General features: G+C 48.3%; 99 protein-coding genes, 4 pseudogenes and 2 riboswitches (2 of these 105 cut by a window edge). Of the genes and pseudogenes, 94 read left to right on the top strand and 9 right to left on the bottom strand.

What is annotated here, in order from left to right:
- From DXA57_RS05345 to thiI, 6 genes are all read left to right on the top strand, one after another.
- Positions 1-2,119, top strand: the 3' portion of a protein-coding gene (locus DXA57_RS05345) for a family 78 glycoside hydrolase catalytic domain (RefSeq protein ID WP_117765360.1). It extends 497 nt beyond the left edge of the window; 2,119 of the gene's 2,616 nt are visible here — the last part of the coding sequence; its start codon lies beyond the left edge, outside the window; its stop codon occupies positions 2,117-2,119.
- Between the two features lie 86 nt (positions 2,120-2,205).
- Positions 2,206-4,371, top strand: coding sequence for a beta-galactosidase (locus DXA57_RS05340; protein WP_117765358.1), 2,166 nt, complete (start codon positions 2,206-2,208; stop codon positions 4,369-4,371).
- 133 nt (positions 4,372-4,504) lie between these two features.
- Positions 4,505-5,461: a 50S ribosomal protein L11 methyltransferase gene (prmA, locus tag DXA57_RS05335; protein WP_117765356.1), complete on the top strand. Its 957-nt coding sequence runs from the start codon at positions 4,505-4,507 to the stop codon at positions 5,459-5,461.
- Positions 5,462-5,465: 4 nt separating this feature from the next.
- Positions 5,466-6,209: a 16S rRNA (uracil(1498)-N(3))-methyltransferase gene (locus DXA57_RS05330; RefSeq protein ID WP_117765354.1), complete on the top strand. Its 744-nt coding sequence runs from the start codon at positions 5,466-5,468 to the stop codon at positions 6,207-6,209.
- A 24-nt stretch (positions 6,210-6,233) separates the two neighbouring features.
- A complete protein-coding gene (locus DXA57_RS05325; RefSeq protein ID WP_117765352.1) occupies positions 6,234-7,394 on the top strand; it encodes a cysteine desulfurase family protein in 1,161 nt (386 codons plus the stop codon).
- Positions 7,395-7,416: 22 nt separating this feature from the next.
- Positions 7,417-8,595, top strand: a complete 1,179-nt coding sequence (gene thiI, locus DXA57_RS05320; RefSeq protein ID WP_117765350.1) for a tRNA uracil 4-sulfurtransferase ThiI — start codon at positions 7,417-7,419, stop codon at positions 8,593-8,595.
- A gap of 77 nt (positions 8,596-8,672) precedes the next feature.
- On the opposite strand, the gene DXA57_RS05315 is transcribed toward thiI, so the two are convergent.
- Positions 8,673-8,909 carry an HPr family phosphocarrier protein gene (locus DXA57_RS05315; RefSeq protein ID WP_117765348.1) on the bottom strand — a complete coding sequence of 79 codons (237 nt, stop codon included), beginning with the start codon at positions 8,907-8,909 and terminating at the stop codon, positions 8,673-8,675.
- Between the two features lie 470 nt (positions 8,910-9,379).
- On the opposite strand from DXA57_RS05315, the gene mtaB reads away from it, so the two are divergent.
- The 29 genes and pseudogenes from mtaB (at position 9,380) to DXA57_RS05170 (ending at position 37,655) form a co-directional block, all read left to right on the top strand.
- On the top strand, positions 9,380-10,825 hold the full coding sequence (gene mtaB / locus DXA57_RS05310) for a tRNA (N(6)-L-threonylcarbamoyladenosine(37)-C(2))-methylthiotransferase MtaB (protein ID WP_117765346.1): 1,446 nt from the start codon (positions 9,380-9,382) through the stop codon (positions 10,823-10,825).
- A gap of 124 nt (positions 10,826-10,949) precedes the next feature.
- Positions 10,950-11,213 (top strand): IreB family regulatory phosphoprotein, encoded by a 264-nt coding sequence (locus DXA57_RS05305; RefSeq protein ID WP_117765344.1) that lies wholly within the window; start codon positions 10,950-10,952, stop codon positions 11,211-11,213.
- 23 nt (positions 11,214-11,236) lie between these two features.
- Positions 11,237-11,674 carry a Holliday junction resolvase RuvX gene (gene ruvX, locus DXA57_RS05300; protein ID WP_117765483.1) on the top strand — a complete coding sequence of 146 codons (438 nt, stop codon included), beginning with the start codon at positions 11,237-11,239 and terminating at the stop codon, positions 11,672-11,674.
- Positions 11,661-11,921, top strand: a complete 261-nt coding sequence (locus DXA57_RS05295) for a DUF1292 domain-containing protein (RefSeq protein ID WP_117765342.1) — start codon at positions 11,661-11,663, stop codon at positions 11,919-11,921. The genes ruvX and DXA57_RS05295 overlap by 14 nt, the downstream gene beginning before the upstream one ends.
- 18 nt (positions 11,922-11,939) lie before the next feature.
- Positions 11,940-13,604, top strand: a complete 1,665-nt coding sequence (locus tag DXA57_RS05290) for a ribonuclease J (protein WP_117765340.1) — start codon at positions 11,940-11,942, stop codon at positions 13,602-13,604.
- A 9-nt stretch (positions 13,605-13,613) separates the two neighbouring features.
- Complete coding sequence (locus DXA57_RS05285) at positions 13,614-13,970, top strand: YlbF family regulator (protein ID WP_147345658.1); 357 nt, start codon at positions 13,614-13,616, stop codon at positions 13,968-13,970.
- A 10-nt stretch (positions 13,971-13,980) separates the two neighbouring features.
- A complete protein-coding gene (locus DXA57_RS05280) occupies positions 13,981-14,358 on the top strand; it encodes an endolytic transglycosylase MltG (RefSeq protein ID WP_117765336.1) in 378 nt (125 codons plus the stop codon).
- Positions 14,359-14,373: 15 nt separating this feature from the next.
- Positions 14,374-15,024 (top strand): O-methyltransferase, encoded by a 651-nt coding sequence (locus DXA57_RS05275; protein ID WP_117765334.1) that lies wholly within the window; start codon positions 14,374-14,376, stop codon positions 15,022-15,024.
- Positions 15,021-16,250, top strand: coding sequence for a peptidase U32 family protein (locus DXA57_RS05270; RefSeq protein WP_117765332.1), 1,230 nt, complete (start codon positions 15,021-15,023; stop codon positions 16,248-16,250). Before DXA57_RS05275 ends, DXA57_RS05270 begins: the two co-directional genes overlap by 4 nt.
- 74 nt (positions 16,251-16,324) lie before the next feature.
- Positions 16,325-16,597, top strand: a pseudogene (locus DXA57_RS05265) (sigma-70 family RNA polymerase sigma factor); the annotation flags it as partial.
- A 155-nt stretch (positions 16,598-16,752) separates the two neighbouring features.
- On the top strand, positions 16,753-17,790 hold the full coding sequence (locus tag DXA57_RS05260; protein ID WP_117765328.1) for a molybdopterin-binding protein: 1,038 nt from the start codon (positions 16,753-16,755) through the stop codon (positions 17,788-17,790).
- On the top strand, positions 17,791-18,726 hold the full coding sequence (locus DXA57_RS05255; protein ID WP_117765326.1) for an XdhC family protein: 936 nt from the start codon (positions 17,791-17,793) through the stop codon (positions 18,724-18,726).
- 3 nt (positions 18,727-18,729) lie between these two features.
- Positions 18,730-19,725, top strand: coding sequence for a GTP 3',8-cyclase MoaA (moaA, locus tag DXA57_RS05250; RefSeq protein WP_117765324.1), 996 nt, complete (start codon positions 18,730-18,732; stop codon positions 19,723-19,725).
- Positions 19,726-19,728: 3 nt separating this feature from the next.
- Complete coding sequence (locus DXA57_RS05245) at positions 19,729-20,691, top strand: MOSC domain-containing protein (protein ID WP_117765322.1); 963 nt, start codon at positions 19,729-19,731, stop codon at positions 20,689-20,691.
- Between the two features lie 21 nt (positions 20,692-20,712).
- Positions 20,713-21,561 (top strand): molybdate ABC transporter substrate-binding protein, encoded by an 849-nt coding sequence (gene modA / locus DXA57_RS05240; protein WP_117765320.1) that lies wholly within the window; start codon positions 20,713-20,715, stop codon positions 21,559-21,561.
- On the top strand, positions 21,561-22,244 hold the full coding sequence (gene modB, locus DXA57_RS05235) for a molybdate ABC transporter permease subunit (RefSeq protein WP_117765481.1): 684 nt from the start codon (positions 21,561-21,563) through the stop codon (positions 22,242-22,244). Before modA ends, modB begins: the two co-directional genes overlap by 1 nt.
- Positions 22,241-23,287, top strand: coding sequence for a sulfate/molybdate ABC transporter ATP-binding protein (locus DXA57_RS05230; protein WP_117765318.1), 1,047 nt, complete (start codon positions 22,241-22,243; stop codon positions 23,285-23,287). The genes modB and DXA57_RS05230 overlap by 4 nt, the downstream gene beginning before the upstream one ends.
- 153 nt (positions 23,288-23,440) lie before the next feature.
- The gene (locus tag DXA57_RS05225; protein ID WP_117765316.1) at positions 23,441-24,784 is read left to right on the top strand and encodes a recombinase family protein; all 1,344 of its coding nucleotides are present in this window, start codon (positions 23,441-23,443) and stop codon (positions 24,782-24,784) included.
- Positions 24,768-25,151 carry a sigma-70 family RNA polymerase sigma factor gene (locus tag DXA57_RS05220; protein WP_243005711.1) on the top strand — a complete coding sequence of 128 codons (384 nt, stop codon included), beginning with the start codon at positions 24,768-24,770 and terminating at the stop codon, positions 25,149-25,151. The genes DXA57_RS05225 and DXA57_RS05220 overlap by 17 nt, the downstream gene beginning before the upstream one ends.
- A gap of 238 nt (positions 25,152-25,389) precedes the next feature.
- Complete coding sequence (locus tag DXA57_RS05215; protein WP_117765314.1) at positions 25,390-26,931, top strand: YifB family Mg chelatase-like AAA ATPase; 1,542 nt, start codon at positions 25,390-25,392, stop codon at positions 26,929-26,931.
- Between the two features lie 13 nt (positions 26,932-26,944).
- On the top strand, positions 26,945-28,033 hold the full coding sequence (gene dprA / locus DXA57_RS05210; RefSeq protein ID WP_158571237.1) for a DNA-processing protein DprA: 1,089 nt from the start codon (positions 26,945-26,947) through the stop codon (positions 28,031-28,033).
- A 55-nt stretch (positions 28,034-28,088) separates the two neighbouring features.
- Positions 28,089-30,155, top strand: coding sequence for a type I DNA topoisomerase (gene topA, locus DXA57_RS05205; protein WP_117765310.1), 2,067 nt, complete (start codon positions 28,089-28,091; stop codon positions 30,153-30,155).
- A gap of 285 nt (positions 30,156-30,440) precedes the next feature.
- Positions 30,441-31,220, top strand: a complete 780-nt coding sequence (gene codY / locus DXA57_RS05200) for a GTP-sensing pleiotropic transcriptional regulator CodY (RefSeq protein ID WP_117765308.1) — start codon at positions 30,441-30,443, stop codon at positions 31,218-31,220.
- A 275-nt stretch (positions 31,221-31,495) separates the two neighbouring features.
- Positions 31,496-31,780, top strand: a complete 285-nt coding sequence (locus DXA57_RS05195; protein ID WP_117765306.1) for a co-chaperone GroES — start codon at positions 31,496-31,498, stop codon at positions 31,778-31,780.
- Between the two features lie 19 nt (positions 31,781-31,799).
- Positions 31,800-33,425, top strand: coding sequence for a chaperonin GroEL (groL, locus tag DXA57_RS05190; protein WP_117765304.1), 1,626 nt, complete (start codon positions 31,800-31,802; stop codon positions 33,423-33,425).
- A 208-nt stretch (positions 33,426-33,633) separates the two neighbouring features.
- Complete coding sequence (locus DXA57_RS05185) at positions 33,634-34,137, top strand: DUF6106 family protein (RefSeq protein ID WP_117765302.1); 504 nt, start codon at positions 33,634-33,636, stop codon at positions 34,135-34,137.
- Between the two features lie 97 nt (positions 34,138-34,234).
- Positions 34,235-35,302, top strand: a complete 1,068-nt coding sequence (locus DXA57_RS05180) for an ethanolamine utilization protein EutH (RefSeq protein ID WP_117765300.1) — start codon at positions 34,235-34,237, stop codon at positions 35,300-35,302.
- 105 nt (positions 35,303-35,407) lie between these two features.
- Positions 35,408-36,436 (top strand): aldo/keto reductase, encoded by a 1,029-nt coding sequence (locus DXA57_RS05175; protein ID WP_117765298.1) that lies wholly within the window; start codon positions 35,408-35,410, stop codon positions 36,434-36,436.
- 16 nt (positions 36,437-36,452) lie between these two features.
- Positions 36,453-37,655, top strand: a complete 1,203-nt coding sequence (locus DXA57_RS05170; RefSeq protein ID WP_117765296.1) for a class I SAM-dependent rRNA methyltransferase — start codon at positions 36,453-36,455, stop codon at positions 37,653-37,655.
- Between the two features lie 138 nt (positions 37,656-37,793).
- On the opposite strand, the pseudogene DXA57_RS05165 reads toward DXA57_RS05170, so the two are convergent.
- The 3 genes and pseudogenes from DXA57_RS05165 to tnpA form a co-directional block, all read right to left on the bottom strand.
- Positions 37,794-38,078 (bottom strand): annotated as a pseudogene (locus DXA57_RS05165) (substrate-binding domain-containing protein); the annotation flags it as partial.
- 151 nt (positions 38,079-38,229) lie between these two features.
- On the bottom strand, positions 38,230-39,327 hold the full coding sequence (locus DXA57_RS05160) for an RNA-guided endonuclease TnpB family protein (protein WP_117765294.1): 1,098 nt from the start codon (positions 39,325-39,327) through the stop codon (positions 38,230-38,232).
- Positions 39,290-39,668 (bottom strand): annotated as a pseudogene (tnpA, locus tag DXA57_RS05155) (IS200/IS605 family transposase). The gene DXA57_RS05160 and the pseudogene tnpA overlap by 38 nt, the downstream one beginning before the upstream one ends.
- Before the next feature lie 362 nt (positions 39,669-40,030).
- On the opposite strand from tnpA, the pseudogene DXA57_RS17790 reads away from it, so the two are divergent.
- From DXA57_RS17790 to cytX, 6 genes and pseudogenes are all read left to right on the top strand, one after another.
- Positions 40,031-40,207, top strand: a pseudogene (locus tag DXA57_RS17790) (ABC transporter substrate-binding protein); the annotation flags it as partial.
- 25 nt (positions 40,208-40,232) lie between these two features.
- Complete coding sequence (locus DXA57_RS05145) at positions 40,233-41,717, top strand: glycoside hydrolase family 32 protein (RefSeq protein ID WP_117765292.1); 1,485 nt, start codon at positions 40,233-40,235, stop codon at positions 41,715-41,717.
- A 121-nt stretch (positions 41,718-41,838) separates the two neighbouring features.
- Positions 41,839-41,948: riboswitch (TPP riboswitch) on the top strand.
- A 117-nt stretch (positions 41,949-42,065) separates the two neighbouring features.
- Complete coding sequence (gene thiM / locus DXA57_RS05140) at positions 42,066-42,887, top strand: hydroxyethylthiazole kinase (RefSeq protein ID WP_117765290.1); 822 nt, start codon at positions 42,066-42,068, stop codon at positions 42,885-42,887.
- Positions 42,874-43,518, top strand: a complete 645-nt coding sequence (gene thiE / locus DXA57_RS05135; RefSeq protein WP_117765288.1) for a thiamine phosphate synthase — start codon at positions 42,874-42,876, stop codon at positions 43,516-43,518. The genes thiM and thiE overlap by 14 nt, the downstream gene beginning before the upstream one ends.
- Before the next feature lie 95 nt (positions 43,519-43,613).
- Positions 43,614-44,423, top strand: a complete 810-nt coding sequence (thiD, locus tag DXA57_RS05130) for a bifunctional hydroxymethylpyrimidine kinase/phosphomethylpyrimidine kinase (protein WP_117765286.1) — start codon at positions 43,614-43,616, stop codon at positions 44,421-44,423.
- A gap of 3 nt (positions 44,424-44,426) precedes the next feature.
- Entirely contained in the window at positions 44,427-45,599 is a 1,173-nt protein-coding gene (gene cytX, locus DXA57_RS05125) for a putative hydroxymethylpyrimidine transporter CytX (protein WP_117765284.1), read from the top strand.
- A gap of 89 nt (positions 45,600-45,688) precedes the next feature.
- Here the strand turns inward: cytX and ilvN are convergent, their stop codons facing one another.
- Entirely contained in the window at positions 45,689-46,198 is a 510-nt protein-coding gene (gene ilvN, locus DXA57_RS05120) for an acetolactate synthase small subunit (protein ID WP_117765282.1), read from the bottom strand.
- A 13-nt stretch (positions 46,199-46,211) separates the two neighbouring features.
- Positions 46,212-47,930: a biosynthetic-type acetolactate synthase large subunit gene (gene ilvB / locus DXA57_RS05115; protein ID WP_117765280.1), complete on the bottom strand. Its 1,719-nt coding sequence runs from the start codon at positions 47,928-47,930 to the stop codon at positions 46,212-46,214.
- Positions 47,931-48,323: 393 nt separating this feature from the next.
- Here ilvB and DXA57_RS05110 point away from each other — a divergent pair, with 393 nt between their 5' ends.
- The 6 genes from DXA57_RS05110 to DXA57_RS05085 all read left to right on the top strand — a co-directional run bounded on the left by DXA57_RS05110 (position 48,324) and on the right by DXA57_RS05085 (position 54,755).
- Positions 48,324-49,415: an ABC transporter ATP-binding protein gene (locus DXA57_RS05110; RefSeq protein ID WP_117765278.1), complete on the top strand. Its 1,092-nt coding sequence runs from the start codon at positions 48,324-48,326 to the stop codon at positions 49,413-49,415.
- Between the two features lie 14 nt (positions 49,416-49,429).
- Complete coding sequence (locus tag DXA57_RS05105; RefSeq protein ID WP_117765276.1) at positions 49,430-50,326, top strand: carbohydrate ABC transporter permease; 897 nt, start codon at positions 49,430-49,432, stop codon at positions 50,324-50,326.
- Positions 50,327-50,336: 10 nt separating this feature from the next.
- On the top strand, positions 50,337-51,200 hold the full coding sequence (locus DXA57_RS05100; RefSeq protein ID WP_117765274.1) for a carbohydrate ABC transporter permease: 864 nt from the start codon (positions 50,337-50,339) through the stop codon (positions 51,198-51,200).
- Positions 51,197-52,810 carry an ABC transporter substrate-binding protein gene (locus DXA57_RS05095; RefSeq protein WP_117765272.1) on the top strand — a complete coding sequence of 538 codons (1,614 nt, stop codon included), beginning with the start codon at positions 51,197-51,199 and terminating at the stop codon, positions 52,808-52,810. The genes DXA57_RS05100 and DXA57_RS05095 overlap by 4 nt, the downstream gene beginning before the upstream one ends.
- A 163-nt stretch (positions 52,811-52,973) precedes the next feature.
- Positions 52,974-53,780 (top strand): hypothetical protein, encoded by an 807-nt coding sequence (locus tag DXA57_RS05090; protein WP_117765270.1) that lies wholly within the window; start codon positions 52,974-52,976, stop codon positions 53,778-53,780.
- A gap of 78 nt (positions 53,781-53,858) precedes the next feature.
- Entirely contained in the window at positions 53,859-54,755 is an 897-nt protein-coding gene (locus tag DXA57_RS05085) for a hypothetical protein (protein WP_117765268.1), read from the top strand.
- 12 nt (positions 54,756-54,767) lie between these two features.
- On the opposite strand, the gene DXA57_RS05080 is transcribed toward DXA57_RS05085, so the two are convergent.
- Positions 54,768-55,559, bottom strand: coding sequence for a 4'-phosphopantetheinyl transferase family protein (locus DXA57_RS05080; protein ID WP_117765266.1), 792 nt, complete (start codon positions 55,557-55,559; stop codon positions 54,768-54,770).
- Between the two features lie 181 nt (positions 55,560-55,740).
- On the opposite strand from DXA57_RS05080, the gene DXA57_RS05075 reads away from it, so the two are divergent.
- The 21 genes from DXA57_RS05075 (at position 55,741) to DXA57_RS04975 (ending at position 78,740) form a co-directional block, all read left to right on the top strand.
- On the top strand, positions 55,741-56,079 hold the full coding sequence (locus DXA57_RS05075; protein WP_117765264.1) for a metal-sensing transcriptional repressor: 339 nt from the start codon (positions 55,741-55,743) through the stop codon (positions 56,077-56,079).
- A gap of 77 nt (positions 56,080-56,156) precedes the next feature.
- On the top strand, positions 56,157-58,724 hold the full coding sequence (locus tag DXA57_RS05070) for a heavy metal translocating P-type ATPase (protein ID WP_117765262.1): 2,568 nt from the start codon (positions 56,157-56,159) through the stop codon (positions 58,722-58,724).
- A gap of 28 nt (positions 58,725-58,752) precedes the next feature.
- Entirely contained in the window at positions 58,753-59,016 is a 264-nt protein-coding gene (locus DXA57_RS05065) for a heavy-metal-associated domain-containing protein (RefSeq protein WP_117765260.1), read from the top strand.
- A gap of 288 nt (positions 59,017-59,304) precedes the next feature.
- Positions 59,305-60,405 (top strand): LCP family protein, encoded by a 1,101-nt coding sequence (locus tag DXA57_RS05060; RefSeq protein WP_158571236.1) that lies wholly within the window; start codon positions 59,305-59,307, stop codon positions 60,403-60,405.
- 9 nt (positions 60,406-60,414) lie between these two features.
- Complete coding sequence (locus DXA57_RS05055; protein WP_117765256.1) at positions 60,415-61,062, top strand: DUF3786 domain-containing protein; 648 nt, start codon at positions 60,415-60,417, stop codon at positions 61,060-61,062.
- Between the two features lie 80 nt (positions 61,063-61,142).
- A riboswitch (cobalamin riboswitch) is annotated at positions 61,143-61,333 on the top strand.
- A 224-nt stretch (positions 61,334-61,557) separates the two neighbouring features.
- Positions 61,558-62,505 carry an L-lactate dehydrogenase gene (locus tag DXA57_RS05050; RefSeq protein WP_117765254.1) on the top strand — a complete coding sequence of 316 codons (948 nt, stop codon included), beginning with the start codon at positions 61,558-61,560 and terminating at the stop codon, positions 62,503-62,505.
- A 79-nt stretch (positions 62,506-62,584) separates the two neighbouring features.
- Positions 62,585-63,382, top strand: a complete 798-nt coding sequence (locus DXA57_RS05045) for a CoB--CoM heterodisulfide reductase iron-sulfur subunit B family protein (RefSeq protein ID WP_117765477.1) — start codon at positions 62,585-62,587, stop codon at positions 63,380-63,382.
- Entirely contained in the window at positions 63,379-63,765 is a 387-nt protein-coding gene (locus DXA57_RS05040; protein WP_117765252.1) for a 4Fe-4S dicluster domain-containing protein, read from the top strand. The genes DXA57_RS05045 and DXA57_RS05040 overlap by 4 nt, the downstream gene beginning before the upstream one ends.
- Before the next feature lie 4 nt (positions 63,766-63,769).
- Entirely contained in the window at positions 63,770-65,758 is a 1,989-nt protein-coding gene (locus DXA57_RS05035; RefSeq protein ID WP_117765250.1) for a CoB--CoM heterodisulfide reductase iron-sulfur subunit A family protein, read from the top strand.
- Positions 65,749-66,192, top strand: coding sequence for a hydrogenase iron-sulfur subunit (locus DXA57_RS05030; RefSeq protein WP_117765248.1), 444 nt, complete (start codon positions 65,749-65,751; stop codon positions 66,190-66,192). The genes DXA57_RS05035 and DXA57_RS05030 overlap by 10 nt, the downstream gene beginning before the upstream one ends.
- Complete coding sequence (locus DXA57_RS05025) at positions 66,180-67,154, top strand: 4Fe-4S dicluster domain-containing protein (protein WP_117765246.1); 975 nt, start codon at positions 66,180-66,182, stop codon at positions 67,152-67,154. Before DXA57_RS05030 ends, DXA57_RS05025 begins: the two co-directional genes overlap by 13 nt.
- A gap of 3 nt (positions 67,155-67,157) precedes the next feature.
- Positions 67,158-68,219 carry a 4Fe-4S dicluster domain-containing protein gene (locus tag DXA57_RS05020; protein ID WP_117765244.1) on the top strand — a complete coding sequence of 354 codons (1,062 nt, stop codon included), beginning with the start codon at positions 67,158-67,160 and terminating at the stop codon, positions 68,217-68,219.
- Positions 68,216-69,070, top strand: a complete 855-nt coding sequence (locus DXA57_RS05015; protein WP_117765242.1) for an FAD/NAD(P)-binding protein — start codon at positions 68,216-68,218, stop codon at positions 69,068-69,070. Before DXA57_RS05020 ends, DXA57_RS05015 begins: the two co-directional genes overlap by 4 nt.
- A gap of 23 nt (positions 69,071-69,093) precedes the next feature.
- The gene (locus DXA57_RS05010; RefSeq protein ID WP_117765240.1) at positions 69,094-69,771 is read left to right on the top strand and encodes a 2Fe-2S iron-sulfur cluster-binding protein; all 678 of its coding nucleotides are present in this window, start codon (positions 69,094-69,096) and stop codon (positions 69,769-69,771) included.
- A 14-nt stretch (positions 69,772-69,785) separates the two neighbouring features.
- The gene (locus tag DXA57_RS05005) at positions 69,786-71,399 is read left to right on the top strand and encodes an FAD-dependent oxidoreductase (protein WP_117765238.1); all 1,614 of its coding nucleotides are present in this window, start codon (positions 69,786-69,788) and stop codon (positions 71,397-71,399) included.
- A 29-nt stretch (positions 71,400-71,428) separates the two neighbouring features.
- Positions 71,429-72,271 (top strand): fumarate hydratase, encoded by an 843-nt coding sequence (locus DXA57_RS05000; protein WP_117765236.1) that lies wholly within the window; start codon positions 71,429-71,431, stop codon positions 72,269-72,271.
- Positions 72,272-72,273: 2 nt separating this feature from the next.
- Entirely contained in the window at positions 72,274-72,834 is a 561-nt protein-coding gene (locus DXA57_RS04995; RefSeq protein WP_117765234.1) for a Fe-S-containing hydro-lyase, read from the top strand.
- A gap of 163 nt (positions 72,835-72,997) precedes the next feature.
- Complete coding sequence (locus DXA57_RS04990; protein WP_117765475.1) at positions 72,998-73,639, top strand: YoaK family protein; 642 nt, start codon at positions 72,998-73,000, stop codon at positions 73,637-73,639.
- 179 nt (positions 73,640-73,818) lie between these two features.
- Positions 73,819-75,423: a phosphoenolpyruvate carboxykinase (ATP) gene (gene pckA / locus DXA57_RS04985; RefSeq protein ID WP_117765473.1), complete on the top strand. Its 1,605-nt coding sequence runs from the start codon at positions 73,819-73,821 to the stop codon at positions 75,421-75,423.
- A 256-nt stretch (positions 75,424-75,679) separates the two neighbouring features.
- Positions 75,680-76,378: an ABC transporter ATP-binding protein gene (locus DXA57_RS04980; RefSeq protein WP_117765232.1), complete on the top strand. Its 699-nt coding sequence runs from the start codon at positions 75,680-75,682 to the stop codon at positions 76,376-76,378.
- On the top strand, positions 76,341-78,740 hold the full coding sequence (locus DXA57_RS04975) for an ABC transporter permease (RefSeq protein WP_330423195.1): 2,400 nt from the start codon (positions 76,341-76,343) through the stop codon (positions 78,738-78,740). Before DXA57_RS04980 ends, DXA57_RS04975 begins: the two co-directional genes overlap by 38 nt.
- 123 nt (positions 78,741-78,863) lie before the next feature.
- On the opposite strand, the gene DXA57_RS04970 is transcribed toward DXA57_RS04975, so the two are convergent.
- The gene (locus tag DXA57_RS04970) at positions 78,864-79,481 is read right to left on the bottom strand and encodes a TetR/AcrR family transcriptional regulator (RefSeq protein WP_117765230.1); all 618 of its coding nucleotides are present in this window, start codon (positions 79,479-79,481) and stop codon (positions 78,864-78,866) included.
- Between the two features lie 186 nt (positions 79,482-79,667).
- Here DXA57_RS04970 and DXA57_RS04965 point away from each other — a divergent pair, with 186 nt between their 5' ends.
- The 9 genes from DXA57_RS04965 to DXA57_RS04925 all read left to right on the top strand — a co-directional run bounded on the left by DXA57_RS04965 (position 79,668) and on the right by DXA57_RS04925 (position 92,475).
- Positions 79,668-82,850 (top strand): hypothetical protein, encoded by a 3,183-nt coding sequence (locus tag DXA57_RS04965; protein WP_117765228.1) that lies wholly within the window; start codon positions 79,668-79,670, stop codon positions 82,848-82,850.
- Positions 82,851-83,033: 183 nt separating this feature from the next.
- Complete coding sequence (locus DXA57_RS04960; RefSeq protein ID WP_158571235.1) at positions 83,034-83,858, top strand: SH3 domain-containing protein; 825 nt, start codon at positions 83,034-83,036, stop codon at positions 83,856-83,858.
- 215 nt (positions 83,859-84,073) lie between these two features.
- Complete coding sequence (locus DXA57_RS04955; RefSeq protein ID WP_117765224.1) at positions 84,074-84,970, top strand: diacylglycerol/lipid kinase family protein; 897 nt, start codon at positions 84,074-84,076, stop codon at positions 84,968-84,970.
- A 139-nt stretch (positions 84,971-85,109) separates the two neighbouring features.
- A complete protein-coding gene (fba, locus tag DXA57_RS04950; RefSeq protein WP_117765222.1) occupies positions 85,110-85,973 on the top strand; it encodes a class II fructose-1,6-bisphosphate aldolase in 864 nt (287 codons plus the stop codon).
- 104 nt (positions 85,974-86,077) lie between these two features.
- On the top strand, positions 86,078-88,189 hold the full coding sequence (locus DXA57_RS04945; RefSeq protein WP_117765220.1) for a glutamine synthetase III family protein: 2,112 nt from the start codon (positions 86,078-86,080) through the stop codon (positions 88,187-88,189).
- 124 nt (positions 88,190-88,313) lie between these two features.
- Positions 88,314-88,979 (top strand): WecB/TagA/CpsF family glycosyltransferase, encoded by a 666-nt coding sequence (locus DXA57_RS04940; protein WP_117765218.1) that lies wholly within the window; start codon positions 88,314-88,316, stop codon positions 88,977-88,979.
- Positions 88,980-89,137: 158 nt separating this feature from the next.
- A complete protein-coding gene (locus DXA57_RS04935; protein ID WP_117765216.1) occupies positions 89,138-90,226 on the top strand; it encodes a PucR family transcriptional regulator in 1,089 nt (362 codons plus the stop codon).
- 273 nt (positions 90,227-90,499) lie between these two features.
- Positions 90,500-91,717: a S41 family peptidase gene (locus tag DXA57_RS04930; protein WP_243005710.1), complete on the top strand. Its 1,218-nt coding sequence runs from the start codon at positions 90,500-90,502 to the stop codon at positions 91,715-91,717.
- A 2-nt stretch (positions 91,718-91,719) separates the two neighbouring features.
- Positions 91,720-92,475, top strand: coding sequence for a sigma-70 domain-containing protein (locus tag DXA57_RS04925; RefSeq protein ID WP_117765214.1), 756 nt, complete (start codon positions 91,720-91,722; stop codon positions 92,473-92,475).
- Positions 92,476-92,524: 49 nt separating this feature from the next.
- Here the strand turns inward: DXA57_RS04925 and DXA57_RS04920 are convergent, their stop codons facing one another.
- Positions 92,525-93,814, bottom strand: a complete 1,290-nt coding sequence (locus DXA57_RS04920) for an HlyC/CorC family transporter (RefSeq protein ID WP_117765212.1) — start codon at positions 93,812-93,814, stop codon at positions 92,525-92,527.
- Between the two features lie 203 nt (positions 93,815-94,017).
- On the opposite strand from DXA57_RS04920, the gene DXA57_RS04915 reads away from it, so the two are divergent.
- The 17 genes from DXA57_RS04915 to DXA57_RS04835 form a co-directional block, all read left to right on the top strand.
- Positions 94,018-94,863, top strand: a complete 846-nt coding sequence (locus DXA57_RS04915) for a hypothetical protein (protein WP_117765210.1) — start codon at positions 94,018-94,020, stop codon at positions 94,861-94,863.
- 144 nt (positions 94,864-95,007) lie between these two features.
- A complete protein-coding gene (locus DXA57_RS04910; protein ID WP_243005709.1) occupies positions 95,008-95,376 on the top strand; it encodes a TIGR04086 family membrane protein in 369 nt (122 codons plus the stop codon).
- A 316-nt stretch (positions 95,377-95,692) separates the two neighbouring features.
- Entirely contained in the window at positions 95,693-97,261 is a 1,569-nt protein-coding gene (rho, locus tag DXA57_RS04905) for a transcription termination factor Rho (RefSeq protein WP_117765206.1), read from the top strand.
- 165 nt (positions 97,262-97,426) lie between these two features.
- Entirely contained in the window at positions 97,427-97,636 is a 210-nt protein-coding gene (rpmE, locus tag DXA57_RS04900) for a 50S ribosomal protein L31 (protein ID WP_117765204.1), read from the top strand.
- Positions 97,637-97,761: 125 nt separating this feature from the next.
- Complete coding sequence (locus tag DXA57_RS04895) at positions 97,762-98,727, top strand: DUF1385 domain-containing protein (RefSeq protein ID WP_117765201.1); 966 nt, start codon at positions 97,762-97,764, stop codon at positions 98,725-98,727.
- Positions 98,724-99,593 (top strand): peptide chain release factor N(5)-glutamine methyltransferase, encoded by an 870-nt coding sequence (gene prmC, locus DXA57_RS04890; protein ID WP_117765199.1) that lies wholly within the window; start codon positions 98,724-98,726, stop codon positions 99,591-99,593. The genes DXA57_RS04895 and prmC overlap by 4 nt, the downstream gene beginning before the upstream one ends.
- A complete protein-coding gene (prfA, locus tag DXA57_RS04885) occupies positions 99,586-100,659 on the top strand; it encodes a peptide chain release factor 1 (protein ID WP_117765197.1) in 1,074 nt (357 codons plus the stop codon). Before prmC ends, prfA begins: the two co-directional genes overlap by 8 nt.
- 115 nt (positions 100,660-100,774) lie before the next feature.
- The gene (locus DXA57_RS04880; RefSeq protein WP_117765195.1) at positions 100,775-102,493 is read left to right on the top strand and encodes an ABC transporter ATP-binding protein; all 1,719 of its coding nucleotides are present in this window, start codon (positions 100,775-100,777) and stop codon (positions 102,491-102,493) included.
- Positions 102,494-102,562: 69 nt separating this feature from the next.
- Complete coding sequence (locus DXA57_RS04875; RefSeq protein WP_117765193.1) at positions 102,563-103,747, top strand: pyridoxal phosphate-dependent aminotransferase; 1,185 nt, start codon at positions 102,563-102,565, stop codon at positions 103,745-103,747.
- Positions 103,748-103,783: 36 nt separating this feature from the next.
- On the top strand, positions 103,784-104,845 hold the full coding sequence (gene hisC, locus DXA57_RS04870; protein WP_117765467.1) for a histidinol-phosphate transaminase: 1,062 nt from the start codon (positions 103,784-103,786) through the stop codon (positions 104,843-104,845).
- Between the two features lies 1 nt (position 104,846).
- Positions 104,847-105,620 carry a class I SAM-dependent DNA methyltransferase gene (locus DXA57_RS04865; protein ID WP_117765191.1) on the top strand — a complete coding sequence of 258 codons (774 nt, stop codon included), beginning with the start codon at positions 104,847-104,849 and terminating at the stop codon, positions 105,618-105,620.
- A 23-nt stretch (positions 105,621-105,643) separates the two neighbouring features.
- A complete protein-coding gene (gene hslO, locus DXA57_RS04860) occupies positions 105,644-106,522 on the top strand; it encodes an Hsp33 family molecular chaperone HslO (RefSeq protein WP_117765189.1) in 879 nt (292 codons plus the stop codon).
- Between the two features lie 13 nt (positions 106,523-106,535).
- On the top strand, positions 106,536-108,449 hold the full coding sequence (locus tag DXA57_RS04855) for an NAD(+) synthase (RefSeq protein ID WP_199612677.1): 1,914 nt from the start codon (positions 106,536-106,538) through the stop codon (positions 108,447-108,449).
- A 329-nt stretch (positions 108,450-108,778) separates the two neighbouring features.
- Entirely contained in the window at positions 108,779-110,101 is a 1,323-nt protein-coding gene (locus tag DXA57_RS04850; protein ID WP_117765185.1) for a putative DNA modification/repair radical SAM protein, read from the top strand.
- 37 nt (positions 110,102-110,138) lie between these two features.
- On the top strand, positions 110,139-110,918 hold the full coding sequence (locus DXA57_RS04845; protein WP_117765183.1) for a TIGR03915 family putative DNA repair protein: 780 nt from the start codon (positions 110,139-110,141) through the stop codon (positions 110,916-110,918).
- A gap of 101 nt (positions 110,919-111,019) precedes the next feature.
- On the top strand, positions 111,020-113,437 hold the full coding sequence (locus DXA57_RS04840; protein WP_243005708.1) for an ATP-dependent DNA helicase: 2,418 nt from the start codon (positions 111,020-111,022) through the stop codon (positions 113,435-113,437).
- Positions 113,438-113,533: 96 nt separating this feature from the next.
- On the top strand, positions 113,534-115,343 hold the beginning of the coding sequence (locus DXA57_RS04835) for a phosphoribosylformylglycinamidine synthase (protein WP_117765181.1). Its footprint extends 1,952 nt past the window's final position; the window shows 1,810 of its 3,762 coding nt (coding positions 1-1,810); the start codon lies at positions 113,534-113,536; the stop codon falls past the right edge of the window.

The following is a 115,343-nucleotide window of genomic DNA, read 5'->3' as shown; positions in this document are numbered from 1 at the left end:
TTTTCACAAACGGATCCATTACCGGACCTTCGAGGTCACCGCTCTTTTAAAGGAAGGACGGAACTGTCTTTCCATGGAGGCTGGAAATGGCTGGTACTATGGAAAATGCAAGGACGGGCGGTATTTTTACACTATGGATAAAGGCTATGAGGCCTTTGGAGACAAGCTGGGAGTAAATGTTTTTCTGACACTGGAGTATGAGGACGGCACCCGGGAAGAGGTGGTGACGGATGAAAGCTGGAGGATCCTGGAAAGTCCGGTGACTTATACGAATATTTATGGTTCGGAGGACTTTGACAGCAGAAAAGAGAACACCTACTGGCTGTTTTCACCGGAAGAGGAAGAAAAGCTGGCGAAGGCTGTATTTCTGGAGGATGGTCCGAAGCTTGGAAAACTAGAGCCTGCGCTTTATGCTCCGCTGAAAGTCATCCGGGCTTATGAAGGGAAAACGGTGGCAGTGGAACCGGACGGAAGCCTGGTCTATGATCTTGGCCAGAATATGGCTTTCCTTTTTGAGCTTCGGGTGAAGGGAACCTGCGGTCAGAAACTTCGTCTCCAGTGTGCGGAAAACTGGAAAGCGGGAGAGCCATTCCATCCTATGACAAATTCCTGGTGTGAGGAGATACTTTCCGGGGGGACAGAGTGTTTTGAACCGAAGTTCACCTATCTTGCGGGCCGTTATGTAAAGGTGGGATTTTTGGATCAGACAGGGGAAAAAAGACCGGAAATCCAGTATCTGAGAGGCTGTCAGATCAGCAGCTCCGTGGAGCGGACCGGAGAGTTCCGCTGTTCCGACGGCCGTTATGATGAAATCCGGAATCTGATCGAAAATTCCATCCGGAATAATCTTCAGCATGTCCATACGGACTGCCCCACGGCAGAACGGCTGGGATGGCAGGAACCGAACCACCTCATGGCACCTTCCATCATGTATACTTATGATGTGGAACCTTTCTGGGAAAAAATCGAATGGGACCAGTGTGACAGTCAGTATCCGAAAGGGGAAAAGGATGTGGATCACGGTGCGTTTCCCCATACTTATGCGGCAGGGCTTCTGCCGTCGATTGCTCCCCGCTACGCCCGTTTCCTGGTGGATGGCGGAGACGGAAGCTTCTGGGATATCATTCCCTGGGGCAGCAGCCTGGTCATGGGCTTAAAGGAGAGGGAGCGCTTCTACGGAGAGAAAAAGGATGCCGGGGACTTTTATGAATTTATCCGAAAATATACCGATTACCAGTATGAGAAATATCTCAGCTATGCCTCTGTTTATGGAAAGAAAGAGGGCGTCTGCTTTTTAAGACAGGGCCTGGGTGACTGGGGAACCTGGAGAAAAGAGGACAATTCCAGGGAGAATATTGAGACGGCCTACCTTTACCGGAATCTGGTACTGACAGCGGAACTGGCCGGTCGCACTGGCAGGAAAACAGACCAGAAAAAGTACGAAATACTGGCGGAAGACTGTAAAGAGCAGTATAATCATTTATTATTAAAGAAACATCCGGTAACCGGAGAATGGTACTACCAGTCCTGGGAAAGTGACGATGACGAGATCATTCAGGGAAATCAGGCGGTGCCTCTGCAGTTTGGCATGGCACCGGAAGATAAGAAAGCTTCCATAGAAAAGAGTTTTCTAGAGTCAGTGAAGGAACACCGTTTTCTGGCCGGTGAGATTGCCCTGCCCTATATTTTCCGGACCCTGGGAGAACTGGGGGAGATGGATATTGTCCATGATATGATCCTTCAGAAGGAGCATCCCAGCTATTATCGTTTTGTGGAAAAGGGCGAGACCTGTCTTCCGGAGTTCTGGAGTGACGAGGCCAGAAGCAGGGATCATGATATGATGGGAAGTATACTGGAGTGGTTTTACCGTTATGTGGCGGGAATCTCCTCGGAAGACGGCTACTCTTCCATACGGATCGAACCCAGGCTTCCAAAAGCACTTGACTGGGCAGAGTGCCGTTATCAGAGTCTCACAGGGCTTGTGGAGGTCAGCGTCCGCAGGAAAGAGGGAGGACGGCTGGAAGTGAGCTGCCGGATCCCGGCGAACACCGTGGGAACGCTGGAAGTCAATGGAAAAGCTGTGGTCCTCACGGGAGGAATCACCTGCCGGGTTTCCTGAAAAAAGAAAGAGGCGCAGGGGAGCGGATATTGCCTGAAAAGAGGAGCCGGCTGTGAAATACTGAGAAACTGACAGGGGGATAAGAGATGAACGATACATTCAAACCATATGTGACGCCGGTGATCCTGCGAAATCATCTGCATCTCGGCGGAAAAAATGCCAAAGGAGACAGCCTTGCCGTCAATAGTCTTTACCTGGAGCGGCAGGGACGGCCCTGGATCGGGATCATGGGAGAGTTTCACTATTTCCGCTATGCCAGGGAGGACTGGAAAACGGAGCTCCTGAAGATGAAGGCCGGAGGCATTGAACTGGTAGCAACCTATGTGCCCTGGCTCTGCCACGAGGAAGAGGAAGGCGTTTTCGACTTTGAGGGACAGAATGATCTGCGTGCCTTTGTAACGCTTATCGGGGAACTGGGAATGGAGGCTGTGATACGGATCGGACCCTGGGTCCACGGAGAACTGCGGAACGGCGGTTTCCCGGACTGGCTTTTGAAAAAGCCTTTTCCTCTTCGGAATGGAAATCCGGAGTTTATGCGGGAAGTGGAAAGCTGGTACCGGATCGTGGCAAAACAGCTGGATGGCCTCTACTTTAAGGACTGCGGTCCCATTCTGGCGATCCAGCTGGAAAATGAGATGCCCGATGATGCGGAATATCTGGAAAAGCTGAAAGCGCTGGCGATAAAATGTGGGATGGAAGTGCCGCTTTATACGGTGACGGGCTGGAACAGCACCGGCGGGGCAAAAATTCCCGTGGATGAGGTGCTGCCGCTGTTTGGGGGCTACTGCGGCGCTCCCTGGGAGCAGAGTACGGGGGAACTTCCGCCATCCACCCACTACTTTTTCACCGGAATCCGGAATGATTCCTCCATCGGAAAAGATCTGCAGCAGATGAAAGCGGCAGACGGCTGGCAGCTGCCCTATGAGCGTTATCCTTTCGCAGACTGTGAGCTTGGCGGAGGTTTACAGAATACCTGGCACCGAAGGTATCAGGTGCAGGGCATGGATATCTATGCGATGGCTCTCTGCGGCCTCGGGGAGGGTGTCAACCTTCTGGGATATTACATGTACCACGGTGGCACGAACCGGATGGGGAAATTATCCTCCTTTCAGGAATCGAGGGCTACGGGCTATCCCAACGACTGCCCGGTGCTGTCTTATGATTTCCAGGCGCCGCTTTCTGAGTACGGGGAAGTGCGGGAACAGTACCGGCTCCTGAATCTTCTGCATCTTTTTCTGAAGGATTATGGAGAATGCTTTGCGAAGATGACCTATGTGCCGGCCGGCGTTTCGCCGGGGCTGATGGACACAGAGAAGCTCCGCTATGCCCTGCGTACGGATGGAACGGGCGGTTTTGTTTTTGTAAACCACTATCAGCGGAGGACAAGGCTGAAGGATGTGGAACAGGCGGTGTTTGAGGTGGAGAGCCGGAATGAGAACGGCACCTGTGAGACAATCCGTTTTCCGGCACTGGATATCCGTGGGGAGGTGAGCTTTTTCCTGCCTTATAAAATGGATCTGGCAGAAGCAGAGCTTATCTGGGCCACAGCCCAGCCTCTTTGCCGGGAAGGAAACACCTTCTTTTTCCTGGAGATTCCCGGAATGGAACCGGTGTACTGTTTGGATGGCGAAGAATTTCCGGTGAAGACCGGGCGGGAGGCATTCCGGATTTCGGAAAAGAAAATTTCCATTGTGACCTTAAACCTGTCGGATGCCCGCTTTTTGCGGCGGCTGGATGGGAAACTCTATCTGGGTGAAGGCTGTGACCTTTATCTGGAGGACGGGACACTCCGTTCTGTGGAAGCGGGAGAACAGAAGGCATTTGTCTGGGAAAACGGGGCATTTCAGCCCTGTCCGGTGCATGCGGAAGAAACGGGCTGTGAGGAAGCTCCGTGTCTGACTGCCGAAACAGGGGATGTTAGCTGTCGATCCAATGGTTCCGTCTGCATGCTGACAAAGCTTTCTGATTCTCCTTTCACGCTTACCGGCCCCGGCCTGGAGGAAGTGCTCCTTTCCGGCCCCGGTCCGCTGGACTGGTACCGGCTGACGGTCCCGGATCCCTATGGCTTTGTTTCTCTGGAGCTTCCCTGCGACATCATGCAGCTTTACACCGATGGCACGCTTACTGCGGATGATTTTTATCACGGTGTTCCCTGGCGGCTGCCGAAGAAGCTCCTTTTCGGGAAGGAATGTTACGTTGTCACCACAACAACAGAACAGAATATATATCGGGAACGTCCGTTTTACCGATGATCAGATCCGTTTTTCCGGAGAAAAAATTCCCGGGAAAACGGATTTTTAAAATGCTCCCATTGACAATTCCCGTCACCTGGGTGATAATTGATTAGTTAGAGTAGTGACCGTGAAAAGAAAGGAATTTATTTTTATGAAGTGGAAAAAATTTACCTTAAAGACTTTATCAGAAGTGGAGGATATTGTGATCTCCACGCTGGCAGAAGCAGGAGTGGAAGGCGTTGAGATCGAGGACAAGGTTCCTCTGACTGAATCCGATAAGCAGCAGATGTTTGTGGATATCCTGCCGGAAGGTCCCAAGGATGACGGCATCGCTTATCTGAATTTCTATGTGGAAGAGGATACGGATGAGACGGAACTTCTTGAGCGGGTAAAGGCAGAGCTGGATGATCTCAGAAACTTTATGGATATCGGTGAGTGCACGATCACGGCTTCCGAAACAGAAGATAAGGACTGGATCAACAACTGGAAACAGTATTTTCATCAGTTCTATGTGGATGATATTCTCATCATTCCTTCCTGGGAGCAGGTGAAACCGGAAGATGAGAGCAAAATGATCATTCATATCGATCCTGGCACTGCCTTTGGAACTGGTATGCATGAGACCACACAGCTTTGCATGCGTCAGCTGAAAAAATATGTAACTTCCGAGACGGAGCTTCTCGATGTAGGAACCGGAAGCGGCATCCTGTCCATCGTCGCCTTAAAACTGGGAGCGAAGCATGCCGTCGGAACTGATCTGGATCCCTGCGCCATCAGTGCGACAAAAGAGAACCTGGAAGCCAATGCGATTCCGGAAGGTTCTATGGACGTCATGATCGGAAATATCATCGATGACAAAGAAGTACAGGATGCGGCTGGCTATGACAAGTATGACATCGTGACGGCAAACATTCTGGCAGATGTCCTGGTTCCCCTGACTCCGGTCATCATTCATCAGATGAAAAAAGGCGGTATCTATATTACCTCCGGTATCATCGATGATAAAGAGGAGACCGTTGTGGAAGCAGTGAAAAAAGCAGGCCTTACGGTTCTGGAAGTGACCCATCAGGGAGAGTGGGTATCCGTCACTGCAAGAAAGGATTTTTAACAGCATGCATCATTTTTTTGTGGAACCGTCTAAGATTCAGGGAAATCACATTTTCATAGACGGGCCGGATGTGAATCATATCAGAAATGTGCTCCGCATGAATCCCGGAGAGGAAGTCAATGTGACAGACGGCACCGGAGAGAAGGTTTACCGCTGTGCCATTGCCGCCATCGGGGAAGATACGGTGGAGCTGAACATTATGTGGGCGCAGGAAAAAGGCATGGAGCTCCCTTCCAAGATCTATCTCTTTCAGGGATTGCCGAAGAGTGACAAGATGGAGCTCATCATCCAGAAGGCCGTGGAACTTGGTGTTTATGAGATCATACCCATGGCTACGGCCCGGGCGGTGGTAAAGCTGGATCAGAAAAAAGTAGCAGCCAAGGTGAAACGCTGGCAGGCGATTTCTGAAAGCGCAGCCAAACAGTCCAAACGTCTTCTGATACCGGAAGTGAAAGAACCGGTGAAATTTTCCGAGGCACTGAAACTTGCTTCTGACCTGGATGTACGGCTGATCCCTTACGAACTGGCAGAAGGGATGGACGGGACACGCCGGATCATCCAGTCTGTGAAACCGGGGCAGTCTGTGGCTGTTTTTATCGGTCCGGAAGGCGGTTTTGAAGAAGCGGAGGTGGAACTGGCAAAAGAAGCCGGTTTTCAGGCGATCACTCTTGGAAGACGTATTTTAAGAACAGAAACAGCAGGAATGACGGTTCTTTCTATTCTGATGTATCAGCTGGAAGAGAACTGAAAATCCTTAAAGGAGATAGAAATTTTGGAAGCATATCTGGATAATTCCGCCACGACTGTGTGCAGTGAGCATGTGCGTGATGTGGTGGTAAAGACAATGATGGAGGATTATGGAAACCCTTCCTCCAAACACATCAAAGGAATGGAAGCGGAGAAATATCTCCGCGAGAGCCGGGAGCTTATCGCAAAGACGCTGAAGGTCAATGAAAAAGAAATTTTTTTCACCTCCGGCGGGACGGAAAGCGATAACTGGGCCCTCATCGGCACTGCCATGGCAAACCGCAGGGCGGGAAAGCATATCATCACGACAGCGATCGAGCATGCAGCAGTCTTGCAGCCTATGCTGTATCTGCAGGAGCAGGGCTTTGAGATCACCTTTCTTCCGGTAGATGAAACGGGACTGATCAGTCTTGAGGAGCTGAAAGAGGCACTTCGCGAGGACACAATCCTGGTTTCTATCATGTATGTGAATAATGAAGTGGGAGCAAGAGAGCCGGTCGAAGAAGCAGCAGAACTGGTACACAGACTGGCACCGAAGGCCTGGTTCCATACGGATGCCATCCAGGCTTACGGAAAGTATCAGATCCGTCCGAAAAAAGCAGGAATCGATCTGCTATCTGTCAGCGGCCATAAGATCCATGGTCCCAAGGGAAGCGGTTTTCTCTACATCAATGAGAAAGTAAAGATCCATCCTCTGATCCTGGGCGGCGGCCAGCAAAAGGGCATGCGTTCCGGTACGGATAATGTACCCGGGATCGCAGGACTGGGAGCAGCGGCAGCAGACTGCTATAAAGATTTTGAGGAAAAACAGAAGAAACTGAGAGCACTCAGGAATTATTTTATAGAAGAAGTGGAAAAGCTTCCGGATATCCAGGTGAATGGTCCGAAGGAAGAAGAAAAAGCGGCGCCTCAGATCGTCAGCGTCAGCTTCCGTGGTGTGCGGAGTGAGGTGCTTCTGCACGCACTGGAGGAACGGGGCATTTATGTCTCTTCCGGCTCTGCCTGCTCTTCCAACAAGAAACTGCCGGTGAGCGCAGTATTGAAAGAAATCCATCTGGAATCCGATCTTCTGGATTCCACACTCCGTTTCAGCTTCTGCAATGAGACGACAAAGGAAGAACTGGATTACTGTCTGGAGAATTTGAAAGAACTGCTTCCGGTACTTCGTAAATACGCAAGACACTGAGAATTATTAGAGGAGAAACTGCATGTATAAATCTTTTTTGATCAAATATGGAGAAATCGGTATCAAGGGAAAAAACCGTTATCTCTTTGAGAATGCCCTGGTGCGTCAGATCCGCTACGCACTGAAACGGATCGACGGGGAATTTGAAGTTTACAAGGATCAGGCAAGGATCTTTGTGGACTGTTCCGGTGATTATGATTACGAGGAGACCGTGGATGCTCTGCAGCACGTCTTTGGTATCGTGGGCATCTGCCCGATGGTACGGCTGGAGGACAAAGGCTTTGAGACTCTGGCAGAAGACGTGGTGGCGTTCATGGGCAAGACACATCCGGAAGGAAACTATACCTTTAAGGTCAATGCGAGAAGAGCAAGAAAAGACTATCCCATGCTCTCCATGGAAGTCAATGCGGCACTGGGCGAGAAGCTCCTGAAAGCCTTCCCGGAGACAAAAGTGGATGTACACGATCCGGAGATCGTGGTGAATGTGGAGATCCGTGACGAGATCTACGTTTATTCGAAGATCATTCCGGGTCCGGGCGGTATGCCTGTGGGAGCCAACGGCAAAGCCATGCTGCTTCTTTCCGGCGGAATTGACAGCCCGGTGGCAGGCTATATGGTAGCAAAACGAGGAGTCCTGATTGATGCGGTCTATTTCCATGCACCGCCATATACCAGTGAGAGAGCCAAACAGAAGGTTGTGGATCTGGCAAAGATCATTTCCAGATATACAGGACCGATCAATCTTCATGTGGTGAATTTTACCGATATTCAGCTTTACATTTATGAGCAGTGCCCGCATGACGAGCTGACGATCATTATGCGTCGTTATATGATGCGGATCGCAGAGCATTTTGCCAAAGAGACGAAGTGCCTTGGCCTGATCACCGGTGAGAGTATCGGTCAGGTGGCAAGCCAGACCATGCAGAGCCTTGCAGCAACCAATGAGGTCTGCACACTGCCGGTATTCCGTCCGGTCATTGCTTTTGATAAACAGGAAATTGTAGATATTTCTGAAAAAATCGGAGCTTTTGAAACTTCTATTCTTCCTTATGAAGACTGCTGTACGATCTTTGTGGCAAAGCATCCGGTGACAAAACCGAATATCAAGATCATCAAGAGAAGCGAACAGCATCTGAATGAAAAAATCGATGAGCTGATGAAGACGGCGATCGATACCGTAGAAACGATCTGGATCGAGTAAGAATGTCCGCAGACACAGCTGTTCTGCAAAAAAAGAAGGCCGCTCGCATATGCGGGCGGCCATTGTATCCGGCAAGATTATTTGCTGATGATGTAGGGCTTCAGGATCTCAAGGATCTCATCCAGTCCAGCGTCAGCATGGATGTTCAGGTCGATGGGTTTGGAAAGATCAAGGCTGAAGATACCCATGATGGATTTTGCATCGATGACATATCTGCCGGAGATCAGATCGAAATCATAGTCAAATTTGGTAATGTCATTTACGAATGATTTTACCTTATCGATGGAATTTAAAGAAATCTGTACTGTTTTCATTGGAAAAACCTCCCTGCTAATTTTAATATGATTCCAGTCCAGCGAAAATTAAGTTTCGGATACATTGACGATAACGCAGCTGATGAAAGATCAGACCAGTCAAAGTGTCAGTTATTTAGGTTTCACTGTACCGGTGTAACGAGGCAGTCTTTCTTGGGACCGAAACGTTACGTTCTAGTTTAATATTACCGAGATGGCAGATAAATGTCAAGAAGAAAACAATACAAAGTTTGCAGCAGTTTTCCATAGAGTAACTATTCAGGACGTTCAGCCCAACAGGCCACAGACACGCGCATTGCATGCGCTATCGCTGCATTCGCAGCTTCTGTCTGAGGCTAATGGGCGTTCCGCCCATTCCAAAATGAAAATTCATCCTATTGCAAACGAGTTTGCATAGTCTGATTTTTCATTTTGCTGATGTTCTGAACTGTTACACAAAAATATGTTTTTATAAAGAGAAAGGATCAGAGATGTCTGAGAGAAAAAAAGCGGCCCTTCACAATCTGGGCTGTAAGGTAAATTCTTATGAGACTGAAGCCATGCAGGAGCTGCTGGAACAGGCCGGATATGAAATCGTGCCGTTTGCTCCCGGGGCAGATGTCTATGTGATCAACACCTGTACGGTGACAAATATGGCAGACCGGAAATCCCGGCAGATGCTTCACCGTGCCAAAAAGATGAATCCCGACGCCGTTGTGGTAGCTGCCGGCTGTTATGTCCAGGCAGCAGCAGAAGAGGCGGCTGCGGATGACGCCATTGACATTATTATCGGAAACAACCAGAAAAGAGATCTGGTAAAGATACTGGAAAATTTCAAAAAAGGAATGAAAACGGCTTCTTCCTGTGAAGAAGGTGCGTGTAAGGAACACTGTTCCTGCGAAAACACGCAGAACGAGTCAGAAACTCCGGAAGAGACATTGGCTTCCATGAGCGAAGAAGCATTTGCCGCCAGTGTTCATGAGACTCAGAAGTATTTAAAAGACCTTTCCCACGAAAAAGAATACGAAGAACTTCAGATCACTCATACGACAGAGCATACAAGAGCCTATATCAAAGTACAGGATGGCTGTAACCAGTTCTGCAGTTATTGCATCATCCCCTATGCCAGAGGCCGTGTGCGGAGCAGAGACCTTTCTGACGTGCTTTCTGAGGTGAAGCGTCTGGCAGAGAGCGGCTTTCAGGAAGTGGTCCTGACCGGCATCCATTTAAGCTCCTACGGGATCGATAACGGAGAAAATCTCTTGAAACTGATCCTGAAGACCATGGAAGTACCGGGGATCCGCCGGGTACGCCTGGGTTCCCTGGAACCCCGTATCATTACGGAAGAATTTGTAAATGCCCTGAAAGACCAGGAGAAATTCTGTCCTCATTTTCATCTTTCCCTGCAGAGCGGCTGCGATGCAACTCTGAAACGGATGAACCGCCGTTATACAGCGGAGGAATATTATGAAAAATGTGTGCTTTTAAGAGAAAAATTCGATCACCCGGCTCTGACGACAGATGTTATTGTAGGCTTCCCGGGCGAAACAGAAGAAGAATTTGCCGAGACAGAGGCTTTTCTCAAAAAGATCGCTTTCTATGAGACACATATTTTCAAATATTCCAGACGAAAAGGGACGAAAGCAGATGCCATGGAACATCAGATCCCGGAAGAAATCAAGGCAAAACGCAGCGATATCCTGCTGAAACTGGATAAAGAACACCGGAAACTCTATGAGGCAGTTCTTACCGGGACGGAGCAGGAGGTCCTTTTTGAAGAAAAAGTGACGCTGGATGGAAAAGAATGGTTTGTCGGACATACGAAGGAATATGTGAAGATCGCGGTTCCCGCTGCGGAAGATCTGAGCAATCAGCTCCGTACCGTAAAAGTATCCGGCCAGAGAGCAGGGGAACTTCTGACCGCAGAAGTCAGATAAGAGGATCGCGAATGTCCGCTTTACTTTCGGGCGGATATATATTACAATAAATCCAAAGCAGCTTTTTCCGGACGGAACGGAAAAAACTGCATACAGTTGATAAGACAGACGAGGACGTGAGAAAATGAATGATATCAATCAGACACAGTTTTTTAAGGTAAATGTGGAACCGGAGCTTCGTGTGAAAGAGGTTCTGGACACGGTTTACAATGCCATGAGAGAGAAAGGCTACAATCCGGTCAATCAGATCGTGGGTTATATTATGTCCGGAGATCCGACTTATATCACCAGCCATAATGGCGCCCGCAGCATGATCATGAAAGTGGAACGGGACGAACTGGTAGAGGAACTTCTCAAGGATTATATCAAAAATAATGCACAGCAGTGACCGGAAGAAAAGGAACAGAGCATATGAGAGTAATGGGTTTGGATTTTGGCTCCAAGACGGTAGGCGTCAGTGTGAGTGATCCGCTTGGCGTGACAGCACAGGGAGTTGAGATCATCCGGAGAACTTCAGAGAACAAGCTTCGCCAGACGCTGGCAAGGATCGAGGAACTGGCAAAAGAATACGGTGTGGAGACCTTTGTTTTAGGCTTCCCCAAGAATATGAACAATACCATAGGAGACCGGGCGGAGAAGTCCCTGGCTTTTAAAGAGACCCTGGAGCGCCGCACGGGAATTCCCGTAGTGATGTGGGATGAGCGCCTGACCACTGTGGAGGCCAACCGTACGCTGATGGAGAGCGGAGTGCGCCGGGAAAACAGAAAAGAATACGTGGATAAGCTGGCTGCAGTTTACATTCTGCAGGGCTATCTGGACAGTGAGGGCATGAAAAATGGAAAAAATTAAGTTTGCATTTGCCGATGGAGAAGAAGCGGCAGAATTTTTTGTACTGGAACAGACACGCATTGCCGGCGTGGACTATATCCTGGTGACAGATTCCGAGGAGGATGATGCGGAATGCTGGATCCTGAAGGATCTGTCCGGTGATGGAGAAGAAGAGGCTGTTTATGAGATCGTAGAGGATGACAGCGAACTGGCGGCAGTGTCAAATGTTTTCCAGGAGATGTTAGATGACGTAGATATTACCATGTGACGGAGGAGGTATGACTTTTTGAAGCAAGAGAACAATTCAAAACTGAAGATCATTCCTCTGGGCGGCCTGGAGCAGATCGGCATGAATATCACTGCCTTCGAATATGAAGACAGTATTATTGTGGTGGACTGCGGCCTGGCGTTTCCTGAGGATGATATGCTGGGAATCGACCTGGTGATTCCGGATATCACGTATCTGAAAAACAATGTGGATAAGGTAAAAGGCTTTGTGATCACCCATGGTCATGAGGATCATATCGGAGCACTTCCCTATATCCTCAAACAGCTGAATGCGCCGGTGTATGGCACCAAGCTTACCATCGGTCTGATCGACAACAAGCTGGAGGAACACAATCTGACCAGAAGCGTGAAAAGAAAGGTGATCCGTCACGGACAGTCTATCAACCTGGGGGCTTTCCGCATCGAATTTATCAAGACAAACCACAGCATTGCGGATGCTTCCGCACTGGCAATCTTTTCACAGGCAGGGATCATTATCCATACGGGAGATTTCAAGGTGGATTATACACCGGTATTCGGTGATGCCATCGACCTGCAGCGTTTTGGAGAGCTTGGAAAGAAAGGCGTTCTGGCGTTGATGTGTGACAGCACCAATGCAGAGCGTCCCGGTTTTACCATGTCTGAGCGGACGGTAGGCAAGACCTTTGACAATATTTTTGCAGAGCATAAAAACACGAGGATCATCATTGCCACCTTTGCTTCCAATGTGGACCGTGTGCAGCAGATCATCAATTCTGCGTATAAGTATGGAAGAAAAGTGGTCATTGAAGGCCGGAGTATGGTAAATGTGATCACCACAGCGGCAGAGCTGGGATATCTGGATATTCCGGAAAATACGCTCATTGATATTGAGCAGATGAAAAATTATCCGGATGAACAGATGGTACTGGTCACAACAGGAAGCCAGGGAGAGTCCATGGCAGCCCTGTCACGGATGGCGGCAAATATGCACCGGAAGGTGCAGGTGAAACCAGGTGATACCGTGATCCTGAGTTCCAATCCGATTCCGGGAAATGAGAAAGCAGTTTCCAAGATCATCAATGAGCTGACCATGATGGGAGCAAAGGTGATCTTCCAGGATGTACATGTATCCGGTCATGCCTGCCAGGAAGAGATCAAGCTGATCTATTCTCTGGTGCATCCCAAATATGCGATCCCGGTTCACGGCGAATTTCGTCATATGAAAGCCCAGGCAGATATCGCAGCATCCCTTGGAATTCCCAAGGACAATATTTTCATTCTTCATTCCGGAGATGTTCTGGAACTGGATGAGAAAAAAGCAGAAATATCCGGTCATGTGCCCTGTGGAGCCATTCTTGTGGACGGTCTTGGCGTAGGTGATGTGGGAAATATCGTTCTCCGGGACAGACAGCATCTGGCGGAGGATGGGATCCTGATCGTAGTTTTGACGCTGGAGCGCTTCAGCAACCAGCTCCTTTCCGGACCGGATATCGTATCCCGCGGTTTTGTTTATGTGCGTGAATCAGAAGGACTTATGGAAGAGGCCCGCCATGTGGTGGAGGATGCCATTACGGACTGCATGGATAAGCATGTCTCAGACTGGGGAAAAATCAAAAATGTGATCAAAGATGCGCTCAGCGACTTCCTCTGGAAACGGACGAAGAGAAGTCCTATGATCCTGCCGATCATTATGGAAGTCTAGGTGAGAAAAATGGATAAAATCAGACAGTGTACGGAAAATCTGAAAAGAGCGGTTCAGGAGTGCGAGGCTTACAAGGGGTTTCAGAAAGCCAGAAAAGAGCTGGAAGCATATCCGGAACTCCGAGAAAAGGTTATGGCCTTCCGGAAACGGAATTATGAGATCCAGAACCTGAAAGAAGAGGCGGATGTTTATGCGGAGATGGCACGGTTAGAAGAGGAATATCATGAGATCCGGAAAAATCAGATCATCAGTGATTATCTCCAGAACGAGCTGGCGCTCTGCTGCATCATGCAGAGGATCAATCTGAGCCTGGTGGAAATCCTGGATCTGGATATCGGCGACTTCCAGGACATCATCAAATGGTAGGAGGCTGCCTATGAAAAAACAGACAGGAATCCGGCTCTTTTTTGCCATACTGAAGCTGTTTGCTCTGGCGGCGCTGGTTTTCCTTCTGTATGCTTATGGAAAAAAAGCGTATTCCTTCGGTTATCAGGTGGTGGCCCAGGAAGCGTTATCGAGACCTCCCGGCAAAGATGTGGCAGTTACGCTGGATAACGGCATGACAGGTGAAGAACTGGCAGAACTTTTGGAGGAAAAAGGTCTGGTACGTGATGCGAAGGTCTTTTATGTGCAGCTGCTTTTTTCAAAAGAAAAGCATCAGCTCAAAAAAGGCAGTTATCTTCTCAATACGTCTCAGACACCGGACGAAATGCTAAAAGTGCTTTCCAGACAGGAAGAGACGGAAAGTGAATAAAGAGAGGAAGAAACAGTGATTGTAGATGAGAGAATGGTCACCTACATCAATTCTCTGGATATGGGAAATACGCCGCTGCTGAACGAGATCGAGAGAGAAGCGAAGGCGGATCTTGTGCCGGTGATCCGCAGGGAGATGCAGAGTTTTCTGAAGGTACTCCTTGCGATTCACCGGCCCCTTCGTGTCCTGGAGGTGGGGACGGCTGTGGGCTTTTCGGCCCTTCTGTTCTGTGAGTATGGTCCCGAGAATATGCAGGTGACAACCATTGAAAAATATGAAAAAAGAATTCCCATTGCCCGGGAAAATTTCCGTAGAGCAGGACGGGAAAATCAGATCACCCTTCTGGAGGGAGATGCGGCAGATATTCTGAAAGAGCTTCAAAAGCCCTATGATCTGATCTTTATGGATGCGGCAAAGGGACAGTACATTCATTTTCTGAATGATGTCCTGCGGCTTATGAAGCCGGGAAGTATCCTGATCTCGGACAACGTTCTTCAGGGCGGAGACATCATCGAGTCGCATTATGCTGTGGAACGGAGAAACCGGACCATCTATAAACGGATGCGGGAATACCTTTATGAATTGAAACATAACGACAAACTGTTGACGAGTGTGATCCCTCTGGGAGACGGCGTCACGGTTTCCGTAAGGAAGGAAGACAAATGAGAGTACCGGAACTTTTGATTCCAGCCAGCAGTCTTGAAGTGTTAAAGACTGCGGTGATTTTTGGAGCCGACGCCGTATACATCGGCGGAGAAGCCTTTGGCCTTCGTGCCAAGGCGAAAAATTTTTCCATGGAAGATATGAAAGAAGGCATCCAGTTTGCCCATGCGCATGAGGTAAGAGTCTATGTGACTGCCAATATCCTGGCTCATAATGGAGATCTTTCGGGCGTGGAAGCTTATTTTCAGGAGTTAAAGGCCATTGGACCGGATGCGCTGATCATTTCTGATCCGGGTGTTTTCACCATTGCAAAGCGGATCTGTCCGGAGATTGAGATCCATATCAGTACTCAGGCTAATAATACCAATTATGCTACCTACCGGTTCTGGCATGAACTGGGAGCAAAGCGAGTCGTTTCAGCCCGAGAGCTTTCCATGAAAGAGATCAAGGAGATCCGGGCCAATATTCCGGATGATCTGGAGATTGAGACTTTTGTTCATGGCGCCATGTGTATTTCTTATTCCGGCAGATGTCTTTTGAGCAACTATTTTACCGGAAGAGATGCAAACCAGGGAGCCTGTACCCATCCCTGCCGCTGGAAATATGCGGTAATGGAGGAGTCAAGACCGGGGGAATATCTGCCGGTTTACGAAAACGAGCGGGGCACCTATATTTTCAATTCCAAGGATCTTTGTATGATCGGTCATATCCCTGATCTGATCGATGCCGGAATCGACAGCTTCAAGATCGAAGGTCGTATGAAGACGGCACTTTATGTGGCAACGGTGGCCCGGACTTACCGGAAAGCCATTGATGATTATCTCAAGGACCCGGCATTGTATGAGAAAAATATGCCCTGGTATCTGGATCAGATCTCAAACTGTACTTACCGGCAGTTTACCACAGGCTTTTTCTATGGAAAGCCGGACAGTGAGGCACAGATCTACGACAGCAATACTTATGTGAAAGAATATACGTATCTCGGCATCGTAGGCGGCACCAATGAAGAAGGTCTTTACCGTATCGAACAGCGAAATAAATTTTCTGTAGGAGAGACCATTGAGGTGATGAAGCCGAACGGAGAGAACCTTGAGGCGAAGGTGCTCCGTATTGTCAACGAAGAGGGAGAAGAGCAGGAAAGTGCTCCGCATCCCAAACAGGTTCTTTTCATTGACCTTGGAGTACCGATGGAACAGTACGATATTCTCCGGAGAAAAGAAGAAGCTTAAAACTCCTTTTTGGAAAAGCACAAAAGGAACGTATTTTTCATATGCTGTAATAAAACTCCCTTTGAGGTGCTTTTTTGAAGACGTTTCCTAAGCCCCTTACGATGGAGGAAGAGAAAGCTTATCTGGAACGATACCGGAATGGAGATCTGAAAGCAAAGGATGTCCTGATCGAGCGGAATTTACGGCTGGTGGCACATGTGGTGCGAAAATACCAGACAGCAGAGGAGGACACGGATGATCTGATCTCCATTGGAACGATCGGGCTGATCAAGGCAGTGTCTACGTTTGATGGAAACAGGAATTCCAGACTGGGGACTTATGCTGCCAGATGTATTGAAAATACAATACACACACAGAGGCATTTTTGGAGGCTCATTCTTCAAAAGTGCCTTTTTGTGTGCAGGGAAAAGACTGGATTCTTTCCGGAAAATACGATATACTGAATGAAGAATAAGCATTCTCCCGCGTAAAACGGACAAAATTTTGATAACAGGAGGCTGTCGTGAAAAAAATAGAAACCATCCACGCCGTGGGACATGTACTCTGCCATGACGTGACACAGATCATAAAAGACAAGACCAAGGGACCGGTCTTCCGGAAAGGTCATATCGTGACAGAAGAAGATATTCCGGTACTGCTTTCCGTGGGTAAGGATCACCTCTATGTATGGGAAAAAGATGAGAACATGCTCCATGAAAATGAAGCGGCGGAGATCCTTTTTGACCTTTGCAAGAGTGAGGGGATGAAAGGTTCCGAGATCAAAGAGGGTAAAATAGAGGTCCTTGCAGACCGGGACGGTCTTCTGAAAATCGACCGGAAGAAGCTTTTCCGTGTCAATGTGCTGGGCGAAATGATGATCGCCAGCCGTCATGGTGATTTTCCGGTAAAAAAAGGAGACAAGATCGCAGGTACCCGGATCATTCCGCTGATCATAGAAAAAGAAAAAATGGAAAGGGCGAAGGAAGCGGCGGAAGGTGGCCCGATCTTCCGGATCCTGCCCTTCCATCAGAAAAAAGCGGCTGTCGTCACCACAGGAAATGAGGTTTTTTACGGTCGTATCAAAGATACTTTTGGACCGGTGGTCAGGGAAAAACTTGCTGAATATCCTACAGAATTTCTGGGACAGACACTGGTGGATGATCAGAAAGAGCACATCCAGGAAGCCATCCTTCATTATATTGAGGAGGGAGCAGAACTGGTGCTCTGTACCGGAGGGATGAGTGTGGACCCGGATGACTGTACGCCGGGAGCCATTGCAGGTCTGGGTGCAGAGGTGATCTCTTATGGTGCCCCTGTGCTGCCGGGAGCCATGCTCCTTCTGGCTTATTATGAGAAAGACGGAAAAAAGATCCCCATTGTGGGGCTTCCGGGCTGCGTCATGTATGCGAAAAGGACGGTTTTTGACCTGGTACTTCCACGGCTGATGGCTGATGATCCGGTAACCTTTGAAGAACTGGCAGGTCTTGGAGAAGGCGGTCTCTGCCTGAACTGTGACCGTTGTACCTTCCCGAACTGTGGTTTTGGAAAGGGAGTGGTCTGATTGACACGGAGAGAACATTATCTGGAACTTTCCAAACGGCTCAGAAAGGGAGAGTCGGTACATTCCTGGACGATCCTTGACGGGGCAGCAAAAGGCAGCCATGCATTCGAAAAGCCGGCGAAGGGAAGCTTTCTGGAAGAAACGTTTGCCGGCAGAATGCAGGTTGTGGTCTATGGCGGCGGTCATGTTTCCCTGGCACTGGAGAAAGTGTTGAAAACTCTGGACCTGACACTGACGGTCGTGGATGACCGACCGGAATTTTCCGGCAGGGAACGTTTTTCAGAGGCGGACCGGGTTCTGACCATGAGTTATGAGAAGCTTTCAGAAGTGGATTTTGGTTTCGCCCCTTATTTTATCATTGTCACCAGAGGGCATAAGGACGATGAACGTTGTCTCCGGTATGCACTTTCCGTGAAACACTCCTATATCGGTATGATCGGAAGCAGAGGAAAAGTAGCTATGACCTTTGAACGGCTGGCTGCAGACGGGATTTCGAGGGAAGCACTGGAAGAAGTGCATGCCCCGATCGGCCTGAAGCTGGGGGGGAACACACCGGGAGAGATTGCCGTCAGCATTGCGGCAGAGCTGATTCAGGTAAAAAATCAGAAAGAACGGAGTCTTTTTTCAGAAGAACTGGAACAGGGACTGCAAAAAGAAAAGGGGCCGCTGATCCTGGCAACCGTTATTGAGAAGACCGGTTCTTCTCCGGGAAAACGTGGAGCCAGAATGCTGGTTAATGAAAAAGGAAACATTTACGGGACCATAGGCGGAGGCACGGTGGAATATACGGTGATCGGGGAAGCCAAAGCATTTCTTGCGGAAAACAGCGGAAAAGATCTGTTTGAGATCAGGGAGTACGATCTTTCCAATGAAGGAGCGGCTTCTCTCGGCATGATCTGCGGTGGTCATATCAAAATTCTGCTGGAGAGTCTTTAAATTATGATCGATTTATATGGAAGAACCATTGATTATCTGCGGGTTTCCATTACAGACCGCTGCAACCTTCGCTGCAGGTACTGTCTGCCGGGAGGAGAGGAAACAGTGGCTGCCGACCAGGAAAGATACCTGAATGTGGAAGAGGTCCTGCGTGTCTGCCAGGCGGCTGAACGGATCGGAATCCATAAATTCAAGATCACCGGCGGCGAACCACTGGTGCGGCAGGATTGCCTGGAACTGATACGGAGGCTCAAAGAACTGCCGGAAACAGAAGCTGTGACCCTTACCACCAATGGTGTGCTTCTGCAAAGAGCATTGCCGGAGCTGAAACGTCTGTCCATAGACGGGATCAATGTGAGTCTGGATACCTTGAAGCCGGAACGCTTTTCCGGTATTGCCGGCCTTTGTACAGACGGGAGAGAAATATGGAAGCAGGTTTTTGAGGCGGTAAAAGAGGGAGCGGCTCTTGGGATTCCCATGAAGATCAACTGTGTTCCCATCCGGGGACTGAATGAGGATGAGATTCTGGATTTTGTGGCGCTTACAAGAGAGCTTCCGGTGGATGTCCGTTTCATTGAACTGATGCCGATCGGTGCAGGAAAAGCCTTTCGGGGAATGAGCCGCCTGGAGCTTCTGGAAGTCATCCGGAATGCCTGGCCGGAGTTTCAGAAGACGGAGGAAAAACGGGGAAACGGGCCGGCTGTCTACGGAAGGATCCCGGGATCGCAGGGCTGTGTCGGCTTTATCGAGGCGATCCATGGAAAATTTTGCGGTTCCTGTAACCGTTTGAGACTCACTTCAGAAGGTTTTTTGAAACCTTGTCTTTATTATAAGAGAGGTGTGGAGTTAAAAACGCTCCTTCGCAAAGAGGCAGGAAATGAGAAGCTGGAGGAAGCACTTCGCCAGGCGGTCCTTCAGAAACCGGAGTCCCACCATTTTCAAGAGAAAGATCCGGAACATCAGGCAGAAGAACGATTTATGGCAAGGATAGGAGGATAAGCTATGGGATATATACGGGCAGTCTGCATCAGTGAAAAAAAAGGAACAGGAAAGAAAAATGTAGGGGAAGCCGTTTTTATCGAAGATGAAGGCCTGAAAGGGGACGCACATGCAGGAAAATGGCACCGGCAGGTGAGCCTTCTTTCCAAAGAAGCAGTGGAAGCCTTTAAAGAGAGAGGGGCAAAAGTCGAAGACGGTGATTTTGGAGAAAATCTTCTGGTCGAAGGCTTTGATCTGAAAAAACTTCCGGTGGGAACGGTTTTTTCCTGTAACGGAGTCGTCCTTGAGATGACCCAGATCGGAAAAGAATGTCATTCCCATTGTGCCATCCATGAAGCAGTGGGTGACTGCATCATGCCAAGAGAAGGCGTTTTTGCCAAAGTTTTAAAAGGCGGAACGATCCATGTAGGAGATGAGATCCGGATCATTGGCGAGACCAGGAGATACCGGGTAGGTGTTCTGACCGTCAGTGACCGGAGTGCCAGAGGAGAGAGAGAGGATCTGGCAGGTCCCCTGATCCGGGAACTGGTGGAAAAGGATTCTTATCTGGTGGTAGAGCGGAGTGTTGTGCCGGATGACCGGAAAGCGATTGAAGAAGCTTTGATCCGGCTTTCCGACCGTGTGAAGGTGGATCTGATCCTGACAACCGGAGGCACTGGTTTTTCCGTTCGTGATGTGACGCCGGAAGCTACGATGGCTGTGGCAGAACGGAATGCACCGGGGATTGCAGAAGCCATCCGTGCCTATTCCGGTACGATCACTCCGAGAGCCATGCTGAGCCGGGCTGTTTCAGTGATCCGTGGCAGAACGCTCATCATAAATCTTCCCGGCAGTCCCAAAGCCGTCCGGGAAAGTTTGGATTTTGTCCTTCCAAACCTGTATCACGGGCTGGATGTCTTAAAAGGGCAAGTGACGGACTGTAGTTCAGAAGGAAAAAAGATCCATCATCTTCATCACACAAACTAAAAAAATGGAGAGTACAAAGTCATGAAAAAAAGACAGATCGCAGCGATCCTTGCAGGTATTATGACCATGAGCCTTACCGTTCCGGCTCTGGCAGCCAATGAAACAGAAGGAGAAGTAACCCTTCTGATTGCAGCAGCAGCCAGTCTGGAGTATTCTATGGAAGAAAAACTGATCCCGCTTTTTGAAGGGCAGAATCCTGGTGTTAAAGTGGAAGGCTCCTATGACAGTTCCGGAAAACTGCAGACGCAGATCGAGGAAGGCATGGAAGCAGATCTTTTCTTTTCCGCAGCAACCAAACAGATGAATGCACTGACGGAAGAGGGATATATAAAGGAAGACAGCGAAAAGAAGCTTCTGGAAAACAAGATCGTAGCCATTGTTCCAAAGGATTCCGATCTGGAAATAAACAGCTTTGAAGATCTGGTAAAAGCAGATACCATTGCACTGGGAGATCCGGCCAGTGTACCGGCAGGGCAGTATGCCAAGGAAGCACTTACCAGTCTGGATCTCTGGGATGCGGTTTCTGCAAAAGCAAGCTTCGGAACCAATGTGACAGAAGTTTTGAACTGGGTGGCAGAAGGAAGCGCAGATGCAGGTGTGGTTTACGCTACCGATGCGGCAGCCAGAGCAGAAGATGTGGAGGTCAAAGCAGAAGCACCCGAAGGAAGTCTTGAAAAACCGGTCATTTATCCGGCGGCTATTCTGGAAAGAACGGAGCACAGCGAAGAAGCGGAAGCCTTTCTTACTTTCCTTCAGTCTGAGGAAGCAGGAGAAATCTTTGAGGAATACGGTTTCACACCGTATAAAGAAGCAGAAGAGACGGAAACGGAAACGGAGACAAACGCGGCTTCTGAGGAAGTCAGCGAATGATCGACTGGTCGCCGCTTGTCATTTCTCTGAAAACAGCATCCCTCACCATGATCTTTGTGTTTTTTCTGGGATTGCTGGCAGCACAGTGGGTAGTGAATCTGAAAAGTGAAGGACTGAAAATAGTTCTGGATGGCCTTCTGACGCTGCCGCTTGTGCTGCCGCCTACGGTAGCCGGCTATTTTCTACTCTATCTTTTCGGCGTAAAGCGGCCAGTTGGTCTGTTTTTTCTGGAGTATTTCGGAGTAAAGATCCCGTTTTCTTTCGGCGCTACCGTTCTGGCAGCCACGGTCATTGCTTTTCCGCTGATGTACCGTTCGGCCAGAGGAGCACTGGAGCAGGTGGATGAAAATCTCATCTATGCGGCCAGAACCCTTGGTTTTTCTGAGTGGAAGATCTTTTTTAGAGTAGCTCTTCCGGCCTGCTTCCCGGGAATTGCCGGCGGAGCTGTGCTGGCTTTTGCAAGAGGGCTTGGAGAATTCGGAGCAACCGCGATGATTGCCGGAAATATCATGGGAAAAACAAGGACGCTGCCCCTGGCGGTTTATTCTGCTGTGGTCGCCGGCGATTTTGAAACCGCCGGAAAATATGTTCTGGTGATCGTACTGGTTTCTTTCCTGGCAGTGGTTTTGCTGAACTACTTTGCTCTGAGGGAGAAACGGAACAGAAAGGGGAAAAAGTCATGAGTCTGCAGGTGGATATCCGGAAAAGCTGGAAAGATTTCAGTCTGAATGTCTGCTTTGATCTGGACAAAGGTCCTCTTGGCATCCTGGGAGCCTCAGGCTGCGGAAAAAGTATGACGCTCAAATGCATCGCGGGGATCCTGAGGCCGGATGAAGGAAAGATCATCCTCAATGGCCGGACCCTTTTTGATTCGGAAAAAAAGATCGACCTGAAGCCGCAGAAACGGCGAGTCGGATATCTTTTTCAGGATTTTGCCCTTTTTCCGAACATGACCGTGGCAGAGAATGTGGGAGCAGGTCTTATCCTTCCGAAGAAAGAAAAACAAGAGCAGGTTTGCCGGATGATCGAAAAATTTCATCTGACAGGGCTGGAAAAGAAATATCCGTCCCAGCTTTCCGGAGGGCAGAAGCAGAGGACAGCCCTGGCACGGATCATGGCGTACCGGCCGGATGTGCTCCTTCTGGACGAACCGTTTTCTGCTTTGGATGCCTATCTGAAGGAGCAGCTGCTTCTGGAACTACTGGAGCTTCTCCAGGATTATTCCGGAGATGTGATCCTTGTCACACACAGCCGGGATGAGGCTTACAAAATCTGCCCGGAGCTCATGGTCGTCAAGGAAGGCCTTCAGGTGGAAAGAGGGCGTACAGAGGCGCTTTTCCGGAATCCGGCGTACCTGGAGACCGCCCGGATGACAGGCTGCAAAAACCTTCTGAAAGCGGAAAAAAAAGGTCCTCATGAGCTGGAACTTACCGGTCTTGGACTGAGGCTTATGACAGAACAGCCGGTGCCGGAGGATGTGCAGTATGCAGGGATCCGGGCACATTATTTCTATGTGCCGGAAGAACCGGAAAAAGAAGTCAACCTGTTCCGTCCTCTGGATTTTCAGGAAACGGAAGCACCCTTTGAGATCAATGTGATCTTTCATACAAAAGAAAACAGTCCGGGGATCTGGTGGAAACTGGAAAAAGAGACCTGGAACCGTCTGGGAAGAAGCATGCCGCCGTTTCTGGCTCTGTCACCCGGCGATGTTCTGCCTTTACGCTGAATCCATAACAAGCAGGTGTATCTGTCTTTTCAAAGACGGTATGCCTGTTTTTTTTATGCCGTAAAAGACCTTTTGACTCAAACATCCTTCTATAATTGAAAAACAGGGATAGATTGATAAAGAAGGAATTGTAAAAAGCAGGTGGAACTTTCTATGGAACGAGGCATTGCCATTTATTCACGGAAGTCCCGTTTTACCGGAAAAGGGGAAAGTGTGGGGAATCAGATCGAACTTTGCCGGGAATACATACGGCTTCATTATGGAGAAAAGGCACTGGGGGAGACGGATATCTATGAGGATGAAGGGTTTTCTGGCGGAAACCTGAACCGTCCTGGTTTTTTGGCAATGATGGAAGCCGTTCGAAAAAGAAAATGCCGGGCAATTGTCGTATATCGCCTGGATCGGATCAGCAGGAACATCGGGGATTTTGCAGGGCTCATCGAAGAGCTTTCCAGATTGGATACGGCTTTCATTTCCATCCGGGAGCAGTTTGATACGGCCACACCACTGGGGCGGGCCATGATGTACATCGCGTCTGTTTTCTCACAGCTGGAGCGGGAGACTATCGCTGAAAGGATCCGGGACAACATGCATGAGCTTGCCAGAAGTGGCCGGTGGCTTGGCGGGATGACACCGACCGGGTATGCTTCAGAGGCGGTAACGACTCTTTCACTGGATGGAAAACAGAGAAAAAGCTGTCGTCTGAAACTGATCCCGCAGGAGGCGGAACTCGTTCGTCAGATTTATGAAAGGTATTTGTATTTTGGGTCGCTGGCACAAACGGAAGCGGATCTTATGGAAAAAGGGATGCAGACGAAAAACGGCGGAGCTTTTACCCGTTTTTCTATAAAAGCCATTTTGCAGAATCCGGTCTATCTGATAGCAGATTCGGCAGCCTGGGATTATTTTACAAAAGCAGGAACGGAACTTTCTTCTCCAAAAGAAAAATTTGATGGTTGTCATGGAATGATGGTTTATAACAGAACCCGACAGGAAAAAGGAAAAAAAACGAAATTTCTTCCAATGAAAGAGTGGATCGCAGCCGTCGGTTCTCATACAGGAATGATTCCGGGAAGCATCTGGATCTCTGTACAGGAAACGCTGGAAAGAAATGCTTCCAAGGCATATGGGAGACCGCGGAGCAATGAAGCACTGCTGACGGGTGTTCTTTTTTGTTCCTGCGGAAACCGGATGTATCCGAAGCTTACGGAGAGAAAAGATGCACAGGGAAAACGGGTCTATACGTACATTTGCAGCCTGAAGGAACGGAGCCGCAAGGCCTGCTGTGACAGGAAAAACGCAATGGGAAACAGGCTGGATCTGGAAATTATGGAGACATTACAGAAAAACGATCCGGGAGTAGCAGGTTTTTCTCTGGAAGAAAAAAGAAAACTGGTGCGTGAACAGATCCGCCGGGTGGAATGGGACGGAGCTTCTGCAAGGATCCTTTACCGGGAAGAGGAAGAAAAAATGCCTTCATGTGAGGATAGCAAATGAGCTTCTCATGCTCTTTCGTTCCAGAAAGAAAGGCGGCCGGGAAGTTTCTCTTTATGAGCCCATCGGCACCGATAAGGAAGGGAATGAGATCACACTTCTGGATATTCTGGAAAGCAGTGACGGAGATATCGCAGAAGCCATGGATTTCCGGAAAAGTCTGAAAAAGCTGTATGAAATTTTTGATGAAACGCTGACGGAAAGGGAAAAAAGAGTACTGATACTCCGATACGGTATGTTTGGGTCGGAAGAAAAGACACAGAGGGAGATTGCGGAAAAGCTTCATATTTCGAGGTCCTATGTTTCCCGGATTGAAAAGGGAGCATTGAGGAAATTAAAAAATCGTCTGGATTCTGACGAAGGACTGTAGGGCGGAGCTTCCGGCTGCATGGCCGGAGGTTTCGCAAAAAAGATGCTTGCACATTTCGCATCGGTGAGGTATGATAAAAATATCGGGAGATGTTCTTCTCCTGTTCTTTCATGGCAGTTCTGCCGGATTTATCACAAAGATATGAAAATAAAAAAGTTCAGAATCCTGTACTGGAGCTTGGGAAGTGACCGGTGTTTTTGTTATGCGGTTCTGAAAAGGATAAGAGGAGGTATGACGGTTGTACAGCAGTATTCTTTCTGCGTCCGTTTTCGGGCTCACCGCCCGGAAAATCCGTGTGGAGGCAGATGTGAGCAATGGGCTTCCGGGAGCGGTGATGGTGGGGTATCTGGCAGGCCAGGTCAGAGAAACCATGGATCGTGTCCGGACGGCTCTGAAAAACAGCGGGTTTGCACTGGAACCGAAGAAGATTACAGTGAATCTGGCACCGGCCGGTTTTAAAAAGGAAGGAAATTTTTTTGATCTTCCGGTGGCACTGACCATCCTTTCGGCTTACGGGCTTCTGGAGGAAAAACAGACAGAAGGCCTGTTGGTGGTGGGAGAACTGGGGCTGAACGGGGAGGTCTGTCCCGTCAGCGGGATCCTTCCGGTGGTGCTGGAGGCGAAAAAAGAAGGCTGCAAGGCCTGTATGGTTCCCTGGGACAATGTAAAAGAGGCGGAATACGCGGGGATTCTTCCGGTGATCGGTGTGAAAACACTCAGGGAAGCCGTTTCTTTTCTCGGAACGCAGAACAATTGGAAAACGGTTTCTATCAAAAAACAGGCTTCCTTTACCGTGCCCTCATATACGGGACCGGATTTCCGGGATATCCGTGGGCAGCAGGAGGCGCGGAGAGCAGCAGAAATTGCTGTTTCCGGTTTTCACAACCTGCTTCTGATCGGACCTCCGGGCAGCGGAAAATCCATGCTGGCCAGCCGGATCCCTTCGATCCTTCCGGGGCTTTCCAGAGAGGAAGTGCTGGAGATCTCTTCCATCTACAGCGTCGCCGGCCTTTTGAATACGGAGCATCCGCTGGTGACGGAGCGGCCTTTCCGGGCACCGCATCATACGATCACGCCGCAGGCATTGTCCGGGGGCGGCCGGATCCCGCGGCCCGGGGAGATCAGCCTGGCTCATCGAGGCATCCTTTTTCTGGATGAACTGCCGGAATTCCCGCGTATTGCACTGGAAGTGCTCCGTCAGCCGCTGGAAAACCGGAAGATCCTCATCAGCCGCAGTAATTATTCGGAAGAATTTCCGGCGGATTTTCTTCTTCTTGCAGCCATGAATCCTTGTAAATGCGGCTATTATCCGGATATGCAGCGCTGCACCTGTACCGAAAGGGAGATCCACGGATATCTGCACCGGATCAGCCGTCCGCTTCTGGACCGGATGGATCTCAGCGCAGAGATGTCAAGGATCCCGTTTGAAGAGCTTTGGAAAAAAGAAAGAGAAGAAGCGCAGGAAGAAAACTCCGCTGCCATCCGGAGCAGGGTGGAAAGGGTCCAGAAGCTTCAGCTTCAACGATATGAGGGGACGCCTTACCGTTTCAACGGAGATCTGGATTCTGCAGGGGTTCAGAAATATTGCGTTCTGGGAACGGAAGAGGAAAAAATCCTGGAAGGAATGTATCGGAAATTTTCGTTGACTGCCAGAAGCTGTCACCGGCTGTTAAAGGTGGCCCGTACACTGGCAGATATGGATGAAAGCGAAAAGATCAGGAAGAAACATCTGGCGGAAGCGGCAGCCTTTCGGGCAGCAGATGAAAAATACTGGGGGTAAAGGAGGAGTATTTATGGAACCGTACTGGAGATGGTTTATGTATCAGACAAAGATCCTTCCGGAACAGCGGGAAAAATGTCTGGAATATTTTGGAACACCGGAAAATATGTTTATAGCACCACGGGAAAAAGTGGAGAAAGCAGAGTTTTTAAGTGAACCGGCAAGGGCGGCGCTTCTTGTAAGCCGGACAGAAGAAGAGCTTCAGCGTGAGGAAAAGGAAATGACGGAAAAAGGGATCGTTTTTTATTCCAGAGAGCATGAAGCGTACCCGGCACGGCTGAAGGAGATCCATCATCCGCCCTGTGGTCTTTTTGTCAGAGGCAGGCTTCCGCATTTTGAAAAAGAGAAAAAAGAAGTGCAGGCGGCAGCTGTCGTGGGAGCCCGCTGGGCCAGTCATGCAGGGCTTTCCCTTGCAAAAGAAACGGCAGGGGCCCTGGCAGAAGAAGGGATCCCGGTGATCTCAGGCATGGCGTCCGGGATTGACGGCGCGGCACAGGAAGCAGCCCTTATGGCAGGAGGAGAGAGCTATGCGGTCCTTGGCTGCGGACCGGACATCTGCTATCCGCGGCACAATGCCGGACTTTACCGGATGCTGGAAAACAAGGGAGGGCTTCTCTCGGAATATCCGCCGGGGACACCACCTGTGGCATGGCATTTTCCATACCGGAACCGGATCATTTCCGGTCTTTCCGATGCGGTGCTGGTGGTGGAGGCCAGATTGAAGAGCGGTTCCCTCATCACAGCTGATTATGCACTGGAGCAGGGAAAGGATGTTTATGCGGTCCCGGGCCGGATCGAGGATCCTTTAAGCCAGGGCTGCAACCGGCTGATCAGTCAGGGAGCAGGCGTTTTCTGTTCTCTGGAAGGCTTTCTTTCAGAACTCGGGCTCACAAACAGAAATTATGAAAATTTCAGAAAAAACGATTTGACACTTGAAAAAACAGAAAGTATGGTTTATAGTTGTGTAGATTTCCGGGGGAAAAGTCTGGAAGCCATACGGATGGAGACCGGTCTTTCGCGGGAGGCGGTTCTCACAGCTCTGCTTTCCCTGGAACTTATGGATCTGATCGAAGAAAAAACCAGGTATTATTATAGAAAATGACGCGGGGAATCCACAGGAATTTTGCTTTCTGCCGCGTCGCACGGAGGAATTGTTCATGGCAAAATATCTTGTGATCGTAGAGTCACCGACAAAAGTAAAAACGATCAAAAAATTCTTAGGCAGCAATTACGAGGTGGCTGCATCCAACGGTCATGTGAGGGATCTTCCCAAAAGCCAGCTGGGAGTGGACGTGGAAAATGACTATGAACCGAAATATATCACCATCAGAGGAAAGGGAGACATTCTTGCCTCCCTTCGTAAGTCTGCGAAGAAAGCGGACAAAGTGTATCTCGCAACTGACCCGGACCGTGAAGGAGAAGCCATTTCCTGGCATCTGGCACAGGCCCTGAAGCTGGACGACAGCAAAATGAACCGTATCACCTTTAACGAGATCACAAAAAATGCGGTAAAGGATTCTCTGAAGCATGCCAGAGAGATCGATATGAATCTGGTCAATGCCCAGCAGGCACGCCGGATCCTGGACCGTATGGTGGGGTATCGCATCAGTCCGCTTCTATGGGCCAAGGTCAAGAGAGGTCTGAGTGCGGGGCGTGTACAGTCTGTGGCTCTCAGGATCATTGCAGACAGAGAGGATGAGATCAACTCCTTTATTCCGGAGGAGTACTGGAGCCTGGATGCGGATTTTACCGTTCCGGGTGAGAAAAAGCCTCTGAAAGCCAAATTTTACGGAACAGATAAGAAGAAAATGCTTCTTCACAACGAGGAAGAGGTGAAGGAGATCCTTGCGAAGCTTGAAAATGCCGAGTATCAGGTCTGTGATGTGAAAAAGGGAGAGCGTGTCAAGAAAGCCCCCCTTCCCTTTACTACCAGTACCCTGCAGCAGGAGGCCTCCAAGGTTCTGAACTTCTCCACCCAGAAAACCATGCGGATCGCCCAGCAGCTTTATGAAGGCGTGGATATCAAGGGCAATGGAACCGTTGGTCTGATCACATACCTGCGTACGGATTCCACACGTATCTCTGAAGAGGCTGATCAGGCAGCACGGACCTATGTCAGTGAAAATTACGGAGAAAATTATGTTGCCGAAGGAAACAACGAGGCGAAGAAGGGGACCAAGAAGATCCAGGATGCGCATGAGGCGATCCGTCCTTCCGATATCAGCAGGACACCGGTTCTGGTGAAAGAATCCTTGAGCCGTGACCAGTTCCGCCTGTATCAGCTGATCTGGAAGCGTTTCACTGCAAGCCGCATGGCAAATGCGGTTTATGAGACCACCCAGGTAAAGATCCAGGCAGGCGAGTATCATTTCCATGTGTCTGCATCCCGTCTTTCCTTCGATGGATTCATGTCCGTTTATGTGGATGATTCCGCAGAAAAAGAAGAGAACAATGTACTCTTAAAAGGCATCGGTACAGATACGGTCCTGAACTTAAAAGAATTCCATCCGGAACAGCATTTTACCCAGCCGCCGGCTCACTATACAGAGGCTGCCCTGGTAAAGACACTGGAAGAACTGGGAATCGGCCGGCCAAGTACCTATGCGCCGACCATCACGACCATCATTGCCCGCCGCTATGTAGCCAAGGAGAACAAAAATCTCTATATGACAGAGCTTGGAGAGGTGGTCAATTCCATCATGAAACAGGCATTCCCCAGCATTGTGGATGTGAATTTCACCGCCTATCTGGAAGCCCTTCTTGATAAAGTCGAAGAAGGAACGGTAAAATGGAAAACCGTTATCAGAAATTTCTACCCGGATCTGGATGAACTTGTGAAAAAAGCGGAAAAAGAGCTGGAGCATGTAAAAATCGAAGATGAAGTTACGGATGTGATCTGTGACAAATGCGGCAGGAACATGGTGATCAAATACGGTCCTCATGGAAAGTTTCTTGCCTGCCCCGGATTCCCCGAGTGTAAAAATACCAAGCCTTATCTGGAGAAGATCGGCGTTGCCTGCCCGAAATGCGGCAAGGATATTGTTATCCGCAAGACCAAAAAGGGCAGAAAGTATTATGGCTGTGAGGACAATCCGGACTGCGATTACATGTCCTGGCAGAAACCCTCCGGTAAACTGTGTCCGAAATGCGGTACTATGCTGGTAGAAAAAGGAAATAAGCTGGTTTGTCCCGGAGAAGCCTGCAATTATGTTGAAAATAAATAATTTGTAACTGTTCAGAGCCAAGCAGATTTTCATGCAAAAGTGTGAATCATGCTTGCATGAATGAACACTTTTACATGGAAATCTATTCGGCGGATACGCCGCACCGACGAAATGCGTAGCATTTTGGAGGTGGTTCTGAACAGTTAGAATAATTTAGTAATTTTTCAGATAAACATTGCAATTCTGAAAACTCTGTGCTATAGTGAAGAAAAAGCTATGTTATTTTGATAACAGTTGCATTTTTAGCCCTTTTCGAGCAATTATTCACCAGGCAAGGAGGAAAAGATGAGCGTACAGTTATTAGACAAGACAAGGAAAATCAATAAGCTTTTGCATAACAACAATTCCAGTAAAGTCGTTTTCAACGATATATGCCAGGTTTTGACAGAGATCCTGGATTCGAACATTCTGGTGATCAGCCGGAAAGGAAAAGTCCTTGGTGTCAGCCTTTGTCCTGGAGTGGATGAGATCAAAGAACTCATCGATGATGAAGTGGGTGGTTACATTGATCCCATGCTGAATGAGCGTCTTCTGGGAGTCCTTTCCACAAAAGAAAATGTAAATCTGGAGACTCTCGGTTTTGTGGGCGATAATATCAAGCAGTATCAGGCGATCATCAATCCCATCGATATTGCCGGCGAGCGCCTTGGAACTGTTTTTATGTATAAGAGCAACAGCCAGTATGAGATCGACGATATCATCTTAAGTGAGTATGGCACCACGGTTGTGGGCCTGGAGATGATGCGTTCCGTTCATGAAGAGAATGCAGAGGAAAACCGTAAGATCCAGATCGTAAAATCTGCCATCAATACGCTTTCCTTCTCCGAGCTGGAAGCCATCATCCATATCTTTGATGAGCTGGATGGTATGGAAGGCATTCTGGTAGCCAGCAAGATCGCGGACCGCGTGGGCATCACCCGTTCCGTTATCGTCAATGCACTCCGGAAATTTGAGAGTGCCGGTGTCATTGAATCCCGTTCCAGCGGAATGAAAGGCACTTACATCAAAGTCCTCAATGACGTGGTCTTTGATGAACTGGCTGAGATCAAGAAACAGAAGAAATAATGATTACGAAAGAAGCACTGCATCAGGAAAAACTGATGCGGTGTTTTTTTGTATCACAGGATAACACCTTTTTGATTGAAAAAACAAAAACATATAAAAACAAGAGAAAACAGAAGAAAATAGAAGATAATTTTAGAAACAGTAAAGATTGACAAATATAATCCGGTTTGCACATTTTCCACTTTTTCACTAATATAAGGTCAACGGTTAGCACTCGATAAAAGTGAGTGCTAATAACACAAATGAGAGTGCATATTATTAAGGAGGAATATATTATGAAGTTAGTACCTTTAGGCGACAGAGTTGTATTAAAACAGTTTGAAGCAGAAGAGACAACAAAATCCGGAATCATCCTTGCAGCAAAATCCCAGGAGAAACCCCAGGAGGCTGAGGTCGTAGCAGTAGGACCGGGCGGAATGGTTGACGGAAAAGAAGTTACCATGCAGGTAAAGGTTGGCGACAAAGTGATCTATTCCAAATACTCAGGCAACGAGGTAAAACTCGATGACGAAGAGTATATTATCGTAAAACAGAACGACATTCTGGCTATCGTAGAGTAATAGAAGGAGGAAATTCATCATGGCTAAAGACATTAAATATGGAACAGACGCAAGAAAAGCTCTTGCAGCAGGTGTGGATAAACTGGCAGATACCGTAAAGGTAACGCTTGGACCCAAAGGAAGAAACGTAGTTCTTGACAAACAGTACGGCGCTCCGCTCATCACCAACGATGGTGTTACCATTGCAAAAGAGGTAGAGCTTGAGGATGCTTTCGAGAACATGGGAGCTCAGCTGGTAAAAGAAGTAGCCACCAAGACCAACGATGTAGCCGGTGACGGTACCACAACTGCAACCGTTCTTGCACAGGCAATGATCCGTGAGGGTATGAAAAACCTGGAGGCAGGTGCAAACCCCATCGTTCTTCGTAAAGGTATGAAGAAAGCAACCGAGTGTGCAGTAGAAGCTATCGCAAAAATGAGCAGCAAAGTAAACGGCAAAGCTCAGATGGCAAGAGTAGCAGCAATCTCTGCAGGTGATGACGAAGTTGGAAATATGGTAGCAGATGCTATGGAGAAAGTTTCCAGCGACGGCGTGATCACCATCGAGGAGAGCAAAACCATGAAGACCGAGCTTGACCTGGTAGAAGGTATGCAGTTCGACAGAGGTTACATCTCCGCTTATATGTCCACAGATATGGAGAAAATGGAAGCAATCCTGGATGATCCGTACATCCTGATCACTGACAAGAAGATCTCCAACATTCAGGAAGTCCTGCCGCTTCTGGAGCAGATCGTACAGTCCGGCAAGAAGCTTCTGATCATCGCTGAGGATATCGAGGGCGAGGCTCTGACCACTCTGATCATGAACAAACTGCGTGGTACTCTGCAGGTAGTAGGTGTGAAGGCACCGGGCTACGGCGACAGAAGAAAAGAAATGCTGCAGGATATCGCAATCCTGACCGGTGGTACCGTGATCTCCGAGGAGCTTGGTCTTGAGCTGAAAGATACCACTCTGGATCAGCTGGGAAGAGCAAAATCTGTAAAAGTCCAGAAAGAGACGACGGTTATCGTTGACGGTGCAGGCGATAAGAAAAACATTCAGGATCGTGTGGCTCAGATCAAAGCAAGAATCGAAGAGACCACTTCTGAGTTCGATAAAGAGAAACTCCAGGAGAGACTGGCAAAACTGGCTGGCGGCGTAGCTGTTATCCGTGTAGGCGCTGCTACCGAGACAGAGATGAAAGAAGCAAAACTCCGTATGGAGGATGCTCTGAACGCAACCAGAGCAGCTGTAGAGGAAGGTATCGTATCCGGTGGTGGTTCTGCTTACATCCACGCTTCCAAATCTGTTGCCGAGCTGGTAACCAAACTGGAAGGTGATGAGAAGACCGGTGCCAAGGTTGTCCTGAAAGCTCTGGAGGCTCCGCTGTATCAGATTTCTGCAAATGCAGGTCTGGAAGGCGCTGTTATCATCAATAAAGTAAGAGAATCCGAGGTTGGCATGGGATTTGATGCTTACAAGGAAGAGTATGTAAACATGGTAGATGCAGGTATCCTGGATCCGGCCAAAGTTACCAGAAGCGCTCTGCAGAACGCAACCAGCGTTGCTTCTACCTTCCTGACCACCGAGTCTGTAGTAGCAGCCATCAAAGAGCCGGTTCCGGCAGCTCCCGCAGGTGCTGCAGGCGGAATGGGAATGATGTAATTCCTGTCGGAAACAAGACAGACCGTGACGAAGACCGTCGCCCTTTTTGGGGCGGCGGTCTTTTTGAACCTTTCTGAATTAACGGTAAGTTTATAATTCTTTGCTTCCCTTCGATGAAAAAAAGAGTTATAATAAAAAAAGCGGCTGATGTTTGCGAAAGAAAGATCAGCATGGATGAGTAAACAGATAATAAAGGAGGAACAAATTTATGAGCGATCTGTATATAGAATTACTCGTAAAGAAAAAGAAGACATCCACAGATACTCTGCTGAAGGCGCTGATGATCGGAGTTACCGTGATCTTTGTACTGGGCGGAATCTTATTTAACCCGATCATTCTGATTCCGGCGATCGTTATGGGCGTTGTGGATTACTTCAAACTGCCGGCGCTGGATCTGGAGTACGAATACCTCTATGTGAACGGTGAATTGGACATCGACAAGATCATGTCCAAGCAGAAGAGAAAAAGAGTGGGAAGCTACGACATGAAAAAAGTGGAGCTTGTTGCTCCGAGAAATTCCCATGAGCTGGATTCCTTCCGTAACCGGAAAGACCTGAAGGTTCACGATTATTCTTCCATGGAAGAAAATGCAAAGACCTTCGGTATGGTGATCAACGGGGAAAAAGGCATGGAGCTGATCTATTTTGATCCGAATGAGGCAATCCTCAAGGATATGCAGAGAATCGCTCCCAGAAGTGTAAAACTGTATTAAGAAAAATGGAAAAGCGTATGCGGCTTTCAGACAAATGGAAAGCGCCTGCGCTTTTCCATTTTCAGCGTTTACGGATTTGTCTGGAGGAGAGAGAAAAATGAATACGGTAATCATGTGGCTGATGGCTTTCGGGGCTGTCCTGGGCGGTCTGGACAGGATCCTCGGAAACCGTTTTGGCCTTGGAAAACGGTTTGAGGAGGGCTTTGAACTGTTGGGGGCAACGGCTCTTTCTATGGCAGGGATCATCTGCCTGGTGCCTCTTCTGACGCTGCTGCTTGAAAAGACGGTAGTTCACTTCTGGAATTTTCTTGGCCTGGATCCGGCTATGCTGGGAGGGATCATTGCTATTGATATGGGTGGTTTCCAGCTGGCAGGAGAACTGGCAGCGGATCCGAAAGCTGCCTCTTATGCAGGACTTCTTGTGGCGGCTACTTTGGGCTGTACGGTGACTTTTACGATTCCGGTAGGCATGGGAATGGTGCCGGAAGAAGACCGGCCTCTTTTTGCAAGAGGAATTCTGGCAGGGCTTATGATGCTGCCGGTTTCTTTGTTTATTGGCGGACTGCTGACCGGTCTTACGCCGCTAAATACCATCCGTCAGAGTCTGCCGGTGTTTCTGGCCTGCTTTGTCCTGGCCTTTGGTATTTCCAGATGGCCGGAACAGCTGGTGCGTGGCTTTCTGCATTTTGCGAATGCGATACGCTTTCTGTCTACGCTTGGCCTGATCCTCGGGGCGTTTATCTATATGACGGATGTGAGAGCTCCTTTTCCAATGACACCTCTCAGTGAAGCGATGAAAACGGTGTCTTCGATCGGCATCGTCATGCTGGGAAGCCTTCCCATGGCAGAGCTTCTTCAGCGTCTTTTGAAGGTTCCTCTTACATGGCTGGGCCAAAAGACCGGCATGAACAGTGCCAGTATGACAGGTCTTCTTCTTGGAAGCGTCAGCGTTGTCCCGGCCATCGCCCTGATCCGTGAAATGGACCGGCGCGGCAAGATCGTCAATGCAGCTTTTCTGGTCTGTGCCGCATCTGCACTGGCAGCTCATCTGGGCTTTACCTTTGGTGTACAGAAGGAAATGGTCGTGCCGCTTCTGGCAGTGAAATTCCTTGGGGGCCTTCTGGGAGGAGCGGCCGCCTACGGAATGACCGGAAAAACGAAATAACTACGGAGACGCCGCCGAATTTTTGCTGTAAAAACAGACGGTATATGATAAAATATATCTATTCAGCGAAAGCAAAGATTCCGTTAAGAACAGGAGGATGATTTTATGAGACAGGTCACACTTGGAAGTACAGGGATCACAGTGCCGCAGAATGCATTCGGTGCACTGCCGATCCAGCGCGTGAGTACAGAAATGGCAGTGAAGCTGCTCCGCCGGGCTTATGAGGGCGGCATGCGGTTTTTTGATACGGCGAGAGCCTACAGCGACAGTGAGGTAAAAGTGGGAGAGGCTTTTGACGGTATGCGGGAAAAAGTGTTTATTGCCACAAAGACCGGTGCAAAGACACCGGAAGAAGTAAGGTCACAGCTGGAGATCTCTTTAAAAAATCTCAGGACGGATTATATTGATATTTACCAGTTCCACTGTGCTGATCAGTGTTACCGGCCGGGAGACGGTACCGGAATGTATGAGTGCATGGAAGAACTGAAAAAAGAAGGAAAGATCCGTCATATCGGCATCACAGCCCACAAGCTTTATATTGCAGAGGAGGCCATAGAATCCGGCCTTTATGAGACATTACAGTATCCCCTCAGTTATCTTTCTTCCGAAAAAGAGCTTGCCCTGGTGAAAAAATGCAAAGAAGCAAATATGGGCTTTATCGCCATGAAAGGCCTGGCAGGTGGTCTGATCAACCGTTCCGAAGCAGCCATGGCTTTCATGACACAGTTTGACAATGTTCTTCCGATCTGGGGGATCCAGAAAGAAAAAGAACTGGAGGAATGGCTTGCATTCATGGAAGAGACGCCTGCTATGACGGAAGAACTGCGTACCTACATTGAGAAAGAACAGAAAGAACTGACCGGTGAATTCTGCAGAGGCTGTGGTTATTGCATGCCATGTCCGGCAGATATCATGATCAACCAGTGCGCCCGAATGTCTCTGATGCTGAGAAGAGCACCTTCCAAGGCCTGGCTGACACCGGAGATGCAGGCAGAGATGAAGAAGATCGAAGGCTGTCTCCACTGCAATCAGTGTATGAGCAAATGTCCTTATGAACTCAATACACCGGAACTACTGCAGAAAAACTATGAGGATTATAAAAAAGTACTGGCCGGAGAAGTGAAGGTCCAGTAAAGATATGGAGGAGAATATGAGTCTGGCAGTTGTAACATTAAAAAAAGGCGAAGGCCGTACCCTGAAAGCAGGCGGAGCCTGGGTCTTTGACAATGAGATTGCGAATATTACAGGAAGCTATGAAAATGGTGATATCGTTCTGGTGCATGATTTTGACGGTTATCCCATGGGACGCGGCTTTATCAATGAACATTCCAAGATCCGGATCCGTATGATGACCCGTCATCAGGACCAGGAGATCGACGAGGCTTTTCTTCGCATGAGAGTAAAAGATGCCTGGGAATACCGGAAAAAGACGGTGGATACATCAAGCTGCCGTCTGATCTTCGGTGAGGCAGATTTCCTGCCGGGGTTTGTGGCAGATAAGTTTTCTGATGTGATCGTGGTGCAGTCTCTGGCTCTTGGCATTGACCGGATGAAAGAAACACTGGTGCGCCTGCTCAAAGAAGTGCTGGCGGAGGATGGAGTGGTCATTCGCGGTGTCTATGAGCGAAGTGACGCAAAAGAACGGGAAAAAGAAGGCATGGAGAAGAAAAAGGGCTTCATTGGACCGGAATTTGACACGGAGGTAGAGATCGTGGAAAACGGAGTCCGCTATAAGGTGGATGTGATGGATGGACAGAAGACCGGTTTCTTCCTGGATCAGAAATACAACCGTCTGGCGATCCAGCGTCTGGCCAAAGATGCGAAGGTTCTGGACTGCTTTACCCATACCGGTTCCTTTGCCCTGAATGCAGGTCTTGCAGGAGCCAGAGAGGTGCTGGGTGTGGACGCATCCGAACTGGGCGTTCATCAGGCAGAGAAGAATGCGGCACTGAACGGTCTTTCGGACCGTGTGAAATTCCTCTGTGCCGATGTGTTTGACCTGCTTCCGAAGCTGGAGGCGGAAGGGGAGAAATACGATCTGGTCATCCTGGATCCCCCTGCCTTCACGAAATCCAGAAGTTCCGTAAAAAATGCGGTCAAAGGTTATCGGGAGATCAATCTGCGCGGCATGAAGCTGGTAAAGGATGGCGGTTATCTGGCTACCTGTTCCTGCTCTCATTTTATGACCTATGAGCTCTTTACGGAGATGCTCCGTCAGGCGGCAAAAAGTGTCCATGTGCGTCTCCGCCAGGTGGAATATCGTACCCAGGCACCGGATCATCCCATCCTCTGGGCGGCGGATGAATCCTATTATTTAAAATTTTACATCTTCCAGGTGGTGCATGAGAAATAAGAAACGTATGGATCAATCCACCATTATGGATTCTCCTGAAACTGCGGCATAATAAGGTTGAGATAAGATCAGATTTTTGGAGTTGAACTGTAAAATATAGTGCTAAGCCACAGATTAAAACCTATGGCTTAGCATTTTTTATGTCTCCTGTTTTACAGACTTTTCGGAGCATCCGTTATTTGTTGTATGACGGCGGATCAATACAGGTGCAATTTGTTTATGGATGGGTTCGCCCAAGGGTTTGGGAGCACGTTTTTTCTGCTCATCCATCTGCTGGACCAGAAGATCCATGGCGGTTTTGGCAATCACATCAATCTGTTGGCCAATGGTTGTGATCGGAAGGATTGCCTCACTGGCAATAGGGGAATTGTCAAATCCAACAATCTCATAAGTTGAAGGAAATGTTCCGTATCTTTGAAAAAGTGACATGCTCCCACCACTTAAATCTTACGATTTTGAAGTGGGGGCTTCCTGCTCGATTGCCTTTTAAGGCAAAGCTAAAACAGGCTATCCCCGCGTGTCCCGCGGTTTTGTTTTTTATGTTCATCCGGTTACGGATTTTTTTCTTGTGCCGTCAGGCACATTCTTTATAAATCCTTTTTCCCTCTTCTCGGATGTTGACTGCTGCATTCACATCCCGATCCATCCTGTTTCCACATTCACAGACATACACTCTCTCTGACAATGACAGTTCCTTTTTCTTATGTCCACATACACTGCAGATCTTGCTCGATGCAAAATAACGGTCTACCTTTATCAGATGTTTCCCGCGCTCTTCCAGTTTGTACCCCAGCATGGACAGAAACTGCCCATACCCGTTATCCTGCACGCCTTTCCCAAGATGCAGCCCTCCGGACATTCCCTGCAGGTTCAGATCTTCCACGCATACTGCATCATATCTTTCAGCAAGCTCCCTGCTGAGCTTATGCTGGAAATCTTTTCTCTGGTTCTTTATCTTTTCATGACATAAAGCTACCCTTTTCTTCTGTTTTTGATAGTTCCGGCTTCCTTTTTCACAGTGGGAAAGCTTTCTCTGTTCCCTTGCAAGTTTTTTCTCTGCTTTTCTGTAAAACATAGGGTACCCGGCTCTTTCTCCTGTAGAAAATACACACATTCCCTGCATGGCAAAATCGATCCCGAGAAATCTCTCTGCCGGTCTTTTTTCCACTGTTTGGTTCTCACAGCAGAACAAAAGACTTGCATAATATTTCCCGGATGGCTCACGGCTTATCGTTACAGATTTCAGTTGCCAGTCTGACGGGATCTGGCGGTGAAGTTTTATTTTTATGGCAGACATCTTTGGAAGCTTCAAATGGGTAGCCTGCAAAAGGATATTCCCGTTTACTGCATTGGTCGTATAAGAATTTCTTGAATGTTTTCTTGATTTATAGCGGGGAAATCCGCAGGATGGTTCCCGGAAAAACTTCCGGAACGCACTTTCCAGATGCAGCTGCGCATTCGCCAGGGCAAGGGAGTCCACCTCCTTCAGCCAGGGATATTCCTTCTTATATCCGGCCGGTGTGTTCCTGAGCATCTTTTTTTCTTTCTGGTAATAGCTGATCTTGTCCGCAAGCATCTGGTTATAGATAAAGCGGCTGCAGCCGATTGTTTTCTCTATCTGAACGCTCTGCTCTTTATCTGGATAGATCCTTATTTTTACGGCGCGGTTCATTTTTCTCACCCTGGCTTTCTATATACTGCCGTATCGTTTCAATCATCGCCCCGCCTGCACGGAGCAGACAGAAGCTTTAGCAGTCTGCTGCCGGCACTTTTACAGGCATTGATGAATTTACGGAGTTCCGTCTTTGGCTGTGCGCGGAACATCACATGAACATGGTCTGTATCGTGATTCCATTCTTCCAGTACGATCCCGTATCCGGGTGCGATATACTCAAAGCTCTCTTTTTCTCTTTCGGATATTTCGTCGTTCCATATTTTTCTTCTGTATTTTATAACCATCAGCAGGTGATAATATAGTAGAAATGCTGAATGGGAATTATGGTCTGATTCTATTGTATTTATCAACTTAAATGAAAAACTAAATTCCAGCTGTGGATTGTCTCAGTAAATATGCGGTATTAAATTCTGTAATGCACCTTAACAATTCCATTTTTTTGCCTTATAATAAACCTGTAAGCACCCATGATTTATGTTTTTATGCATACTAACCGGGCATCTGATTGTATTTATCACTCTTTTTTCTTATATCGACTGATATGTATTTACGAACTAATGTTCCTTTTTGTTCCTTTTCAGTATACTATACCAGGGGATAAAGAACAAGTGTTTCTTTTGTACTATAAGGACTTTTTTGAGCAGATATGCTCAGATGTGCAATTCATCTCACCACCTGAAGAGGTTGGAGAATTCTTACTACATTTGTTAAAAAATATGCAGAACAGAAGAAAGCAGACTGGATCCTGAATGGAGGAATCGAAAAAGAGTGGGATTCCTATCTAGAGAAAATGGAACAGTATGGACTTTCGGAGTATCTTTCCATCAAACAGAAATACTTTGATCAGTATCAGAAGTCATTGAGTGAAGAAAAATAACGATACGAACAACAGGAGAATTTGCATGAGTGAGATGTTAGAAAAGGCCAGAAAATATGAAGAAGAACAAGGAAAGCAGATAAAAGCAGAAGACAGACCGGCTTTTCATGTGAGCCCATATGTTGGATGGATGAATGATCCGAATGGCTTTTCCTGCTATCAGGGAGAGTACCATCTTTTTTATCAGTATTATCCATACGATACACACTGGAACAGTATGCATTGGGGACATGTGGTCAGTAAAGATCTGCTTCACTGGGAATATCTTCCGGCAGCTCTGGCACCGGATGAAGATTATGATAAGATCGGATGTTTTTCGGGAAGTGCGATAGAGTTGGAGGATGGCAGACAACTGCTCATTTATACTGCGGTGTGTCAGGAGACTATGGACGATGGAACTGTGAGGGACATCCAGACACAGGCAGTGGCTGTCGGAGATGGAAAGGATTATAAGAAATATGAGAAGAATCCGGTGCTGACAGCAAAAGATCTTCCGGAAGGTGCAAGTAAATTGGATTTTCGTGATCCAAAGATCTGGAAAGGAAAAGACGGGAGCTTCTATTGTGTTATCGGAAGCAGACCGGCAGACGGAAGTGGACAGATCCTTCTTTACAGAAGTAAGAACGGATTTGACTGGGAATTTGTCAGTATCCTTGCAGAAAACAAGAAACGTTTTGGAAAGATGTGGGAATGTCCGGATTTCTTTGAACTGGATGGAAAACAGGTTCTTTTGACCAGTCCTCAGGATATGCTGCCGGAAGGTCTGGAATATCATAATGGAAATGGCGCTTTATGTATCATAGGAGAAATAGACAAAGATACCAATACCTTAAAAGAGCAGTTTACGCAGTCTGTGGATTATGGAATTGATTTTTATGCAATGCAGACGCTGGAAACGCCGGATGGCCGGAGAATTATGATCGGCTGGATGCAGAACTGGGATACGCTTGCTCATCGTTGTAACGACTCAAAGTGGTTTGCACAAATGAGTCTGCCGAGAGAATTGTCTGTAAAAAACGGAAGACTTTATCAAACTCCGATCAAAGAATTCGATGCAATGCGTAATGACAGAGTTGAGTACAACGATGTAGTAATAAACAATGATACGGTCACATTAGATAAAATCGAAGGACGGACCGTAGATATGGAACTTGTGATACGTCCGGAAGATAAGGAAAATGTCTATAAAAAATTTGCATTACGCTTTGCAGAGAATGAGAAGTTTCATACAGAATTGAGTTTCCGTCCGGATGAGTCAGTACTGAAAATTGACAGAAAATTTTCGGGAAGCGAACGGGCGTTGGTTCATCAGAGAAGATGTCTGGTAAATGGAGATGTCAATGAATTAAAGCTTCGTGTGATTTTGGATAGATTCAGCGCAGAAATATTTATTAATGATGGCCGGCAGGTTATGTCTGTTGTTATATTTACAGAACAGGCGGCAAAAGGAATTTCATTCTTTGCTGATGGCGCAGCTAAAATCGATGTAGTGAAATATGAGCTTATTTAGAAAACAGGTTGCCTTTGTTTATGGCATGAGAAACAAAAATGCAAGAATTGTTTTGCTTGCAGAACGAAAGGATCTGTTTTTCGTTTGTCAGTTGCATTTTCCATGCCATAGGGGTATAATACAGAACGACAAGGGGAGCTTGCAAGAAGCAGGCTGAGAGTAGACTGTATCGTCTTGACCCGGAACCTGATTTGGATAATGCCAACGGAGGGATAGACGCAGTTTTTTGTGATGGAAAAATCATAAAGCGGATATGTCTGTTGCGGGCATATCCGTTTTGCTTTTCAGGTTGTCAGAAAATGGTCAGGGAGGGGAAAACTGGCCGGAATGAAAAAGGAGTAACCGATTATGTTGAAAATCTGTTGTGAAAATGTAAGAAAAACCGTACCCCTGGTACATAACATCACCAACTATGTCACCGTTAATGATGTGGCCAATGTACTCCTGGCCTGTGGCGGAAGCCCGATCATGTCCGATGAGCCGGAGGATGTGACGGATATCACTTCCATCTGCAGTGCTTTGAACATCAATATCGGAACCCTGCACAAGACCAGCATCGAAGCCATGTTGAAGGCAGGAAAGAAGTCCAATGAGCTGGGGCATCCCGTTCTTCTGGATCCGGTGGGAGCAGGTGCTTCTGCCCTTCGCACCAATACGGCAGTGAAGCTGATGAAGGAGCTGAAGCTGACGGTGATCCGCGGAAATATTTCCGAGATCAAGACTCTGGCGCTTGGAAGCGGCACCACGAAGGGTGTGGACGCTGATGTGGCAGATAAAGTGACGGACGAGAACCTGGATGATTCCATCCGTTTCGTGAAGAATTTTGCAAAAGAGAGCGGTACCATCGTGGCAGTTACCGGAGCTATCGATCTGGTAAGTGACGGGGAAAAATGCTATGTGATCCGTAACGGTCGCCCGGAGATGGGGCAGATCACCGGAACCGGCTGTCAGCTGTCCGGAATGATGACTGCTTTTGTGGCAGCAAACCCGGATAACCGGCTGGAAGCAGCCGCAGCCGCTGTCTGCATGATGGGCCTGGCAGGAGAGATCGGCTGGAGCCGTATGACAGAGGGGGACGGAAACTCCACTTACCGGAACCGGATTATCGATGCCATCTATAACATGGACGGTGAGACGCTGGAGAAGGGAGCAAAGTATGAGGTGCGATAAGAAAGATCTTCTGCTTTATGCGGTGACAGACCGGCACTGGCTGAACGGCCGCACTCTGCATGAGGTGGTAAAGGAGAGCCTGGACGGCGGTGTGACCTTCGTTCAGCTCCGGGAAAAACAGCTGGATGAGGAGCATTTTCTTCAGGAAGCCAAAGATCTGAAGGAACTCTGCAGTGAGTATCATGTTCCCTTTGTTATCAATGATAATGTGGAGCTTGCCATTGAGATGGACGCAGATGGCGTCCATGTGGGACAGAGCGATATGGAAGCTGGAGATGTCCGCGCAAAACTGGGACCGGACAAGATCATCGGCGTTTCTGCCCAGACGGTGGAGCAGGCTGTCCTGGCAGAAAAGCACGGAGCAGATTACCTCGGTGTGGGGGCCGTTTTTCCGACAAGTTCCAAGGATGATGCCACAGAGGTTCCTTTTGAGACGCTGAAAGCTATCTGTGAGGCAGTTTCTATTCCGGTTATCGCCATCGGCGGCATCACGAAGGAAAATGTGAAGGAGCTTGCCGGCAGCGGAATCTGCGGCATTGCCGTGATCAGCGCAATCTATGGACAAAAAGAGATCCGAAAAGCTTCGGAAGAGCTGAAAGCAGCTACAGAGGAAATACTTAAGAAAAAGTAACTGTTCAGCAGAAAAACAGAAAAACTGCAGGCGGCCCGTCGGGGGCACCACTTCGGACCGCTTAATAAAACGTTTACTGAAAAGGAGAAACCAAAATGAGAACAGCAGTAACGATCGCTGGAAGCGATTCCAGCGGAGGCGCCGGCATCCAGGCAGATATCAAGACTATGATGGCAAACGGCGTATATGCCATGAGCGCCATCACAGCCCTGACTGCACAGAACACGACCGGCGTAACTTCTATTTTAAACGCAACCCCGGAATTTTTAGGCCAGGAACTGGACGCCATTTTCACAGATATTTATCCTGACGCAGTGAAGATCGGCATGGTTTCCGAGAGCAGCCTCATCCATACCATTGCGGAAAAGCTCCGTCGGTATGAGGCGAAAAACATCGTGGTGGATCCCGTCATGGTAGCCACCAGCGGTGCAAGGCTTATCAGTGAAGAGGCTGTGGAGACTCTGAAAAAAGAGCTTTTTCCGCTGTCCTGTATCCTGACGCCGAACATTCCGGAGGCGGAAGTCCTCACTGGTATGGAGGTCAAAACCACAGAGGATATGATCGAGGCGGCAAAACGCATCTCCGAAGAATATCACTGTGCGGTCCTCTGCAAAGGAGGGCATCAGCTCAACGATGCCAATGACCTTCTTTATGCAGATGGAACCTATCGCTGGTTTCATGGAAAACGCATCAGCAATCCCAACACGCACGGCACCGGCTGCACTCTTTCTTCTGCCATTGCCTCCAATCTGGCAAAAGGCTTTTCCCTGGAAGAATCGGTAGAACGGGCCAAGGATTACATTTCCGGAGCCCTGGCGGCCATGCTGGATCTGGGAAAAGGCAGCGGTCCTATGGATCATGGTTTTGCCATCGATAATACTTATACAAAAGAAGCGGAGGTCTGATTCATGAAAAAGAAAACCTCGCTTTTTGAAAACGGCCTGATCTGGTTTGGCGCCGGCGTGTCCATCGCAGAGATCCTGACAGGTACGTATTTTTCTTCCCTGGGCTTTGGAAAAGGCCTGGCGGCCATTCTCATCGGCCATGTCATCGGCTGCATCATGCTGTTTCTGGCCGGAGTGATTGGCGGAAAAATGGGAAAAAGTGCCATGGAGACCGTCAAAGACAGTTTTGGTATCCACGGCGGCCAGTTGTTTGCTGTTTTAAATGTACTACAGCTGGTGGGATGGACGGCCATTATGATCTATGACGGTTCTCTGGCAGCCAACGGGATCTTTTCCACCGGTCACTGGGTATGGTGTCTGGTCATCGGCGTCCTGATCATTGTCTGGATCCTTATTGGCATCACCAATCTGGGCAAGGTCAACACCATTGCCATGGCAGCCCTTTTCATCCTGACACTGATCTTAAGCAAGATCATTTTCTTCAGCGGAAATCCCATGGCGGATACCGCCGACGATTCGCTGACCTTCGGTGCAGCAGTGGAACTGGCTGTTGCTATGCCTCTTTCCTGGCTGCCGCTGATCAGCGACTATACGAGAGAAGCAAAAGAGCCGGTGAAAGCGACAGCTGTCAGCGCTGTGGTATACGGTATCGTGAGCTGTTTCATGTACCTCATCGGGATGGGGGCTTCCATTTTTACCGGTGAGAGTGATATCGCCCAGATCCTCATGAAAGCGGGACTTGGCATCGCGGGTCTTCTCATCGTGGTATTTTCCACTGTCACCACTACCTTCCTGGATGCTTATTCCGCCGGAATCTCCGGAGAGTCCATTGTGGCAAAGCTCAAGGGAAAATATGCCGCCGTTGCTGTGACGGTCATCGGTACGGCGGGAGCTATTCTGTATCCCATGGATGACATTACGGATTTCCTCTATCTCATTGGTTCCGTCTTCGCTCCCATGATCGCTGTGCAGATCGCTGATTTCTTCCTCCTGAAAAAGAAAAAGGAAGAAAGGGCTTTCGACTGGTGGAATCTGGTGATCTGGCTCATTGGCTTTATCCTTTACCGGATTCTGATGCATGTGGATTTCATTCTGGGAAATACCTTGCCGGATATGGTTCTGACCATTCTCATCTGTTTGGCAGTCCATGCAGTGAAGGACAAAAAGAACGCATAAAGAACCTGGATCAAAAAAACAGAAACAGGGCGCTGCAGAATCCTGTAAAAAGGATGCTGCGGCGCCCTGCTTTTTGTATCTACTGTGTTTTACCGGTCGCTGATGCTGATGGATTCGATGGCAACGCTTCCGCCGCGGACCACTTCAATGTGGTGGAATTCTTTTTTCATCAGGCGGACGACAGAGTCATTTTTTCCGGCAGTCTGGAAAAATTCCAGAAGGAGACTGTCTTTGCCGTAGTCGATGACCTGGGCTTTGAAGGTTTCTGCGATCTGGAAGAGTTCCGTTTTGTCTTCCGGTGAGCAGTCCATGACTTTGATATAGAGGATTTCCTTCATATGGACGGATACATTGGTGAAGTCCAGAACACGGATCACCTCCACCATACGGTTCAACTGTTTTTTGATCTGTTCAAAGGTCTCATCATCGCTGAAGGTACCGATGGTCATACGGGAGACGGTAGGATCTTCGGTGGTTCCAACGGTGAGGCTGTCCAGGTTATAGGATTTTCCGGAAAAAAGGCCGGAAATCTTGGAGAGGACACCCACCTCATTTTCCACATAGAGGGAGATCCATCGTTTCTGCAGTTCTTTTTCCATAATCGTGCCTCCTTTAGCAGTCCATGATCATATCGGCCAGTGTTCCGCCTGGTTTGATCATGGGATAGACCATTTCTTCCGGATCGATGATAAATTCGATGATGGTCGGTTTTCTGGTGTTCTTCTTTGCTTCCTCAAAGGCTGCGGCGATCTCTTCGGTCTTTGTCACCCGGATGCCTTTGGCTCCGTAGCTTTCTGCCAGTCTGATGAAATCCGGCGTGTATTCCGGATATTCCTGGCCGTCGGTACGCCGGGAGAGAGCGCCGGAGCGGAGGTTGGTCATGGAATAGCGTTTTCCGTAGAAAAGCTTCTGCCACTGACGGACCATGCCGAGATAGGTGTTGTTGAAAATGCAGCAGACGATGGGAAGCTCCTCCAGAACAGCGGTAGCCAGCTCCTGAATGTTCATCTGCATGCCGCCGTCACCGGAAACCATGATGACCGGGGTATCCGGATTGCCGATTTTGGCGCCGATGGCTCCGGGAAGGCCGTAGCCCATGGTGCCAAGGCCGCCGGACATGATGATTTTTTTCTTCTCCGTGATAGCCGCATACTGGGAGACCAGCATCTGGTGCTGACCGACATCCGTTACGAGGATCGCTTTGTCGTACTGACGGTTGATCTCGTTTATGATGTCGAGAGGACTCATGAGCTGACGTTTTTTCATAGTCAGAGGATGCTCGGCTTTCCAGGACTGGATCTGAGTGAGCCATTTGTCGGTACTGCAGGGTTCCACATAGTCTGCCATTTTTGTGATGGCTTCCTTTGCATCGGCAACGATGGGGACGTCTACATGGATGTTTCTGGAGATGGAGGCCGTATCGATGTCGATATGGATGATCTCTGCATGCGGGGCAAAGGCGTGAAGCTTTCCGGTGATCCGGTCATTGAAGCGGGTGCCGATGGAGAAAAGCAGATCACAGTCATTGACAGCCATATTGGCGGCATAAGCTCCGTGCATGCCGATATTTCCGATGAAAAGAGGATGCTCTGTGGAGATGGCGCCTCTACCCATGATGGTAGTGACTACAGGAACCTGGGTCTTTTCGACCACTTGTTTAAAAATCTCATTGGCATGGGAGATGTTGATACCGCCGCCTGCCAGAAAGAGAGGTTTTTTTGCTTTCTGGAGCATTTTCAAGGCTTTTTTAAGCTGCCCCATGTGGACGCCGGTGCTGGGTTTGTAGCCGCGGATGTTGACGGTTTTCGGGTATTCCGCACTGCCGAGTTCTGCCATGACATCCTTGGGAAGATCTATGAGGACGGGACCCGGCCGGCCGGTACGGGCAATGTAAAAGGCCTCTTTGATGATACGGCCCAGATCTTCGCGGTTTCGTACGGTGACACCGTATTTGGTGATGCTTCGGGTAATGCCAACGATATCGACCTCCTGGAAAGCGTCGTTTCCGATGAGGTGTCTGGCTACCTGACCGGTGAAGCACACGAGAGGCACGCTGTCATAGTTTGCGGTGGCAAGACCTGTCACCAGGTTGGTGGCTCCCGGGCCGCTGGTCACCAGACAGACGCCGACTTTTCCTGTGGTCCTGGCGTAGGCGTCAGCCTCGTGCACCAGAGCCTGCTCGTGGCGGGGAAGGATGATGTCGATCCCGCTCTGTTTGTAAAGTTCATCGCTGATATCAATGGTACAGGCGCCCGGATAGCCGAAAAGGGTATCCACCCCTTCCTCCTTCAAGGCCTTTACCAGAAGTTTGTTTCCTGAAATCTGTCTCAAACAATTTCCCTCCTTACTTTCGCTGTATAGCGTTAAAACGATGATACGGGGGAAAACAGGAAAAGTCAACCGGAAATTTCATTGTAACAGTTCAGAACATCAGCAAAATGAAAAATCAGACTATGCAAACTTGTTTGTAATAGGATGAATTTTCATTTTGGAATGGGCGGAATGCCCATTAGCCTCAGACAGAAGCTGCGAATGCAGCGATAGCGCATGCAATGCGCGTGTCTGTGGCCTGTTGGGCTGAACGTCCTGAATAGTTACATTTCATTTTAGAATGAATGGGATTGTGACAAGGAAACAGGTTGTTATTTGTCACGGATTGTACTAGAATGAAACTGTTATGGATAATCATTACAGATCAGTAGAAAGATAAGAGGAAAGAGAAATATGAAGATTCAGTTGCAGGAGCTGACAAAAAGCTTCCCTGGCCGCGGGAGGAACAGCAGCCGGGTAACGGCAGTGAAGGATTTTAATTTTGAAATACCGGATGGAGAGCTCATCGGTCTTCTGGGACCGTCCGGCTGCGGAAAGAGTACCACGCTGAACATGATCTGTGGTCTGGAAAAGCCTACCAGCGGCAGGATCCTTTTTGGAGACAAGGATGTGACCACGCTGCCTCCGGAAAAAAGGGGAGTTGGCATGGTTTTTCAGAACTATGCGCTTTACCCGCATCTGACGGTGAGACAGAACATCATCTTTCCATTGCAGAACCTGAAGGGGAAAGAGAAGCTTTCCAAGGCTGAGATGGAAAAAAGAGCCATGGATGCAGCGGCACTGGTACAGATCCGGGAACTGATGGACCGGAAACCGGGAGAACTGTCCGGAGGCCAGCAGCAGCGTGTGGCGATCGCACGGGCACTGGTAAAGCTTCCGCATGTCCTTCTTCTGGACGAGCCGCTTTCCAATCTGGATGCCAGATTGCGGCTTCAGACCAGGGAAGAGATCCGGAAGATCCAGCGGGCCACGAAGATCACCACCGTTTTTGTCACACACGATCAGGAAGAGGCCATGAGTATCTCGGACCGTATCGTTGTGATGAAAGCAGGCGTTGTCCAACAGATCGGAAAACCGCAGGAGGTCTATGATGACCCGGTCAATCTTTTTGTAGCAAAATTCCTTGGAACACCGCCCATTAATGTGTGGAAAGGAGAGATCAGAAATGAAAAGCTCTGTATCGGTGATGCGGTTCTTCTGGATGCACCGGGACAGAAAGACAGAGCGGTTTTCGTGGGGATCCGTCCGGAAGGCTTCGTGCTGAAGGAAGACGGTCCTCTCATCTGCCGTCTGGGAGGTGTGGAGGTCATGGGAAGAGATATTTCGATCGTATCCACGCATGAGGCTTCCTTAAATCCCACGATCCGTTCCATCATCAGTACGGAGACAAAGGTGGATACCGCCTCTGAAACGGTCCGTTTTGCGGTAAAGCCGGCCAAGGTTTTTGTTTTTGACGGCAGCAGCGAAGAACGGATCCGGATCTGACAGGAGGAAAAACCATGGAAAATAGAAACTTTAAGGGCTGGCTGTATCTGCTGCCGGCACTGCTTTTTCTGGGAGCCTTTCTGGTATATCCACTCATTGATGTGTTTGTGTATTCTTTTGAGGAAGGATATAACTCCGCTTCCCAGACGTATTATGGAACGGGTATGTACAACTATTCCTATGTACTTCACGATCCGTATTTTCTGCAGGCATTGAAAAACACGCTGCTTCTGGTTGCAGTCACCGTGCCAGTCTCCACACTTCTGGCATTGCTGATCTCTGTGGCCTTAAGCTCTGTGAAGCCGTTGAGAAAGCTTTATCAGACGGTGTATTTTCTGCCGTATGTGACGAACACGCTGGCGATCGGTCTGGTGTTTATGATCCTCTTTAAAAAGACGGCATATACCGATGGTCTGATCAATCTGGTGCTGAACTTCTTCGGAGGAGGATCCGTGGATTTCATCGATGGTCCATACTGGGCAAAGATGCTGGTGCTTTGTGTATATACGATCTGGGTGGTCATGCCTTTTAAGATCCTGATCCTCACCAGTGCGCTGGCATCGGTCAATCAGACGTATTACAACGCGGCCAGGGTAGACGGGACTTCCCGGTTCCGGATCTTTTATAAGATCACCCTTCCCATGATCTCGCCGACGGTATTTTACCTGGTGATCACCGGTTTTATCGGAGCCTTCAAGGCCTACAGCGATGCGGTGGCACTTTTTGGAACCAATCTGAACGCAGCAGGCATGAACACCATTGTAGGTTATGTATACGATATGCTTTACGGAGACAGCGGCGGATATCCCTCCTATGCTTCCGCAGCGGCGATCATTTTATTTGTCATCGTTCTGACCATTACCTGCATCAACCTGCTGGTCAGCCGGAAACACGTTCACTATAGCAAATGAGGACAGAGAAATGGATTATGAAAAAATAGAGAGGTCGGAAAAAAGACGTCAGATCTTCGGAAAAGGAGTCATTTACCTTTTTCTGACGGTCTGGGCGCTCATTGTCCTGTTTCCTTTTTACTGGATGCTTCTGACTTCGGTAAAAAGCTATGGCAGTTATAATGCGGAGCACATTCCCGCATTTTTTACGACGTCACCGACACTTGAAAACTATACGGCCGCATTTACGGCAGTGCCCCTGGCAAAATATCTCATCAATACCCTGTTTTTCACAGTGGTAACGACAGCTGTTATGATGCTGGTCATCACGTTGGCGGCTTATGCGTTTGCACGTCTGAGTTTTCCAGGAAAAAATCTGGTATTTACCCTCTTTCTTTCCCTGATGATGATCCCGGCGGAGCTGGTAGTCATCACCAATTTTGTGACCATCACAAACCTGGATCTCAGAAACACCTTCACAGGACTCATTCTTCCATCGGTAACCTCTGTTTTTTATATTTATCTTCTGAAGGAAAATTTCGAGCAGGTGCCGGATGAACTTTACCGGGCGGCGAAGGTGGACGGAACTTCGGATCTGAAATTCCTCTGCAAGGTCATGATCCCGATCTGCAAGCCTACCATGGTGACCATTGTGATCCTGAAGGTCATTGAGTGCTGGAATTCCTATGTGTGGCCGCGGTTGATCACCGATGACCCCAATCTTTATCTGGTATCCAATGGTATTCAGGAGATCCGGGAAAACGGCTTTGGCCGGGAGAACATACCGGCCATGATGGCAGCTGTAGTTGTCATTTCCCTGCCGTTGATCGTTCTGTTCCTGATCTTCCGGAGCCGGATCATGGAAGGGGTATCAAGAGGAGGGACAAAAGGATGAAAAGCAGATGGAAAAAATATCTGGCAGCCGGACTGGTTTTATCCGGCATGCTTTCTCTGACCGGCTGCCACGGAGCGAAGGAAGAGAAGAACTTTGTAATCCCGGATACTTTTGATACAGCGAAAAATCATGAAATCACCTTCTGGGCCAAAAACGATACCAATAAGACGCAGACAGACATTTATAAAAAGGCGATTGCCGATTTTGAAGCCATGTATCCAAACATCACAGTAAATCTGAAGCTGTATACAGACTACGGAAAGATTTATAATGATGTTATCACCAACATTGCCACGGATACAACACCAAATGTCTGTATCACCTATCCGGATCACATTGCCACATATCTGACCGGAAAGGACACGGTGGTGCCGTTGGATGAACTGCTGACCGATGAGAATTATGGTCTTGGAGGGAGTAGCCTGGCTTTCGATTCTCCTGCTAAGGAAGAAATCATTCCGCAGTTCCTTTCTGAATGCAGCATCGACGGCCATTATTATGCCCTTCCTTTTATGCGTTCCACAGAGGCCTGTTATGTGAATAAAACGTATGTGGAAAAGTTGGGTTATACACTGCCGGATACGCTGACCTGGGATTTTATCTGGGAAGTATCCGAAGCGGCAACAAAGAAAAATGCGGATGGAACCTATGCGTTGAACGGACAGGATGTCATGATCCCCTTTATCGATAAGTCCACGGACAATATGATGATCGAGATGCTGGCACAGAAAGGGGCACCGTATTCTTCTGCAGACGGAGAGATCGGTCTTTTCAATGATACGACAAAGGAACTGCTCTTTCAGATCGCAGAGCATACGGAGTCGGGAGCGTTTTCCACGTTCAAGATCTCCGGTTATCCGGCCAATTTCCTCAATGCAGGCCAGTGTGTGTTTGCCATTGACTCTACAGCGGGAGCTACCTGGATGGGAAGCAATGCGCCGCTGGTCGATATCAGCAGCGACTCTTTGCAGGATTTTGAAACAGAAGTACGGATGATCCCCCAGTTTGATCCGGAGCACCCGAAAATGATCTCCCAGGGTCCTTCCGTCTGTGTATTCAATAAAAAGGATCCGCAGGAAGTCCTGGCTTCCTGGCTTTTTGCACAGTATCTTCTGAGCGATGAAGTACAGATCGCCTATTCGGAGACGGAGGGCTATGTTCCGGTCACGTCAAAGGCACAGGATTCAGAGGAATATCAGGAATATCTTTCCAGAGAGGGAGAAGACAATAACACGTATTATTCCGTGAAGCTCCAGGCCTCAAAGCTTCTCCTCGATCATGCGGAGGATACCTTTGTCACGGCTGTTTTCAATGGCTCTGCTTCTCTTCGTGATGCGGCGGGACAGCTCATTGAAAATGTGACAAAATCAGTGCGGCGAAAGAAAGAGATCGATGATGCTTTTATCGAGAAGCTTTACAGTGATGTGACCTCGCTCTGCCATCTGGATCAGATCCAGGCGGACGGCAGCAGCGGGAAAAAGGAACTGGGACCGCTTCCAAAGACTTCCGTGGTGCTTCTTACGGTTCTCGGAGTGATCTGGGGGGTGATTCTTTTGTATCTTCTTGCGGAACTGGTGAAAAAAAGAAAATATCAGAAGGAAAACCATTGATTTAAAAAAGAAATCAGGTATAATACTAGTACAGCGTTTTCAAAACGCTGTACGAAAAGGACCGGACGGAAACGGCCGGCCTTGAGCAGTTTATTTTTAAAATAACAGAGACACCCGAGAAGGGCGCCTCCGCGTTCGCCAAACGGACGGAAAGGAGAAACTTATGAAAAAAAGACTGGTGTTAATGATGGCACTTTCCATGGCTCTGGCAGTTCCGGGCTGTGCAATGGCTGAAGAGAGCACAGAGACAGCAGCAGAGACTGAGACTGTCAGCGAAGCAGCAGAGAGTGAGACCGAGGCAGAGACCGATGTAAAAGGCGAGGGCGTTATGACCCACGACGAGTATCTGGCTGCAGAGACCGATGCTGAGGTTGTTGTTGAGACCTATGTTCAGGCAAAACAGTCCTGGTGGGAGGACAAGGCAACTCTTTATACCCAGGATAAGGATGGCGCTTACTTCATTTACAATATGCCCTGTACAGAGGAGCAGTATAAAGAGCTGGTTCCGGGAACCAAGATCAAAGTGACCGGATACAAAGCAGAGTGGTCCGGCGAGATCGAGATCTCTGATGTAGAGTCCTTTGAGGTTGAGGAAGGCTCTTACATTGCAAAACCGCTCGATGTCACAGAGCTTCTCGGAAAAGATGAGCTCATCGACCATCAGAATGAGTTTGTTTCTTTCAAAGATATGACCGTTGAGGCAGCAGGCCAGGATGCAGACGGAAACGATGTTCCGTTCCTGTACAATTATGACGGTTCCGGAAGCCAGGGAGACGACCTGTATTTCAACGTTTCCTCTAACGGCGAGACCTACACCTTTACCGTTGAGTCTTATCTCTGCGATAAAGATTCTGATGTATACAAGGCAGTAGAAGCACTCCAGATCGGTGACAAGATCGACATGGAAGGTTTCCTGTACTGGTATGAGGGCGTAAACCCGCACATCACTTCTGTAACAGCAGCAGAGTGATCAAATCTGATATCTGTTCCTCCGGCTTAAAGGCCGGAGGATTTTTATGCTCTTTTTTCATGACAAGGAGAAAGCATTATGAGAAAAGCCTATTATCATCTGCCGGGACTGTTTGAATTTTATGAGCTGTACCGCCTGCTTTTGCCTTTGTTCCGTGAACACCGGGAATATTTTTACGATTGGTGTGAGATCGGCTCCATCTACGGGGCTCCCGCTGACTGTATCTGGGGTGGGGGAAGGACTTCCTTCGGAGAGGCAGAGCCGCGGGAGGTGCTGGCGCTTATGAGAGAATACGGGATCTCAGCCAGACTGACCTTCAGCAATTCGCTGCTGCGGGAGGAACACCTGGCGGATAAGAAATGCAATGCCCTGTGTGCATTGGCAGAAAAAGGCGGCGTTTTACAGAACGGAGTGATCGTTTCTTCTGATCTCTTGCTGGCGTATCTGAAAAAGAGGTTTCCGGATCTTTATTTTGTTTCTTCCACGACGAAGGTCCTGACGGATTTCCGGCAGCTTCAGAAGGAACTGGACAGAGAAGCGTTTCGCTATGTGGTGCCGGATTTCCGGCTGAATAAAAAGCAGGAACTGTTCGATCAGCTGAACGGACAGCAGAAAGAGAAAGTGGAATTTCTCTGTAATGAGTGCTGCTGGTTTGGCTGTAAAGACAGAAAAGCCTGCTACGAAGCAGTCAGCCGGAAAAATCTCGGAGAAGGCGGTACAGAGCATGTCTGCACGGCTCCGGATGCAGGAGCTGGATACCGTTTTTCCAAAGCGATGGAAAATCCGGGCTTTATCGGCATAGAAGAGATCCAGACGCGGTATCTGCCCAGGGGATTTTCCAATTTTAAGATCGAAGGCCGGGGGCTTGGCAGTGCTTTGATCCTGGAATTTCTGCTTTACTATATGACCAGACCGGAATATCAGCTGCATGTACGGGAAAAGATCTATCTGGATAACATGCTGGATCTGTTTTGACAAGGGGGATGCTCAGATGGATAGCAGCTCTTCGATGGAAAGCAGAACGGGAGGCTGTCCGGTCCTCACCGGGGAAGTGAGTGCGAGCCAGTAGTCGTTTAAGGCAAATTCCCGGACAAAAACCGGCAAGGGAGAGCGTTCCGGAGACGAAGAGCTTTCGGCAGAAAAAATCTGCGTTTCCGCTTCGGACAGGATTTCCCGGGAAGCCGGATTTTCATCGGTTTTCTGCTGCAGCCTTCCGGGGAGGACCTCAATGGAATTTAATGGGATCCGGATTCCCTGACCGGTATATTTCAGATAACTTTCTTTTACAGTCCAGATCCGTGTGAAGCATTGCGCTCCTTCTTCACGGATCTTTTTTTGTTCCAGAGGGGTAAAGCAGCGTTCTGCTACATGAAAACGGTCAGGCGTGTGTTTCTGGATGTCGATGCCGCAGGGATACGTGCCGTAAACGCAGGCTGCATAACTGCCGCTGTGCGAAAGATTGAAAAAATGCCGCTTGTCCAGGATTGCCGGTTTTCCGTTTTTCTCAATGGAAAGGAGCGAAAAGTTCACATCCATTTTCAGAAAGGCCAGACGGGCCAGCAGACCGGCGGCGAGGGTAAGTGCGCGATCCTCCGGTTTCTGAAGCCGGAGAAGCTTCTTTTTTCGAAGTGCCCAGCATCCGTCAGCGGGAAGAAAAGAAAATGCTTTTTCATATAACTTTTCATCCAAAAGCGGCTGAACAGAGGTCAGACAACAGCGAAGAAGCGGCTGAGTGGATGCAGAGGCGGGAAGAGAAGGGGATATCGTAGGTAAATTCATAAAAAACTCCGTTTCTGTCGAAGATAAAAGGTGGTAACAGGGACATCATACCATGGGAGGAAAGTTCCATCAACTGCCGGAGTACAGAAAAATTTTCATGTTTCCAGCTTGACAAAATACCCATATAGGGTATATAATGCAAACGAAAAATACCGGTGAGGGGTATCAGGGAGGAGAAAAAATGACAGAAGAAAAACAGACGGAAAGAAAAGAACACTGCTGTTGTTGTGAACTGACCGGTGGGAAAACAAAGGTGCGGACCGATAAAGAGTACAGAGATCTGATGAACCGGCTGAAACGGATCGAGGGGCAGGTGCGCGGGATCCAGAATATGCTGGAGAAAAATGCTTACTGCACCGATATTCTCACTCAGGTGGCCGCAGTCAATGCGGCGTTGAACAGCTTTAACAAGGTACTTCTGGCAGATCATATCCGAACCTGTGTGGCGGACAACATCCGGGAAGGGAATGATGAAGTCATCGATGAGCTGGTGATGACCTTACAGAAGCTGATGAAGTGATTCCTGTGAAGGGGTTTTGCAGCAGAGTGGCAGGATGATGAAAATTCGTCCTCGCTGGCGGAAAGGAGAGATTTCAGATGGAACAATACAATGTGACCGGTATGAGCTGCGCCGCCTGCAGTGCCCGGGTAGAGAAAGCGGTATCCAAAGTCCCGGGTGTGACTTCCTGCTCGGTGAGCCTTCTGACCAATTCCATGGGAGTGGAAGGAAGTGCTTCTCCGGAAGCAGTCATTGCAGCCGTGACGGAGGCCGGCTACGGCGCAGCCTTAAAGGGTACGGAGGGAAAAAAAGGAAGCGGAGCTTCAGAATACGAGTCCATGCTGAAGGATACGGAGACACCAAAGATGAAAAAAAGACTTCTTGTTTCCGTCTGCCTTCTGCTTCCGCTGATGTATTTTTCCATGGGTCATATGATGTGGGGCTGGCCTTTGCCGCCTTTCTTTGATGGAAATCATATCGCCATGGGGCTGGTACAGCTGCTCCTTACCATAGCGGTCATGGTGGTGAACCAGAAGTTCTTTGTCAGCGGTTTCAGGAGTCTGGCACACCGGGCACCGAATATGGATACGCTTGTGGCACTTGGTTCTACCGCGTCCTTTGTATACAGTGTATATGCACTCTTTGCCATGACCGGGGCGCAGGTTCGTGGCGATACGGATGCCGTCATGCGTTACATGCATGAGTTTTACTTTGAGTCTGCGGCAATGATCCTGACACTGATCACAGTCGGAAAAATGCTGGAAGCCCGTTCAAAAGGAAAAACGACAGACGCCCTCAAGAGCCTGATGAAGCTGGCACCGAAGACAGCAGTGATAAGAAAAGACGGTGTGGAAAAAGAAGTGCCCATTGAGCAGGTACGGATCGGTGATCTCTTCGTGGTACGCCCAGGGGAAAATATACCGGTGGATGGTATCGTGCGGGAGGGAAGCAGTGCCGTCAACGAAGCAGCTCTGACCGGAGAGAGCATCCCGGCAGACAAGGCTCCCGGGGATACCGTGTCCGCAGCGACTCTGAACCAGTCCGGTTATCTGGTCTGCGAAGCGACCCGTGTCGGTGAAGATACGACACTTTCCCAGATCATCCGGATGGTAAGCGATGCGGCAGCAACGAAAGCACCGATCGCAAAGGTGGCAGACCGGGTTTCCGGCATCTTTGTTCCGACGGTCATCACCATTGCACTGCTTACCATCGTGGTATGGCTGCTGGCAGGTAAAGAGATCGGTTTTGCACTGGCAAGAGGCATTTCTGTTCTGGTGATCAGCTGTCCCTGTGCGCTGGGACTGGCAACACCGGTGGCGATCATGGTAGGAAACGGTATGGGGGCCAGACATGGAACTATGTTTAAGACGGCCGTCTCTCTGGAAGAGACAGGAAAGCTCCAGATCGTGGCTCTTGATAAGACCGGAACCATCACAAGCGGAGAACCGAAGGTGACAGATATCCTTCCGGCGGCAGGGTATACGGAAGAAGAGCTTCTTAAAAAAGCGTATGCTTTGGAAAAGAAAAGTGAACATCCTCTGGCAAAAGCCATTCTGGAGCTGGCAAAAGAGCGGCAGCTTTCCGAACAGGAGCTTACGGATTTCCAGGCGGTTCCTGGAAATGGTCTTACCGGAAGTCTCAACGGAAAAAGGCTGGCAGGAGGCAACCTTTCTTTTATCAGCAGTAAGACAGCTGTTTCAGCTGCTTTTTCTGAACAGGCAGCAGCTCTTTCCGAAGAAGGAAAGACACCGCTTTTCTTTGCAGAAGACGGAAAGATGCTGGGGATCATCGCTGTGGCAGATGTCCTCAAGGAAGACAGCCCGAGAGCCATCCGGGAACTGAAGGATATGGGCATTCATGTGGTGATGCTGACAGGTGATAACGAAAGGACCGCTAGGGCAATCGGGAAAAAAGCCGGTGTGGACGAAGTGGTGGCAGGCGTTTTGCCCGATGGCAAGGAAGCAGTCATCAGCGAATTGAAGAAAAAAGGCCGGGTTGCCATGGTAGGAGACGGCATCAATGATGCACCGGCTCTTACGCGGGCTGATATCGGCATTGCCATTGGAGCCGGAACAGATATCGCCATTGATGCGGCAGATATCGTTCTGATGAAGAGCCGGCTTTCTGATGTGCCGGCGGCCATCCGTTTAAGCCGGGCGACGCTCCGGAATATCCATGAAAACCTGTTCTGGGCTTTTATTTACAATATCATTGGCATCCCCCTGGCAGCCGGTATCTGGATCCCGCTCTTTGGCTGGACCTTAAATCCCATGTTCGGGGCTGCGGCTATGAGCCTTTCCAGTTTCTGCGTAGTGACAAATGCCCTGCGGCTGAACCTTTTCAAAATGGGAGATGCCAGCCGGGACAAAAAGAGGAAAGACGCACTTGGAAGTGCACCGCTTCTTACGGAGCATTTGAAAACCAAAGAAAACGGCGGCACTGCCGCTTCATATAAAGGAGGTGAGAAAATGACACTGAAGGTAGAAGGAATGATGTGCCCGCACTGCGAGGCCAGAGTGAAAAAAGTTCTGGAGGAGATCGACGGCGTAACCGCCGCTGAGGTAAGCCACGAGAAAGGAACTGCTGTTGTAACCCTTTCCAAAGAGGTACCGGCAGAAGTACTGAAAAAAGCAGTAGAAGACGCAGGTTACAAGGTACTGGACTGAATGGAGCCAAAAGAGGAGGAACAGAAAAATGCAGGAAATCACAGTTGGTGTAGACGGAATGATGTGCGGCATGTGTGAGAGCCACGTAAATGATGCGGTACGTACCGCTTTTCCGGTAAAAAAGGTTTCTTCTTCCCATGGAGCAGGTAAGACCGTGATCGTGACAGAAGAAGACATTCCGGATGAAAAGATCCGTGAAGTCATTGACAAGACCGGTTATACCGTGACGGGCATTACCAGAAAGCCCTATGAGAAAAAAGGCTTTTTTGCCCGCTTCAAAAAATCGGAATAGGACTTGATCTGTATGAAAAAGGAGACTGCACAGTGCCTGAAACCAGGCACCGGCAGTCTTCTTTTTTGATGGACAAGAAAAAATCCATATATTATAATGGACGATAACAGTTCAGAACATTAGCCTCAGATAAAAGCTGCGAATGCAGCGAGAGCGCATGCAATGCGCGGGGTGCTGAGTCCCGGTGGGACTCGTTTAGCACCGACCGAAGCAGCGCGTAGACCTGTGGCCTGTTGTTTTGAACGTCCTGAACAGTTACAAAAAGAAAAAGAATACAGGAGGATACCGATGAGAAACAACAGAAGATGGAAAAAAGTTTGTGCAGCCTTTCTTGCAGCAGCCTGTTTTTCAGGGACCGTAAGTCAGGGCTTTTGCGGCAGTTCCTTTGTCTGTGCGGAGGAAACCGAAACAGAGACAGAAGCGGAAACCGTCTACAGTCAAAAAGATCTGGAACTTCTGGAAAATGTAGAAAAAGCAGAAGCTGACGGTGAGGACGGTCTCGATGCGGATTCAATCGACTGGGGAAATGCGGACATTCAGGTTATGGAAGATGAGGATGTTTCCAATCTTCTTCTCATCGGACAGGACCGCCGGGAAGGGCAGGACCGCCAGCGTTCGGACTCCATTATCATCTGCAGCGTCAACAAAGAAAAAGGAAAGATCGTTCTGACCTCGATCATGAGAGACCTTTATGTGCCGATCCCCGGCTACAAAGACAACCGGATCAATGCAGCTTATCAGTTTGGCGGCATGGAACTGCTGGATGAAGTCATTGAAGAAAATTTAGGCATTCACATTGACGGAAATATCGAAGTGGATTTTGACGGCTTTATGGAGGCGCTTTCTGTTCTCGGGGATCTGGACATTGAACTCAATGCGACGGAGGCAAACTATCTGAATGAACATTCCGATCTTTCCGAGACGGATGAGACCGGCTGGGAACTGAAGGAAGGCATGAATTCCATGACGCCGGCGCAGCTTCTGGCATATTCCCGGACACGTTTTATCGGAAATTCCGACTGGGAGCGGACAGAACGCCAGAGAAAGGTTCTGACGGCAGCCTATGAAAAAGCAAAAAAGATGAACGTGTTTAACCTCGTCCGGCTGGCTTACAAGATCTTTCCGAACTTTACAACCGACCTCTCCATCGGTCAGGTCGCAGGCTATATTTATACCGTGCTTACCGGCAGCATCGAAGGACTGGAAAGCTACCGCATTCCGGTGGACGGAACGTATAACTGTGTGACGCTGGCACCCGGCATGGAGGTTTTGATCCCGGATCTTACCGCAAACAGCAGTTACCTCCAGCAGTTTATCTATGGCGTGGATGTCTTCGGAAATGTGGCAGAGACGGAAAAAGAGAGCGAAAGCGAAACAGAAACGGAGTAGGAGAACAGCATGGGAGAAAAGAAAACAAACTACGATAAAACAAGAGAAGATGCAGAACAGCGCTTTCTTGCCTACGATCAGGAAAAGATGATCCGGAAATTTCAGCTGGAGGCGGACGAAGCCTTTTTGTATCTTCGCTTTGTGGGAAGAGATTACCGCATCAACCGGAAAAACGGAAAAATCGAGTGGAACAGGAACCGGTCAGAAAAAATCGGTTTTGTGCCTGTGGCGGCAGGCTTTGAGGAGACACTGTCCATCCTGGATGTGCTTTGCTGCTCCAAAGAGGATTGCCATCTTTCCGGAAATTTCCATACCATCGACCGGATGAAATCCACCCGTTATGCGGCGGCACCGGGAGCAGGGCTTTATGCTTCCTATGAAAAAAGCTTCGATCAGGATACGGGAAAGCTCCAGAGGGCACTGGAAGCCCTGGGCGGGATCAGAGAATACCCCGGAGATGCAGCGGCAAGACTGCCGGTTTTTGATTTCCTTCCCGTGATCTTTCAGTTCTGGCATTCGGATGAAGAATTTCCGGGCACACTGAAATTTATGTGGGATGACAATACGCTGGATTATCTCCGGTTTGAAACGGCCTTCTATGTCATGGGGCATATTTTATCCCGCATAAAAGAAGAGATGGAGCGGGCAGTGAATTAAAATCCATACAAAAATCGTGTCTTTCTTGCAAAAAGCATTGACAAAAAAATATCAATATCATATAATAACAAAGAAATTTTTCTCAGACATTTTATATAAGTGCCTTTCGTCATGGAAAGGATAATAGGGAAATAAGTGAGAAGCTTATGCGATGCCGTCACTGTGAAGGTTTCGCTTTCTGAATGGCCGTAAGGCCGCCACTGCATGAGCGGGAAGGGATCAGAAAGCACAGGGCCGAAGCCAGGAGACCTGCTTATATAAGGCGAATTCTTTACGAGTCATGAAGAATTGCACAGAGAGTGTCTCTCTTTATAAGGTCTGCATTCAAACAGCAGATCTGTCTTACACTGTTTCTTTATGACCCATGTCCAGAAGTAAAAGTTATCAGTTTCATCAAGGACGTTCAGAAAGGAAAAACTTTCTGAAAATAGTAAAGAGCGGGTGTATATGCCCGTATTGTTAAAAAAATAACAATGTAAAGAGAAAGGAGTGCCTATGAGCAGCAAAATTACCATTATCGGAGCCGGAAGCGTTGGATCTACCATCGCGTACAATCTTTCCAACAACAACATTGCATCAGAGATCGTTCTGATTGACATCAACAAAGAAAAGGTAGAGGGAGAGGTGATGGACATCGTCCAGGGTACCTGTTTCCGTGATCCTATTTCTGTTGTGGCTGGAGATTATGAAGATGCAAAAGATTCCGACATCGTCATCATCACTTCCGGAATCGCCAGAAAACCTGGCCAGACCCGAATCGAGCTGACCCAGACGAACGTGAATATCTTAAAGAGCATTACTCCTCAGATCGTGAAGGAGGCTCCGAATGCCCTCTACATCATTGTCAGCAACCCGGTGGATATCATGACTTATGTATTCACAAAGATTTCTGGTCTTCCGGAGAATCAGATCATTGGCTCCGGTACGCTGCTTGATACGGCAAGACTTCGTTTCGGCCTTTCCGAGCATTTTGAAGTGGCTCAGAAAAATATCCATGCCTATGTATTCGGTGAGCATGGAGATACCTCCTTTGTTCCCTGGTCCTGTGCGGATGTTTCCGGCGCCGGCCTGGATGATTATGCCGAGATGATGAAACATCTGGGTAAGGAGCTGGAGCCGCTTGATAAGGATGGAATGGAGGAATATGTCCACAAGTCCGGCGGTGTGGTGATCGCTAAGAAGGGAGCTACCTTCTATGCGGTTTCCGTATCTGTCTGCAAGCTTTGTGAGATTCTTCTTTCTGCATATGATTCCATCGTTACGGTTTCTTCCGTGCTTCACGGGGAGTACGGCATTGAGGATGTAGCGTTGAGTACTCTGACGCTGGTTGGCCCCAACGGTGTTCAGGGTAAGATTCCCGTAAAACTGACTGATGAAGAGGTGAAGAAGCTTCAGAAGAGTGCGGATTCCCTCAAAGAAGTGATTTCCCAGATCGAACTGTAAAAAAAGAGGCGTTTCTACCGTCGCAAAGATGGTGGAGGCGCTTCTACATAGAAAGGGAAAAGAAAGGATAACGGAAACCATGAAGTACAGTTATTATCCAGGGTGTACCCTGAAAAACAAGGCGAAGGATCTGGATGCTTATGCCAGAGTTTCCGCCAGGGCGCTGGGTTTCGAGCTGGAGGAGATCGAAGACTGGCAGTGCTGCGGAGGTGTTTATCCTCTGGGCAGCGATGAAATTGCCACGAAGCTTTCTTCTGTACGTGCTCTCAATGCGGCAAAAGAAAAAGGCCAGGATCTCATTACCGTCTGTTCCGCCTGTCATCATGTGCTGAAACGTGTCAATGATGATATGAAAAACGTGGAAGACATTCAGACCCGGGCAAACAATTATATGAAACTGGATACCCCTTATAAAGGTGAGGCAGAAGTTTTGCACTTCCTTGAAGTTTTACGGGACCGCGTAGGTTTTGACAAGGTAAAAGAAAAGGTGGTCAATCCTCTGAAGGGCAAAAAGATCGGCGCCTATTATGGCTGTCTGCTGCTCCGTCCGGGCAAGATCCTTCAGTTTGATGATCCGGAAAACCCGAAGATCATGGAAGACCTGATCCGTGCTTTGGGCGGGGAACCGGTGATTTATCCTTACCGGAATGAATGCTGCGGCGGTTACATTTCCCTGAAGGAAAAGGAAATGTCCAGAAACATGTGTGACAAGATCCTGGAAAGCGCAGAAGGCTTTGGCGCGGATATGCTGATCACAGCCTGTCCTCTCTGTATGTATAACCTGAAGAAGAGCACGGAAAACGGAACGCCGATCTATTATTTCACAGAGCTTCTGGCTGAGGCTCTTGGTGTGAAAGAGGAGGTGACAGAAGCGTGAGTGTGAAAAACAGAGCAGAAGAGATCCGCAAGATCAGCGGAGTGGATCCCTACAGATGTATGAAGTGCGGCAAGTGCTCGGCATCCTGTCCCTCTTTTAATGAAATGGACATCAAACCGCATCAGTTTGTTTCTTATGTACTCCGTGATGACATTGAGTCTCTGGTACAGTCAAAATCCTTATGGAAATGTCTTTCCTGTTTTGCCTGTGTGGAGCGTTGTCCGAGAGACGTGAAACCTGGAAAACTCATCGATGCGGCAAGACAGCTTGTAGAGAGAGAAAAAGGCGGCAATTATCTTACCGCAGATGAGATCCCGTCACTCCTTGATCCGGAACTGCCACAGCAGCTTCTGGTAAGTGCATTCAGACGATACAGGAGGTGAAAACATGCAGAGAATAGGAGTTTTTGTCTGTCATTGCGGAAGCAATATCGCCGCAACGGTAGATGTGAAAAAAGTCGTGGAAGTCATCAGCCAGGAGCCTGGCGTGGTCCATGCAGAAGATTATCAGTATATGTGTTCAGAAGCCGGACAGGAGAAGATCATCCAGGCCATCAAGGAAAAAGAACTCACAGGCGTTGTTGTCTGTTCCTGTTCCCCGCGTATGCATGAGGCAACCTTCCGTAAGGCAGTGGCAAAGGCCGGCCTGAACCCTTATATGCTGGAAGTTGCAAATATCCGTGAGCAGTGTTCCTGGATCCATAAGGATATGGAGGAAGCAACAAAGAAAGCTGTGATCCTGGCCAGAGCATCCATTGCAAAGGTAAATCTGGATGCGCCCCTTCAGGAGGGCGAGAGCCGTGTTACCAAGAGAGCTCTTGTGATCGGAGGCGGTATTGCCGGTATCCAGAGTGCTCTTGACATTGCAGATGCAGGCTACGAAGTAGACATCGTAGAGAAGACTCCGAGTATCGGCGGAAGAATGTCTCAGCTGGACAAGACCTTCCCGACTCTGGACTGTTCTGCCTGTATCCTGACTCCTAAAATGGTAGAGGCTAATGCTCATGAGAAGATTCATATCTATACTTACAGTGAAGTAGAAAAAATCTCCGGTTTTGTCGGCGATTTCACAGTAGAGATCCGAAAAAAAGCCAGAAGTGTGGATATGAGTAAATGTACGGGCTGTGGTGTCTGTCAGGAAAAATGCCCGAGCAAAAAGATTCCCAGTGAATTCAACAGAGGTCTTGGAAACCGTACTGCAATCTATACTCCGTTTGCTCAGGCAATCCCGAATGTACCGGTGATCGACCGTGAAAACTGTATCAAATTCAAGACCGGAAAATGTGGTGTCTGCTCCAAAGTCTGCCAGGCAGGTGCAATCGATTATGAGCAGAAGGATGAGATCATCAGTGAAAAGTACGGAGCAATTGTGGTAGCAACCGGTTTCGATACGATCAAACTGGATCAGTACGATGAATATGCTTACAGCCAGAGCAAGGATGTCATCACATCTCTGGAACTGGAGCGTATCATGAATGCAGCCGGTCCGACCAAAGGCCATCTGGAGCGTCTTTCCGATGGAAAAGCACCGAAAAATATGGTTTTCATTCAGTGTGTGGGAAGCCGTTGTGCAGACAGCAGAGGAAAGAGTTATTGTTCCAAGATCTGCTGTATGTATACGGCAAAGCATGCCATGCTGATCCGTGACAAATATCCGGATGTCAATGTGACTGTTTTCTATATTGATGTGCGTACACCTGGTAAAAACTTCGATGAGTTTTACCGGAGAGCGGTGGAAGAGTATCATGTCAACTACATCAAAGGCCAGGTAGGAAAAGTGATCCCGCAGCCGGATGGACAGCTTCTCGTTCAGGGTGTGGATCTTCTGGATAATAAGCAGATCCTGATGAATGCAGATATGGTCGTTCTTGCCACAGCGATCGAGCCGGATCCTTCCGTGAGAAAACTGGCAACCATGCTGACTGCCAGCATCGACAATAACAATTTCCTCACAGAGGCACATCCGAAGCTTCGTCCGGTGGAATCTCCCACCGCAGGTGTTTTCCTGTCCGGTGTCTGCCAGGGACCGAAAGATATCCCGGAGACTGTAGCCCAGGCCGGAGCGGCGGCTGTCAAAGCCATCGGCCTTCTTGCCAAAGATAAGCTCCGCACCAATGCATGCACGGCAAAACCGGACCAGCTGCTTTGTAACGGCTGTTCTACCTGTGCAAATGTATGCCCCTATGGAGCAATTTCCTATGAGGAAAAAGAAGTTAACGATCACGGAATCCGTGAGGTTCGCCGGGTGGCAGCAGTCAACAGCGCACTCTGCCAGGGCTGCGGTGCCTGCACAGTGGCCTGCCCGTCCGGAGCCATGGACCTTCAGGGCTTCTCCAACAGACAGATTATTGCGGAGGTGGATGCGATATGTCGATAGAATCAAACGAAGAATTCAGACCGAAAATTGTGGCGTTCTGCTGTAACTGGTGCAGTTATGCAGGAGCCGATCTGGCAGGAAGCAGCCGTCTCTCCTATCCGGCAGACGTAAAGATCATCCGTGTACCCTGTTCCTGCCGTGTCAACCCCATGTTCATCCTCCGGGCCTTTGAGAAAGGTGCGGACGGCGTGATCCTGTGCGGCTGCCACCCCGGTGACTGCCATTACACCACAGGAAACTATTATGCGAGAAGACGTATGACCCTTCTGTTCTCCATGCTGGACTTCATCGGCGTGGAAAACGGCCGTACCCGTGTGGAATGGGTATCCGCCGCTGAGGGTGTGAAATTTTCCCAGACCATGAACGAGTTTGTGGAAAAGGTACGTTCTCTCGGAAAGAATGTAAGACTGGAGGATTTAAGATGCAGGAACTGATCGAACGCGCAAAAGAGCTTCTTGGCGACGGCACCGTAGTTCGTGTGCTGGGATGGAAAGCCGGAGACCTGCCCTACAATCCGGAACCGGCTTACTTCGAGAACGAAGAAGATTTAAAAGATTTCGTATATAATGGCTTCTGCGGAGCCAACTTAAGCAAATATATGATCGAGGCATCCAAGAAGGAAGGAAAGACCCTGGTCTTCCTGAAACCCTGCGATACCTACAGTTTCAACCAGCTGCTCAAAGAGCACCGGGTAGACCGGGACAAAGCTTACATCATCGGCGTTGGCTGTAAAGGAAAGCTCGACATCGAGAAGATCAAAGCCCAGGGAATCAAGGGAATCCAGAAGATTACGGGCGCTGAGATCTCCGATGAGTGCGAGATGCTTACCGTGGAGACTCTTTACGGAGAGAAGAGCGTTTCCTATAAAGATGCCATGCTGGGAAGATGCCATACCTGTAAAGGCAAAGAGCACAAGATCTTCGACGAGGAGATCGGCGAGTCCAAGGATACAAAGGATGCAGACCGTTTCGCAGAGATCGAGAAGATCGAGGCTATGAGCCCGGCTGAGAAGTTTGCTTTCTTCCAGAAGGAACTCAGCAAATGTATCCGCTGTAATGCCTGCCGGAACGTCTGTCCCGCATGCAGCTGCCGGAAATGTGTCTTCGACAGCGACAAGTTTGACAGTGCCCAGAAGGCAAATGTGGACTCCTTCGAGGAGAAGATGTTCCACATCATCCGCGCTTTCCATGTGGCCGGCCGCTGTACGGACTGTGGCGAGTGCAGCCGTGTTTGTCCCCAGGGTATTCCCCTTCATCTCTTTAACCGGAAATTTATCAAGGATATCGACGATTTCTATGGCGAGTATCAGGCAGGAGAGGATGCGGTAAGTCCGATGCCTCTGACCTCTTACACCACAGAAGATGTAGAGCCCAGCATTGTGGGAGAAAGGGGATAACGGATGTATAAGATCGCAAAAGAAAACCTTCAGACCCTTTACCGTGAGATCGCGAAAAATCAGGAACTGTTCCTGCCGGAGAAGGTCGGCGAGCAGGTGAATTTCGCCCCCTACCGTGAAGAGCTTGAGACGGATCTGACTGTGCTCAAGACAGTCAAATCTCCCAAAGATGTATTTTTTCCTCAGAGTGAGAACCTCTATACCTGCGTAGAGAAGGACCGCAAGATCACCATCAAGCCCGAGAAGCTTCAGGAGCAGAAATTCGTGGTATTCGGCATGCGTCCCTGTGATGTGAAGGGCGTTCAGGTACTGGATAAAGTCTTCCTGGCAGATCCAGTGGATACCTTCTATGCAGCCAGAAGAGAGCACGGAACTATCGTTTCCCTGGCCTGCGGCGAACCCGAGGAGACCTGTTTCTGTAAGGTCTTCGGCGTGGACTGCACCGAGCCGGAGACGGCAGCAGAAGGTCTTGTGGATGTGGCTGCCTGGTTTGTTGAGGATACTCTCTATCTCAAAGCCGTTACGGAAAAAGGAACGGCTCTTCTGGAAGCTGTGAAAGATGTTCTCACAGAGGCAGAGAACACAGACGAAGCAAAGGTGGAGGCTCAGAAAGAGACTGTCCGCGCCATCGTGGAGAAACTTCCCTACACCCATCTTTCCCTGGAAGGCTGGAACGGGGATGACATGATGGAAAGATTCAATTCCCCTGTCTGGGAGGAGCTTTACCATCCCTGCCTGGCCTGCGGTACCTGTACCTTCGTGTGCCCTACCTGTCAGTGCTATGATATCAAAGATTACGATACCGGACATGGCATCCAGCGTTACCGCTGCTGGGATTCCTGCATGTACTCCGACTTTACGATGATGGCTCACGGCAACAACCGTAACAGCCAGATGCAGCGTTTCCGTCAGCGTTTCATGCACAAGCTGGTTTATTTCCCGGCAAACAACAACGGCATGTATTCCTGCGTAGGCTGCGGCCGCTGTGTGGAGAAATGTCCTTCATCCTTAAATATCGTAAAGGTCATCAAGGCCTTTGAAAAACAGGGAGGTGCCAAAGAATGAGTGAATGTACCTGTCATACAAACTATACCCTGGACACCCTGATCCCGAAGGTTGGCGTGATCACCGATATCCGTCAGGAGACTCCGGATGTCAAAACCTTCCGCGTGGAAGCACCCGAGGGAGGCAAGCTTTTTGAGCATATGCCGGGCCAGTGCGCGATGATCTGCGTGCCGGGCGTCAGCGAAGGAATGTTTTCCATTACTTCTTCTCCGACGGTAAAAGAGTACCAGGAATTCAGTATCAAAAAATGCGGAAAGCTAACGGATTATCTCCACAGCCTCAATGTGGGCGATGAGATCACCGTCCGCGGACCTTACGGAAATCATTTCCCGGTGGAGACAGAACTGAAGGGTCAGAACCTTCTCTTCATCGCCGGTGGTATCGGACTGGCTCCGCTCCGTTCCGTTATCAACTATGTGCTTCACAACAGAGAGAATTACGGTACGGTGGATATTTTATACGGTTCCCGTTCTGCAGACGATCTGGTTCAGTTAAAAGAGATCCAGGAAGTCTGGCAGAAAGCTCCGGGTGTCAACGTATACCTGACCATTGACCGGGAGCAGGAAGGATGGGATGGCCATGTGGGCTTCGTTCCTTCCTATCTGAAAGAGATCGGCTTTTCAACGGACAAAACCGCACTTCTCTGCGGACCGCCAATCATGATTAAATTCGTGCTGGCCGGTTTAAAAGAGATGGGCTTCTCCGAGGAGCAGGTATACACCACACTGGAGCTCCGTATGAAATGCGGTATCGGAAAATGCGGCCGCTGCAATGTAGGCTCCAAATATGTCTGCAAAGATGGCCCTGTATTCCGTTTCGATCAGCTGGACGAGCTTCCGAATGAGTATTGATATAGAAAGGACTGGAACCCAAAATGGAAAATAATATGGTAAACGTATATTTTTTCGGTAAAAAATACAGTGTTCCCGCAGATCTCACCATCATGACCGCCATGGAGTATGCCGGATACACCTTAAAGAGAGGCTGCGGCTGCCGTCACGGCTTCTGCGGCGCCTGTGCAACCATCTACCGCATCAAGGGAGAGAATGAGCTGAAAACCTGTCTGGCCTGTCAGACCCAGGTACAGGAAGGCATGTATGTGGCAAGCATTCCCTTCTTCCCCACCGACAAGAGAACTTACAATATCGAAGATCTGAAACCCAACCAGCAGGTGATGATGGAACTCTATCCGGAGATCTACAGCTGCATCGGCTGTAATGCCTGTACCAAAGCCTGCACCCAGGATCTGAACGTTATGCAGTATATCGCATACGCCCAGAGAGGCGAGCTTGAGAAATGTGCGGAGGCTTCCTTCGACTGCGTAAGCTGCGGCTGCTGTTCCGTGCGCTGCCCGGCTGGAATTTCCCATCCGATGGTAGGCCTTCTGGCCAGACGTCTGACCGGAAAATACATTGCTCCGGAAGCAAAACATCTGACCAAACGTGTGGAAGAGATCCACGAAGGCAAGTATGACGATCTGATCGAGCAAATCATGCAGAAACCGATCACAGAAATGCAGGAACTTTACAATAGCAGAGAGATTGAGAAATAGGGAGGGCGTAAAACATGTATGCACCATATCCAGAAAATATGATGGAATCCATCAAAAAGGTAGAGGCTACAAGAGCGGAGCGTATGGCAACAGAGCCGAGACGTCTCACCGCTGAGGAGAAGGACGCTCTTCTTGAAAAATTCCATCCTGATTATAACCCGAATGCATTTGCAGAGATCAAAGTAGGTCCGAATAAAGGTCAGAAGGCTCCGTTGGAGCTGGCAGAAATGCTTCATTCCACCAGCCGTCTGATGAATGAGAAGATCGATCTTACAAAAATCGATTATGACGTGGATGTGCTGGTGATCGGCGGCGGCGGAGCAGGCTCTTCCTGTGCCATTGAGGCCCACAATGCAGGCGCTGATGTTATGATCGTCACGAAGCTTCGTATCGGTGATGCCAATACCATGATGGCAGAGGGCGGCATCCAGGCAGCTGACAAGGAGAATGATTCTCCGGTACAGCATTATCTGGACTGCTTCGGCGGCGGCCACTTCGCAGCAAAACCGGAACTCGTAAAGAGACTGGTTATGGAAGCTCCGGATGCCATCAAATGGCTGAACGGGCTCGGCGTTGAGTTTGATAAAGCAGAAGACGGAACCATGATTACGACTCACGGCGGCGGAACCTCCAGAAAGAGAATGCACGCTGCAAAAGACTATTCCGGATCTGAGATCATGCGTACCATCCGTGACGAGGTCATCAACCTTGGCATTCCGGTGGTTGAGTTTACTTCCGCTGTCGAGCTTCTGAAGGACGAAAAAGGCCAGGTAGCCGGTGCGGTTCTTCTGAACATGGAGACCGGTGACTACTCCGTTGCAAGAGCAAAGACCGTTGTCATTGCAACCGGCGGCGCAGGAAGAATGCATTACCAGGGCTTCCCGACCTCCAACCACTACGGTGCAACCGCAGACGGACTGGTACTTGGTTACCGGGCAGGCGCAGGCCTTCTTTATCAGGATTCCATCCAGTACCATCCGACAGGCGCCATTTATCCGTCCCAGATCCTTGGCGCTCTGGTAACGGAGAAGGTTCGTTCCGTTGGCGCACAGCTGGTCAATGCAAACGGAGAAGCTTACATTCATCCGCTGGAAACCCGTGACGTCAATGCTTCCGGCGTTATCCGTGAGTGCCAGGAAGGCCGCGGCGTGGAAGTACCGGGCGGACTTAAGGGCGTATGGCTCGATACTCCGATGATCGAGATCCTCGGAGGCGAGGGAACCATCGAGAAGAGAATCCCGGCTATGTTCCGTATGTACATGAACTACGGCATTGATATGAGAAAAGTTCCCATCGTGATCTATCCGACCCTTCACTACCAGAACGGTGGCCTGGATATCGACGGAGACGGCTTCTCAACCGCAATCCCGAATCTTCTGGTTGCAGGAGAGGCAGCCGGTGGAATCCACGGAAGAAACAGACTGATGGGCAACTCTCTTCTGGATGTCATTGTATTCGGAAGAAATGCCGGTAAGAAAGCAGCTGCAAAATGCAAAGAGGTAGAACTTGGTACCCCGAACTTGAATCATGTGACAGAATATGCAGAGGAGCTGAAAGAGGCAGGCCTTGACACCCATAAGGTATCTCCGATGCTGCTTCCGAACTATGCCCGTCACGAACAGCGCTAAAAATAGAAAAAAGAAGGGAGCTTACCAAAATGCGTGAAGTAGAAGTAAGCAGACTTACAGATGTCATCGAAAAACTCTGTATCGAAGCAAATGAACATCTTCCCAAAGACGTAAAAGACGCCATTACAACCTGCCGTGCCTGCGAGGACGGCGAGATTGCCAAAGGTGTTCTGGACGATATCATTAAAAACTTTGACATTGCAGATCAGGAGTGTGTACCCATCTGCCAGGATACAGGAATGGCCTGTGTTTTCCTGGAAATCGGACAGGATGTACATTTCGTTGGAGGAGATCTCACCGATGCCATCAACGAGGGCGTACGCCGCGGATATACAAACGGCTACCTTCGCAAATCTGTCGTAAAAGACCCGGTTCGCCGTGGAAACACTGGCGATAACACACCGGCCATGATTTACACAGAGATTGTTCCCGGAGAAAATGTGAAAGTCACTGTTGGCCCGAAAGGCTTCGGAAGCGAGAACATGAGTATGATCCGTATGTTCAAACCCTCCGCTGGCCTTCAGGGAATCAAAGACTTCATTCTGGAAGTGGTAGAGACCGCAGGCCCCAACCCCTGCCCGCCGATGGTAGTCGGAGTTGGTATCGGCGGAACCTTTGATAAATGTGCCCTTCTTGCAAAGAAAGCACTGATGCGTCCGCTGGATTCCCACAATCCGGATCCGTTTTATGCAGATCTTGAGGATGAGATGCTTGAAAAAGTCAACCAGCTTGGTATCGGACCTCAGGGCTTTGGCGGAAAGACCACAGCCATCGGACTGAACATTGAAACCATGCCCACTCATATTGCCGGTATGCCCTGTGCAGTCAATATCAACTGCCATGTGACACGCCATAAAACGGAGGTGATCTGATCATGGAGAGAAGACATATCACCCTTCCTCTGACCGAGGAACTGGCTAAAACCCTTCACGCAGGAGATCAGGTGCTCCTGACAGGTACCATTTATACATCCAGAGACGCAGGCCACAAGAGAATGTGCGAGGCTCTGGCAAGAGGAGAGAAGATTCCCTTTGACCCGACAGACGCGACGATCTACTATGTAGGTCCGACCCCGGCAAAACCCGGCGCAGTCATCGGTTCCGCAGGTCCGACCACCAGCGGACGAATGGACGCTTACGCCCCCACCATGATGTCTGTGGGAGCCAGAGGCATGATCGGTAAGGGAGCCCGTCTTCCGGAGGTTGTGGAAGCCATGAAGAAATACAGCGGCGTTTACTTCGGAGCCATCGGCGGAGCTGGCGCTCTCCTGGCAAAATGTATCAAAAAAGCAGAGCTTATCGCGTATGAAGATCTGGGCGCAGAGGCACTCCGGAAGCTTTATGTGGAAGATATGCCCCTGGTAGTCATCATTGACTGTGAGGGCAACGACCTTTACAAAGAAGGAAGAGAAGCCTACTTGGCAAATAAGAAATAATCGGGTAAAATAAAAAAGCCTGGCTTCCCATTCGGCGGCCAGGCTTTCAAAAAATACTTAGATAGGAGTCTTTATTATGCAGCAACAGCACAACGGGCAGGAAGAAAAATCCAGTCAGTTTCAGGATCACCTTCATCTTTTTGATGATGAAAATGAACGGCAGATGTCAGAAGCTTTTCGTAACAGCGCATTTCTGGCATTGTCCGGCGGTTTTCAGGATGCTTATACCTATAATGTCCGAAATGAAGTATTTTCCAATGCACAGACCGGAAACGTCGTGCTTATGAGCCAGCATCTCATGGCAGGAGAGTGGATGAACGGACTGCGGTATCTGCTTCCCGTTCTGTCCTTTGCCATTGGTGTCTGGGTGGCGGAGAAAATCCAGGGAAAATACCGTTACTCAAAGAAACTTCACTGGAGGCAGGGCATTCTTCTCCTGGAGATCCTTCTTCTTTTTATTGTTGGCTTTGTGCCGAGAGAACTGGATATGCTGGCGACCACACTGGTATCCTTTGCCTGTGCCATGCAGGTACAGAGCTTTCGGAAGGTGCATGGTTATTCCTACGCCAGTACCATGTGCATCGGAAATCTGAGAAGCGGTACGGCGGCTATTTCCGCTTACTTCCGCGAACATAAAACGGATGATATCCGAAAAGCCTTCTATTACTTCGGAATTATTCTTCTTTTTGCAGTGGGAGCAGGTCTTGGCGGAAATCTTTCCATCCATTATGGAATCCGGATGATCTGGGTATGCTGCGGATTTTTACTGATCAGTTTCCTCATGATGTTTTATGAAAAGATATGAATTCCCGAAAAATTTATATTTTGTTAAAAAAAAATCAAAAAAAATTTATTGCTTTTGCGAGTTAAATATGTATAATATAAAAAGGGAAACGAGGAGTTCGTTTCCTGATGAATAATGAAAAGCCTGCTTTATTTGGCAGGTGGTCATATTACTATGAAAGAAAAGAGGTTAAATGTAAGATGGCAGAGATCAATTTAAGCAAGTATGGCATTACCGGAACCACAGAGATCGTATATAACCCTTCTTATGAAACTTTATTCGAAGAGGAGACCAAAGCAGGTCTGGAAGGATACGAAAAAGGACAGGTCAGTGAGCTGGGCGCAGTAAATGTTATGACTGGCATCTATACAGGCCGTTCTCCTAAAGACAAATTCATCGTTATGGATGAGAATTCCAAAGATACGGTATGGTGGACATCTGACGAGTATAAGAACGACAACCATCCGGCAAGCCAGGAAGCATGGAAAGCCGTTAAGGAGATCGCACAGAAAGAGCTCTCCAACAAGAGACTGTTTGTTGTAGATGCTTTCTGTGGTGCGAACGCAGATACCCGTATGGCAATCCGTTTCATCGTTGAGGTTGCTTGGCAGGCTCACTTTGTAACCAATATGTTCATCCGTCCGACAGAGGAAGAACTGAAAGACTTCGAGCCGGATTTCGTAGTTTACAACGCTTCCAAAGCAAAAGTTGAGAATTATAAAGAGCTGGGTCTGAATTCTGAGACCGCTGTTATGTTTAACATCACCAGCCGTGAGCAGGTTATCGTAAACACCTGGTACGGTGGAGAGATGAAAAAAGGTATGTTCTCCATGATGAACTACTACCTGCCGCTGAAGGGCATCGCTTCCATGCACTGCTCTGCAAACACCGATAAGAACGGTGAGAACACCGCTATCTTCTTCGGTCTGTCCGGAACAGGTAAGACCACCCTTTCTACCGACCCGAAACGTCTCCTCATCGGTGATGACGAGCACGGCTGGGATGACAAGGGCGTATTCAACTACGAGGGTGGCTGCTACGCAAAAGTTATCAACCTGGATAAAGATTCCGAGCCGGATATCTACAATGCCATCAAGAGAAACGCTCTTCTTGAGAACGTAACCCTGGACGAGAACGGCAAGATCGATTTCGCTGATAAGAGCGTAACCGAGAATACCCGTGTATCTTATCCGATCAACCACATTCAGAACATCGTTCGCCCGATCTCTTCCGCACCGGCAGCTAAGAATGTAATCTTCCTGTCTGCAGATGCATTCGGTGTACTTCCGCCGGTATCTGTACTGACTCCGGAGCAGACTCAGTACTACTTCCTGTCCGGCTTCACTGCAAAACTTGCAGGAACCGAGCGTGGAATCACCGAGCCGACCCCGACCTTCTCTGCTTGCTTCGGACAGGCTTTCCTGGAGCTGCATCCGACCAAATACGCAGAAGAGCTCGTTAAGAAAATGGAGAAGAGCGGAGCAAAAGCATACCTGGTTAACACCGGATGGAATGGTACCGGCAAACGTATCTCCATCAAAGATACCCGTGGTATCATTGATGCAATCCTGAATGGAGATATCCTGAAAGCAGAGACCAAGAAGATCCCGTTCTTCAACTTCGAGGTTCCGACAGCGCTTCCGGGTGTTGATTCCCATATCCTTGACCCGAGAGATACCTACGCTGACGCTTCCGAGTGGGAGACCAAAGCTAAGGATCTGGCTGCAAGATTTGTTAAGAACTTCGCTAAATACGAAGGAAATGCAGCTGGTAAAGCTCTTGTTTCTGCTGGTCCGCAGGCTTAATGACAGATCAAACAAAATAGATGATATTTTACCGGGTGCGGATTTTCCGCACCCGGATTTTTTTCCCTTTTTTAACCGGATCGGAAAGAAAAAAGGATTGCGGAATATCTTCTGAATGGGATAACAAGATTTCTGATAAAAACTCTCAGTTACGTATCTTTTTTTCGGGTGAGAAATGCGTTACACTTAGTTAGTAAAAACTAACATTAAAAAGTGATGGTTCATCAGAACCGGTTGAAAGAAAAGGGAGGATCAGATGTTTCTGGAAATACATGAGTTACGAAAGAGCTTTGGAGTGGGAGAAAACCGGACAGAAGTCCTGAAAGGACTGGATTTTTCTGTGGAAAAAGGAGAGATCTGCGTGCTTCTGGGACCCTCCGGTTCCGGAAAATCCACACTTCTGAACATTATCGGCGGCATTGACGAGGCTGACGGCGGCTATATCAGCATCAATGGGGAAAAGATGGAAGAGATGAAGGAGAAGGCGCTGACAGAGTACCGTCGGAGACACTTAGGGTATGTCTTCCAGATGTACAATCTGATCCCCAACCTGAATGTAAAAGAAAATATTGAGGTGGGGGCTTACTTAAGAGACAGTCCGCTGGATATCGACGAGCTGCTTCACACACTGGGGCTCTATGAGCACCGGCATAAGCTGCCAAACCAGCTCTCCGGCGGCCAGCAGCAGCGGACCAGTATCGGACGGGCCATTGTGAAAAATCCTGATATTCTTCTCTGTGACGAGCCTACAGGAGCCCTGGATTATCACACTTCCAAGGAAATCTTAAAGCTCATTGAGGATGTAAACCGAAAATATGGAAATACGGTCATCATGGTCACCCACAACGATGCTATCAAAAACATGGCGGACCGGGTAGTGAAGCTTCGGGATGGCCAGATCCGGAAAAACTATGTGAATGAGACAAAGATTGCCGCCGGCGATCTGGAATGGTGAGGCGGCTATGAAAAGAAAAATGAAAAATCCGCTCTGGAAGCGGCTTCCACGGGAACTTGTGGGGGATATCGGAAAATATCTGGTGATCTTTCTTTTCATGACGGCAAGCATCGGTTTCGTGTCCGGCTTTCTGGTGGCAGACAAGAGTATGCTAGATGCTTACAGGGAGAGTTTCCCAAAATACAACATTGAAAACGGAAACTTCACGCTGGACAGCCAGGCCACGGAGGAAAAACTGGCAGAGCTGGAACAGGAAGGGGTGACGATCTACGAAAACTTCTATCTGGATGAGCCGGTGGATGTGGATCAGGATGGTCAGGAAGACGGGACCGTTCGTATTTTCAAAAACCGGGAAGAAGTGAATCAGGTTTGCCTGATGAAAGGAGAGTTTCCTGTAAAAACGGATGAAATTGCCATTGACCGCATGTATGCGGATAACAATTCTCTCCAGGTAGGCGATACAATCAGGATGGATACGAAAGAAATGAAGATCACCGGTCTGGTGGCACTTTCTGATTACAGTGCATTGTTTTCGGATCCGAAGGATCTGATGTTTGATTCTGTGAAATTTGGCGTGGGAGTTCTGACACCGGAAGGTTTTTCCTCTTTTTCAGACACACATATGAAGTATTGTTATTCCTGGATTTATGAAGAAGAGCCGGCAGATGAGATAGCGGAAAAAGAAAAAGCAGATGCATTTCTTGATGTACTGGCAGCAAAAACAGACATCAGCGGTTTTCTGCCAAGGTATCTGAATCAGGCCATCCGTTTCACCGGAGATGATATGGGCAGCGATAAGGCCATGGTAGAAGTCCTGCTTTACATTCTGATCGCGATCATGGCTTTTGTTTTTGCCGTGACTACAAATAATACGATCCAGAAGGAGTCTGCCGTCATCGGAACGCTGCGGGCCTCCGGTTATACGAGGAGAGAGCTGCTGATCCACTATATTTCACTGCCGGTTCTGGTGACAATCCTGGCAGCTCTGTTCGGAAATGTTCTGGGCTATACGGTATTCAAAGGGATTGTGGCAGACATGTATTACGGAAGCTATAGCCTTCCTACCTACGAGACACGCTGGAATGCGGAAGCTTTTCTTTTAACAACGGCTGTTCCGTTTCTGATCATGATGATCATAAATGTCGTTCTGATCCATGGAAAACTGAAGATATCGCCTCTTCGCTTTCTGAGAAAGGATCTTGGAAGCATACGGCGAAGAAAAGCCGTGCGTCTTCCAAAACTTCCGTTTTTTGATCGATTTCGCATTCGGATCGTGCTTCAGAACCGGGCAAGCTATCTGACGCTTTTTATCGGCATTGTGTTTGCCAACGTGCTGCTTCTTTTCGGTATGATGATGAGGCCGCTCCTTTCCCATTACCAGGAAGAAACTATCAACAATATGCTGGCAAAATACCAGTATATCTTAAGTGTGCCCGACGAACTAGATGTGGAAGAAAACTCTCTTCTGGGTATGGTGCAGAAGCTTTTGCTGCCGTCTCTTGAGACGGAGAATGAAAATGCGGAGAAATTCTGTATGGAGTCCTTGAAGATGATCCCGGAAAAAGAGGAGAAGGACGGAGAAGCCATCACGATCTATGGCATCGAACCGGACAGTAAATATGTGGACGCTGATTTTTCCGGCCTTTCAGAAAATGGTGTGCTCTTAAGTGATGGTTTTCAGCAGAAATACGGGATTAAAACCGGCGATACGATTACCCTGAAGGAGCCATACGGAAGCAAGACCTATGAGTTTCAGGTGGGAGGCTTCTATGATTATCCGGGGGCACTGGCCTTCTTTACGACGGCGGAGAACTTCCGGACTCTTTTTGATAAGAAAGATACGTATTTCAACGGGTATTTCTCTGATGAAGAGCTGACAGACCTTGACGATGACTATGTGTCCACCACGATCACTCAGGATGATCTGACCAAGGTTTCCCGCCAGCTGGATGTTTCTATGGGAGAGATGTTCCAACTGTTCAACGTGTTCTCACTGATTCTCTTTGCCCTGCTGATCTATCTTCTGACAAAGCTCATCATTGAGAAAAATGCCTCATCCATTTCCATGGTGAAGATCCTTGGCTATAAAAACAGGGAGATCGTAAGTCTGTATCTGGTAAGCACTACCTGGGTCGTGATCTTCTCTGTTCTGGCAAGCTTTTTCATCGCCACCGAGCTGATCAAAGAAATCTATGTATTTATGATGTCCGAGTACAGCGGCTGGCTGACTCTCTACATTGAGCCTGCGATCTATGGAAAAATGTTTGTTTTGGGCATGCTGGTTTATGCTCTTGTAGCTGTCTTGCAGTTCCGGAGTATTAAAAAGATCCCAATGGATGAAGCGCTGAAAAATACGGAATGACAATTTTTTAAATCAGAAAAGCTCCCGGCAGCCGTTTTTTCTGCATAAAGCAGTCAACGGCTAGCGGGGGCTTCTCTTTTCCATCGAAAACGAGGAATCCGTGTAAAATACAGTGCTTTTTTCCTAAACATTGCTGTCATCCAGAGAAAGATTCTGCCGGATGATGCTCTTTACCGTTTCATACAGATACGGTTTCAGCTCCTCGATGGGTTTGGGCTGATTGTAGAGAATAGAATTATAGCTCGTTCCGCTGATGAGCTCGATGATCATATAGATCATGATCTCCGGATCATTGAAATGCAGCCCGGATTCTTCCAGTAATCGGCAATAATCTTCGTAGATGTTTTCCTGACCATCCTCCGGAGCATCGATCAGGGAGTTTTTGAAAAGTGCCCAGCTTAAATGTTTGGAAATAAAAAAGACCAGAGAATGGTCTTTCTGGAACTGCGTAAGAATGTGGTCGATAATGAAAATGATCTGTTCCTCAAAGGCTTTGATTTCCGTATTTAAAAGAGCGTTGTAAGCATTGGAGAAGACCTGAATTGCTTTATGGGAGATAAGTTTGTTCCTGAGGTCATACTTATCAGTGAAATAAAGATAGAAGGTTCCCTTTGCCACACCTGCCTGATTTACGATGTCGGAGATGGAGGTCTTATGAAAGCCGTTTTCCATGAAAAGTCCAAAAGCAGCATCCAGAAGAGAGTCTTTTTTCTGCTTCTTGTTTTGATCAACTTTTCTCATTAGATAATTCCTCCGCTCCTTTTTTGCCCATTATAACATATTGTTGAGGAAAAAGTATTAAGATTTTCTAAAAAATATTGACTATCAGTCAGTTTTAGTGTATAAGATTAAAAGTGACCGATAGTCATAAATAAATACAACAGGAAAACATTTATTATAGAAAAAATCAGATCAGGAGGATGTCTTATGAACCGTAATCGGAAATGGAAAAAAGCGGTCGCTTCTACGACAGCTGTTATGTTAAGTGCATGTATGGTAGGGATGCCGGTGCTGACGGCAGACAGTGCAGCTCCGGAAAAAGAGGAAACCGTTTATGTAAATATGGATGCATCTGGTAATGTAGAGAAGATCACAGTCAGTGACTGGCTGAAAAATAACAGCCAGTCCGCAGAGCTGAGTGACAGTTCTTCTCTGTCTGATATTAAAAATGTCAAAGGGGATGAGACCTTTACCCAGGATGGCGAGAAACTGACCTGGCAGGCAGATGGTTCCGATATTTATTATCAGGGTACGACCGATAAAGAACTTCCGGTTACCGTAAAACTGACCTATTATCTGGATGGTCAGGAGATTTCTCCGGAAGATCTGGCCGGTAAAAGCGGAAAAGTAAAGATCCGTATCGATTATACGAATAACCAGAAAGAGACAGTAAAGATCAATGGGGAAGACCGTGAGATCTACACTCCGTTTGCCATGATCTCCGGAATGATCCTTTCTCAGGAAAATTTCAGTAATGTCAAGGTGACTAATGGTAAGGTGATCTCTGACGGAAGCAGAAATATCGTTGTAGGTGTGGCTCTGCCGGGACTTTCCGATAGCATTGGCCTTTCAGATACCGAGGATCTGAAAGATATTGATATCCCGGAATACGTAGAAGTAGAAGCAGACACCACAAACTTCAAACTGGATATGACGGCAACGGTAGCAACGACAGGTGTTCTTGAGGATCTGGGAATTGAAGATCTGGATGATCTGAAAGATTTGAAGGATTCACTGGATGAACTGACTGAGAATTCTCTGAAATTAGTAGATGGAAGCAGCGATCTGGCAGACGGAACCAGTGATCTGAAAGATGGTGTGGATGAGCTTGCAGATGGCGTGAGTGATCTTTCTGACGGTGCTTCTGATCTTTATGATGGAGTGAAAAAGGTAGATGACGGAGCCGGTGATCTTCAGAAAGGAGCCGGACAGCTGGCAGATGGAGCCGGTGATCTCCAGGATGGAGCCAAACAGCTGGCAGATGGAACGAAAACACTGGCAAGCGGAGCCGGTGACCTTCAGAGCGGAGCTTCTCAGCTTCAGACGGGAGCCGGAAATCTTCAGAGCGGAGCCGGAAGTCTCCAGACCGGTGCACAGAGCCTGGCAACAGGAGCCGGTACGTTGAAGACCGGAGCATCTGATCTTTCTGACGGAGCTACAGAGCTCAGCAATGGCTTGAATACCCTGAAAACCAAATCCAAAACACTGGTAGACGGCATCAACAAACTGAACGATGGAAAAGGTGCCCTGATCAATGGAATGGATACACTGGTAAAAGGGATCACATCTGCAGATACCGGAGCAAAGAATCTGAAGAGCGGTGTGGATACCTATACCAAAGGTGCCGACACTCTGGCAGACGGAGTCAGTGCTTATGTGACAGGAGCAGGTCAGTATACAGGAGCAGTTGATTCTTATCTGAGCGGCGAAGAAACACTGAACACAGGAGTACAGAATTTTGCAAGCCAGGCAGGAACACTGCCTGCTTCCCTGAAATCCCTGTACGGTGCGATCAGCAGCGCAAAAACAGGAAGTGATGCCCTGGCAGATGAAGAGACGACCACAAAGCTGACAACAGGAAGCAAGGCGGTATCAGACGGGATCACCAGTCTGAACACCAGCATCAATGATATCTTGAAGGACATGAAAGAAAACGGAGGAGAACTGCCCAGCAGTACAGAGATCGCATTGCTTCAGACGCTGATCTCTTCTACAGAAACACTGCTGGAAACCAGCATTGCGACAGAGTCTACTCTGGTTGCGGATCTTCAGAATGCCCTGTCTGCTGCCGCTGCCTATGAAGCGAGTGCTACCGGTGTGGCAGGAAAGGCAGTAGATACAGTGACAGGAGGAGCACTGAGCAAGGCAGTCAGTGCTTATGAGAGTCATAAGGCAACATTAAATACGGATATTGAGGCAATGAACGGTGTGATCGCCGAGCAGACCAAACTGTCTGAAACGCTGAAAGCTTCTGCTGACAGCATCAAGAAGATCGAGAACGCAAAAGATCTGACAGATAAACTGACAGAGCTTTCCGAAGCATTGACCGAACTGGAAGCCGCTACCAATGCAGAAAGTGATCTTCAGACAGGGGCAGCTGCAGTGGCAGACGGTGTGACAACCTATGTAGGCGGTGCGAAAGCACTGAATACAGGTCTGACCGCACTGGAGAAGGCAGCCGCTCCGCTGAACAGCAGCTCCGATACGCTCGCAGCCGGAATGAAGAGCCTGACTGAGGGAGCAGCCGCACTGACAGCTAACAACAGTGCTCTGAAAACGGCCGGAAGCAGCCTTTCCACAAACGGAACAACACTCAACACCGGAGCTTCTACGCTGAAAGGCAGCAGCAAGGATCTGCGAGAAGGAGCAAAAACGTTATACGGTGGAACGAGCAGCCTGAAGACCGGAGCCACTCAGCTGAAGGAAGGTGCCGATGCGCTTTCCGGTGGTTTGAGTCAGCTGGCTGCCGGAGGCAAAACGTTAAAGAGCGGTATCAATACGCTTGCAAAGGGTGGAAAAACGCTTGCAAAAGGAGCTTCTTCACTGAAAACCGGAACGGAAAACTTAAAGAGTGGTGCTGACACGTTAAAGAGTGGAACGGATACGCTGAAGAGCGGAACCGATACCTTAAAGAGCGGCGTCAACAGTCTGAAGAGCGGAACCGATACACTGAAGAGCGGAGCCGACAGCCTGAAAGACGGAGCAGGCACGTTAAAAGACGGAACGGATACACTGAAAGACGGAGCAGATACCTTAAAGAGCGGAACCGATACCTTAAAAGACGGAACCAGTCAGCTGCTTAACGGAGCCGGTGATCTGAAGGATGGTGTAGGTGATCTTTCCGATGGCGTGGATGATCTGAAGGATGGTGCAAAAGATCTGAATGACGGTGCAGAAGAACTCCGGGATGGCATGAAGGAATTTGATGAGGAAGGTATCCAGAAGCTGAATGAGGCTTATGAAGACAACATTGAGGTCCTGATCGACCGCCTGGATGCGGTGCTGAATGCAGACAAAGCATACAAGACGTTTGCAGGAAGCAGCGAAGGCTGCGAGGGCAAGGTAAAATTCATCATGGAGACCGGAGCCATCGAAGCAAAAGAAGAATAAATAATTATTATAGAAAGAACTCCTCCCAGGCGGCGGCTTCCGGAGGAGTTCTTTTTACAATTGAAATGACGGAGGGTCATCTGACAAGACGCTGCAAAGTCTGTGCTTTCCTTGCTTGCTATTCAACAGGACATGCGTTATAATAAACTAAGTATAACAACGAGAAAGAAAGGACGAAACAGAATGGACGATTTTAGAGAATGGCTTTCAGATAATCTTCGATATTTCCTGCTGGGTTTTGCAATCCTGGCAGTTGTGATCATAGCAGTGGTCGGTATCCGTATTTATCAGAGAGTGGCCGGTTCACAGAAGAAACCGACAGACAATATACGAGTGGAGTCAGAGAGCACTTCCACTGCAGGAGAAACAGAGGCAGTAACGGAAAGAACTTCTGAGAGTGAAAAGAAAGTCGTTTCTTCCGAGAAAGAAACAGAGGCAGAGACGAAAGCAGCAGAGGCGAAAGAAACAGAAAAAGAAACGGAAGCGAAAATAGCAGAGGAGACTGAAACAGAAACTTCGGAGACACATGCCAGTGAGACGCAAGCCACAGAAACAGCAGTCACAGAAACCGCGGCAACCGAAGCGGTCAGAGATCCGGGATATCTGAAAACAACGGTGACCCTGAATCTCAGAACGGAACCGGACGGTACGGTCATCAATTCTTATGCGGCAGGCCGCATCGTGAAGTTTCTTGGAAAAGAGGGCAGCTGGTACAAGGTGCTTGTAGGAGGCCGCGAAGGCTACATGAGCAGCGATTATCTGCAAGAGGTTCCGTACGAAGCCGGAATGGAGAATGAGGTGGAGACGGAGCCGCAGACAGAAGCACCGGCACCAATTTACAAGACGCTGAAGGGTGCCTGCTATTTAAGAGCCGAGACCAGCAAAGAATCGCAGATCCTCGGCACCTACATGGCTGGTACGACGGTACAGTTCCTGGAGGATGTCGGAGGCTGGTATAAAGTATCCGTAGACGGAATGACCGGATATATGGGCGCACAGTTTTTCTAAGGCCAGAAAGCAGACTATTGTAAAGAAATTTACGTAGTCTGTTTTTTTGTGCTTTTGTGAGGGAAAAAGAGCATTCTCTTTCCGACTGCTGCAGAAGCGAAAACTTAAAAAAGCATGAACTGCTTGCAAGAGTTGTAAAATCCATGTAAAATAATCTGACAGAGAAGCCTCTGTGCGGAAAAAAAGGCTTCTACAATAAAAAAGAGGGCGAAGAAATGAAGAGAGTCTTATTTATTGTAAATCCAAGGTCAGGAAAAGGCACCATAAAGTATCACATTCTGGATATTCTGGATATTTTCAGCAAAAAAGACATGGATCTGACGGTACATATCACACAGGCACGGCTGGACGCCTGTAATATAGCTATGGAAGAAGGAGGCAGGTATGATCTGGTGGTCTTAAGCGGCGGGGACGGAACCCTGGATGAGGTGGTTTCCGGACTGATGCAGGGCGGTCATGACACTCCGATTGGATATATCCCGGCGGGCAGTACGAATGATTTTGCCAGCAGTCTGAAGCTGCCGTCGAGGATGGGAGATGCAGCGCAGATCGCTGCGACAGGAACTCCCAGACATTTTGATGTGGGGGCTTTTAATGACCGGTATTTTATCTATATTGCAGCATTCGGTCTTTTCACGGATGTGGCTTATCAGACCAGTCAGGAAGCGAAAAATGTACTGGGTCACATGGCATATCTGCTGGAAGGGGCCAAACGGCTTTTTAATATCAAAAGCTTCCATATGAAAGTACGCACGAAGGAACGGGAGATCGAAGGAAATTTTGCCTATGGCATGATTACCAATTCCGAGTCTGTCGGCGGCTTTAAAAAGATCACCGGCAATGATGTCTGCCTGGATGACGGTCTTTTTGAAGTGATTCTCATTTACCAGCCGGCCAATGTCATCGAGTTTCAGGAGATCATTACCAGTCTGATGACCGGACAGATGAATTCCCGTTTTATAGAAAACTTTAAGACGGATGAACTGGAACTGGAAGGGGATGAAGAGGTTCCCTGGACACTGGATGGAGAGGATGGAGGAGTGCATAAGAAGGTAAAAATCATCAACCGGAAACAGGCAATTCCCATCATGGTAAAAAAAGAACATAAATAATGGTTCCCTTTTTGAGATTTTTGAGTTATAATGGTTGCGACAAATTGGGCGCTCCGGAAAAAAGGTTTCAGACAGATGTCTGGAAGACAGAAAAAACCGGAAGCTTACAATAAAAATATCATTTATGGAGGTTCGCATTATGTTAGTATCTGCAAAAGAAATGCTTCAGAAAGCAAAAGCTGGTCACTATGCAGTAGGTCAGTTCAATATCAATAACCTGGAGTGGACAAAAGCAATTCTGGCAACCGCCCAGGAGTGCAATTCTCCCGTTATCCTTGGTGTTTCCGAGGGCGCAGGCAAATACATGACCGGTTACAAAACCGTTGTTGGCATGGTAAAAGGTATGATGGAAGAGATGAACATCACTGTTCCGGTAGCTCTTCACCTTGACCACGGCAGCTTCGAGGGATGCCTGAAATGTGTAGAGGCAGGTTTCTCCTCCATCATGTTCGACGGTTCTCATTATCCGATCGAAGAGAACGTTGCAAAGACCAAAGAGCTGGTTAAGATCTGCGCAGAGCACGGTATGTCTCTGGAGGCAGAGGTTGGTTCCATCGGCGGCGAGGAAGACGGCGTTATCGGTATGGGCGAGTGCGCAGACCCGAACGAGTGCAAGATGATCGCTGACCTTGGCATCGATTTCCTGGCAGCAGGTATCGGTAACATCCACGGAAAATATCCGGCAAACTGGAAGGGCTTAAGCTTCGAGACTCTTGATGCAGTTCAGAAGCTGACCGGCGATATGCCTCTGGTTCTTCATGGCGGTACCGGTATCCCGACCGATATGATCAAGAAAGCAATCTCCCTTGGCGTTTCCAAGATCAATGTAAACACCGAGTGCCAGCTTGCATTTGCAGAAGCAACCCGTGAGTACATTGAGGCAGGCAAGGATCTGCAGGGCAAAGGTTATGATCCTCGTAAACTTCTGGCACCGGGTGCTGAGGCAATCAAGAAGACCGTTAAAGAGAAAATGGAAATCTTTGGTTCCGTCGATAAAGCCTGAATATCATCTGTTTTGTCAGAAACTGTGGCATCTCTTCCCAGGAAGGGATGCCATTTTATTGAGATACGCTGTGTGATCGACTAAAGAGTATGTGGAGGAATGTGATGAGCGAAAATGTGAACGTCACCAGAATTTTTGGGGAAAATGTTTTTAATGAACATGTCATGCGGGAACGCCTTCCCAAAAAAATCTACAAGGAGCTGCATAAGACCATTGATGAGGGAAAAGAACTGGATCCCATGACAGCTGAGGTTGTGGCTTCAGCCATGAGAGACTGGGCCATGGAAAAAGGGGTAACCCATTATACGCACTGGTTCCAGCCGCTGACCGGTTTCACTGCGGAAAAGCATGATTCCTTTATTACAGCACCGGATGAGGATGGAAATGTTCTGATGGAGTTTTCCGGAAAAGAGCTGATCAAGGGTGAGCCGGATGCTTCCTCTTTCCCGTCTGGAGGACTTCGTTCCACTTTTGAAGCAAGAGGTTATACAACCTGGGACTGTACTTCGCCGGCGTTTGTCCGTGAAGATGATACGGGAGCGATCCTTTGTGTACCGACTGCTTTCTGTTCTTATACCGGAGAGGCTCTGGACCAGAAGACACCGCTGCTTCGTTCCATGGAAGCCGTACAGAGCCAGGCTTTGCGTCTGCTCCGCCTTTTTGGAAACACCACTTCACGGAAAGTATTCCCGTCTGTCGGTGTGGAACAGGAGTATTTCATTGTAGATCATGAGAAATATCTGCAGAGAAAAGACCTGATCTTTACCGGAAGAACGCTGTTCGGAGCAATGCCGCCGAAAGGACAGGAGCTGGATGACCATTACTTTGGCGTTATCCGCCAGCGGATCGGTGGCTTTATGAAAGATGTCAACAAGGAACTCTGGAAACTTGGAGTTCCGGCCAAGACACAGCATAATGAAGTAGCACCCGGGCAGCATGAGCTGGCTCCGATCTATGAAAAATGCAACGTGGCTTCCGACCATAACCAGATCATCATGGAAACACTGAAAAGAGTGGCAGAACAGCATGGTCTTCAGTGCCTGCTGCATGAGAAACCCTTTGCAGGCGTGAATGGCTCCGGAAAACACAACAACTGGTCGCTCACCACAGATGACGGAATCAATCTTCTGGATCCCGGCAAGACACCGCATGAGAACATTCAGTTTCTTCTGGTGCTCTGCTGTATCTTAAGAGCGGTAGACCGCCATGCAGATCTTTTAAGAGAATCTGCAGCGGACGTGGGAAATGACCACCGTCTGGGAGCAAATGAGGCTCCGCCGGCAATCATTTCTGTTTTCCTCGGTGAGCAGCTGGGAGATGTTCTGCGTCAGCTGGTCAACACTGGAGCAGCAGCCCACAGCTTAAAGGGCGGTCATCTTCATACGGGTGTAAAGACTCTTCCTGAGGTTTCCAAAGACGCAACAGACCGGAACCGGACTTCACCCTTTGCCTTTACCGGAAACAAATTTGAGTTCCGTATGGTAGGTTCCAGAGATTCTGTGGCAGAATGTAATGTTGTGCTGAATACCATTGCGGCAGAGGCGTTTTCCGATGCCTGTGATGTGCTGGAAAAAGCAGAAGATTTTGATCTGGCCGTTCATGACCTCATCAAGGAATATGCAACGCTCCATCAGAGGATCGTCTTTAATGGAAACGGTTATTCCGAAGAATGGGTGAAGGAAGCAGAGCGCAGAGGTCTTCCGAACATTCAGTCAATGGTAGATGCCATTCCGGCTTTGGTGACAGAGGAAACGATACAGATGTTTGAAAAATTCGGCGTCTTTACCGAGGCGGAGCTGAAGTCCAGAGCGGAGATCCAGTACGAGGGCTATGCAAAAGCCATCAATATTGAAGCGCGAGCCATGATCGATATTGCCAGCAAGCATATCATTCCGGCAGTGATGCGTTACGCCAGAAATCTGGCAGAGACTGCCAATGAGATCAAGGGAGCTGGTGCAGATGAGTCCATTCCGGTGGAGATCCTGAAGCAGCTGACCAGCCTTCTTTCCGAGGCGAGAAAAGCACTTCTGGTCCTCAAGGATGTGACCAGAACGGCCGCAGCCATGGAAGAGGGAGAGGCGCAGGCACATTATTACTACAAGGAAGTCTGCACAGCCATGACAGCACTTCGTATTCCGGTAGATGAGCTGGAAATGATCGTTGATAAAGAAGAATGGCCCATGCCTTCTTATGGCGACCTTCTGTTTGAAGTATAAAGAATAAAAAAAGAAGCGGAACAGGGATGTCAGGACCTGCTTCGCTTCTTTTTTGCCCTTCTTTACAGATGGAGCCTTTTCTGCTATCATAGGAGAGAAAAAAGTATTTGGCAGGAGATACAGAATGAAAGATGTAATGGGGATTGAAATTGAAAATTTGAGTGCCGCTTCAGCTGTCCGGCGGGTAATGGGACTTTTGGGCAGAGAACCGTTGAGCATCTGTACGGTTTTTCGGGCGGATATGCTCCTGCTTGCAGAGAAGGATGAAGAATACCGGGGATACCTGAGCCGGATGGCGCTGCGTCTTGCGGGAGATGAAGCAATCCTGAAAGCCATGGGAGAAGAGAGAAAGGAGAGGCTGGATGAGATCGAAAACCATTCCTTTCAAATACAGTTGCTGAAGGAACTTTCGGAAGCAAACTATACCGTGGCTGTTCTGACAGAGACAGAACCGGAAAAAGAAAAAACGATGGAAAATCTGAAGCGAAATTATCCGTCCCTTCCGCTGGCTGGAGCTTTTTCCATGGAAACATCGGATGATATGGATGATGCGGTGAATCATATCAATGGTCTGGATGCGGAGCTGGTCATTGCCAAGCTTCCGTCTCCGGAGCAGGAGGCGTTCATTTTCAGCAACAGAGACAGACTGAATATCCGTCTCTGGCTGGGGCTGGGTGAGGCTTCTGTTGCCGGGGAAAAAAAGGAAAAAACGGCCGGCTTTCTGGAAAACCTTTTCCTCAAACGTCTGTTTAAGAAAAAAGTGACGCAATATCAGGAAGAGAAGAACTGAAAAACTGTGAAAAAACGTAAAAAATTCACAATTTTCTCTTTCTTTTTTTGGCATTTTATATTAGAATAACAGATAGGCATTGGATTTTTCGGGGAATAGAGATTTGATGCGGGAGGTTAATATCCGGAATAAGGTATGAAGTAAAGGAGTGGCAGGGAATGATTTCAAATCAGATTTTACAGTCTACGATAGATGGACTGAAGGTGATTTCCAGAATAGATCTGAGCGTAATGGATCTGGAGGGGAATGTACTGGCAGCGACCTATCCGGAAGCAGATGAACATCATGCTTCCGTACTCTCTTTTGTAGATTCACCGGCAGACAGCCAGGTGGTGCAGGGCTACCAGTTTTTTAAGATTTTTGATGACAGTCAGCTGGAATATATCCTGGTGGCAAAGGGAAGCAGCGATGATGTTTATATGGTCGGAAAAATGGCTGCTTTTCAGGTGCAGACGCTTCTGGTCGCATATAAGGAGCGTTTTGATAAGGATAACTTCATAAAGAACCTTCTGTTGGACAATCTGCTTCTTGTGGATATTTACAACCGGGCGAAGAAACTCCATATTGATACGGAGGCACGCAGGGTGGTATTTCTTCTGGAAACAGATCATGAGAAAGACAATTCTTCTCTGGAGAGTGTGCGTACGATCCTGGGAAGCAAGAACGGTGACTTTATCACAGCGGTGGATGAGAAAAGCATCATTGTGGTGAAGGAAGTAAATGAACAGGAAGATTATGCAGATATGGAGCATATCGCCCGTCAGATCCTGGAGGCACTGGAACCGGACAAGAGAGAACATGCTCATGTGGCATACGGAACCATTGTGGAGGAGATCAAAGAGGTATCCCGCTCCTATAAGGAAGCAAGGATGGCTCTGGATGTGGGAAAAATCTTCTTCAGTGAAAGAGATATCATTGCGTACAGTTCTCTTGGAATTGGCCGTCTGATCTATCAGCTTCCGATCCCTCTGTGTAAAATGTTTATCCGTGAGATTTTTGACGGCAAGTCACCGGATGATTTTGATGAGGAGACATTGACGACCATTAATAAATTTTTCGAGAACAGCCTGAACGTTTCTGAAACATCCAGACAGCTGTATATCCACAGAAATACGCTGGTGTACCGTCTGGACAAGCTGCAGAAGAGTACAGGTCTGGATCTTCGTGTCTTTGAGGATGCCATTACCTTTAAGATCGCACTGATGGTTGTAAAATATATGAAATACATGGAAAATCTGGAATACTGATTTTCGTAACAGTTCAGAACATCAGCGAAATGAAAAATCAGACTATGCAAACTTGTTTGCAATAGGATGAATTTTTATTTCGGAATGGGCGGAACGCCCATTAGCCTCAGACAAAAGCTGCGAATGCAGCGAGAGCGCATGTAATGCGCGGGTCTGTGGCCTGTTGTTTTGAACGTCCTGAACAGTTACTGATTTTCATGAAAGAGGAGTTTGCAAGGTGAGGGGGTTTTGAATATGCCAAAGCCCTCTTTTTTTGGGTAAAGGAGTAGAAGATTGGACGAAGAAAAGAAACCACATTTCTGGAAAGGCTTTGCAGTGGGGGCAGGAGTTATGTTTCTGATCGCCGGGGCGGTATTCAGTGTTTCAAACGGGGTGCTGGACCATCTATTTTATCCTGAGAATGCAGGGGATCTTTCACTGGCTGGTCTGAAAACATCCAGAAAACTAAGTGAGCTTTCCAATGTGATCAATTATTATTATCTTGATGACATCGATGAGGAACAGGTTGAAGACTGGATGTACAAGGGTGTGATGGCCGGTCTTGAGGATCCTTATGCGGATTATTACAGTAAGGAAGAACTGAAAAGCCTGATGGAAAGCACCAGCGGTTCCTATAAAGGAATCGGAGCCATCATGACGCAGGATAAGGATACCGGGGAGATTTCTGTGGTAAAATGTTATGAAGGGACACCGGCCGCAGAGAGTGGTCTGCTTCCGGGCGACATTGTCACTGGCTTTAACGGAGAAGATACTTCCTCGCTGGATCTGACAGAGATGGTCAATGAGATCAAGACCGGAGAAAAGGATGCTATTGAGCTGACGGTCAGACGGAAAGGGGAAACGGAGGAACAGACCATCATTCTGACCCGCCGGGCTGTGGATATCCCGACGGTAACAAGTGAGATGCTGGAAAATAACATTGGTTATCTGGAGATCAGTGAATTTGATACGGTGACGCTGGAACAGTTTCAGGAGGCAAAAGCATCACTGGAAGAACAGGGCATGGAAAAACTCATCGTAGATCTTCGAAACAATCCGGGTGGAAATCTTTCTACAGTTGTGGATATTTTAAAGGAAATTCTGCCGGAGGGACTTATTGTTTATACAGAGGACCGCTACGGAGAGCGGACAGAATACAGCTGTGACGGAGAGAAGGAACTGACTATTCCGCTGGCAGTCCTTATCAATGGAGAAAGTGCCAGCGCATCGGAGATTTTTGCGGGAGCAGTAAAGGATTATGGCATTGGTACGCTGGTCGGAACCACCACATTCGGAAAAGGGATCGTTCAGCGGATCGTGGAGCTTTCCGACGGCACGGCAGTAAAGCTGACCATTGCAAAATATTATACACCAAAAGGAAATAACATCCATGAAAAAGGCATCGAGCCGGATGTGGAAGTGAAACTGGACAAAGAACTGGAGCAGCTGATCACCATACCGAAGGATCAGGATAATCAGCTTCAGAAGGCAATCGAGGTACTGGAGGAATAAAGATGCAGGAAAGATATATTTTTCGGGAAATGTTAAGTGAGATCAAGGGGCTGGCAGATCAGAAGGGAAACCGGCTGAGTCTTGATGAGATCAGGGAATTTTTTAAAAATGCACATCTGACAGAAGAACAGCTGCAGATGGTCTGTGCCTATCTGAATGAAGAGAAGATCCAGATCGAAGGGTATGAAGGAGCCGGAAAACAGGAAGCGCCGGACAAGGAAGAAGCAGGAATGATGGAGGAGAGCGACTGTCTCGAATTGTATCAGGCAGAGCTGGAAGAAATCGAGGAACTTTCCGAGGAAGAAGAATTGAAATATTTTCAGCTGGCCAGTGCCGGAGATCCTGCTGCGAAGAGCCGGCTGACGGAGCATTATCTGAGGACTGTTTATGACCTTTCCAGAACCTTTGCTTTTGGCACGGTTCCAAGAGGTGATCTGATCCAGGAAGGAAATGTGGCCCTGATGCTGGCGCTGGAAGAACTGGAGTTTTCCGGAAAACTGGAGGATTACCGGAATTTCCTTTATGAAAAGATCCGGGAAGCCATGGAAGATACTCTGAGTGAAGGACAGGATCTGAAGGATATGGGAGACAAGGTGGCTCAGAAGGTCAATCATCTGAGCGAAGCCGTTCATAATCTGGAAGAAGATCTGGAACATAAGGTTTCTGTGGAGGAACTCTCTGCTTATCTGGATATGCCGATGGAAGAGATCAAAGATATTCTTCGTATGGCCGGTGATGAGATCGATGTAAATGAATGAAAAAAATCCTGCAGCCGCACATGAGATGTGGACTGCAGGATTTTTTTGCCTAGAGATAATCTTCTTCCGGCTCTTCGTTTTCCTTCTTTGGCGGAAGATAAATATGGACACGGTCAATTCGTTTTCTGGTGACGATATCGACCACCAGCCGGATCCCGTCTTCTGTGACAATAAATTCCCCGGCTTTTGGGAGATGATCCAGATGCTCAATGATATAGCCGCCGATGGAATCGTAATCCTCTGATTCCAGATGGAGATCCAGTTTTTCATTAAGGTCATCCAGTTTGGCAGAACCCAGAACCTGGTATTCATTGTCCTGGATCCGGCGGATCGGATCCTCTTCATCGTGATCGTATTCATCCCGGATATCTCCCACGATTTCTTCCAGAAGATCTTCCAGGGTGATCATTCCCACGGTAGCGCCATATTCATCCAGTACGATGGTGAAATTGACAGAATCCTTTCTCATTTCTACCATCAGCTCAGAGGTTTTCTTATATTCATAGGTGAAATAAGGTTCACGCATGATATCGCGGATATGAAATTCTCTGGAAGGACGGACCAGGAGGAGATCTTTGATGTTGATGACTCCAACCATATTGTCGCTGTCATCCTCATAAACCGGAATACGGGTGAAACGTTCCGCACGGAAAATCTGCAGAAGCTCTTCATAGGTACTGTTGATATCTACGCATATCATATCTACCCGCGGGATCATAATATCCTTGGCGGTGGAATCGCCGAAATCAAACACGTTATTGATCATCTGGCGTTCGTCACTTTCGATGACGCCATTTTCGTGGCTGACATCCACAATGGTACGAAGTTCATGTTCTGTCATGAAGCTGGGCTTGGCATTGGGATCCACATGAAGCAGTTTCAAAAAAAGACTGGACAGGTGATTGATGATAAAAATCACCGGTGTCAGGATCTTCATGAGGAAAGAAATGATATTGGCGTAACGGAGTGCGAATTTTTCCGCATGGATGGTTGCCAGTGTTTTCGGGGTGATCTCTCCGAACATCAGTACCAGAAAGGTCAGAATACCGGTAGCGATACCTACAGCGGCACTGCCGAAGAGGTCCATGACCAGCGTGGTGGACAGAGAGGAAGCACTCAGATTGACAACGTTGTTTCCAATTAAAATAGCACTCAGCATTTTACCGGAATCTTTCCGGATTTTGAGAACTGTCTGTGCCCGTTTGTTTCCCTGCTCAGCCAGGCTCAAAAGGCGGATGGTGCTTATGGTTGTCAGAGAGGTCTCTGCGGAAGAGAAGAATCCGGACAGCACCAGCAGCAGAATCAGAGCAACCAGCTGTAGGGCAGAAGTAGAATCCAAAAAAAATCAGCTCCTTTTTTATATGGTTTTATTGAATATACAATATTTTTTTGTCGAATGCAATAAGTCAACACTATCGAAAATATATTTTAATAAATTTGTAATAAATACTTGAAAAATATTACAGAAATGTGATAAAGTATAGAACAGAATGATAAGACTGTGATGGTGAATAGCCGATCAAAGAAAAGGGAGCAGAAATTATGAAAAGCAAAAAGGGAATCCTTTTGGGAAGTATATTGGCACTGGCGCTTTCCGGAGCAGGAAATGCTTCTGTGAAAGCGGCAGAAATAGATCAGGCTTCCGCATATATATCAAAGGAAGCAGCGGATGCGCTGGAGACGGCAGAGTCAGCAGATCAGATCCAGACGCCGGAACTGGATCTGTCAGGACTTTACACGGTGGCAGGAAGTACCGTTGTTGCAGGGATCGGCATTACTTCTGAATTTGATTTTTCAGAAGCTGAGACAGAGAAGAAGCAGGAGGAGCCGGACCCCGCTTCCAAAGAGCCGGAAAGCCAGGCAGAAATGACAGAAGCGGCGAAGGATTCTGCTGAGGCTTCTGACAGGACAGGCAGCACCGAAAGCAGCAAGCCGGCAGAAACCGGGAAAAAGGTAGAGGAAACAACGTCAGAAGAGACCGGGGCGAAAGCGCAGGAAACGAAAGCAGCAGAGACGGAGAAAAAAGCGCAGGAAACGAAAGTGACAGAGACTGAGCAAAAGGTGCAGGAGACGAAGGCACCTGAGACAGAGAAAAAAGCGCAGGTAACGAAAGCGGCAGAAACAGAAAGCGCGGACGAAGCAGAGACGGAAACCGTGCTGGCTGCACAACAGAGTATCTCCGGTACGGAAAAGCCGAAGAACACGCAGACAAAGAAAGCGGAAGAGGTGGAATCGTCCGCAGAGAACAAAATCATTCAGGAATTACAGGCAGAACCGGCAGTCACAGGAGATGAGATGGACGTTGTTCCTTTTCTTCTCATGGGAGCAGCAGCAGGGCTGATCCTTTCAGGAGACCTGATCATGAAAAGAAAAACAGAAGAAGATTGAAACAAGACTCTTTTCGGAGAAGACAGCCGGAAAGAGTTTTTTTAATGCTAACAGTTCAGAATATCAGCGAAATGAAAAGGCAGGCGTCTGCAGTTCTGGATCTGACCGGTCATACATATATATGGTATGACAGGAGGGATGAAAATGGAAAATCGTTCCATTGTAAGAAAGACGGTAGTTCTTATCCGGGCACAGCTGACGGCCTGGGTGGTGACTGCTTTGCTCCTTTTACTTATGGCCCTGCTCCTTTTTAAACTGGAGCTCAATGAGAGCAAGGTTTCTCTTGGGATGAATGCGGTTTATGTGCTGTCCTGTTTTTTCGGCGGACTGGCAGCCGGAAAAGGTGGAAAAAAGAGGAAATTCCTCTGGGGACTTCTGACAGGAGCCATCTATTTCCTTGTGTTGTTTCTGTTGTCCTGGAAGACGGGGACAGAACGGGAGAGCATCCGGTCCTTTTTGCTGGCGGCGGCTCTTTGCCTGGGCGGAGGGATGCTCGGCGGAATGATCTCCTGAAAAAAGCGGGAGCGTGTGGAAAGAGCCGGCACGCTCCCGGAAAAATATCGGTGGATTTTTAAAAAAAAGTGTGATATACTTAAAATGTTTTTATGACTTCATGTCGATTCTGACAAGAGATCCCGATTGAAATAGTATTCCATTATAAATAAATCTAATTTTTTCATGTTCATGACAGACATTCCGGGCTTTTTACCTTGAAAAAGTCTGTGGACTTCTGTCGTCTTTGAACGAAGAGTATTTTTCCGTTTTAAGTACGCAGAGCATAAAGCGGTATGTAACAGTGTTGCTTTACAAAAAAGAAAGGACAGGTTGAATGACCAGAGAACAGTATAAATCTCTGCAGCTGGTTCAGCTGAAGGAACTGGCAAAATCAAGAGGACTAAAGCATATTTCCACTTTGAAAAAGGATGAGCTGATTGACCGGATGCTGGAAGAGGATGCCAGAGAATCTGAAGAAAAAGAAACAGCAGAACCGGAAGAAGCGCAGGCAGCAGAAAATGAAAAGCCGGAAGAAGAGATGAAACCGCATCAGCCCCTTCCGGTCAGCAGAAACTACAGCCGGGGACAGGAGAACACGCGTACCTATTCTTATGGGAGAAATCAGGAAAATGTCCGTAGTTTTTCTCCGAACCGGAACCGCAGCCAAGAGAACTTTTCCTATGAAAGGAACGACAGGAACCAGGAATATACCCAGGAACGCTCCGGGGAGGAAGCCCAGAATGAGGAACGTTCGGCACCGGATTTCAGCCAGCTGGATTCCGGCCAGATCGCCAGTGGTATTCTGGAAGTTATGACGGATGGTTTTGGTTTTATCCGGAGTGATAATTATATGCCGGGAGATAATGATGTGTATGTTTCTCCCTCTCAGATCCGTCGTTTTGGCTTGAAAACAGGAGATATCGTTTCCGGAAATACCAGGATCAAGACACCGCAGGAGAAATTCTGTGCTCTTATGTATGTGCAGTCCGTCAATGGCCTGCCGCCCTATATCGCATCCAGAAGGCAGAATTTTGAAGATATGACGCCAATCTTTCCGAACGAGCGGCTTCGGATGGAACGGGAAGGCAATCATATGGCCATGCGTATCGTGGATCTTGTTTCACCGGTGGGAAAAGGCCAGCGAGGCATGATCGTTTCTCCGCCGAAAGCCGGAAAAACCACTCTCTTAAAAGAGATGGCCCAGTCCATTCTCCAGAACAATCCGGAAATGCATATTATCATCCTTCTGATCGATGAGCGGCCGGAGGAGGTTACCGATATCCGGGAATCCATTGTGGGAGATCATGTGGAAGTGATCTATTCTACCTTTGATGAACAGCCCGAGCACCACAAACGGGTGGCAGAAATGGTCATTGAGCGTGGAAAACGTCTGGTAGAGCATAAAAAAGACGTTACGATCCTTCTGGACAGCATTACCCGTCTCGCAAGAGCTTATAATATGGTAGTGCCGCCCAGCGGCCGTACTCTTTCCGGAGGTCTTGACCCGGGAGCACTTCACATGCCGAAGAAATTCTTCGGAGCAGCCAGAAATATCCGGGAAGGCGGCAGTCTGACGATCCTTGCGACGGCTCTGGTAGATACGGGAAGTAAGATGGACGATGTGATCTATGAGGAATTCAAGGGAACCGGAAATATGGAGCTGATCCTTGACCGGAAGCTTTCTGAAAAGAGAGTATTCCCGGCGATCGATATTGTCCGCTCCGGAACCAGAAGAGAGGATCTTCTGCTGACACCGGATGAAAAAGAAGCCGTCGATATCATGCGGAAACAGCTGAACGGTATGAAGCCGGAGGATGCGGTGGAAAACATTCTGAATACCTTTGCAAAGACAAGGAACAACGAGGAATTTATTCAGATTGCAAGAAAACAGAAATTTATATAAAACTGTTGCAATTTAAAAAAATCCGTGTTATAATGCAATAGCTGTTTAGAGATAATAAACGGAAATGAAAAGTGATATCATTGAATGGGGGGCATTGATTCCCCTTCGATGCCATAATATGCAAGACATTGTCTGCATAAAGCGAAGGAAGAAGAGGTGAAAATCATGAAACAGGGTATCCATCCGGAATATCATCAGGCAACCGTAACCTGCAACTGCGGTAACACTTTTGTAACTGGTTCTACAAAGAACGAGATCCACGTAGAGGTTTGTTCTAAATGTCATTCTTTCTACACCGGTCAGCAGAAAGCAGCTCAGGCTCGTGGTCGTATTGATAAATTCAATAAGAAATACGGTCTTGGTGAAAACAAATAATAGTATTCCGATGGGTTGGGGTTTGAAAAAATCCCAACCTTTCTTTTTTATAACTGTTCAGAGACAGGCGGATTTCAGAGGTGGTTCTGAACGGTTGCAAAAGAATCTAAGAAAGAAGGCGAAGGATGAAATATTCAAATATCGGCGGCCAGGCAGTCATGGAAGGGATCATGATGAAAAACGGAGAGCATTACGCTGTGGCCGTACGGAAGCCGGATAAAGAAATTGAAGTAAAAGTAGAAGAGTGCCATAGTTTTATCAAAAACAAGAAGATCCTCCAGCTCCCATTTATCCGTGGTGTGTTCAACTTCGTGGATTCGCTGGTCCTGGGAATGAAGAGCCTGATGTTTTCCGCAGAATTCTTCATGGATGATGAGGAAGAAGAAAAAGAACGGAAAAAGGAAGAAAAACAGCGGAAAAAAGGCAAAGATCCGGAAAAAGAGAATTCCATTCTGCTGGGATGTACGGTTGCCTTTTCCATCGTTCTGGCGGTGGGCGTATTTATGATCCTTCCTTATTTTATTTCGCTTCTGTTTCAGCGTCTGACGGATTCCCAGCTGGTTCTTTCCATTGCGGAGGGTATCGTCAGGATCCTGATCTTTGTCAGTTATATTCTTCTGATCTCCAGAATGAAAGATATCCAGAGGACATTCATGTATCATGGAGCAGAACACAAATGCATCAATTGCATTGAGCATGGCATGGAACTGAATGTGGAAAATGTCCGTAAAAGCTCCAGAGAGCATAAGCGCTGCGGAACCAGTTTTCTTCTCATTGTCATGATCGTGAGTATTATTTTCTTCCTGTTTATCCGGGTGTCTTCGCCGGTGCTCCGGGTAGTGGTACGCCTGCTTCTGATCCCGGTGATCGCAGGTGTTTCCTATGAATTTATCCGTCTGGCAGGAACCAGTGAGAATAAACTCGTAGGGCTTTTAAGCAAACCGGGTCTTGCCATGCAGCGGCTGACGACCAAAGAGCCTACCGATGATATGATCGAGGTTGCCATTGCTGCAGTAGAAGCCGTATATGACTGGAAAAAGTTTCTGCGGGAGAATTTTGGTAAAGAATTTCCGGAGGAGAAAGAAGCATGACATATCGTTCCCTTGTGACGGAAGGAGGAAAGCTCCTTCAGGCGGCCGGTGTGGCGGAGGCAGAACTGGATGCCTGGTATCTTCTGGAATATCTGAGAAAAGAGAGAGGCAGTCGTTCGGATCGGCAGTGGTATCTTCTCTGCAGGGAAGAAGAGGCAGACATAGAGGAAGAGAAAGCCTACCGGGAGCTTATCGGACGTCGGGCAAAGAGGATCCCTCTTCAACAGATCACAGGAGAGCAGGAGTTTATGGGCTTTTCTTTTCTGGTCAATGAACATGTACTGATCCCGAGACAGGATACGGAAACTCTGGTGGAAGAAGCGATGGAGAAAACGGGGAAAGGTGACCGGGTTTTGGACATGTGTACCGGTTCCGGCTGCATTCTTCTGAGTCTTCTGAAACTGGTTCCGGGACTTTCCGGTACGGGAGCGGATATCTCGCAGGAGGCCTTAAAGGTTGCAGTGGAAAATGGAAAGAGGCTTCAGACCGAGGCCTCTTTTTTGGAGAGTGATCTGTTTGAGAAGGTGGAAGGCGTTTTTGATCTGATCGTTTCCAATCCACCGTATATTGCTTCCGATGAGATCGGTACGCTTATGGAAGAGGTAAGAGATCATGAGCCCATTGGCGCCCTGGATGGAAGTGCGGACGGGCTGGCGTTTTATCGCAGACTGGTGCAGGAGGGAAAGGATCATCTGAAATCCGGAGGATGGATGCTCTTTGAAATCGGCTGTACGCAGGCGGAAGCGGTAATGGAACTTTTGAAAAAAGGCGGTTTTCAAGAAATCTATGTAAAAAAGGATCTGGCAGGACTGGACCGGGTAGTAGGTGGAAGAAAACCAAAACAGGAGGAAAGAAAAAATGTTTGATCGTCTGGAAGATTTACTCATCCGTCTGGAAGAGATCATGAGCGAATTAAGTGAACCTTCCGTGGTAAACGATACCGCAAGATTTCAGAAGCTCATGAAGGAGCAGAGTGATCTGGCTCCGATCGTGGATGCGTATAAGGAATATAAAAAATGCAAAGAAACTGTGGAAGAAAGCCTTATGATGCTGGAAGAGGAAACCGATGAGGAAATGAAAGAACTTCTGAAAGAAGAGCTTTCTGAAGCAAAGAAACGGATCCCGGAACTTGAAAATGATCTGAAGATCCTGCTTCTGCCCAAAGATCCTAACGATGAGAAAAACGTTATTGTGGAGATCCGTGCCGGAGCCGGTGGAGATGAGGCTGCTCTTTTTGCGGCAGAGGTTTATCGGATGTATGTAAAATATGCTGAGAGCCGTCGCTGGAGAACAGAGATGATGTCGCTCAATGAGAACGGGATCGGTGGTTTTAAGGAAGTTACCTTTATGATCACCGGTCAGGGTGCGTATTCCCGGCTGAAATATGAGAGTGGTGTGCATCGCGTACAGCGCGTGCCGGAGACTGAGTCCGGAGGAAGAATCCATACTTCTACGGTGACGGTTGCGATCATGCCGGAAGCGGAGGAGATCGATTTTCATCTGGATCTTAATGAGTGTAAATTTGATGTGTTCCGTGCTTCCGGAAACGGTGGACAGTGCGTCAATACCACAGACTCTGCGGTTCGGCTGACGCATATCCCCACAGGGATTGTGATCTCCTGCCAGGATGAAAAATCTCAGCTGAAAAACAAAGATAAAGCATTGAAGATCCTCCGCTCCCGTCTCTATGAGATGGAGCTGGCAAAACGCCATGATGCGGAAGCGGAAGAAAGAAAGAGTCAGATCGGAACGGGAGACCGTTCGGAGAAGATCCGGACTTATAACTTCCCGCAGGGGCGTGTGACCGATCACCGGATCAAACTCACCCTGCACCAGATCGATGCCGTTTTAAACGGAGATCTGGATCTTGTCATTGATCCGCTCATCGCAGCAGATCAGGCAGCCAAACTGGCAAAAATGAACGAACAGTGATCCGACAGCAGAGAGTAAGGAAAAGCCTTCTCTCTGCTGTTTTTTTGTTTTGGCTTGTCAATTTTTGCGGGGAGAAGTATAATGAAGGGCAGTAGTATTTAAAAGGAGAAAAGAAATGAAAGAAAAACTGAAACAACTGGCCAATTACTACAAGCCATACCGTTTTCTGTTCTGGTCGGATATGGTGGTTGCAGTCATTGGGGCAGGAATCACCCTGGTGATTCCGCTGATCGTGCGGTACATCACAAATCATGTGATCTACCTGGAAAATCCGCTGTCCATGATCCTGAAGCTGGCACTTCTTATGTTGGGACTGGTGGTTCTTGAGGCTTTCTGTAACTTCTATCAGGCCTATTACGGACACATCATGGGAGCAAAGATGGAACGCGATATGCGGGCGGAGATTTTTGAACATTATCAGAAACTGTCGTTCCATTTTTATGATAATCAGAAAGTAGGACAGTTGCTTTCAAGGATCACGAATGACCTCTTTGAGATCAGTGAACTTCTGCATCACGGACCGGAGGATGTCGTGATCTCACTGATCAAATTTGTCGGTTCTTTTATCATTCTCTGTACCATTAATCCGGCGCTTACCCTTGTGACGTTTGCTTTTCTTCCGCCGATTCTGATCTATGCCTTTCTCTTAAATGGAAGGATGAAACGGGCCTTCAAACTGCGAAGAGAAAAAATCGCAGATATCAATACCCAGATTGAGGATAGCCTGGCGGGTATACGGGCAGTCAAATCCTTCGGAAACGAAGAGATCGAGATGGAAAAATTTGCCCAGGGAAACGAAGCCTTTGTGGACAGCAAAAGGATCAGTTACCGTTATATGGGACTGTATCATTCCGGACTCGGAGCCATGACGACGATGGTGACCATCGGTGTCCTGGTGGCCGGCTCTGTGATGATGACACATGGAAGCCTGAAACTGACAGATCTGATCACGTTTCTTCTTTATATCAATAACTTTACCGAACCGGTGAAAAAACTCATTGATTTTACCGAGCAGTTCCAGAATGGCTACACCGGTTATGAGCGTTTCCTGGAGATCATGAATGTGGATCCGGATATCAAAGACGCACCGGATGCGGTAAAACTGAAGGATGTCAAAGGAGATATCACGTTTGACAATGTTTCTTTCCGTTATGAAGAAGGGCTGGATACGGTACTGAGCCATGTTGACCTGAAGGTTCATGCAGGCGAGTATCTTGCGATCGTGGGAAGCTCCGGCGGTGGAAAAACCACACTCTGCAGCCTGATCCCGCGGTTTTACGATGTGGATGAGGGACGGATCCTGATTGATGGAACCGATATCCGTAAGGTCCAGCTGAAAAATCTCCGGGATCAGATCGGGATTGTACAGCAGGATGTGTATCTTTTTGCAGAAAATGTTATGGAAAATATCCGGTACGGCCGTCCGGATGCCACAGATGCAGAAGTGATCGAGGCGGCAAAACGGGCCAATGCCCATGAATTTATCATGGAACTGCCCAATGGTTATGAAACAGATATCGGACAAAGAGGCGTGAAGCTTTCCGGCGGGCAGAAACAGCGTCTCTCGATCGCCCGTGTATTCCTGAAAAACCCGCCCGTGCTGATTTTTGACGAAGCTACCTCTGCGCTGGATAATGAGAGTGAGAAGATCGTGCAGGAATCTCTGGAAAAACTGGCGAAAAACCGTACGACGTTTGTGATCGCACATCGTCTTTCCACGATCCGGAATGCGGAACGGATTCTTGTTCTTACCGAAAAGGGAATCGAAGAAGAAGGAACCCATGAGGAACTTCTTGAAAAAAATGGTATTTATGCAAAACTTTACCGAAAATAGACGGACATGTTTCGGCTGTCTCGGTGATTTCTGAAACACTATAAACAGACAACAGAAAGAAGGATGACAATGATTTCAGAAAAAATGCAGGGCTATGTAAACAACAGTTCGGCGATCCGTGCCATGTTTGAAGAGGGAAAGAAGCTCGCCTCTGTTTACGGAGCAGAAAATGTCTATGATTTCAGCCTGGGAAATCCGAATGTGCCGGCACCGGCAGCTGTAAAAGAGGCTGCACTTCAGGTGCTGAATGAAGAGGATCCGCTGATGGTCCATGGCTATATGAGCAATTCCGGTTATGAGGATGTCCGGGAAGCAATAGCCGCTTCTCTCAACCGCCGCTTTGGAACCGGTTATGATGCCGGAAATCTGGTCATGACGGTGGGAGCAGCAGGCGGAATGAATGTGATTTTCAAGACTCTTTTGAATCCTGGAGATGAAGTCATTGCCTTTGCTCCTTATTTTGGAGAATACCGGGCTTATGTCAGCAACTATGACGGAGTTTTGAAAGTGGTCCCGCCGGATGCGGAAACGTTTCAGCCGAATCTTGCAGCCTTTGAAAAGCTGATCACAGAGAAAACAAAAGCAGTCATTGTCAATACACCGAACAATCCCACAGGAGTGGTTTATTCTGCAGAGACCCTGAAACGTCTGGCAGATATCCTGGAGGAAAAACAGAAAGAATGGAAGACCTCCATTTATCTGATCTCGGATGAGCCTTACCGGGAACTGGTATACGGAGGCGTTGAAGTTCCCTGGATCCCGGATTTTTACCGGAATACCATCGTGGGCTATTCCTTTAGTAAATCGCTGTCCCTTCCGGGAGAACGGATCGGTTATCTGGTCCTGCCTTCAGAGATGGATGACAGCGAGGCGGTTAAAAATGCGGCGAATGTGGCCACCAGGATCCTTGGCTATGTCAATGCGCCCTCTTTTTTCCAGAGAGTCGTCGCACGGTGCCTGGAAGAAAAAGCGGATATTGCTTACTATGACAGAAACAGGGAGACTCTGTATGAGGGTCTGAAAAAGGCAGGGCTTTCCTGCATCAAGCCGGAAGGAGCCTTTTATCTTTTTGTAAAATCTCCGGTGGAAGACGAGAAAGCATTCTGTGAGAAAGCTAAAAAGCAGAATCTTTTACTGGTTCCGGGAAGCTCCTTTGCCTGCCCGGGCTATGTGCGTCTGGCATACTGCGTTTCCTATGAAATGATCGTCCGTTCTCTTCCTCATTTTGAAGAGCTGATGAAAGAATACCGATGATGAAGACTATGCATGAATGGCAGAAAGGGTAAAAGAATGAGAACATGGGAGAAAAATGTCCGTACGGTGGTTCCCTACACACCTGGAGAACAGCCGAAATTTGTGGATGTGATCAAATTAAATACAAATGAAAATCCGTATCCGCCGTCGCCGAAAGTGACGGAATGTCTGAATAATATGAATACGGATGCGCTCCGGCTGTATCCGGAACCGGCCTGCGATACCCTGGTGGATGCTCTTGCTGAGAGTTATCAGATGGAACGGGATGAAATTTTTGTCGGCGTGGGCTCCGATGATGTGCTGGCCATGTGCTTTATGACCTTTTTTAACTCCGATAAACCGGTATTTTTTCCGGACATCACGTATTCTTTCTATGATGTCTGGGCAGATGTTTTCCGGATCCCGTATGAGTGCCAGCCCCTGGATAAAGAGTTCCGTATTGTCAAAGAGGATTACTACAGGGAAAACGGAGGCGTGGTTTTCCCGAATCCAAACGCTCCGACCGGAATTCTGATGGAGCTTTCCGATATTGAGGATATCATCCGTCACAATCAGGATGTGGTGGTGATCATTGATGAAGCCTATATTGATTTTGGTGGAACGAGTGCCAGAGAGCTTGTACATAAGTATGACAATGTGCTGGTGGTACAGACCTTTTCCAAATCCCGTTCCATGGCAGGTATGCGTATCGGCTACGCGTTTGGAAGCAAGGTTCTGATCAAATATCTGAACGATGTGAAATATTCCTTTAATTCTTACACCATGAACCGTCCGGCTCTGGAGCTTGGAAAAGCATCTCTCAGTGATCCGGCTTATTTTCAGGAATGCTGCCGGAAGATCATGGCTACCCGGGAACGCGTCAAAAAGGAACTTTCCGGGCTTGGCTTTTCCTTCGGAGATTCTATGGCAAATTTCCTTTTTGTTACGCATGAACGGATTTCTGCCAGAGAACTGTTTGAAGCATTGAAGATCAAGAAGATCTTTGTGCGGTATTTTAATAAGCCAAGGATCGATAATTATCTTCGTATTACGATCGGTACGGATGAAGAAATGGATCAGCTGCTGGCATTTCTGAAAAAATATATTCGGGAGAACTGACATGGATGATACGATTCACGGAAGCTATGAAGGCTTCGCTTATGTTTATGATACCTTCATGGATAATGTGCCTTATGAAGAATGGGCAGAGTATGTGACCGGTATTCTGCAGGAATACGGCATTACGGACGGGCTGGTGCTGGATCTTGGCTGTGGTACGGGAAGTATGACGGAACTTCTGGCAGAAAAAGGCTACGATATGATCGGTGTGGATCTTTCCGCAGATATGCTGGAGATCGCCATGGACAAGAGGAGTAAAAAAGGACTGGATATTCTTTATCTGCAGCAGGACATGCGGGAATTTGAACTTTACGGTACGGTCCGGGCGATCGTTTGTGTCTGTGATTCCATCAATTATCTGGAGTCAGAAGAGGACCTTCTGGAGGTTTTCAAGCTGGCAAACAATTATCTGGATCCGGGCGGGATCTTCGTGTTCGACCTGAATACACCCTATAAATACAGAGAGATCCTGGGTGATTCTGTGATCGCGGAAAACAGAGATGAATGCAGCTTTATCTGGGAGAATACCTTCTACGAAGAGGATGGAGTAAATGAATATGACCTTACCATTTTCTGCAGGGAAGAAGGGGGGCTTTACCGGAAATATGAAGAAACACATTTTCAGAAGGCCTTTGATCCGGAAGATGTAAAAAAGCGGATCCTAGAAGCAGGGATGGAATTTGTGGCGGTATACGATGCGTTTACCAGAGAAGCACCGAAGCAAGACAGTGAACGGCTTTATTTTATTGCCAGAGAACGGGGCAAGACGAAATAACAGAAAGGTTTGGTTTTTGATCTATGGGAGATTATATAGTAAGAGCAACGGCGGCGGATAATCAGATCCGTGCTTTTGCGGCGACAACAAAGGAACTGGTGGAAAAGGCAAGAGCTGCCCATGATACCAGTCCGGTGGCAACGGCAGCCCTGGGACGTCTTCTGACCGGAGGCGTGATGATGGGCGTGATGATGAAAGGGGAAAAAGATCTTCTGACTCTTCAGGTAAAAGGAGATGGTCCGATCGGCGGCATCACTGTGACAGCAGACAGCCAGGGTCATGTGAAGGGATATGTGGAAAATCCGGATGTCCTGCTTCCGGCGAATACACTTGGAAAACTGGATGTAGGCGGAGCGGTAGGAAATGGAATGCTTCGGGTGATCAAGGATATGGGTCTGAAGGAGCCTTATGTGGGACAGGTTGCCCTGGAAACGGGAGAACTCGGAGATGATCTTACGTATTACTTTGCAACCTCAGAGCAGGTTCCGTCTTCCGTTGGCCTTGGGGTTCTGATGGAAAAAGACAATACCGTGAAACAGGCAGGCGGTTTTATCATTCAGCTGATGCCCTTTACCGATGAGAAGGTTATTGAGGCGCTGGAGAAAAAAATCTCTGAGGTGCAGAGTGTGACCAGCATGCTGAACCTTGGAATGACACCGGAAGACATCTTAAATGAACTTCTGGGAGAATTTCATCCGGAAATCTCTGAAAAAATCCCTGCAGAGTTTCATTGTGACTGCAGCAAAAAGCGAGTGGAAAAGGTGCTGATCAGTCTTGGGAAGAAGGAACTGACCTCCATAATCAACGATGGAAAGCCGGTTGAACTCAAGTGCCATTTCTGTAACAGCGGATATACCTTTACGACAGAAGAATTGAAAGAAATTCTGAAAAAAAGCCGATAGGAGGACGTTGGTAATGCGGGATGGTTTTATAAAAGTGGCTGCATCAACACCGGAGATCCGGGTAGCAGATGTGGATCATAACAAAAAACTCATCTGTGAAGGCGTGGATCAGGCCTGGAAAGAGGGCGTTCAGCTTCTGGCTTATCCGGAACTCTGCCTCACGGGCTATACCTGCGGAGATCTTTTCTGGCAGGAGGAGTTGCTGGAGAAGGCCCGTCAGGGGTTAAATGAGATCGTTATGCACAGTCTCGGAAAAAAAATGCTGATTTTTGTGGGACTTCCCTGGGAAATGAATGGAAAGCTTTACAATGTGGCGGCTGCAGTTTCCGATGGAGAACTGTTGGGACTGGTGCCGAAGCGTTATCTTCCGGCTTATTCGGAATTTTACGAGGAAAGAAACTTCACACCGGGAAAAGAAGAGATCACCCGTGTGATGGTGGATGGAAAAGAAATTCCTTTTGGCAGCAGGATCCTTTTTTCCTGTCCGGAGGTCCGGGGACTTTCCGTGGCAGCAGAGCTCTGTGAGGATCTTTGGACGCCGGAACCTCCCAGCATAGGTCATGCCATGGCAGGAGCAACGGTGATCGTCAATCTTTCTGCCAGTGACGAGACGACCGGAAAGAGCATCTATCGGAGAAAGCTGATCTCCGGGCAGTCTGCCCGCCTTCTCTGCGGCTATATCTATGCCAGTGCAGGGGAGGGAGAGTCAACGACAGACCTGGTGTTTGGCGGCCATAATGTCATTTCGGAAAATGGCGTGATCCTGGCAGAATCCCGACTGTTTGAAAACAGTACGATCGTGACGGAGCTGGATATCCAGAGGCTTCGGGCGGACCGGAGAAAACAGACGACATTTTCTGTAAAAGGAAAAGAAACGTATGAAGAAGTCCTCTTCCATCTGGAAGAAAAAGAAACCGAGCTGACCCGTTTTGTAGATCCGGCGCCCTTTGTGCCGTCCGATGAGCATCAAATGGAGCAGCGCTGTGAGGAGATTTTCCATATTCAGGCGATGGGACTGAAAAAGAGGCTGAAGCATACGGGATGCAGAAATGTCACAGTAGGGATCTCCGGAGGCCTGGATTCTACCCTTGCCCTGCTGGTGACAGCAAAGGCCTTTGATCTTCTCGGTATTGACAGGAGTTCGATCACTGCTGTCACAATGCCCTGCTTTGGAACTACGGACCGGACGTATCAGAATGCCTGTGAGCTGACAAGACGCCTGGGTGCTTCTTTAAAAGAAGTGGATATCAAAAAGGCGGTACGCCAGCATTTCGAAGATATCGGTCACAGCGAAGAAGATCATGATGTAACGTATGAAAACTGTCAGGCCAGAGAGCGGACGCAGGTTCTGATGGATATTGCGAACCAGTCCGGCGGTATGGTGATCGGAACCGGTGACATGTCAGAACTGGCACTGGGCTGGGCAACCTATAACGGAGACCATATGTCCATGTACGGTGTCAATGCATCGGTACCGAAGACACTGGTCCGTCATCTGGTCCGTTATTATGCGGATACCTGTGAAGATGAAAGACTGAAGGCAGTACTTCTGGATATTCTGGATACACCGGTGAGTCCGGAGCTGCTGCCTCCCAAGGATGGAAAAATCGCCCAGAAAACAGAGGATCTGGTAGGCCCTTATGAACTGCATGATTTCTTTTTATATTACATTCTGCGCTTCGGCTTCAGACCGGCTAAGATCTATCGGCTGGCATTGACCGCTTTTGCAGGAGTTTATGAAAAAGAAGTGATCTTAAAGTGGCTGAAGACCTTTTACCGGAGATTCTTTTCCCAGCAGTTCAAGCGTTCCTGTCTGCCGGATGGACCAAAGGTAGGAACCGTGGCGGTATCTCCGAGAGGAGATCTCCGGATGCCAAGTGATGCCAGTGCGGCGATCTGGCTTGCAGAGCTGGAAGAACTGGGATAAAAACCTGTGAATTGCTTTATAAAAAAAGAAACTGCTGTGGAGCTGATCTGCAGCAGTTTTCTTTTTCTACCTGTAGGGTTGATTTTTATAAGAATCTATGATATGATAGAACAAATGTTCGACTAGTACAGTGAAAATTAAGTATCTGCTATATTGACGAAGGATGATTTCTTCATATGCAAGGCGGAGGAATGAGGCGTAGCGGTGGCTACGTCGATTGACGACAACGCAGCAGATGAAAAATCAGACAAGTCAATATGGCGGTTACTTAATATTCACTGTACTAGAATAAAAGGCCATGCAGGACTGCATGGAGGAACGGAGTTTTTATGAAGATCACAGAGCAGATGACGATAGGAGAAAAACTGCGTATCCTGACGGATGCGGCAAAATATGATGTGGCCTGCACCTCCAGTGGAAATAAGCGAAGCGGAGACGGGAGCGGGATGGGAAACTGTGTGGAGTCAGGGATCTGCCACAGCTTTGCTGCGGACGGGAGATGTATTTCTCTTCTGAAGATCCTGTTTACCAATGAGTGTGTATTTGACTGCCATTACTGTATCAATCGCTGTTCCAATGATGTACCGAGGGCAGCTTTTACGCCGGACGAGGTCTGTCGGCTGACGATGGAATTCTACCGCAGAAATTATATTGAAGGTTTGTTTCTGAGTTCTGGCGTTTTCAAGAGTCCGGCTTTTACGATGGAGCTTCTTTACCAGACGCTTTACCGGCTGCGGACGGTCTATCATTTTCAGGGTTATATCCATGTGAAGGCGATTCCGGGAGCTCCGGAGGAGCTCATCGAGAAGACCGGCTTTCTGGCAGATCGTATGAGTATCAATCTGGAGCTTCCTACAGCCGATGCCCTGAGGCGGCTGGCGCCGCATAAGAGCCGCAGGACCATACTTACGCCCATGCGGCAGATACAGACCAGACGGAACCATAATCAGGAAGAACTGGCCTTATACAAAAGCGCACCACAGTTTGTTCCGGCCGGACAGAGTACGCAGATGATCATAGGGGCTTCCGGAGAAAGTGATTATGAAATCGTCTCTGTTGCAGAATCGCTTTACCGGCGTTTTGAACTGAAACGTGTTTTCTACTCCGCTTTTGTACGGGTGAACGAGGACAGTCTTCTTCCTGCATTGCCTGGCGGCCCGCCTCTTCTCAGAGAGCACCGGCTTTATCAGGCAGACTGGCTTCTGCGATACTATGGATTTGAGGCGAAGGAACTGCTTTCCGAGAAGCATCCGAATTTTAATGTTTTTCTGGACCCGAAATGTGACTGGGCATTGTCCCATATGGAGAATTTTCCGGTGGAGATCAATCAGGCACCCTATGAGACGCTTCTTCGGGTACCGGGGATCGGTGTGAAGTCGGCGCAGCGGATCGTAAAGGCAAGAAGGTTTTCCAGCCTGGGATTTGAGGATCTGAAGAAGATCGGAGTTGTATTAAAACGGGCTGTTTATTTTATTACCTGTCGGGGGAAAACGCAGTATCCGTTGAAAATGGACGAGGATTTTATTTTAAGGAATCTTTTGCATCAGCAGGATCAGGGACTTGCACAGGTAGGGACCTACCGGCAGCTGAGCCTGTTTGATGACAGCAGTTTTTCGGACAGTCGGGAAGTCATCGCAATGCTTCGGAGCTGATGGTGTCGCGTGACGGTATCAATAAGGAGATGGTAAAATGAATCAGGTGATCTTTCAATGTGAAGACAGTACAGAAGGAATATTTACGGGAGTCTACGATGCCTGGGCCAGCAGGCTTGGTCATGGAAATGTGAAGCTGGAAGCGGGGACAGGACATGAAATGGAACTTTTTTCCGAATACCGGAGTGTGGAAACGGACAGAGAAAAAGCAGAAAAAGTAGCCGGTACGGTCAGGAAGAGTATGGGATCCGGATGCTGGGAAAGCATTTACCAAGCGACTCTGGCAGAAGGAGAGGAAAAGGCAGAAGCTGTTTACCGCAGCATTGTACTGGGGATTTCCATGGCGCGGAGGAAGAATGGCAGTGTGCACCGTCTGATGGAGAATATCCAGGAGCCCTGCATTTTTCAGATCATGACCTTATCCAGAGCCGTTGCGCGGGAGGCCCACCGTTATCTGGGCTTTATCCGGTTTCAGGAGATGAAAGGAAAACTGCTCTATTCGGAAATCGCACCTTCCGGGCAGATCCTGCCGCTGATCGGAGATCATTTTACGAACCGGTATCCGGGAGAACGGTTTCTGATCTATGACATCCGCCATAAAATGAGCCTCCTTCATCAGCCGGGAGAACCCTGGTATCTTTTTACAGGAGAAGAACCGAATACGGCAGTTCTTGAAAAATCAGAAAATGAAAAAGACTGTGAGAAACTCTGGAAAAATTTTGTAGAGACCATTGCGATCCCTGAAAGGACAAATCCGGATCTTCAAAAGCAGCTTCTACCTCTAAAATTCCGAAAATATATGACGGAGTGGAGCTGATGTGATTTTTCGTTTGTCTTTTGCCCGGAATGTGATAAGATAGAGCCGCAGACCCGGCAGGCGCAAAGCCGGGAAAAAGCCGGAGCCGGGAGGAAAAGAGCGTGGAAACGATCCGTATTTCAGTGAGAAATCTGGTGGAATTTATTCTGAGAAGTGGTGATATCGATAACCGTAAGGGCGGTATGGCAGATAAGGAGGCCATGCAGCTGGGAAGCAGGCTGCACCGGAAGATCCAGGGGCAGATGGATGCCGGGTACCGGGCAGAAGTACCGTTGAAATATGTGGAAACCTTTGCACTTTCCGGGAGCAGGAATGGGACAGAAGGGGGGAAAGAGCACAGGTATGAGCTGTCGGTAGAAGGCAGGGCGGACGGCATTTTTATGGAAGACGGGCAGGAAATCATAGATGAGATCAAAGGGATCTACCGGCCGCTGAGCTTTCTGGAAGAACCGGTGGCGGTCCATCTTGCTCAGGCAAAGTGCTATGCCTGCATCTATGCCATGCAGAAAGACCTTCCGGAGGTGGGAGTCCAGATGACATACTGTAATCTGGAAAGTGAAGAAATCCGCCGTTTTTCCTCCCACTATTCCACAGAAGAACTGAAAGAATGGTTTGAACAACTCATCAGCGAATACCGGAAGTGGTGTGAATTTCAGATCCTTTGGAAAGAAAAGCGACAGGCGTCGATCAGAACGATCCGTTTTCCGTTTCCTTACCGGGAAGGGCAGAAGGATCTGGCTGCAGCCGTTTACCGGACAATCCAGCGGAAGAAAAAAATATTTATCCAGGCTCCAACGGGTGTGGGGAAGACGATCTCCACAGTATTTCCGGCGGTGAAGGCGGTGGGAGAAGGACTGGGTGAGAAAATTTTTTATCTGACAGCCAAGACCATCACAAGGACGGTGGCAGAGGAGGCTTTTGGGCTTCTGAAGCAGCAGGGGCTTTTTTACAAAGTCGTGACACTGACGGCAAAGGAGAAGATCTGTCCGCTGGAAGAGGCAGAGTGTGATCCGGTGCACTGCCCTTATGCAAAAGGACATTTTGACAGGATCAATGATGCGGTGTTTGAAATGCTGAAGGAAACGGATGACTTCTCCAGAGAGGCACTGCTAAGACAGAGTGAAAAGTGGAAGGTCTGTCCTTTTGAACTGAGTCTGGATGTTTCTATCTGGGTCGATGCCGTGATCTGTGATTACAATTATGTTTTTGATCCGACGGCTCATCTGAAGCGTTTTTTTGGCGAAGGAAGCGGAGGCAAAGGCTCCTATATTTTCCTTATTGATGAGGCGCATAACCTGGTGGAACGGGGCCGGGAAATGTACAGTGCGCTTCTCTGGAAGGAGGATCTTCTGGAAGCCAAAAGAGCTGTTCAGCAGAAAGACAAGGACAGCGGACGCAGGTATCAGGGGAAAAAACTGATTGCTCAGCTGGAACGGGTGAACCGTCAGATGTTGGCATGGAAAAGAGAATGTGAAGAAGGCTGCAAAGTGATGAAAAGCCTGGAAGGCTTTCCTGTAATGCTCATGAGTGCGGAAGGCCTCCTGGAAGAATATCTGGAAGAAGAACCGCCGGGAGAAGAACGGAAGATACTGCTGGAGCTTTATTTTCAGATCCGTCATTTCCTGGAGATCGCAGATCGTCTGGATGAAAGTTATGTGATTTACAGCATGCTGGATGAGAACGGGAGATTTCTGGTCAAGCTTTTCTGTATCGATACATCTTCTGCGATACAGGAGTGTCTGGATAAGGGAAACAGTACGGTCTTTTTTTCGGCAACCCTGCTTCCCGTTACGTATTATCAAAGTCTTCTGAGCGGAGTCAGGGATGATTATGCGGTTTATGCCAGGACTCCGTTTTTGCCGGAGCAGAGACGGGTGCTGATCGGAAGGGATGTCAGCTCCAGGTATAAGCGTCGCGGACCGAAGGAATACGAAAAGATCGCAGTTTATATAGAAAAGACAGTTTCTGGATGTCCGGGAAATTATATGGTCTTTTTTCCTTCTTACCGGATGATGGAAGATGTGGGGGCGGTTTTTGAAGAACGCTGTGGAACTGCGTTTCGGACACGATATCAGAAAAGCGGCATGACAGAGGACGAAAGAGAAGAATTTCTGAAAGCTTTTGAGGGAAAAGGGGAGCAGAGTCTGATCGGTTTCTGCGTCATGGGAGGAATTTTCGGAGAAGGCATCGACCTGAAAGGGGAACGGCTCATCGGAGCTATTATTGTAGGGACCGGACTTCCGCAGGTCTGTGCGGAACGGGAACTCTTAAAGGACTATTACGACAACCGGGGACAGGATGGCTTTGCCTATGCCTATCGGATTCCCGGGATGAATAAAGTGCTTCAGTCAGCAGGCAGGGTGATCCGTACCAGAGAGGACCGGGGAGTCATTCTTCTTCTGGATGAGCGATTTTGTGAGTGGGAATATCAGGGGATGTTTCCCAGGGAATGGACCGATGTGGAGGTCTGCAGTTTATGGACGGTGGAAAAGGCACTTGCAGGCTTTTGGGAAAGTTAGAGGATTTCTTCCTTGAAAGATAGATAGACCGGTGTTACAATGGTGGGGTACAATCAGCGGATGTGCGAACAAAACACGCAGAATATGGAGGAAACTATGAGCAGCGTAAGAAGAGTTTATGTGGAAAAAAAACCGGATTTTGCCGTTCAGGCGAAAGATTTGATGCATGAGATCCACAGTTATCTGGGAATTTCCGAGGTGACTGGTGTCCGGGTTCTGATTCGTTACGATGTGGAACATATTTCAGACGAGGTTTTTGAGAAGGCATGTAAGACCGTTTTCTCAGAGCCGCCGGTGGATACTCTTTACCGTGAGAGTTTTAAAACTGATCCGGAAGACCGGGTATTTTCCGTGGAATTCCTTCCGGGACAGTTTGACCAGAGAGCAGATTCCGCTGTTCAGTGTGTGAAATTCCTGAAAGAGGATGAGGAACCGATCATCAAATCGGCTACTACTTATGTCTTTGAAGGAAGCATCACCGATGAGCAGTTTGAAGCGATCAAGAATCATTGCATTAACCCTGTGGATTCCAGAGAGACCGGTATGGAGAAACCGGAGACGCTGGAAACTCATTTTGACGAGCCAGAAGACGTAAAGATTTTTGAAGGCTTTCAGGAGATGCCGGAAGAAGAACTGAAAAAACTCTATGACTCTTTAAATCTTGCCATGACCTTTAAGGATTTTCTTCATATTCAGAAGTATTATAAAAATGAAGAAAAGAGAGATCCTTCTGTGACAGAGATCCGGGTGCTGGATACTTACTGGTCTGACCATTGCCGTCATACGACTTTCTCAACAGAGCTGAAGCATGTGACCTTCGGTGATGGTGATTACCGTAAGCCTATGGAAGCAACCTATGAAGAGTATCTGCAGGATCACAAGGAGATCTTTAAAGGAAGAACAGATAAATTTGTCTGCCTGATGGATCTTGCTCTGATGGCTATGCGGAAACTGAAAAAAGAGGGAAAGCTGGAGGATCAGGAAGAATCTGACGAGATCAATGCCTGCAGTATTGTAGTTCCTGTGGAGATCGATGGAAAGACGGAGGAGTGGCTCGTAAACTTCAAAAATGAGACACACAACCATCCCACAGAGATCGAGCCCTTCGGAGGAGCTGCTACCTGTCTTGGCGGAGCGATCCGTGATCCTCTGTCAGGCCGTACCTATGTATATCAGGCGATGCGTGTGACTGGAGCCGCTGATCCGACTGTGTCTGTGAAAGAGACACTGAAAGGCAAGCTGCCGCAGAAAAAAATCGTCCGCAGCGCAGCACACGGTTACAGCTCTTATGGAAACCAGATCGGTCTGGCCACCGGTTATGTAAAAGAGATCTATCATCCGGATTATGTGGCAAAGCGTATGGAGATCGGTGCTGTTATGGGTGCTGCTCCCAGAAATGCAGTAAAGAGAGAAAATTCTGATCCGGGCGATATCATCATTCTCCTGGGAGGACGGACCGGCCGTGACGGTATCGGTGGAGCTACCGGTTCTTCCAAGGTACATACAGAGGCATCCATTGAGGTATGCGGCGCAGAAGTACAGAAGGGTAATGCACCTACCGAGCGTAAGATCCAGCGTATGTTCCGCAGACCGGAAGTCAGCAGCCTAATCAAGAAATGTAACGACTTTGGTGCCGGCGGTGTATCCGTTGCCATCGGAGAGCTTGCACCCGGACTTCGCGTAAACCTGGATAAAGTACCGAAAAAATATGCCGGTCTGGATGGAACGGAAATCGCCATTTCCGAGTCTCAGGAGCGTATGGCAGTCGTTGTAGATCCGAAAGATGTAGAAGAGTTCCTCGGATATGCCAGAGAAGAGAACCTGGAGGCTGTCGAGGTTGCAGTTGTGACCGAGAGCCCGCGTCTGGTGCTGATCTGGAGAGGAAAAGAGATCGTAAATATTTCCA

Origin of the sequence: Blautia sp. OF03-15BH, assembly GCF_003463065.1 — a bacterium.
GTDB lineage: Bacteria > Bacillota > Clostridia > Lachnospirales > Lachnospiraceae > Limivivens.
Note: the sequence above shows the minus strand (reverse complement) of the source record. Positions and strands in the feature narration are given on the sequence as shown.

Excerpts from the sequence above, each read along its gene's own strand:
- DXA57_RS05105 (WP_117765276.1), top strand. The coding sequence starts at position 49,430 with ATGGAAAATAGAAACTTTAAGGGCTGGCTGTATCTGCTGCCGGCACTG.
- DXA57_RS05305 (WP_117765344.1), top strand. The coding sequence starts at position 10,950 with ATGAATGATATCAATCAGACACAGTTTTTTAAGGTAAATGTGGAACCG.
- DXA57_RS05095 (WP_117765272.1), top strand. The coding sequence starts at position 51,197 with ATGAAAAGCAGATGGAAAAAATATCTGGCAGCCGGACTGGTTTTATCC.
- DXA57_RS04975 (WP_330423195.1), top strand. The coding sequence starts at position 76,341 with ATGAGACAAAGATTGCCGCCGGCGATCTGGAATGGTGAGGCGGCTATG.
- DXA57_RS05085 (WP_117765268.1), top strand. The coding sequence starts at position 53,859 with ATGAGAAAAGCCTATTATCATCTGCCGGGACTGTTTGAATTTTATGAG.
- DXA57_RS05090 (WP_117765270.1), top strand. The coding sequence starts at position 52,974 with ATGAAAAAAAGACTGGTGTTAATGATGGCACTTTCCATGGCTCTGGCA.
- DXA57_RS05340 (WP_117765358.1), top strand. The coding sequence starts at position 2,206 with ATGAACGATACATTCAAACCATATGTGACGCCGGTGATCCTGCGAAAT.
- thiM (WP_117765290.1), top strand. The coding sequence starts at position 42,066 with ATGTTGAAAATCTGTTGTGAAAATGTAAGAAAAACCGTACCCCTGGTA.
- DXA57_RS04990 (WP_117765475.1), top strand. The coding sequence starts at position 72,998 with ATGTCAGAAGCTTTTCGTAACAGCGCATTTCTGGCATTGTCCGGCGGT.
- cytX (WP_117765284.1), top strand. The coding sequence starts at position 44,427 with ATGAAAAAGAAAACCTCGCTTTTTGAAAACGGCCTGATCTGGTTTGGC.
- DXA57_RS05070 (WP_117765262.1), top strand. The coding sequence starts at position 56,157 with ATGGAACAATACAATGTGACCGGTATGAGCTGCGCCGCCTGCAGTGCC.
- prfA (WP_117765197.1), top strand. The coding sequence starts at position 99,586 with ATGTTTGATCGTCTGGAAGATTTACTCATCCGTCTGGAAGAGATCATG.
- DXA57_RS05060 (WP_158571236.1), top strand. The coding sequence starts at position 59,305 with ATGAGAAACAACAGAAGATGGAAAAAAGTTTGTGCAGCCTTTCTTGCA.
- DXA57_RS05230 (WP_117765318.1), top strand. The coding sequence starts at position 22,241 with ATGAGTCTGCAGGTGGATATCCGGAAAAGCTGGAAAGATTTCAGTCTG.
- DXA57_RS05170 (WP_117765296.1), top strand. The coding sequence starts at position 36,453 with ATGAGTCTGGCAGTTGTAACATTAAAAAAAGGCGAAGGCCGTACCCTG.
- DXA57_RS04970 (WP_117765230.1), bottom strand. The coding sequence starts at position 79,481 with ATGAGAAAAGTTGATCAAAACAAGAAGCAGAAAAAAGACTCTCTTCTG.
- DXA57_RS04915 (WP_117765210.1), top strand. The coding sequence starts at position 94,018 with ATGAAAAGCAAAAAGGGAATCCTTTTGGGAAGTATATTGGCACTGGCG.
- DXA57_RS05280 (WP_117765336.1), top strand. The coding sequence starts at position 13,981 with ATGAAAAAACAGACAGGAATCCGGCTCTTTTTTGCCATACTGAAGCTG.
- DXA57_RS04935 (WP_117765216.1), top strand. The coding sequence starts at position 89,138 with ATGATTTCAAATCAGATTTTACAGTCTACGATAGATGGACTGAAGGTG.
- DXA57_RS04845 (WP_117765183.1), top strand. The coding sequence starts at position 110,139 with ATGAATCAGGTGATCTTTCAATGTGAAGACAGTACAGAAGGAATATTT.
- thiE (WP_117765288.1), top strand. The coding sequence starts at position 42,874 with ATGAGGTGCGATAAGAAAGATCTTCTGCTTTATGCGGTGACAGACCGG.
- DXA57_RS05000 (WP_117765236.1), top strand. The coding sequence starts at position 71,429 with ATGCGTGAAGTAGAAGTAAGCAGACTTACAGATGTCATCGAAAAACTC.
- DXA57_RS05005 (WP_117765238.1), top strand. The coding sequence starts at position 69,786 with ATGTATGCACCATATCCAGAAAATATGATGGAATCCATCAAAAAGGTA.
- DXA57_RS05185 (WP_117765302.1), top strand. The coding sequence starts at position 33,634 with ATGAGCGATCTGTATATAGAATTACTCGTAAAGAAAAAGAAGACATCC.
- groL (WP_117765304.1), top strand. The coding sequence starts at position 31,800 with ATGGCTAAAGACATTAAATATGGAACAGACGCAAGAAAAGCTCTTGCA.
- DXA57_RS05110 (WP_117765278.1), top strand. The coding sequence starts at position 48,324 with ATGAAGATTCAGTTGCAGGAGCTGACAAAAAGCTTCCCTGGCCGCGGG.
- DXA57_RS05010 (WP_117765240.1), top strand. The coding sequence starts at position 69,094 with ATGGAAAATAATATGGTAAACGTATATTTTTTCGGTAAAAAATACAGT.
- hslO (WP_117765189.1), top strand. The coding sequence starts at position 105,644 with ATGGGAGATTATATAGTAAGAGCAACGGCGGCGGATAATCAGATCCGT.
- DXA57_RS04960 (WP_158571235.1), top strand. The coding sequence starts at position 83,034 with ATGGACGATTTTAGAGAATGGCTTTCAGATAATCTTCGATATTTCCTG.
- DXA57_RS05295 (WP_117765342.1), top strand. The coding sequence starts at position 11,661 with ATGGAAAAAATTAAGTTTGCATTTGCCGATGGAGAAGAAGCGGCAGAA.
- DXA57_RS05145 (WP_117765292.1), top strand. The coding sequence starts at position 40,233 with ATGAGTGAGATGTTAGAAAAGGCCAGAAAATATGAAGAAGAACAAGGA.
- DXA57_RS04955 (WP_117765224.1), top strand. The coding sequence starts at position 84,074 with ATGAAGAGAGTCTTATTTATTGTAAATCCAAGGTCAGGAAAAGGCACC.
- DXA57_RS05160 (WP_117765294.1), bottom strand. The coding sequence starts at position 39,327 with ATGAACCGCGCCGTAAAAATAAGGATCTATCCAGATAAAGAGCAGAGC.
- DXA57_RS05100 (WP_117765274.1), top strand. The coding sequence starts at position 50,337 with ATGGATTATGAAAAAATAGAGAGGTCGGAAAAAAGACGTCAGATCTTC.
- pckA (WP_117765473.1), top strand. The coding sequence starts at position 73,819 with ATGGCAGAGATCAATTTAAGCAAGTATGGCATTACCGGAACCACAGAG.
- DXA57_RS05065 (WP_117765260.1), top strand. The coding sequence starts at position 58,753 with ATGCAGGAAATCACAGTTGGTGTAGACGGAATGATGTGCGGCATGTGT.
- thiD (WP_117765286.1), top strand. The coding sequence starts at position 43,614 with ATGAGAACAGCAGTAACGATCGCTGGAAGCGATTCCAGCGGAGGCGCC.
- DXA57_RS05245 (WP_117765322.1), top strand. The coding sequence starts at position 19,729 with ATGGGATATATACGGGCAGTCTGCATCAGTGAAAAAAAAGGAACAGGA.
- DXA57_RS04980 (WP_117765232.1), top strand. The coding sequence starts at position 75,680 with ATGTTTCTGGAAATACATGAGTTACGAAAGAGCTTTGGAGTGGGAGAA.
- hisC (WP_117765467.1), top strand. The coding sequence starts at position 103,784 with ATGAGAACATGGGAGAAAAATGTCCGTACGGTGGTTCCCTACACACCT.
- DXA57_RS05175 (WP_117765298.1), top strand. The coding sequence starts at position 35,408 with ATGAGACAGGTCACACTTGGAAGTACAGGGATCACAGTGCCGCAGAAT.
- DXA57_RS05225 (WP_117765316.1), top strand. The coding sequence starts at position 23,441 with ATGGAACGAGGCATTGCCATTTATTCACGGAAGTCCCGTTTTACCGGA.
- DXA57_RS05035 (WP_117765250.1), top strand. The coding sequence starts at position 63,770 with ATGCAGAGAATAGGAGTTTTTGTCTGTCATTGCGGAAGCAATATCGCC.
- DXA57_RS05180 (WP_117765300.1), top strand. The coding sequence starts at position 34,235 with ATGAATACGGTAATCATGTGGCTGATGGCTTTCGGGGCTGTCCTGGGC.
- DXA57_RS04865 (WP_117765191.1), top strand. The coding sequence starts at position 104,847 with ATGGATGATACGATTCACGGAAGCTATGAAGGCTTCGCTTATGTTTAT.
- DXA57_RS05195 (WP_117765306.1), top strand. The coding sequence starts at position 31,496 with ATGAAGTTAGTACCTTTAGGCGACAGAGTTGTATTAAAACAGTTTGAA.
- DXA57_RS04880 (WP_117765195.1), top strand. The coding sequence starts at position 100,775 with ATGAAAGAAAAACTGAAACAACTGGCCAATTACTACAAGCCATACCGT.
- dprA (WP_158571237.1), top strand. The coding sequence starts at position 26,945 with ATGGAACCGTACTGGAGATGGTTTATGTATCAGACAAAGATCCTTCCG.
- DXA57_RS05015 (WP_117765242.1), top strand. The coding sequence starts at position 68,216 with ATGAGTGAATGTACCTGTCATACAAACTATACCCTGGACACCCTGATC.
- DXA57_RS04945 (WP_117765220.1), top strand. The coding sequence starts at position 86,078 with ATGAGCGAAAATGTGAACGTCACCAGAATTTTTGGGGAAAATGTTTTT.
- codY (WP_117765308.1), top strand. The coding sequence starts at position 30,441 with ATGAGCGTACAGTTATTAGACAAGACAAGGAAAATCAATAAGCTTTTG.
- DXA57_RS05055 (WP_117765256.1), top strand. The coding sequence starts at position 60,415 with ATGGGAGAAAAGAAAACAAACTACGATAAAACAAGAGAAGATGCAGAA.
- prmC (WP_117765199.1), top strand. The coding sequence starts at position 98,724 with ATGACATATCGTTCCCTTGTGACGGAAGGAGGAAAGCTCCTTCAGGCG.
- moaA (WP_117765324.1), top strand. The coding sequence starts at position 18,730 with ATGATCGATTTATATGGAAGAACCATTGATTATCTGCGGGTTTCCATT.
- thiI (WP_117765350.1), top strand. The coding sequence starts at position 7,417 with ATGTATAAATCTTTTTTGATCAAATATGGAGAAATCGGTATCAAGGGA.
- DXA57_RS04965 (WP_117765228.1), top strand. The coding sequence starts at position 79,668 with ATGAACCGTAATCGGAAATGGAAAAAAGCGGTCGCTTCTACGACAGCT.
- ruvX (WP_117765483.1), top strand. The coding sequence starts at position 11,237 with ATGAGAGTAATGGGTTTGGATTTTGGCTCCAAGACGGTAGGCGTCAGT.
- fba (WP_117765222.1), top strand. The coding sequence starts at position 85,110 with ATGTTAGTATCTGCAAAAGAAATGCTTCAGAAAGCAAAAGCTGGTCAC.
- DXA57_RS04910 (WP_243005709.1), top strand. The coding sequence starts at position 95,008 with ATGGAAAATCGTTCCATTGTAAGAAAGACGGTAGTTCTTATCCGGGCA.
- topA (WP_117765310.1), top strand. The coding sequence starts at position 28,089 with ATGGCAAAATATCTTGTGATCGTAGAGTCACCGACAAAAGTAAAAACG.
- rho (WP_117765206.1), top strand. The coding sequence starts at position 95,693 with ATGACCAGAGAACAGTATAAATCTCTGCAGCTGGTTCAGCTGAAGGAA.
- DXA57_RS05050 (WP_117765254.1), top strand. The coding sequence starts at position 61,558 with ATGAGCAGCAAAATTACCATTATCGGAGCCGGAAGCGTTGGATCTACC.
- ilvN (WP_117765282.1), bottom strand. The coding sequence starts at position 46,198 with ATGGAAAAAGAACTGCAGAAACGATGGATCTCCCTCTATGTGGAAAAT.
- DXA57_RS05315 (WP_117765348.1), bottom strand. The coding sequence starts at position 8,909 with ATGAAAACAGTACAGATTTCTTTAAATTCCATCGATAAGGTAAAATCA.
- prmA (WP_117765356.1), top strand. The coding sequence starts at position 4,505 with ATGAAGTGGAAAAAATTTACCTTAAAGACTTTATCAGAAGTGGAGGAT.
- DXA57_RS05285 (WP_147345658.1), top strand. The coding sequence starts at position 13,614 with ATGGATAAAATCAGACAGTGTACGGAAAATCTGAAAAGAGCGGTTCAG.
- DXA57_RS05270 (WP_117765332.1), top strand. The coding sequence starts at position 15,021 with ATGAGAGTACCGGAACTTTTGATTCCAGCCAGCAGTCTTGAAGTGTTA.
- DXA57_RS05030 (WP_117765248.1), top strand. The coding sequence starts at position 65,749 with ATGTCGATAGAATCAAACGAAGAATTCAGACCGAAAATTGTGGCGTTC.
- DXA57_RS05080 (WP_117765266.1), bottom strand. The coding sequence starts at position 55,559 with ATGAATTTACCTACGATATCCCCTTCTCTTCCCGCCTCTGCATCCACT.
- DXA57_RS04875 (WP_117765193.1), top strand. The coding sequence starts at position 102,563 with ATGATTTCAGAAAAAATGCAGGGCTATGTAAACAACAGTTCGGCGATC.
- DXA57_RS04995 (WP_117765234.1), top strand. The coding sequence starts at position 72,274 with ATGGAGAGAAGACATATCACCCTTCCTCTGACCGAGGAACTGGCTAAA.
- DXA57_RS04855 (WP_199612677.1), top strand. The coding sequence starts at position 106,536 with ATGCGGGATGGTTTTATAAAAGTGGCTGCATCAACACCGGAGATCCGG.
- DXA57_RS04895 (WP_117765201.1), top strand. The coding sequence starts at position 97,762 with ATGAAATATTCAAATATCGGCGGCCAGGCAGTCATGGAAGGGATCATG.
- modA (WP_117765320.1), top strand. The coding sequence starts at position 20,713 with ATGAAAAAAAGACAGATCGCAGCGATCCTTGCAGGTATTATGACCATG.
- DXA57_RS05045 (WP_117765477.1), top strand. The coding sequence starts at position 62,585 with ATGAAGTACAGTTATTATCCAGGGTGTACCCTGAAAAACAAGGCGAAG.
- DXA57_RS05330 (WP_117765354.1), top strand. The coding sequence starts at position 5,466 with ATGCATCATTTTTTTGTGGAACCGTCTAAGATTCAGGGAAATCACATT.
- mtaB (WP_117765346.1), top strand. The coding sequence starts at position 9,380 with ATGTCTGAGAGAAAAAAAGCGGCCCTTCACAATCTGGGCTGTAAGGTA.
- DXA57_RS05020 (WP_117765244.1), top strand. The coding sequence starts at position 67,158 with ATGTATAAGATCGCAAAAGAAAACCTTCAGACCCTTTACCGTGAGATC.
- DXA57_RS04925 (WP_117765214.1), top strand. The coding sequence starts at position 91,720 with ATGCAGGAAAGATATATTTTTCGGGAAATGTTAAGTGAGATCAAGGGG.
- DXA57_RS05025 (WP_117765246.1), top strand. The coding sequence starts at position 66,180 with ATGCAGGAACTGATCGAACGCGCAAAAGAGCTTCTTGGCGACGGCACC.
- DXA57_RS04940 (WP_117765218.1), top strand. The coding sequence starts at position 88,314 with ATGAAAGATGTAATGGGGATTGAAATTGAAAATTTGAGTGCCGCTTCA.
- rpmE (WP_117765204.1), top strand. The coding sequence starts at position 97,427 with ATGAAACAGGGTATCCATCCGGAATATCATCAGGCAACCGTAACCTGC.
- DXA57_RS04850 (WP_117765185.1), top strand. The coding sequence starts at position 108,779 with ATGAAGATCACAGAGCAGATGACGATAGGAGAAAAACTGCGTATCCTG.
- DXA57_RS05075 (WP_117765264.1), top strand. The coding sequence starts at position 55,741 with ATGACAGAAGAAAAACAGACGGAAAGAAAAGAACACTGCTGTTGTTGT.